The sequence below is a fragment of the Leisingera sp. ANG49 genome (assembly GCF_059694505.1).
In genome coordinates this window covers 54,606-167,052 of the sequence record NZ_JCATZN010000007.1, presented here as the reverse complement: position 1 = coordinate 167,052, position 112,447 = coordinate 54,606, and the positions used below count along the sequence as shown (strand labels likewise).

103 protein-coding genes, 2 tRNA genes and 1 pseudogene (2 of these 106 only partly in view) are annotated in these 112,447 nt (G+C 65.1%); 46 read left to right on the top strand and 60 right to left on the bottom strand.

Features of this window, described 5'->3' with window-relative positions:
* From AC58NV_RS20030 to AC58NV_RS20000, 7 genes are all read right to left on the bottom strand, one after another.
* A protein-coding gene (locus tag AC58NV_RS20030) for a DUF6538 domain-containing protein (RefSeq protein ID WP_497228701.1) crosses the window boundary here: on the bottom strand, positions 1-816 show its 5' portion. It extends 363 nt beyond the left edge of the window; the window shows 816 of its 1,179 coding nt (coding positions 1-816); it begins with the start codon at positions 814-816; its stop codon lies beyond the left edge, outside the window.
* Between the two features lie 61 nt (positions 817-877).
* Positions 878-952: transfer RNA gene (locus tag AC58NV_RS20025), tRNA-Phe, on the bottom strand.
* 81 nt (positions 953-1,033) lie between these two features.
* Positions 1,034-1,237, bottom strand: a complete 204-nt coding sequence (locus AC58NV_RS20020; protein WP_497228700.1) for a DNA gyrase inhibitor YacG — start codon at positions 1,235-1,237, stop codon at positions 1,034-1,036.
* Positions 1,234-2,256, bottom strand: a complete 1,023-nt coding sequence (locus tag AC58NV_RS20015; protein ID WP_497228699.1) for a ribonuclease E/G — start codon at positions 2,254-2,256, stop codon at positions 1,234-1,236. The genes AC58NV_RS20020 and AC58NV_RS20015 overlap by 4 nt, the downstream gene beginning before the upstream one ends.
* Positions 2,253-2,834 (bottom strand): Maf family protein, encoded by a 582-nt coding sequence (locus AC58NV_RS20010; RefSeq protein WP_497228698.1) that lies wholly within the window; start codon positions 2,832-2,834, stop codon positions 2,253-2,255. The genes AC58NV_RS20015 and AC58NV_RS20010 overlap by 4 nt, the downstream gene beginning before the upstream one ends.
* A gap of 178 nt (positions 2,835-3,012) precedes the next feature.
* Positions 3,013-3,231, bottom strand: coding sequence for a translation initiation factor IF-1 (infA, locus tag AC58NV_RS20005; protein WP_005978431.1), 219 nt, complete (start codon positions 3,229-3,231; stop codon positions 3,013-3,015).
* A gap of 83 nt (positions 3,232-3,314) precedes the next feature.
* A complete protein-coding gene (locus AC58NV_RS20000) occupies positions 3,315-4,193 on the bottom strand; it encodes a carbon-nitrogen hydrolase family protein (RefSeq protein WP_497228697.1) in 879 nt (292 codons plus the stop codon).
* A 257-nt stretch (positions 4,194-4,450) separates the two neighbouring features.
* Here AC58NV_RS20000 and AC58NV_RS19995 point away from each other — a divergent pair, with 257 nt between their 5' ends.
* Entirely contained in the window at positions 4,451-5,371 is a 921-nt protein-coding gene (locus AC58NV_RS19995) for a hypothetical protein (RefSeq protein ID WP_497228696.1), read from the top strand.
* 36 nt (positions 5,372-5,407) lie between these two features.
* Here the strand turns inward: AC58NV_RS19995 and AC58NV_RS19990 are convergent, their stop codons facing one another.
* Genes AC58NV_RS19990 through AC58NV_RS19975 form a run of 4 tightly spaced genes read right to left on the bottom strand, consistent with a single transcriptional unit; the run spans position 5,408 to position 7,328 of the window.
* The gene (locus tag AC58NV_RS19990; RefSeq protein WP_497228695.1) at positions 5,408-5,995 is read right to left on the bottom strand and encodes a GNAT family N-acetyltransferase; all 588 of its coding nucleotides are present in this window, start codon (positions 5,993-5,995) and stop codon (positions 5,408-5,410) included.
* Positions 5,992-6,390 (bottom strand): ketosteroid isomerase-related protein, encoded by a 399-nt coding sequence (locus tag AC58NV_RS19985; RefSeq protein WP_497228694.1) that lies wholly within the window; start codon positions 6,388-6,390, stop codon positions 5,992-5,994. Before AC58NV_RS19985 ends, AC58NV_RS19990 begins: the two co-directional genes overlap by 4 nt.
* Complete coding sequence (locus tag AC58NV_RS19980; RefSeq protein ID WP_019295067.1) at positions 6,387-6,845, bottom strand: arsenate-mycothiol transferase ArsC; 459 nt, start codon at positions 6,843-6,845, stop codon at positions 6,387-6,389. Before AC58NV_RS19980 ends, AC58NV_RS19985 begins: the two co-directional genes overlap by 4 nt.
* Before the next feature lie 3 nt (positions 6,846-6,848).
* On the bottom strand, positions 6,849-7,328 hold the full coding sequence (locus tag AC58NV_RS19975) for a UPF0262 family protein (RefSeq protein WP_174149000.1): 480 nt from the start codon (positions 7,326-7,328) through the stop codon (positions 6,849-6,851).
* A gap of 161 nt (positions 7,329-7,489) precedes the next feature.
* On the opposite strand from AC58NV_RS19975, the gene AC58NV_RS19970 reads away from it, so the two are divergent.
* Positions 7,490-8,248 (top strand): SDR family oxidoreductase, encoded by a 759-nt coding sequence (locus tag AC58NV_RS19970; protein ID WP_497228693.1) that lies wholly within the window; start codon positions 7,490-7,492, stop codon positions 8,246-8,248.
* 82 nt (positions 8,249-8,330) lie between these two features.
* Here AC58NV_RS19970 and hisD read toward each other — a convergent pair whose 3' ends face one another.
* The 5 genes from hisD to AC58NV_RS19945 form a co-directional block, all read right to left on the bottom strand.
* The gene (gene hisD, locus AC58NV_RS19965; RefSeq protein ID WP_497228692.1) at positions 8,331-9,632 is read right to left on the bottom strand and encodes a histidinol dehydrogenase; all 1,302 of its coding nucleotides are present in this window, start codon (positions 9,630-9,632) and stop codon (positions 8,331-8,333) included.
* A gap of 123 nt (positions 9,633-9,755) precedes the next feature.
* Complete coding sequence (locus AC58NV_RS19960) at positions 9,756-10,100, bottom strand: GNAT family N-acetyltransferase (protein WP_497228691.1); 345 nt, start codon at positions 10,098-10,100, stop codon at positions 9,756-9,758.
* 170 nt (positions 10,101-10,270) lie between these two features.
* Complete coding sequence (locus AC58NV_RS19955) at positions 10,271-10,747, bottom strand: DUF2948 family protein (protein ID WP_366663148.1); 477 nt, start codon at positions 10,745-10,747, stop codon at positions 10,271-10,273.
* Positions 10,744-12,015, bottom strand: coding sequence for a UDP-N-acetylglucosamine 1-carboxyvinyltransferase (gene murA, locus AC58NV_RS19950; protein WP_497228690.1), 1,272 nt, complete (start codon positions 12,013-12,015; stop codon positions 10,744-10,746). Before murA ends, AC58NV_RS19955 begins: the two co-directional genes overlap by 4 nt.
* A 6-nt stretch (positions 12,016-12,021) precedes the next feature.
* Complete coding sequence (locus AC58NV_RS19945) at positions 12,022-12,177, bottom strand: hypothetical protein (protein ID WP_222504739.1); 156 nt, start codon at positions 12,175-12,177, stop codon at positions 12,022-12,024.
* Positions 12,178-12,262: 85 nt separating this feature from the next.
* Here AC58NV_RS19945 and AC58NV_RS19940 point away from each other — a divergent pair.
* The 8 genes from AC58NV_RS19940 to AC58NV_RS19905 all read left to right on the top strand — a co-directional run bounded on the left by AC58NV_RS19940 (position 12,263) and on the right by AC58NV_RS19905 (position 17,514).
* A tRNA-Thr gene (locus AC58NV_RS19940) sits at positions 12,263-12,337 on the top strand.
* 238 nt (positions 12,338-12,575) lie between these two features.
* Positions 12,576-12,776, top strand: coding sequence for a hypothetical protein (locus AC58NV_RS19935; protein ID WP_497228689.1), 201 nt, complete (start codon positions 12,576-12,578; stop codon positions 12,774-12,776).
* A gap of 143 nt (positions 12,777-12,919) precedes the next feature.
* Positions 12,920-13,069: a periplasmic nitrate reductase, NapE protein gene (gene napE / locus AC58NV_RS19930; RefSeq protein WP_065268982.1), complete on the top strand. Its 150-nt coding sequence runs from the start codon at positions 12,920-12,922 to the stop codon at positions 13,067-13,069.
* A gap of 12 nt (positions 13,070-13,081) precedes the next feature.
* Positions 13,082-13,597 (top strand): ferredoxin-type protein NapF, encoded by a 516-nt coding sequence (locus AC58NV_RS19925; protein ID WP_497228688.1) that lies wholly within the window; start codon positions 13,082-13,084, stop codon positions 13,595-13,597.
* A complete protein-coding gene (locus AC58NV_RS19920; protein ID WP_366663144.1) occupies positions 13,594-13,872 on the top strand; it encodes a chaperone NapD in 279 nt (92 codons plus the stop codon). Before AC58NV_RS19925 ends, AC58NV_RS19920 begins: the two co-directional genes overlap by 4 nt.
* Positions 13,869-16,367 carry a nitrate reductase catalytic subunit NapA gene (gene napA / locus AC58NV_RS19915; RefSeq protein ID WP_497228687.1) on the top strand — a complete coding sequence of 833 codons (2,499 nt, stop codon included), beginning with the start codon at positions 13,869-13,871 and terminating at the stop codon, positions 16,365-16,367. Before AC58NV_RS19920 ends, napA begins: the two co-directional genes overlap by 4 nt.
* An 8-nt stretch (positions 16,368-16,375) precedes the next feature.
* Positions 16,376-16,846 carry a nitrate reductase cytochrome c-type subunit gene (locus tag AC58NV_RS19910; protein WP_497228686.1) on the top strand — a complete coding sequence of 157 codons (471 nt, stop codon included), beginning with the start codon at positions 16,376-16,378 and terminating at the stop codon, positions 16,844-16,846.
* Positions 16,846-17,514 carry a cytochrome c3 family protein gene (locus AC58NV_RS19905; protein ID WP_497228685.1) on the top strand — a complete coding sequence of 223 codons (669 nt, stop codon included), beginning with the start codon at positions 16,846-16,848 and terminating at the stop codon, positions 17,512-17,514. The genes AC58NV_RS19910 and AC58NV_RS19905 overlap by 1 nt, the downstream gene beginning before the upstream one ends.
* 266 nt (positions 17,515-17,780) lie before the next feature.
* Here the strand turns inward: AC58NV_RS19905 and trhO are convergent, their stop codons facing one another.
* Positions 17,781-18,692 carry an oxygen-dependent tRNA uridine(34) hydroxylase TrhO gene (gene trhO, locus AC58NV_RS19900; RefSeq protein ID WP_497228684.1) on the bottom strand — a complete coding sequence of 304 codons (912 nt, stop codon included), beginning with the start codon at positions 18,690-18,692 and terminating at the stop codon, positions 17,781-17,783.
* A gap of 177 nt (positions 18,693-18,869) precedes the next feature.
* Between trhO and pncA the strand changes: the two genes are divergently transcribed.
* From pncA to pncB, 3 genes are all read left to right on the top strand, one after another.
* Positions 18,870-19,466, top strand: a complete 597-nt coding sequence (pncA, locus tag AC58NV_RS19895) for a bifunctional nicotinamidase/pyrazinamidase (protein WP_497228683.1) — start codon at positions 18,870-18,872, stop codon at positions 19,464-19,466.
* A 69-nt stretch (positions 19,467-19,535) separates the two neighbouring features.
* Entirely contained in the window at positions 19,536-21,800 is a 2,265-nt protein-coding gene (locus tag AC58NV_RS19890; protein ID WP_497228682.1) for an ATP-binding protein, read from the top strand.
* 62 nt (positions 21,801-21,862) lie between these two features.
* Entirely contained in the window at positions 21,863-23,152 is a 1,290-nt protein-coding gene (pncB, locus tag AC58NV_RS19885) for a nicotinate phosphoribosyltransferase (RefSeq protein WP_497228681.1), read from the top strand.
* 78 nt (positions 23,153-23,230) lie between these two features.
* Here pncB and AC58NV_RS19880 read toward each other — a convergent pair whose 3' ends face one another.
* From AC58NV_RS19880 to AC58NV_RS19865, 4 genes are read right to left on the bottom strand one after another with little or no spacing between them, the layout of a single operon-like run.
* Entirely contained in the window at positions 23,231-24,682 is a 1,452-nt protein-coding gene (locus AC58NV_RS19880) for an aldehyde dehydrogenase family protein (protein WP_497228680.1), read from the bottom strand.
* Positions 24,675-26,282, bottom strand: a complete 1,608-nt coding sequence (locus AC58NV_RS19875; protein WP_497228679.1) for an ABC transporter ATP-binding protein — start codon at positions 26,280-26,282, stop codon at positions 24,675-24,677. Before AC58NV_RS19875 ends, AC58NV_RS19880 begins: the two co-directional genes overlap by 8 nt.
* Complete coding sequence (locus AC58NV_RS19870; RefSeq protein WP_497228678.1) at positions 26,279-27,094, bottom strand: ABC transporter permease; 816 nt, start codon at positions 27,092-27,094, stop codon at positions 26,279-26,281. The genes AC58NV_RS19875 and AC58NV_RS19870 overlap by 4 nt, the downstream gene beginning before the upstream one ends.
* A complete protein-coding gene (locus AC58NV_RS19865; RefSeq protein ID WP_497228726.1) occupies positions 27,091-28,038 on the bottom strand; it encodes an ABC transporter permease in 948 nt (315 codons plus the stop codon). The genes AC58NV_RS19870 and AC58NV_RS19865 overlap by 4 nt, the downstream gene beginning before the upstream one ends.
* A 174-nt stretch (positions 28,039-28,212) precedes the next feature.
* Between AC58NV_RS19865 and AC58NV_RS19860 the strand changes: the two genes are divergently transcribed.
* Positions 28,213-29,334: an acetoin utilization protein AcuC gene (locus AC58NV_RS19860; protein WP_497228677.1), complete on the top strand. Its 1,122-nt coding sequence runs from the start codon at positions 28,213-28,215 to the stop codon at positions 29,332-29,334.
* A gap of 33 nt (positions 29,335-29,367) precedes the next feature.
* On the opposite strand, the gene AC58NV_RS19855 is transcribed toward AC58NV_RS19860, so the two are convergent.
* Both AC58NV_RS19855 and AC58NV_RS19850 read right to left on the bottom strand, forming a co-directional pair.
* A complete protein-coding gene (locus AC58NV_RS19855; protein WP_497228725.1) occupies positions 29,368-30,450 on the bottom strand; it encodes a ligand-gated ion channel in 1,083 nt (360 codons plus the stop codon).
* 67 nt (positions 30,451-30,517) lie between these two features.
* Positions 30,518-31,996 carry an ABC transporter substrate-binding protein gene (locus AC58NV_RS19850; protein WP_497228676.1) on the bottom strand — a complete coding sequence of 493 codons (1,479 nt, stop codon included), beginning with the start codon at positions 31,994-31,996 and terminating at the stop codon, positions 30,518-30,520.
* A 167-nt stretch (positions 31,997-32,163) separates the two neighbouring features.
* Between AC58NV_RS19850 and panB the strand changes: the two genes are divergently transcribed.
* The 3 genes from panB to glpK all read left to right on the top strand — a co-directional run bounded on the left by panB (position 32,164) and on the right by glpK (position 35,421).
* A complete protein-coding gene (gene panB / locus AC58NV_RS19845) occupies positions 32,164-32,994 on the top strand; it encodes a 3-methyl-2-oxobutanoate hydroxymethyltransferase (protein ID WP_497228675.1) in 831 nt (276 codons plus the stop codon).
* An 8-nt stretch (positions 32,995-33,002) separates the two neighbouring features.
* Positions 33,003-33,863 (top strand): pantoate--beta-alanine ligase, encoded by an 861-nt coding sequence (gene panC, locus AC58NV_RS19840; RefSeq protein ID WP_497228674.1) that lies wholly within the window; start codon positions 33,003-33,005, stop codon positions 33,861-33,863.
* 67 nt (positions 33,864-33,930) lie between these two features.
* A complete protein-coding gene (glpK, locus tag AC58NV_RS19835) occupies positions 33,931-35,421 on the top strand; it encodes a glycerol kinase GlpK (protein WP_497228673.1) in 1,491 nt (496 codons plus the stop codon).
* A 248-nt stretch (positions 35,422-35,669) separates the two neighbouring features.
* On the opposite strand, the gene AC58NV_RS19830 is transcribed toward glpK, so the two are convergent.
* The 12 genes and pseudogenes from AC58NV_RS19830 to AC58NV_RS19775 all read right to left on the bottom strand — a co-directional run.
* Positions 35,670-36,926: a flavin-dependent oxidoreductase gene (locus tag AC58NV_RS19830; RefSeq protein WP_497228672.1), complete on the bottom strand. Its 1,257-nt coding sequence runs from the start codon at positions 36,924-36,926 to the stop codon at positions 35,670-35,672.
* Positions 36,927-37,004: 78 nt separating this feature from the next.
* A complete protein-coding gene (gene idi, locus AC58NV_RS19825; protein ID WP_497228671.1) occupies positions 37,005-37,547 on the bottom strand; it encodes an isopentenyl-diphosphate Delta-isomerase in 543 nt (180 codons plus the stop codon).
* A gap of 152 nt (positions 37,548-37,699) precedes the next feature.
* Entirely contained in the window at positions 37,700-38,176 is a 477-nt protein-coding gene (locus AC58NV_RS19820) for a c-type cytochrome (RefSeq protein ID WP_497228670.1), read from the bottom strand.
* Positions 38,177-38,285: 109 nt separating this feature from the next.
* Positions 38,286-39,308, bottom strand: a complete 1,023-nt coding sequence (locus AC58NV_RS19815; RefSeq protein WP_497228669.1) for a P1 family peptidase — start codon at positions 39,306-39,308, stop codon at positions 38,286-38,288.
* An 83-nt stretch (positions 39,309-39,391) separates the two neighbouring features.
* Positions 39,392-39,745: a cupin domain-containing protein gene (locus AC58NV_RS19810; RefSeq protein ID WP_497228668.1), complete on the bottom strand. Its 354-nt coding sequence runs from the start codon at positions 39,743-39,745 to the stop codon at positions 39,392-39,394.
* A complete protein-coding gene (locus AC58NV_RS19805) occupies positions 39,742-40,488 on the bottom strand; it encodes an SDR family oxidoreductase (RefSeq protein ID WP_497228667.1) in 747 nt (248 codons plus the stop codon). Before AC58NV_RS19805 ends, AC58NV_RS19810 begins: the two co-directional genes overlap by 4 nt.
* 65 nt (positions 40,489-40,553) lie before the next feature.
* Positions 40,554-40,973, bottom strand: coding sequence for an alternative ribosome rescue aminoacyl-tRNA hydrolase ArfB (arfB, locus tag AC58NV_RS19800; protein WP_174148376.1), 420 nt, complete (start codon positions 40,971-40,973; stop codon positions 40,554-40,556).
* A gap of 264 nt (positions 40,974-41,237) precedes the next feature.
* A complete protein-coding gene (locus tag AC58NV_RS19795; RefSeq protein ID WP_497228666.1) occupies positions 41,238-41,873 on the bottom strand; it encodes a queuosine precursor transporter in 636 nt (211 codons plus the stop codon).
* Positions 41,874-42,076: 203 nt separating this feature from the next.
* Positions 42,077-42,988 carry an esterase-like activity of phytase family protein gene (locus tag AC58NV_RS19790; protein WP_497228665.1) on the bottom strand — a complete coding sequence of 304 codons (912 nt, stop codon included), beginning with the start codon at positions 42,986-42,988 and terminating at the stop codon, positions 42,077-42,079.
* On the bottom strand, positions 42,961-43,830 hold the full coding sequence (gene mepA / locus AC58NV_RS19785) for a penicillin-insensitive murein endopeptidase (RefSeq protein ID WP_497228664.1): 870 nt from the start codon (positions 43,828-43,830) through the stop codon (positions 42,961-42,963). Before mepA ends, AC58NV_RS19790 begins: the two co-directional genes overlap by 28 nt.
* Positions 43,827-45,428, bottom strand: coding sequence for an MFS transporter (locus AC58NV_RS19780; RefSeq protein ID WP_497228724.1), 1,602 nt, complete (start codon positions 45,426-45,428; stop codon positions 43,827-43,829). Before AC58NV_RS19780 ends, mepA begins: the two co-directional genes overlap by 4 nt.
* Positions 45,311-45,718 (bottom strand): annotated as a pseudogene (locus AC58NV_RS19775) (acyl-CoA thioesterase); the annotation flags it as partial. The pseudogene AC58NV_RS19775 and the gene AC58NV_RS19780, both read right to left, overlap by 118 nt.
* A 205-nt stretch (positions 45,719-45,923) precedes the next feature.
* Here AC58NV_RS19775 and AC58NV_RS19770 point away from each other — a divergent pair.
* From AC58NV_RS19770 to yaaA, 3 genes are all read left to right on the top strand, one after another.
* On the top strand, positions 45,924-46,211 hold the full coding sequence (locus AC58NV_RS19770; protein ID WP_366662337.1) for a YggT family protein: 288 nt from the start codon (positions 45,924-45,926) through the stop codon (positions 46,209-46,211).
* A gap of 188 nt (positions 46,212-46,399) precedes the next feature.
* The gene (gene recQ / locus AC58NV_RS19765; RefSeq protein ID WP_497228663.1) at positions 46,400-48,466 is read left to right on the top strand and encodes a DNA helicase RecQ; all 2,067 of its coding nucleotides are present in this window, start codon (positions 46,400-46,402) and stop codon (positions 48,464-48,466) included.
* A 41-nt stretch (positions 48,467-48,507) separates the two neighbouring features.
* Positions 48,508-49,272 (top strand): peroxide stress protein YaaA, encoded by a 765-nt coding sequence (yaaA, locus tag AC58NV_RS19760; protein ID WP_497228662.1) that lies wholly within the window; start codon positions 48,508-48,510, stop codon positions 49,270-49,272.
* 82 nt (positions 49,273-49,354) lie between these two features.
* On the opposite strand, the gene AC58NV_RS19755 is transcribed toward yaaA, so the two are convergent.
* Positions 49,355-51,616: a response regulator gene (locus AC58NV_RS19755; RefSeq protein ID WP_497228661.1), complete on the bottom strand. Its 2,262-nt coding sequence runs from the start codon at positions 51,614-51,616 to the stop codon at positions 49,355-49,357.
* Between the two features lie 150 nt (positions 51,617-51,766).
* On the opposite strand from AC58NV_RS19755, the gene AC58NV_RS19750 reads away from it, so the two are divergent.
* The 3 genes from AC58NV_RS19750 to AC58NV_RS19740 all read left to right on the top strand — a co-directional run bounded on the left by AC58NV_RS19750 (position 51,767) and on the right by AC58NV_RS19740 (position 60,231).
* A complete protein-coding gene (locus AC58NV_RS19750) occupies positions 51,767-57,214 on the top strand; it encodes an alpha-2-macroglobulin family protein (protein ID WP_497228660.1) in 5,448 nt (1,815 codons plus the stop codon).
* Between the two features lie 122 nt (positions 57,215-57,336).
* Positions 57,337-59,355 (top strand): penicillin-binding protein 1C, encoded by a 2,019-nt coding sequence (gene pbpC, locus AC58NV_RS19745; RefSeq protein WP_497228659.1) that lies wholly within the window; start codon positions 57,337-57,339, stop codon positions 59,353-59,355.
* Positions 59,356-59,382: 27 nt separating this feature from the next.
* Positions 59,383-60,231, top strand: coding sequence for a 2-keto-4-pentenoate hydratase (locus AC58NV_RS19740; RefSeq protein WP_497228658.1), 849 nt, complete (start codon positions 59,383-59,385; stop codon positions 60,229-60,231).
* A gap of 143 nt (positions 60,232-60,374) precedes the next feature.
* Here AC58NV_RS19740 and AC58NV_RS19735 read toward each other — a convergent pair whose 3' ends face one another.
* The 4 genes from AC58NV_RS19735 to AC58NV_RS19720 are packed head-to-tail and all read right to left on the bottom strand — an operon-like array spanning position 60,375 to position 67,117.
* Positions 60,375-62,417 (bottom strand): hypothetical protein, encoded by a 2,043-nt coding sequence (locus AC58NV_RS19735; RefSeq protein ID WP_497228657.1) that lies wholly within the window; start codon positions 62,415-62,417, stop codon positions 60,375-60,377.
* Positions 62,418-62,427: 10 nt separating this feature from the next.
* Positions 62,428-65,223, bottom strand: coding sequence for a DUF4159 domain-containing protein (locus tag AC58NV_RS19730; RefSeq protein ID WP_497228656.1), 2,796 nt, complete (start codon positions 65,221-65,223; stop codon positions 62,428-62,430).
* Positions 65,220-66,113: a DUF58 domain-containing protein gene (locus AC58NV_RS19725; protein WP_497228655.1), complete on the bottom strand. Its 894-nt coding sequence runs from the start codon at positions 66,111-66,113 to the stop codon at positions 65,220-65,222. The genes AC58NV_RS19730 and AC58NV_RS19725 overlap by 4 nt, the downstream gene beginning before the upstream one ends.
* The gene (locus tag AC58NV_RS19720) at positions 66,110-67,117 is read right to left on the bottom strand and encodes an AAA family ATPase (protein WP_497228654.1); all 1,008 of its coding nucleotides are present in this window, start codon (positions 67,115-67,117) and stop codon (positions 66,110-66,112) included. Before AC58NV_RS19720 ends, AC58NV_RS19725 begins: the two co-directional genes overlap by 4 nt.
* 64 nt (positions 67,118-67,181) lie before the next feature.
* Between AC58NV_RS19720 and AC58NV_RS19715 the strand changes: the two genes are divergently transcribed.
* The 3 genes from AC58NV_RS19715 to AC58NV_RS19705 all read left to right on the top strand — a co-directional run bounded on the left by AC58NV_RS19715 (position 67,182) and on the right by AC58NV_RS19705 (position 69,132).
* Positions 67,182-67,766: a DUF1285 domain-containing protein gene (locus AC58NV_RS19715; protein ID WP_497228653.1), complete on the top strand. Its 585-nt coding sequence runs from the start codon at positions 67,182-67,184 to the stop codon at positions 67,764-67,766.
* 265 nt (positions 67,767-68,031) lie between these two features.
* The gene (locus AC58NV_RS19710; RefSeq protein ID WP_497228652.1) at positions 68,032-68,784 is read left to right on the top strand and encodes a hydroxypyruvate isomerase family protein; all 753 of its coding nucleotides are present in this window, start codon (positions 68,032-68,034) and stop codon (positions 68,782-68,784) included.
* 111 nt (positions 68,785-68,895) lie between these two features.
* Positions 68,896-69,132 carry a DUF2798 domain-containing protein gene (locus AC58NV_RS19705; RefSeq protein WP_497228651.1) on the top strand — a complete coding sequence of 79 codons (237 nt, stop codon included), beginning with the start codon at positions 68,896-68,898 and terminating at the stop codon, positions 69,130-69,132.
* A gap of 343 nt (positions 69,133-69,475) precedes the next feature.
* Here AC58NV_RS19705 and polA read toward each other — a convergent pair whose 3' ends face one another.
* From polA to AC58NV_RS19690, 3 genes are all read right to left on the bottom strand, one after another.
* Positions 69,476-72,283 carry a DNA polymerase I gene (gene polA / locus AC58NV_RS19700; protein ID WP_497228650.1) on the bottom strand — a complete coding sequence of 936 codons (2,808 nt, stop codon included), beginning with the start codon at positions 72,281-72,283 and terminating at the stop codon, positions 69,476-69,478.
* A 276-nt stretch (positions 72,284-72,559) separates the two neighbouring features.
* The gene (locus AC58NV_RS19695) at positions 72,560-73,045 is read right to left on the bottom strand and encodes a flavodoxin family protein (RefSeq protein WP_497228649.1); all 486 of its coding nucleotides are present in this window, start codon (positions 73,043-73,045) and stop codon (positions 72,560-72,562) included.
* Positions 73,046-73,088: 43 nt separating this feature from the next.
* Positions 73,089-73,271, bottom strand: coding sequence for a zinc-finger domain-containing protein (locus AC58NV_RS19690; RefSeq protein WP_174148337.1), 183 nt, complete (start codon positions 73,269-73,271; stop codon positions 73,089-73,091).
* A gap of 71 nt (positions 73,272-73,342) precedes the next feature.
* Between AC58NV_RS19690 and AC58NV_RS19685 the strand changes: the two genes are divergently transcribed.
* The gene (locus tag AC58NV_RS19685) at positions 73,343-74,272 is read left to right on the top strand and encodes an ABC transporter ATP-binding protein (RefSeq protein ID WP_497228648.1); all 930 of its coding nucleotides are present in this window, start codon (positions 73,343-73,345) and stop codon (positions 74,270-74,272) included.
* A 374-nt stretch (positions 74,273-74,646) separates the two neighbouring features.
* Here the strand turns inward: AC58NV_RS19685 and AC58NV_RS19680 are convergent, their stop codons facing one another.
* The gene (locus AC58NV_RS19680; protein WP_497228647.1) at positions 74,647-75,600 is read right to left on the bottom strand and encodes a Rossmann-fold NAD(P)-binding domain-containing protein; all 954 of its coding nucleotides are present in this window, start codon (positions 75,598-75,600) and stop codon (positions 74,647-74,649) included.
* Between the two features lie 175 nt (positions 75,601-75,775).
* On the opposite strand from AC58NV_RS19680, the gene AC58NV_RS19675 reads away from it, so the two are divergent.
* Complete coding sequence (locus tag AC58NV_RS19675) at positions 75,776-76,708, top strand: LysR family transcriptional regulator (protein WP_497228646.1); 933 nt, start codon at positions 75,776-75,778, stop codon at positions 76,706-76,708.
* 26 nt (positions 76,709-76,734) lie between these two features.
* Here AC58NV_RS19675 and AC58NV_RS19670 read toward each other — a convergent pair whose 3' ends face one another.
* From AC58NV_RS19670 to AC58NV_RS19655, 4 genes are all read right to left on the bottom strand, one after another.
* Entirely contained in the window at positions 76,735-77,472 is a 738-nt protein-coding gene (locus tag AC58NV_RS19670) for an ABC transporter permease (protein ID WP_497228645.1), read from the bottom strand.
* A gap of 4 nt (positions 77,473-77,476) precedes the next feature.
* Positions 77,477-78,169, bottom strand: a complete 693-nt coding sequence (locus tag AC58NV_RS19665; protein WP_497228644.1) for an ABC transporter permease — start codon at positions 78,167-78,169, stop codon at positions 77,477-77,479.
* Positions 78,170-78,239: 70 nt separating this feature from the next.
* A complete protein-coding gene (locus tag AC58NV_RS19660) occupies positions 78,240-79,013 on the bottom strand; it encodes a transporter substrate-binding domain-containing protein (RefSeq protein ID WP_497228643.1) in 774 nt (257 codons plus the stop codon).
* Positions 79,014-79,053: 40 nt separating this feature from the next.
* The gene (locus AC58NV_RS19655; RefSeq protein ID WP_497228642.1) at positions 79,054-79,848 is read right to left on the bottom strand and encodes an ABC transporter ATP-binding protein; all 795 of its coding nucleotides are present in this window, start codon (positions 79,846-79,848) and stop codon (positions 79,054-79,056) included.
* Positions 79,849-80,068: 220 nt separating this feature from the next.
* Here AC58NV_RS19655 and AC58NV_RS19650 point away from each other — a divergent pair, with 220 nt between their 5' ends.
* Together AC58NV_RS19650 and AC58NV_RS19645 are read left to right on the top strand one after the other, a co-directional pair.
* Positions 80,069-81,223, top strand: a complete 1,155-nt coding sequence (locus AC58NV_RS19650; protein WP_497228641.1) for an aminotransferase class V-fold PLP-dependent enzyme — start codon at positions 80,069-80,071, stop codon at positions 81,221-81,223.
* Positions 81,224-81,295: 72 nt separating this feature from the next.
* On the top strand, positions 81,296-82,405 hold the full coding sequence (locus tag AC58NV_RS19645) for a succinylglutamate desuccinylase/aspartoacylase family protein (RefSeq protein WP_497228640.1): 1,110 nt from the start codon (positions 81,296-81,298) through the stop codon (positions 82,403-82,405).
* On the opposite strand, the gene AC58NV_RS19640 is transcribed toward AC58NV_RS19645, so the two are convergent.
* Entirely contained in the window at positions 82,307-83,224 is a 918-nt protein-coding gene (locus AC58NV_RS19640) for a DMT family transporter (protein WP_497228639.1), read from the bottom strand. The genes AC58NV_RS19645 and AC58NV_RS19640 overlap by 99 nt on opposite strands.
* Positions 83,225-83,301: 77 nt before the next feature.
* Between AC58NV_RS19640 and AC58NV_RS19635 the strand changes: the two genes are divergently transcribed.
* A complete protein-coding gene (locus AC58NV_RS19635) occupies positions 83,302-84,180 on the top strand; it encodes a LysR family transcriptional regulator (RefSeq protein ID WP_497228638.1) in 879 nt (292 codons plus the stop codon).
* Between the two features lie 627 nt (positions 84,181-84,807).
* On the opposite strand, the gene AC58NV_RS19630 is transcribed toward AC58NV_RS19635, so the two are convergent.
* Positions 84,808-85,338 carry a TetR/AcrR family transcriptional regulator gene (locus AC58NV_RS19630; protein WP_497228637.1) on the bottom strand — a complete coding sequence of 177 codons (531 nt, stop codon included), beginning with the start codon at positions 85,336-85,338 and terminating at the stop codon, positions 84,808-84,810.
* Positions 85,339-85,952: 614 nt separating this feature from the next.
* Here AC58NV_RS19630 and AC58NV_RS19625 point away from each other — a divergent pair.
* Positions 85,953-87,485 (top strand): amidohydrolase family protein, encoded by a 1,533-nt coding sequence (locus AC58NV_RS19625; RefSeq protein WP_497228636.1) that lies wholly within the window; start codon positions 85,953-85,955, stop codon positions 87,483-87,485.
* A gap of 248 nt (positions 87,486-87,733) precedes the next feature.
* Here the strand turns inward: AC58NV_RS19625 and AC58NV_RS19620 are convergent, their stop codons facing one another.
* The gene (locus tag AC58NV_RS19620; RefSeq protein ID WP_497228635.1) at positions 87,734-88,198 is read right to left on the bottom strand and encodes a DUF1203 domain-containing protein; all 465 of its coding nucleotides are present in this window, start codon (positions 88,196-88,198) and stop codon (positions 87,734-87,736) included.
* A gap of 247 nt (positions 88,199-88,445) precedes the next feature.
* Here AC58NV_RS19620 and AC58NV_RS19615 point away from each other — a divergent pair, with 247 nt between their 5' ends.
* The 10 genes from AC58NV_RS19615 (at position 88,446) to AC58NV_RS19570 (ending at position 100,219) form a co-directional block, all read left to right on the top strand.
* Positions 88,446-91,373, top strand: a complete 2,928-nt coding sequence (locus AC58NV_RS19615) for an error-prone DNA polymerase (RefSeq protein ID WP_497228723.1) — start codon at positions 88,446-88,448, stop codon at positions 91,371-91,373.
* Positions 91,374-91,472: 99 nt separating this feature from the next.
* Entirely contained in the window at positions 91,473-91,721 is a 249-nt protein-coding gene (locus AC58NV_RS19610) for a hypothetical protein (RefSeq protein ID WP_222476426.1), read from the top strand.
* Positions 91,718-92,143, top strand: a complete 426-nt coding sequence (locus AC58NV_RS19605) for a hypothetical protein (RefSeq protein ID WP_497228634.1) — start codon at positions 91,718-91,720, stop codon at positions 92,141-92,143. The genes AC58NV_RS19610 and AC58NV_RS19605 overlap by 4 nt, the downstream gene beginning before the upstream one ends.
* 137 nt (positions 92,144-92,280) lie before the next feature.
* Complete coding sequence (gene gpmI / locus AC58NV_RS19600; RefSeq protein WP_497228633.1) at positions 92,281-93,798, top strand: 2,3-bisphosphoglycerate-independent phosphoglycerate mutase; 1,518 nt, start codon at positions 92,281-92,283, stop codon at positions 93,796-93,798.
* Positions 93,795-94,928, top strand: a complete 1,134-nt coding sequence (locus AC58NV_RS19595) for a murein hydrolase activator EnvC family protein (RefSeq protein ID WP_497228632.1) — start codon at positions 93,795-93,797, stop codon at positions 94,926-94,928. Before gpmI ends, AC58NV_RS19595 begins: the two co-directional genes overlap by 4 nt.
* A gap of 7 nt (positions 94,929-94,935) precedes the next feature.
* Positions 94,936-96,267, top strand: coding sequence for a S41 family peptidase (locus AC58NV_RS19590; RefSeq protein WP_497228631.1), 1,332 nt, complete (start codon positions 94,936-94,938; stop codon positions 96,265-96,267).
* Positions 96,268-96,771: 504 nt separating this feature from the next.
* Positions 96,772-97,470, top strand: a complete 699-nt coding sequence (locus AC58NV_RS19585) for a hypothetical protein (protein ID WP_497228630.1) — start codon at positions 96,772-96,774, stop codon at positions 97,468-97,470.
* Between the two features lie 220 nt (positions 97,471-97,690).
* The gene (locus tag AC58NV_RS19580) at positions 97,691-98,332 is read left to right on the top strand and encodes a LysE family translocator (protein ID WP_497228629.1); all 642 of its coding nucleotides are present in this window, start codon (positions 97,691-97,693) and stop codon (positions 98,330-98,332) included.
* Between the two features lie 82 nt (positions 98,333-98,414).
* The gene (locus AC58NV_RS19575) at positions 98,415-99,479 is read left to right on the top strand and encodes a bifunctional transcriptional activator/DNA repair enzyme AdaA (RefSeq protein ID WP_497228628.1); all 1,065 of its coding nucleotides are present in this window, start codon (positions 98,415-98,417) and stop codon (positions 99,477-99,479) included.
* Complete coding sequence (locus AC58NV_RS19570) at positions 99,476-100,219, top strand: isocitrate lyase/PEP mutase family protein (RefSeq protein ID WP_497228627.1); 744 nt, start codon at positions 99,476-99,478, stop codon at positions 100,217-100,219. Before AC58NV_RS19575 ends, AC58NV_RS19570 begins: the two co-directional genes overlap by 4 nt.
* Positions 100,220-100,227: 8 nt before the next feature.
* Here AC58NV_RS19570 and AC58NV_RS19565 read toward each other — a convergent pair whose 3' ends face one another.
* The 3 genes from AC58NV_RS19565 to AC58NV_RS19555 all read right to left on the bottom strand — a co-directional run bounded on the left by AC58NV_RS19565 (position 100,228) and on the right by AC58NV_RS19555 (position 102,265).
* Positions 100,228-100,605: a hypothetical protein gene (locus tag AC58NV_RS19565; RefSeq protein ID WP_497228626.1), complete on the bottom strand. Its 378-nt coding sequence runs from the start codon at positions 100,603-100,605 to the stop codon at positions 100,228-100,230.
* Positions 100,606-100,632: 27 nt separating this feature from the next.
* The gene (locus AC58NV_RS19560) at positions 100,633-101,394 is read right to left on the bottom strand and encodes a DUF6478 family protein (RefSeq protein WP_497228625.1); all 762 of its coding nucleotides are present in this window, start codon (positions 101,392-101,394) and stop codon (positions 100,633-100,635) included.
* 103 nt (positions 101,395-101,497) lie between these two features.
* Positions 101,498-102,265, bottom strand: a complete 768-nt coding sequence (locus AC58NV_RS19555; protein ID WP_497228624.1) for a hypothetical protein — start codon at positions 102,263-102,265, stop codon at positions 101,498-101,500.
* Between the two features lie 218 nt (positions 102,266-102,483).
* On the opposite strand from AC58NV_RS19555, the gene AC58NV_RS19550 reads away from it, so the two are divergent.
* From AC58NV_RS19550 to AC58NV_RS19540, 3 genes are all read left to right on the top strand, one after another.
* A complete protein-coding gene (locus AC58NV_RS19550; RefSeq protein WP_497228623.1) occupies positions 102,484-103,374 on the top strand; it encodes a CPBP family intramembrane glutamic endopeptidase in 891 nt (296 codons plus the stop codon).
* 63 nt (positions 103,375-103,437) lie between these two features.
* Entirely contained in the window at positions 103,438-104,388 is a 951-nt protein-coding gene (gene accD, locus AC58NV_RS19545) for an acetyl-CoA carboxylase, carboxyltransferase subunit beta (protein ID WP_497228622.1), read from the top strand.
* Between the two features lie 142 nt (positions 104,389-104,530).
* On the top strand, positions 104,531-105,799 hold the full coding sequence (locus AC58NV_RS19540; RefSeq protein ID WP_497228621.1) for a bifunctional folylpolyglutamate synthase/dihydrofolate synthase: 1,269 nt from the start codon (positions 104,531-104,533) through the stop codon (positions 105,797-105,799).
* Positions 105,800-105,966: 167 nt separating this feature from the next.
* Here the strand turns inward: AC58NV_RS19540 and AC58NV_RS19535 are convergent, their stop codons facing one another.
* From AC58NV_RS19535 to rffA, 5 genes are all read right to left on the bottom strand, one after another.
* Positions 105,967-106,872 (bottom strand): bestrophin family protein, encoded by a 906-nt coding sequence (locus AC58NV_RS19535; protein ID WP_497228620.1) that lies wholly within the window; start codon positions 106,870-106,872, stop codon positions 105,967-105,969.
* Entirely contained in the window at positions 106,869-107,945 is a 1,077-nt protein-coding gene (gene zapE, locus AC58NV_RS19530; protein ID WP_497228619.1) for a cell division protein ZapE, read from the bottom strand. Before zapE ends, AC58NV_RS19535 begins: the two co-directional genes overlap by 4 nt.
* 65 nt (positions 107,946-108,010) lie before the next feature.
* Positions 108,011-108,910 carry a hypothetical protein gene (locus tag AC58NV_RS19525; RefSeq protein ID WP_497228618.1) on the bottom strand — a complete coding sequence of 300 codons (900 nt, stop codon included), beginning with the start codon at positions 108,908-108,910 and terminating at the stop codon, positions 108,011-108,013.
* A gap of 34 nt (positions 108,911-108,944) precedes the next feature.
* Positions 108,945-109,508, bottom strand: coding sequence for an acyltransferase (locus tag AC58NV_RS19520; protein WP_497228617.1), 564 nt, complete (start codon positions 109,506-109,508; stop codon positions 108,945-108,947).
* The gene (rffA, locus tag AC58NV_RS19515) at positions 109,508-110,653 is read right to left on the bottom strand and encodes a dTDP-4-amino-4,6-dideoxygalactose transaminase (RefSeq protein ID WP_497228616.1); all 1,146 of its coding nucleotides are present in this window, start codon (positions 110,651-110,653) and stop codon (positions 109,508-109,510) included. Before rffA ends, AC58NV_RS19520 begins: the two co-directional genes overlap by 1 nt.
* Positions 110,654-110,898: 245 nt before the next feature.
* On the opposite strand from rffA, the gene AC58NV_RS19510 reads away from it, so the two are divergent.
* Positions 110,899-112,149 carry an MFS transporter gene (locus AC58NV_RS19510; protein ID WP_497228615.1) on the top strand — a complete coding sequence of 417 codons (1,251 nt, stop codon included), beginning with the start codon at positions 110,899-110,901 and terminating at the stop codon, positions 112,147-112,149.
* A gap of 98 nt (positions 112,150-112,247) precedes the next feature.
* Here AC58NV_RS19510 and AC58NV_RS19505 read toward each other — a convergent pair whose 3' ends face one another.
* Positions 112,248-112,447: the final stretch of an alpha/beta fold hydrolase gene (locus tag AC58NV_RS19505; RefSeq protein ID WP_497228614.1), read on the bottom strand. The gene runs 730 nt beyond the window's last position; the window shows 200 of its 930 coding nt (coding positions 731-930); its start codon lies off the right edge, out of view — the gene reads right to left on this strand; it ends in the stop codon at positions 112,248-112,250.

Sequence of the window (112,447 nt, the reverse complement as noted above, 5' to 3'; positions counted from 1 at the left end):
CCGCCACGGGTGTGGACGCACCCAAGCAACCAGCGAACCATCTGACCGCCGTTCAATGTCCTGCCTCACCATTCCTGCGGCCTCAGCAAGCCGCATTCCAGTGTCCGACACAAGCGCTACAAGCCACCTCATGTCATCGTCCAGTTGGCGACACTGGCCCTGAACCACCTTGAGTGCATCCGCTGGGATTGGGTTGCGATCACTTACGCCAGCCTCTCGGTCGTAGTAGACCCCGTTGAAAGGATTGGTCAGGGTCAGGCCAAGCTCACTGGCTGCAAAGTTTGTAACCGCGCGAACGGTCCCAAATATGCGTGTTATACTGCTGCCAGCCAATCCACGTTCGATGAGCGCATCCCTGAACTTGTTGGCATCGGCCTTGGTGAAGGCGTCGAGATGTTTGTCACCGCAGGCGTCGATAACATAACCGCAAGATCGTTCCGCTGCGCGATGGAATGTCTCTGGTCGTCCTTGTCCTTTCAGGCGCAGGTAGATGCCGACAGCTTCGGACAAAAGAACAGATGAAGAGGAAATCTCAGGAGCTGCTGCACCGACCACGATGCGCCCCTCCGACTGCATTCTCAGCATATGCTTGCCCGGCAGTTCTACATCCTTTGAGCGGAGGTGATACCAATACTCATCCAACTGATCGGCGGCTCTTCTGGCCCGCGCTTCAGCGATGCGAGCAGACCGCGTTCGTAATGAGTAGGCAATGCGAGGTGAGGTGTAGTGCTTCTTCAGGTCTTTGGGGATACGGCGGCTGAAGTAGAAAACGCCATCCTTCACGAAGGTGAACGCAGGCGAAATGGTCTCCGACATGGTCTACGGCTCCTTGCATGCGCAAAAAGCTGGAGCAAAACCAATGTGTTAGCTGAAGTAATGGTGCCCGGGGGCGGAATCGAACCACCGACACGAGGATTTTCAATCCACTGCTCTACCCCTGAGCTACCCGGGCACGGGAAGGCTGTTCGCCTTGGGTGGGGGCCTTCTATGCTCTGGGCGCGGCAGTGTCCAGAGGGTTTTTCAAAGAAAATCGCTAATGGCGGGTTTGGTGCGGTTTTTCTTCTGATGCCTGCGCGCGCTCCGCTTCTTCCAAAGCGTTTTCAATGTCTTCCGGGTCCTGGCTGGGCACCGAATAAGCGCCGGTCAGCCACTTCCCGAGGTCGATATCGGCGCAGCGTTTGGAACAGAACGGCCGGTAGCTCTTTTGCGATTCCCCGCCGCAGATCGGACAGCTCATTTCAGCACCTCCTGCAGCAGCGGGCGGCCGCGTTTGCGCTGCAATTCGTAATGCCCCAGGGTGGTCCAGCCCGCCAGCACGGTTTCCTCGGAATCGGCCCGGAAGGCGGCCCGCAGCGCGGTCTCGAACCCGCGCCGGTCCTTTTTCGGCATCGGTGCCAGGTCAAGCACGATCTGGCCGCCCAGGCCGCGCACCCGCAAAGCGCGGGGCAGGGCCTTGGCGGCCGCGATGTTGGCCTTGATGCCTGCCGCAAGCGATGTGTCCGAACCGGTGTTCACATCCACTGCGACCAGGGCGCGGGTCGGCTCGATGAACAGAAAGGCGCCCCCCGGCAGCGGTTCGCGGAGGCCGCGCGCGGTGTCCAGCGCATCAAGCACACCAAGACGTTCAAACCCGCCCGGCTCGCGCTCCACATCTGCAGGCTCCACCCAGTCCCGCCAGGCCAGCAGGTGCGGGGTGTCGCCTTCGGCCAGAACCTCCGGCTCCGCGCCTTCGTCCTCCATTACCTGCGCCGCCAGCGCCGCCATGGCGGCAACGTCCTCGGCAATCTCGTCGCTGTCCGCGCCGGCGCAGGCCGAGCGCAGGATCAGCCCGTAGCCTGTCTCGCCCATTTCCTCATGCGCGATCTCCAGCAGCCGGTCGCGCTCGTCCTCGTCGCGGATGCTGCGGGAGATGTTCAGGCCCGGTGCCTCGGGCGTGACAATGGCATAACGGCTCTTGAACAGGAGTTTCTGGGTCACGGGAACAGCCTTGCCCGGTTCGGCGAAGCCCGACACCTGCACCAGGATCATCTGCCCCGGTGCCAGCCCCTTGACCTGGCGCAGGAAGGCCGGGCCGTCCGGCGTGGACAGGAACATGCCGCCCTGGCCCTTGACCGGCCGGTCGGCGCGGGCGCGGTAGATGGTGCCGGGGGCTGGGGCGTCGCTTTCGACCAGAAAGTCTTCCAGCTTGCCGTCCACCATCAGCGCAGCGGCTTCGCGGTCCTGGATATGGTCGAGAATGATGGTGCGGCCTTTCATGTGGCGGTCTCCTGATAGAGCGGCAGCCCGGCGGCGCGCAGCAGGTTTGCAGTTTCAGACAGCGGCAGCCCGACGATGCCGGTGAAAGAGCCGCTGATCCACGGAATAAAGGCGCCCGCAGGGCCCTGGATGGCATAGGCACCGGCCTTGCCCTCCCAGTCGCCGGTGGCGAGATAGGCGTTCAGTTCCTCGTCAGAGAGGTTTTTCATCTTCACCTGGCTGACCACGTCCTTTTCCCAGACCCGCTCGCCGCGGCGCACGGCAACAGCGGTGATCACCCGGTGGCGGCGGCCGGACAAGGCCAGCAGGAACTCCGCCGCCTCGCCCGCATCGCGCGGCTTGCCCAGGATGCGGCGGCCAAGGGCGACGGTGGTGTCCGCACAGAGCACAACATCCTCTGTCCCTGCAGAAACGGCCTGAGTTTTCTCCCGTGTTACCCTAGTGCAATAGGCGCGCGGCAGCTCGCCCTTCTGCGGTGTCTCGTCAATCTCCGGCGGGCGCACCTCGTCAGGCTGCACGCCCAGCTGCGCCAGCAACTGCAGCCGCCGGGGGCTGCCAGATCCAAGGATAAATGCCATGCCGTGGCCCTCTTACCGGTTTGCGCCTGTCATACGGCGAAAACTGGCAGCGTGAAAAGAGCGGTGCGCCCTTTCCTCTTTCCAGAAATAGTCCCGCCGGAGGCAGCGGCCGCCAGGCCGCCTCAAAACAAAAGCCCGGCAGAGCGCCGGGCCTTGATATTTCTTCCAGATCAATCGCTTACTTGAAGCGGTAGTTGATCCGGCCCTTGGTCAGGTCATAGGGGGTCATTTCCACCTGGACCTTGTCGCCAGCCAGAACACGGATGCGGTTTTTGCGCATCTTGCCTGCCGTGTGCGCGATGATCTCATGGCCGTTCTCAAGCTCGACCCGAAACGTCGCGTTAGGCAGGAGTTCCTTCACGACACCGGGAAATTCGAGCGTATCTTCCTTGGCCATGTTGTCTCCATCATTGGGTTAACCCGCAAACTGCGGGACGTGCGCTTAAATGGGGTCATTTTTCCAATATTTCAAGGGCTCAATCAGGAAAGAGCGGCCTTTGTGACCGATTTTACCCGCGGCATTTGCTCCTCCCAATGCAGCCGGTTCAGCACCCCGCCATCGGCCCGCACATGGGCGATGGCCCCCAGGTCCGCTTCGCCGTAGGTCCAGCCCGGCTGGTTCAGCGTGCCCTCAGACAGCACGCCGGTTCCGGGGAAGCCATTGTCGGGCGGGCCGAAAATGCCGCCTGTGCCGGTGTTCATGTCGACCGCTTCGGACCATTCGTTGGCCCCGGTGATAGAGGCCATGGCGGTCACGCATTGGTTTTCCAGCGCCCGCGACATCGCGCCGATGCGCACCCGCCAGTATCCGGCCAGCGCCTCGGTGCAGGAGGGAACAAGAATCACGTCCGTTTCTGCCAATGCGCGGCCCAGCAGCGGGAACTCGCTGTCATAGCAGATAAGCACCCCGATTCTCCCCAGCGCGGTGTCGAAGATCTTGAGCGGGCCGCCGCCCGTGATACCCCAGTCCTCGCGCTCAAACCGGGTCATGATTTGCTTGTCCTGATGGTCCCGCTTGCCAGCCGGCGTGTAGAACTCTGCCCGGTTCACCGGCCTGTCCAGTCCGCTGTTCACCGGGGCGGAGGCGCCCAGGATATGCACCCCGTATTCCGCGGCCAGTTTCAGGTGCAGCGCGGCCGCATCCTCCATCTTCTCCGATACCGAATGGATCGACTGCTCCAGATCGCCGGCAACTGCGGCGCCGTCCAGCGTCGACAGCTCCATCGCGCCGTATTCGGGGAACACCAGCAGCTCGGCGCCGTTTCCGGCGGCCTCAGCCACCCAGGCGGCCAGCTTGTCCTCATACTGCGCCCAGCTGTCGAGCCAGTCGAGCGGATAGGCGGCGGTGGCGATTTTCATGCGGTCTCTCCGGCAGTCAGCAGCCGCATCCTTGTGCGGTCCACCGGCAGGATTGCCCTGCATCGGGTCCCGGCGCAAGCCGCTGAGGCGCCCTGGTTGCGGCTGTTGCCGGCCGGGCCGGTGAAAACCTCCGGCAGGGATGCGCATTTTTGCAACGGAAACAGCCGCGTCCTGCGTTCTATCTTGGTGTTGCGCGGCTGTTTGGCCATTCTCTGGCGCAGCTCATCGTTTGATTTATTTGAAAGAGGACCACTCCCTTGGCAACCAAGCTTGATGACAAGAACCTGAAAGGCGTTATCGCCGACATTTCTAAAAAAGGTTTCCGCACCAAATTCTGGCGTGAATACCGCGCCGGGGCCTGCAAGGGCAGCGGTGTTGGCAAATACATGGATCTTCTGGAGAAACTGGGTGTGCCGCCGTCGGGTGACCCGGCCAAGGCAGATCTGGGCAACATGCCGGAGATTGTTCAGGCCTTCAGCATGCTGGCAAATGCGATGCTGAAGGCGCGCGGCAAATGCGGCAAGCTGCAGTCCCATAGCAAGGACCTGTGCCTGGCTTATGCCAAGCAGATCGAAAGACGCGAGAACGCGGCGGCAGAGCTGGCCCGCAATGCAGACAAGATCAAACAGCAGCAGATGAAAGAGCAGCTGAGGCGCGAAAGGGCCAATGAGGAAACCGACAAGCATCTGGCCAAGCTCAAGAAAGAGCATGAAGAAACCCGCAAGCTGATCATCAAGGAAATCAAGGCGGCCGAGGTGCGCGCCAAGAAAATCGAAGCCGCCTGCCTCGACATCTCCAAGGACGTGAACGCCGCGCTGGACAAGCTGGAAGCGATCAAAAAGGCTTGGAAGTCCGCCTATCACAAAGAGGGCGCGGACCGCTCCAAGATCGAAGCGCAGGCCGACAAGGGCATCCGCGATCTGACCAAGGCCTACAAGATCGAGGCCCACGCAAAGAACGTGAAAGGCGCCCTGCCCAAACTGTTCAAGGAGTTGGCCGAGAACTACAAGCAGTTCAAGCAGGAGGAGTACAACAAGAAGGAGTATGTTGCTGCCGGCAGGGCGGTGACAGCAGCCAAGCGCACCTTCGATGACGCCCGCGATTCCGTAAAGCTCTATGCCGCCCAGCAGAAAATCGCGCTGGAGGAAGTCCAGGCCGCGCGCCCCGAAGGCGTGTGACCAAACGAAACAGGCGCCTGCTTTGGCGCCTGTTTTTCACAGATCCCGGATCCAGAACTGCAGCGGTTTGCGGGTCTCTTCCGCCTGATCCACGTCTTTCCAGGAAAAATGCGCGATGGCACCATCCAGCGGGGCATAGCCGCGCTTGCGCCAGAACGGATCCAGAGGCGCGTAATCCGCGGGCCGCAGCGGGTGGTCCGCCGGGCGCTGCACGCCGCAAAAGGCAGTTTTCTTGAACCCGTGCTTGCGGGCATGGGCTTCGCGCGCGTCAAAGAACCCGTGGCCTACGCCATGGCCGCGGTACTCCGGCAGCAGCACGGATTCGGCGCAGTAGAAGACGCCGTTCAGATCGACGCCGGTGCCCTCAAAGGCGGCCGCGAAGTCATCCGCATGGTCGGACAGCGGCGCGCCGGTGGAGGCCCCCACCAGGGCATCGCCGTCAAAGGCGCCGACCACCACGGCGCGGGTGCTGTCGCGGTAGCTTTGCAGGTATTCCCGCTCATACCCCAGATCGCCGTCATAGAGATACGGCCAGGCGCGGAACACCTTGATCCGCAGGCGCGCCACATCGTCCAGCGCGGCCTCCAGCGCCGCGCCGGTCATCGCTTCGACCCGGATGGTCATCCGGCGGAAACCTGGGCGATCCAGTCCGCCAGGTTGTAATAGGTGGTGACGCGGGAAATCTTGCCGTCCTTCAGTTCAAAGAACGACCCGCCCGGCAGGCGGTAGGTCTGGCCCTTGGCTTCCGGCAGGCCTTCGTCGGTCACCAGGTAGGTGCCATTGACGATGAACTCCGCTGCGGCGCGGGTGCCGTCCTCGCTGGAAAAGATCACCATATCGGTCAGCTCTTCCTTGTAGCAGCGGCTCATATGGGCGCAGAATTCTGCGAATTTCTCTTTGCCCACGCGGATTTTGCCCTCGTTGACGTGGTGGGCTATCTGCTCGTCCAGGCAGTCCAGCATGGTGCCCGTGTCGCCGGCGTTGAAGGCTGCGAAATAGCGCGCGATGGTGTCGGTCATGTTCTCTCCGTCGGTTCACCCCAGCGGTTCTTCAGGTGCTGGATGATTTGATCCCGTGTTTGCCGGTAGATATCTAGCTTGGCCTGACGCGTCTCGCCGAGCCCGGTAGGGTCCATAATCGGCCAATATTCGACATCGAGGTGAAAAAAACGGGTGAGTTCCAGCGCCCGGCGCTGGCTGGCGGGCGACAGCGCCACCACCAGGTCAAAGGACGACAGGTCGTCGCCCCAGCGCTCCATCTCGTCGAATGAGCGCGACCGGTGCCGAGACAGCTCAACGTCGATCTCCTGGCAGACCGCGATGGAAAAGCCGTCGATCTCCATGTCGTTCTTGACCCCGGCGGACTGCACATAGGTGCCGGTGCCGTAGAATTTCTTCATGATGCCCTCCGCCATCGGAGAGCGGACCGAATTGTGGTCGCAACAGAACAGAACGGACTGCGGCAGCTCCTCCACGCGTCAGCCTCCGAAGTGCAGGACACAAATCAGGGTGAACAGGCGGCGGGCGGTGTCGGTGTCGACCTCGGCCTTGCCCTCCAGCCGCTCCTGCAGCACCCGGCTGCCTTCGTTGTGGATGCCGCGCCTTGCCATGTCGATGGTTTCGATCTGGCTCGGCGGCAGAGTCTTCACCGCGGTGAAATAGCTTTCGCAGATCTGGTAGTAGTCCTTGACCACCTGCCGGAAGGGCGACAGCGACAGGTGAAACTCCGCGGCCTTCTCACCAGCCTCGGTATTGATGTCAAAGACCAGCCGCTTGTCGCGGATCGCCAGCCCCAGGTGGTAGGGGCCGGCCGGGATATCGCGGTCCTCCCGCTGCGGCAGGGCAAAGCTGTTGTCCTCGATCAGGTCATAGATCGCCACCTTGCGCTCCTGCTCGATCTCGGGTGTCGGGGGCGGCAGGTTGCGGTCGTCCAGTTCGATATGGCTGATGCGGCTCATGGGTCTTTGTCTCTGATATGCGCGGGGGCGTCCGGCCATGAGTATCGCACCGCCGTGCCCGGGGCAATGCAGCAGCGGGCGTCAATCTCCTGGCCGTTTGCGGCAGTGCTTGACAGGCCGCGCCCGCCCGTCCCAGGCTGCCGCCGGCAGGAGACAGCGAAATGACAGGTCTTGAACAGTTTTCCCTCAGCGGCCGCCGCGCGCTGGTGACCGGCTCCACCGATGGTCTCGGCTTTGCTGCCGCCTGCCTGCTGGCAGAGGCGGGGGCCGAGGTCTGGATCAACGGGCGCAATCGGGAGCGGGTCGACGCCGCGCTCGCCCGGATGCCCGGCACCGCCCGGCCGCTGGTGCTGGATATCGCGGATGAAAATGCCGTCACCGGGTCGATGGCACAGATCGCGGCAGCAGGCGGGCTGGACATCCTGGTCAACAATGTCGGCCAGCGCGACCGGCGCAGCCTGCCGGAGTTCACCCGCTCTGACCTGCAGGCGCTGTGGGAGGTCGACCTGGTCTCGCCCTTCCGCTTGTCCCAATTGGCTGCCGCGCAAATGGCGCCCAAGGGCTGGGGGCGCATCATCAACATCTCGTCGATTGCAGGCCTCATCGCGCAGTCCGGCGATGCGGCCTATACCACCGCCAAGGCCGGCATCAACGGCATGACCAAGGCATTGGCGGCGGAGCTCGGCCCCCAGGGGATCACCGTGAACGCCATCGCCCCGGGCTTCTTCAAGACCGCCCCCAACATGGCCGCGGCCGCAGATCCGGCGATTTCAGAGAAGCTGAAGAACGCAACCGCGCTGGGCCGCTGGGGCAAGCCGGAGGAACTGGCCCCCGCCATCCTGTTCCTGGCGTCGCCGGCCGCGTCCTACATCACCGGGCAGGTGCTGGCCGTGGACGGCGGCTATACCGCCCACTACTGACCTGCTGGCCGCGTCTTTCTGGTCCGGAATGCCCCGGGAAGAATGCGTCGCGTGCGCAGAGGGGGCAGCACCCCTCCGCCGTTCACCCGTTCAACGCATCCAGCCGCGCGGTGACGGACAGGCCGTGCGCCTCCAGGCTTTCGCTTTTCGCCAGCACCTCAGCCGCAGGGCCGATGGCGCGCAGCGAATCCGGGGTCATCTGGCTCAGCGTCGTGCGCTTCAGGAAATCCATCACCGACAGGCCGGAGGAGAACCGGGCCGAGCGCGCGGTCGGCAGCACATGGTTCGGGCCGCCGACATAGTCGCCGATCGCTTCGGGCGTGTACTGTCCCAGGAAGATGGCACCCGCGTGAATCGTCTTTTCGCTCAGGGTCACCGGGTCGGCGACGCACAGCTCCAGATGCTCCGGCGCGATGCGGTTCGACAGCGCTGCCGCCTCATCCAGGTCCCGCACAGTGATCACCGCGCCGAAGTCTTTCCAGGACGCACCGGCAATGGCGCGGCGCTCCAGCGTTTCCAGGCGCTTGTCCACCGCCTCCGCCACTGCGCGGCCAAAGCCCTCGTCATCAGTGATCAGGATCGACTGGGCGCTTTCGTCGTGTTCGGCCTGGCTCATCAGGTCCAATGCGATCCAGTCCGGGTTGTTGTCCTTGTCCGCGATCACCAGGATTTCCGACGGGCCTGCAATCATGTCGATGCCGACCTTGCCGAACACCCGGCGCTTGGCGGCGGCGACAAAGGCGTTGCCGGGGCCGGTGATCTTGTCGACCGGCGCGATGCTTTCGGTGCCATAGGCCAGCGCCGCCACTGCCTGCGCCCCGCCGACGCGGTAAATCTCATCCACGCCCGAGATCCTGGCTGCCAGCAGCACCAGCGGGTTGATCTGCCCGTCCGGGGCCGGCACCGTGACCGCCAGCCGCTCCACACCGGCAACCTTGGCGGGGATTGCGTTCATCAGCACCGAGGAGGGGTAGGAGGCCAGCCCGCCCGGCACATAAAGCCCGGCAGCTGAGACCGCCGACCAGCGCCAGCCCAGCGTTGCGCCGCTCTCATCGGTCCATTGCGCATCCTGCGGCATCTGGCGCGTGTGATAGGCGCGGATCCGGTCTGCTGCCAGCTCCAGTGCGGTGCGTTCTTCCGCCGGGACATCGGCGATGGCTGCGTCCACTTCTGCGTCAGAGATCCGCAGCTGCGCCGGCTCCAGTTCCAGCCGGTCGAATTTCGCCGTGAGTTCCACCAGCGCCGCGTCGCCGCGGGCGCGGACATCGGCAATGATCCCGGCCACGATAGCGTCCACATCCGGGCTGTCCTCGCGTTTGGCGCCCAGCAGTTCGGTGAAGGATTGTTCAAAACCGGACTCAGAGGTTTTCAGAAACTGCGGCATCGGGATCTCCTTTGGCCCCCGCATATCCGCATGGGGGCGGAGCCTCAAGAATTATGCGTGAAGCCGATGCAATTGGACGCAAGGCAAACGGGCGGCGCGTGCCAATCCAAAGAGGCGGAAACCTCAGCCCAAGGCTTTTAGCATCGGAATGCAGGGGGCGCCGCAGCATCCGGCCGCATCTTTCGCCACTTGCCAGCCGTTTTTGCGGTAAAACGCCAGCGCCGTGCGGGTGGCGTTAAGGCGGCCCTCAACATGACCATACTGCAGCAGCTCCGCCTCCAGATGGGCCAGCATGGCTGCTCCAGTGCCCAGGCCGGCTGCGGCAGGGGCAACATAAAGAAGGAGATTATGCCGTCCGGATCGATCCCGCCCACGGCAGCGGCCTCTCCGCCCCGTTCCGCCAGCCAGTAACGCCCCGGGCCGCCGATCCAGCTGCGGATCTGCTCCGGCGTCTTGTTGGCGGTCCACTCCGCGATCCGGGCGGCATCGCCGCCGTGGTCGGCCTGACACAGATCGCGGATCGAGGCGGTCAGAACCCGGCTCATGGCAAAGACGTCAAAAACTGAGGCGGCACGGATTTCCAGCGCTGCCGCCGGGGCTGCAAACGCCTGGGAAATGCCGCGCTTGTTCTGCACGGCTCAGGCGCCGTGGTCCGGCGCCTGGCCGGACGGTGCCCGGTAGGGCCGTGTGACATCGCGCAGGGAGACCTCCAGCGCCTCCACCGATAGGCGCACGGCACCATCGCCGGCGAGGGTAAGCAGCACATGGCCCGCGCCGTCCTCGCCCGGCTCGAAGCTGACAGAGAGCAGCGACAGGACCAGATCCTTGTCCTTGCGGTCGACGCCCTGCGAGGAAACGCCCAGCACGTTGTCGATCACCAGCAGCGACTGCACCCGTTCGTAGGACCGGCCGCGGCGCTCGGCAGCGTCACGGTCTTCCCAGCGGAACCGGTTCACCAGCAGTGCAAAGCGGCGCTCAGCCGCGCGCCAGCTCATTTCAGTCACCGGAAACACCGCGTCCTGCAGCAGCGAAGACAGCACCTTAAGGTCCTCTTCCTCCAGCGCGCCCAGGTTCAGCGGCGCCTCGCGGCCGTCCTCAAAGCTGGCATCGGTCATGATTGTTCCTTGATCCGCTCGATTTTCGCGCCGACACCGGACAGCTTGCGCACCACATGCTCGTAGCCGCGGTCCAGGTGATAGACCCGGCTGACCCGGGTTTCGCCTTCTGCCGCCAGACCTGCCAGAATCAGCGAGACAGAGGCCCGCAAGTCGGTGGCCATCACAGGGGCGCCTTTCAGCTTTTCAACACCAGTCACAGTGGCATGGCCGCCATGCACTTCGATCTGCGCGCCCATGCGCACCAGTTCCGGCGCGTGCATGAACCGGTTCTCGAAGATTTTCTCCTCCAGCACCGAGGTGCCTTCGGCGGTGCACATCAGCGCCATCATCTGCGCCTGCAGGTCGGTCGGGAAGCCCGGGAAAGGTTCGGTCACCACATCCACCGCGCGCACCCGGCCGTTCTTGCGGCTGACGGTCAGGCTGTTTTTGCCCTCAGAGATCTCGATGCCGGCGGCTTCCAGCTTGGCGCAGAAGCTTTCCAGCAGGCTGCGGCGGCCGCCCAACAGCTCCACTTCGCCGCCGCAGATCGCGGGGGCCAGCATATAGGTGCCCAGCTCGATCCGGTCGGTCACCACCTGATGAGTCGCGCCATGCAGACGGTCGACCCCCTGGATGGTGATGTCAGGGGAGCCGTCGCCGTCGATCTGGGCGCCCATCTTGCGCAGGCAGTCGGCCAGGTCGACGATCTCCGGCTCGCGCGCGGCGTTCTTGATAACGGTGGTGCCCTTGGCGAGCGTGGCCGCCATCATGATGTTCTCGGTCGCCCCGACAGAGGCAAAGCTCAGCTCCACCACCGCGCCCTTCAGGCCCTTGGGCGCCCTGGCGTGCAGATAACCGTCCTTCAGCTCGATCTCGGCACCCAGGGCCTCCAGCCCGTGGATGTGCAAGTCCATCGGGCGCGCGCCGATGGCGCAGCCGCCCGGCAGCGAGACCACGGCCTGGCCCAGCCGCGCCAGCATCGGGCCCAGCACCAGGTTCGAGGCGCGCATCTTGCGGACGATGTCATAGTCGGCGACGTGGCTGGTCAGGTCATGGCTCGACATCGCCAGAACCTGCCCGTCCTGCAGGCTGGAGACTTCGGCGCCCAGGGACTGCAGCAGCAGCGTCATTGTCTTGATGTCGCTCAGCCGCGGCGCGTTGGTCAGCGTCAGCGGCTCCTCGCTCAGCAGCGTTGCCGGCATCAAGGTGAGGCAGGCGTTCTTGGCGCCGGTAATCGGGATCTGCCCGTTCAGCGGGCCGTTGCCCGTAACCAGAATCGAATCCATCTGAAATTACTCTCCGCTCTTGCCCGTGTCCTGGTCCTGCTTTTCCGCCCGCGCCTTGGCCTGTGCCTTGCGCCGGGCCATGTTTGCCTTGAGCGCCGCCTTCAGCCGGTCTTCGCGCGAAGCTGCGGAACCGTCGTTTTTAGGTGATTTCTTCTCTGCCATAAGACTTCTGTAACTTAGTGCGAAAAAACCGTCCAGAATGGTCTTGCACCCCCCCGCGTTTATGCCTAAAAGCCCCCTCACCGGCGCTGCTGTAGCTCAGAGGTAGAGCACTCCCTTGGTAAGGGAGAGGTCGAGAGTTCAATTCTCTCCAGCAGCACCATTAATCACTGAAATTGCTGAATGATTTCGCCCGTAGCGGCTTCGCGCATTGTCCCGGTTTCGGGCTGTTTTTCTGCGCTCAGCAACCTGGCCGGGTGTGTTGAGCGGCAAACCCGGAATGCCGGAACAGCCTGCCGCCGGCGAATCGGTTGTATGCCCGCAAGGCGCGTTGGCCCGTGGGGGGGAGCTGAGGGGCCGGCGCCCGAAAACGCTCCGCAACGGCTCAAGTATCAATCGCGATGCAGGTGGAATCGGCGGAGCAGGCCGCCTGCCGGCGCAATGCAGCTTTCCGAATCGGCGGCCTGACGGTCAGGCGCGGCTTGCGGCGCATCAATTTCACTTTTTTGAATATTTATCTTTTTCAAATCAGCCACCTGCGAAATGATTCAGATCAAGGTGGCGGCTGCAGCACTTTCCCATGGTGGCGCTGGCAGCGCTGAGACCGGCCAGGCGAAAAGGTGGATCTGACATCACTGTTAGACAGCCATCCGCCGCTTTCGGGCCAGTCTGCCACAGCTTGCGCAGCAGGCTGCGGTTAGGCCGCAAACCTATTGTGTGATAATATTAGCCAAGGAGGACTCATATGTCCGAACAGCCAACCAAAGCCGAAGAGAGGAACACCTTTCTGTTCCTCGCAGTGGTCCTGGCGCCGGTTCTGGCAGTGGGAATCGTCGGCGGATACGGCCTGATCATCTGGATCTCGCAGATCTTCCTGGGACCGCCCACAGGTTAAGGGCCCAGGCACATGCCAGCACATGCCAGCACAGCCCCTTCGCGGCGCGCCTTCCTGACCGGAAGGGTGGCCCGCCCGGATCCGGAATTCCGCCCGCCCTGGACGGATGAGGCCCGGGTGCAGGCGCATTGCACGAGCTGCAATGCCTGCGTGGACAGCTGCCCGGAGAACATTATCGAGTTCGACAGCCGCAACCGCCCGCGGATCAGTTTCCGCGGCGGCGAATGCACCTTCTGCGCCGCCTGCGCCGAAGCCTGTCCCGAACCGGTGTTCGATCTGGAGCAGCCGGCGCCCTGGCCGGTGACGGTTGAGATCACCGGCAGCTGCCTGAATGCCGCAGGTATTGCCTGCCAGCTCTGCACCGACATCTGCGACCCGCGCGCCCTGCGGATGGACCTGTCGGTCCGCCCGGTCGGCGCCATCCAGGTGGACGCCGGCGCCTGCATCGGCTGCGGCGCCTGCCTGTCCACCTGCCCGAACAACGCCATCGCAATCCGCGACCCCCGCCAGCAAAGGATCCCTGCGTGACAGAAGAAATCCATATCTCCAGCCTGCTGGTGCGCTGCAACCCGGCGCAGATGGAGGCCGTCCTGGCCGAAATCAAGTCCATGCCCCGCGCCGAGATTTCGCAAACCGACCCCTCGGGCAAGATTGTCGTCCTGTTCGAGGCGGACAGCGACCGGGCCATCGGCGACGCCCTGGCCAAAATTCAGCTTCTCGACGGCGTCGCCAGCGCGGCGCTTGTCTTCCATCAAACCTGCGATGCGCAGGATCTCGCCATTGAAGAAGGAGTCCCCCAATGACCGGACTTACCCGCCGCGACGCCATCAAGGCGCAGGCTGCCGCAGCCGCGGCGCTTGCCGCCGGCCTGCCGGTTCCCGCGGCAGCGCAGAACCTCGTCACCGATGCCAGCGTGACCGAACTCAAGTGGTCCAAGGCTCCCTGCCGCTTCTGCGGCACCGGCTGCTCCATCATGGTCGCCACCAAGGCCGGCCGCGTGGTCGCCACCCACGGCGACACCCAGGCAGAGGTCAACCGCGGCCTGAACTGCGTCAAAGGCTACTTCCTGTCGAAGATCATGTATGGCGCCGACCGCCTGACCAGGCCTTTGCTGCGCAAGACCAACGGCGAATATGACAAGAACGGCGAATTCACCCCGGTCTCCTGGGATGAGGCCTTCGACATCATGGCCGAGAAGTGGAAGAAGACCCTGGCCGAGAAAGGCCCTGAGGGCATCGGCATGTTCGGCTCCGGCCAGTGGACCGTCTGGGAAGGCTACGCCGCCTCCAAGCTGATGAAGGCGGGCTTCCGCTCCAACAACATCGACCCCAACGCACGCCACTGCATGGCCTCCGCGGTGGGCGGCTTCATGCGCACCTTCGGCATCGACGAGCCGATGGGCTGCTACGACGACTTCGAGAACGCCGACGCCTTCGTGCTGTGGGGCTCGAACATGGCCGAGATGCACCCGATCCTGTGGACCCGCATCTCCGACCGCCGCTTCAGCCACCCGCATGTGAAGGTGGCGGTGCTGTCGACCTTCACCCACCGCAGCTTCGACCTGGCCGACATCCCGGCGGTGTTCACCCCGCACACCGACCTGGTGATGCTGAACTACATCGCCAACTACATCATCCAGAACGGCGCGGTGAACGAGGACTTCGTCTCCAAGCACGTGAACTTCAAGCGCGGCAACCAGGACATCGGCTACGGCCTGCGCCCGGAGCACCCGCTGGAGCAGATGGCCGAGAACGCGGGCAAGGCCGGCGGCGCCTCGGATATGACGTTTGAGGAATTTGCCGAGTTTGTTTCCGAATACACGCTTGAAAAAGCGGCGGAAATGTCCGGTGTCCCGGCTGAGACGCTGGAGAAGATCGCCAAGCTCTATGCCGATCCCGACACCAAGGTGATGTCGCTCTGGACCATGGGCGTGAACCAGCACACCCGCGGTGTCTGGGTCAACAACATGATCTACAACATCCACCTGCTGACCGGCAAAATCTCCACCCCCGGCAACTCGCCGTTCTCGCTGACCGGCCAGCCGTCGGCCTGCGGCACCGCGCGCGAGGTCGGCACCTTTGCCCACCGCCTGCCCGCGGACATGGTGGTCAAGAACCCCGAGCACCGCGCCTATGCCGAGAAGATCTGGAAACTGCCCGAAGGCACCATTCCCGGCTGGGTCGGCTCCCACGCCGTGAAGCAGAACCGCGACCTGAAGGACGGCAAGATCAACTGCTACTGGGTTCAGGTGAACAACAACATGCAGGCCGCCCCTAACATGATGGAGGAAGGGCTGCCGGGCTACCGCAACCCCGACAACTTCATCGTGGTGTCGGACGCCTACCCGACGGTGACCGCGGAAGCCGCCGACCTGATCCTGCCCGCCGCCATGTGGGTGGAGAAGGAAGGCGCCTATGGCAACGCCGAGCGCCGCACCCAGTTCTGGTACCAGCTGGTCAACGCACCGGGCGAGTCCATGTCGGACCTGTGGCAGCTGGCCGAATTCTCCAAGCGCTTCACCACTGACGAGGTCTGGCCGGCAGAAATCCTGGACGCCAACCCCGAATACAAGGGCAAGACCCTGTTCGAGGTGCTGTTCGCCAACGGCAAGGTCGACCAGTTCGAGCTGTCGGAGAAAGCCAAGGAATACGGTAACCACGAATCCGAGGACTTCGGCTTCTACATCCAGAAGGGCCTGTTCGAGGAATACGCCGAATTCGGCCGCGGCAAGGCCCACGACCTGGCGCCGTTCGACACCTACCACGAAACCCGCGGTCTGCGCTGGCCGGTGGTGGACGGCAAGGAAACCCAGTGGCGCTTCAAGGAAGGCTACGACCCCTACGTGAAGGCGGGTTCCGATTTCGAGTTCTACGGCAAGCCCGACGGCAAGGCGGTGATCTTTGCACTGCCCTACGAGCCGCCGGCGGAAAGCCCGGATGCCGAATATCCGATGTGGCTGGCCACCGGCCGCGTGCTGGAGCACTGGCACTCCGGCTCGATGACCCAGCGGGTGCCGGAGCTGTACCAGGCAATCCCGGATGCGCTCTGCTACATGCACCCGGACGATGCCAAGGCGCAGGGCTTCCGGCGCGGCACCGAGGTGCGGGTGATCTCGCGGCGCGGCGAAATCCGCACCCGGGTGGAAACCCGCGGCCGCAACAAACCGCCCAAAGGCCTGGTCTTTGTGCCCTGGTTCGATGCGCGCCGGCTGATCAACAAGGTCACGCTGGACGCCACCGATCCGATCTCGAAACAGACGGACTTCAAAAAATGCGCAGTCCGTATCGAAGCAGTGTGAGGCCCGTCATGAAACATCTCCGTCTCGCCATCCTGGCCGCACCGATCCTGCTGGCCTCGGCAGCTTTCGCCCAGAACCAGGTCGCCACGCTGCGCAACACCGCGCCGCTGGGCGAGCAGGGCGAAGCCACCCAGATCCCAGGTGTAGTCAACACCGACATCCGCCAGGTGCGCAACTACCCGGACCAGCCGCCGCTGGTCCCGCACAAGACCGACAACTACCAGGTCGATCTGAACTCCAACAAATGCCTGACCTGCCACAGCCGCACGGCCGTGGAGGTCAGCCAGGCGCCGATGATCTCGGTCACCCACTTCATGAACCGCGAGGGCCAGACCCTCGGCGCGGTCAGCCCGCGGCGCTATTTCTGCAACCAGTGCCACGTGGTGCAGACCAATGCCCGGCCGCTGGTCGAGAATGAGTTCGTCGATGTCGACAAGGTGATCGACTACGTGAAGGCACAGCAGGGCGGGGTGGATTGATGTTTGGTTTCCTGAAACGGCTCTGGTGGATCATCAGGCGGCCCAGTGCCTACTTTTCGCTTGGCTTCCTGACCATGGGCGGCTTTGTGATGGGGATCATCTTCTGGGGGGGCTTCAACACCGCGCTTGAGGTCACCAACACCGAGGCCTTCTGCACCAGCTGCCACGAAATGCGCGACAACGTGTTCGAGGAGCTGAAGCCGACGATCCACTATTCCAACCGCTCCGGCGTCCGGGCCTCGTGTCCCGACTGCCACGTGCCGCACAACTGGACCAACAAGATCGCCCGCAAGATGCAGGCCTCCAAGGAGGTCTGGGGCAAGATCTTCGGCACCATCAACACGCGGGAGAAATTCCTGGAGCACCGGCTGGAGCTGGCGCAGCACGAATGGGCGCGGCTTGAAGCCAACGACAGCTTGGAGTGCCGCAACTGCCACTCCGACGAGTCGATGGATATCACCCGTCAGTCCAAGCGGGCAGCGGATGCGCATGAGCGCTTCCTGTTCACCGGCGAGAAAACCTGCATCAACTGCCACAAGGGTATCGCCCACCAGCTGCCCGACATGGCCGCAGCCGAAGGCGAAGATCATGCAGGCCTGCTGGTACCGGCCCACGGCGAGGGCCTCCTGGCCAGCACCCGCAGCTACCTGGGCCTGAGCAGCGACTGACGCCGCCAGCCCCGCAAAACACGAAAAGGCCGCTGTCCCGATGGGCAGCGGCCTTTTCAGTGTTTGATGCGCTGAATACTTCCCCGGATCGCTTGCGATCCGGTTCGCGCCCGGCCCCGCCCCCCAGGGCGGGCGCAAAATACTGCTCCGTTGGAATATGCCGCCAAGCTTGCGGTATGCGTAGCCTCGGTATCAAGCCGCACCGCGCCCACCCCCGGGACCGGGCGCGAACCTGCTGCTGAAACTGAATAAATCCGTCTCAGACCTTACAACGGGATGCTGCCCAGATGCTCCTCGCCGCGCGCGCGGGCCAGCTGCATCTGTTTCTGACGCTCGCGGAACCGCGCCTTGTCCGCTTCCGAGGTCTGATCGATACACAGGTGGCAGCTGACGCCCTGCTCGAACTCGGGCCGCGCCTTGTCCTCCGGCAGGATCGGGCGGCGGCAGCCGTGGCACAGCTCATGCGGGCCTTCGACCAGCCCGTGGCCGACCGACACCCGGTTGTCGAAGACAAAGCATTCGCCCTCCCAGGTGCTGTTGTCCGCCGGCATTTCCTCCAGGTAGCGCAGGATGCCGCCCTTCAGGTGGTAGACATCCTCCACCCCCTGGCCCAGCAGGTAGTTGGTGGATTTCTCGCAGCGGATGCCGCCGGTGCAGAACATCGCAACCCGCTTGTTGTGGAAGCGGTCCTTGTTCTCTTCCCACCATGCCGGGAAATCGCGGAAGCTCTCGGTCTTGGGGTCGATCGCGCCCTCGAAGGTGCCGATGGCCACCTCGTAGTCATTACGGGTGTCGATCAGCACAACATCGTCCTGCCGGATCAGATCGTTCCACTCTTCCGGCTCGACGTAATGACCGACGGAGGCCAGCGGATCCACGTCCGGCTGGCCCATGGTCACGATCTCTTTCTTCAGCCGCACCTTCATCTTGCCAAAGGGCGGCTCAGCAGCGGTGGCCTCTTTCCATTCCAGCCCCGCACAGCCCGGCAGCGACTTGATATGCGCCAGCACCGCGTCGATGCCTGCGCGCGGGCCGGCGATGGTGCCATTGATCCCCTCTTGCGCCAGCAGCAGCGAGCCTTTGACGTCCTGCGCCTGGCACAGGTCCAGAAGCGCCGGGCGGATCGCGGTGGGATCGGGGAAACGGGTGAAGTGATAGAGGGCAGCAATCGTGTACATGCCCCGCCCTTAGAACCATGCGCCCGGGTTTTCAAGAGAAAGAACCCGCCCCGCAGCGCCAATAAAATAAGGGCTTTGGATGTATCTTTCCGCCCGGCCGGGCCGCAGGCCGCCAACAGCAGTTCCCAAGACCCGCCCGCACCGCTACATATTGTGTACCCAGCATAGGAGATGCCGATGACCCAGGCCCTGATCGTTGTCGATGTGCAGAATGATTTCTGCCCCGGAGGCGCGCTGGCGGTGCCCGGCGGGGATGAGGTGGTGGCCCCCATCAATGCGATGATGGACAGGTTTGATGCGGTGATCCTGACCCAGGACTGGCACCCGGCGGGGCATTCCTCCTTTGCCTCTTCCCATGCGGGCAAGGCGCCGTTTGAGACGACGGAAATGCCCTATGGAACCCAGGTTTTGTGGCCCGATCACTGCGTGCAGGGAACCGGGGGCGCCGCCTTTCACAAGGATTTGCGCACCGATGGCGACCTGATCATCCGCAAGGGCTTCCGGGCGGCAATCGACAGCTACTCGGGCTTCTTCGAAAATGACCGGACCACCCCCACCGGGCTGGAAGGATACCTGCGCAGCCGCGGCGTCACCCGGCTGACCCTGGCCGGGCTGGCCACCGATTTCTGCGTTGCGTTCACTGCGCTGGATGCAGCCCGGCTCGGTTTCGACGTGACCGTGGAGCTGCCGGCCTGCCGCGCCATCGACCTGGATGGCTCGCTGCAGGCAGCTCTGTCGCAAATGGGGGAGGCAGGGGTGCGCCTGCAATCCTGAGTTGAAGTTTCCAAATGTTAACCAATTGGGGGTAACACAGGCAGGGAGTCCGGACAGCAAGGCTGACTGATGGATGCAAGGAACGGGCCGGATAACGGCCCATTGGCCAGCTATGAAAGGAAGTACAGCTCTCTGGAGCTGATGCTGCGCTATGCCAAAGGGCGCTACAAAACCTTTTGGCCGCGCCAGTTTTTTGTCTTTGGGGTTTGCCTTCTGCTGGGGCTGGCAACGGACATGACCATTGCCGCTCTTGGTTTCCTCGCGGCCCTGTCCGGCGACGCCGCCGACAGTTTCTGCCTGCGGCGGCTCCCGGTGCTGGCGGCCCAAGGGGTTCCGGAAGGGCGGCTGCGGCTGCTGTCCACCGTGTCGGCGGCGGTCTATGGCGCCGGGATGAGCATCTGCGCCACCCTGCCGTACTGGCCCTGGGCGGAGGCCGGTGTGGACACCGATCACCACCTGGACATTCTGTTCACCATCGCCTTGCTTGCAGGCATCGCGATGAATGCCGCGATCACCCTGCCGTACCACCGGGCGGCCTCGCTGGTCTGGATGGTGCTGTTCTGTGCCGTGCCTGCCGCCATGCTCGGCGTCGACCTGACTGCGGGCGGCGGGTTCACAACCGAATGGCAGCTGCACGCCGCCGGGGTTGTCACCCTGACCGGCTACATGTTCTGGCTGGCCGCCTACGGGCGGCGCGCCTTTGAAAACACCCGCCAGTACAATCAGGAAACGGCCGCTCAGCAGCAGCAGCTGGAGGCTGCAAATAACCGCCTGCAAGAGCAGCGGATGGAGGCCCGGCGCCTGGCGCTGGTGGCGGAAAACGCCAATGACAGCGTGATGCTGATGGACAGGGAAGGGCGGATCACCTGGGTCAATGACAGTTTCACCCGCATCACCGGCTATTCCTTTCAAGAGGCGCTGGGCCGGCTGCCCGGTGATCTTCTGAACAGCGGCGAGACCGATCCGGCCACCATTCAGCGGCTGAAGGACAGCGTCCGCTATGCCCGCCCGGTCCGGCTGGAAATCCGCAACCGCTGCAAGGACGGGCGGCTGGTCTGGATCGAAACCAGCCAGGTGCCGATGCTGAACAGCGACGGCAGGCTCGAAACCATGATCGCGGTGGAGCGCGACATCACCGCCGCCAAGGAACATGCCCGGCAGCTGGAAAAGGCGCGCATCGCGGCAGAAGACGGCGCCCGCGCCAAGGCCGATTTCCTCGCCACCATGAGCCACGAGATCCGCACCCCGATGAACGGGGTGATCGGCATGGCGCAGCTGTTGCGCGACAGCGGCCTCAGCGAGGAGCAGGCGCTTTATGCCGATACCATCCTCAATTCCGCAGACATGCTGCTGGCCCTGATAGATGACGTCCTCGACTTCTCCAAGATGGACGCAGAGGAACTGGCCCTCAGCCCGGTCAATTTCGATCCCCGCGCCAGCTTCGAAAACACGGTCCGTCTGCTGCAGGCCCAAGCAGCGGCCAAGGGGCTGGACCTTACGCTGGAGATCCAGGACGGCCTTCCTGCGCAGCTGCACGGGGATGACAGGCGGATCCGGCAGATCCTGATGAACCTTGCCGGCAACGCCATCAAGTTCACCAAACAGGGCCGGGTGGCCGTGGCGCTGGGCGGCGCTCCCGCGGCGCGCGGGTATGAGCTGACCTTCACCGTGACCGACACCGGCATCGGCATCGCCGAGGAGAAGCTGGCCGATGTGTTCGAGCGGTTCTCGCAGGCGGATGCCGCAATCAGCCGGCGGTTCGGCGGCACCGGCCTGGGGCTGGCCATCTCCCGGCGCCTGGCAGAGGCCATGGGCGGCGGCATCGCGGTGTCCTCGGAATTGGGCACCGGCTCCTGCTTTGCGGTGCGGCTGCACCTGGAGGACGCGCGGGCGGAAAGCGCTGCACCGCTGGCGGCGGCTGACGAAGCAAGCGATCCGGCGGCGCTGGACGGGCTGCGGGTGCTGGTGGCTGAGGACAACGCGGTGAACCGGCTGCTGGTGGAGAAGTTCCTGCACGCCACGCCTGTCGAACTGGCCTTCGCGCAGGATGGCCGCGAGGCGGTGGCGCAATTCGAAGACTTTGCGCCCGACATCATCCTGATGGACATGTCGATGCCGGAAATGGACGGGCTGGAGGCAACCCGGGCAATCCGGGCCTTGCCCCGGCCGCAGCCTGCCATTGTCGCCCTGACGGCCAATGCCTTCGAGTCCGACCGCAAGGCCTGCCTGGCCGCGGGCATGGATGAATTCATGAGCAAGCCGATCAGCAAAACCAAGCTTCTGGACCTGCTGGCCAAGCTGGCGCCGCAGGCGCAAAGCCGCCGCGCGGGCTGATCTCCTTGCCCCGGCTGCCGGGCTGTCCTATCAATCAGTGACCCTTATGCACGAGGCCGCCGGTGGACATTGCAACCCGCGTCTACAATCACAAATGGAAGATCGATCCGATCGTCCGGTCGCTGATCGACACTGATTTCTATAAGCTTCTGATGTGCCAGTCGGTGTTCCGCAACAAGCCGGACACCACCGTGACCTTCTCGCTGATCAACCGCTCCGCGCAGGTGCCGCTGGCAAAACTGATTGACGAGGGCGAGCTGCGCGAACAGCTCGACCACATCCGCTCGCTGTCGCTCAGCCGCGGCGAAAGCACCTGGCTGCGCGGCAATACATTCTATGGCAAGCGGCAGATGTTCCGCCCCGATTTCATGGAGTGGTTCGAGGGGCTGCGCCTGCCGCCCTATCACCTGGAGCGCAAGGGCGACCAGTACGAGCTGACGTTTGAGGGCAAGTGGCACGAGGTGATGCTGTGGGAAATCCCGGCGCTGGCGGTGCTGATGGAGCTGCGCAGCCGCGCGGTGCTGGACCGGATGGGCCGGTTCGAGCTGCAGGTGCTGTACGCCCGCGCCATGACCCGCGTCTGGGAAAAGATCGAGCGCCTGCGCGAAGTGGACGGGCTCACCATAGCCGATTTCGGCACCCGCCGCCGCCACTCGTTTCTCTGGCAGGACTGGTGCGTGCAGGCGATGATCGAGGGGCTGGGGGAGAAATTCACCGGCACCTCCAACTGCCTCATCGCGATGCGCCGCGAGGTGGAGGCGATCGGCACCAATGCCCATGAACTGCCGATGGTATATTCGGCGCTGGCGGGCAGCGACGCTGAACTGGCTCAGGCCCCTTATGACGTTCTGTCCGACTGGCATGACGAGCACGAGGGCAACCTGCGCATCATCCTGCCCGACACCTACGGCACTGAAGGATTCCTGGACCGCGCGCCGGACTGGCTGGCCGGCTGGACCGGCATCCGCATCGACAGCGGCGATCCGGTCAAGGGCGCCGAGGTGGCGATCAACTGGTGGAAGGACCGCGGCGAGGATCCGGCGGAGAAACGGGTGATCTTCTCCGATGGGTTGGACGTGCAGCAGATCCAGGCCCTGAACGCGCAATTCTCGGACCGCACCAAGGTCTCTTTCGGCTGGGGCACGCTGTTGACCAACGACTTCCGCAAGCTGGTGCCGGATGACGCGCTGGCGCCGTTCTCGCTGGTCTGCAAGGCGGTTGCGGCCAACGGGCGGCCCACGGTGAAGCTGTCCGACAACCCGGAAAAGGCGATGGGCCCGAAAGACGAGATCGAGCGCTACAAGCGTGTTTTCGGCGTCGGCAAGCAGGAGCGGCAGGCGGTAATCGTTTGAGGGCAGAAGAGGGGGCGCCGCCCCCTCGGCCTGGGGCCTCACCCCGGAGTATTTTGGAAAGATGAGAGGGGCGCGCGCTCAGCCGTGATGCGCTGCCACGGTCTTCAGCTGCGAGAAACCGTAGAGCGCCTCAAAGCCTTTTTCCCGCCCGTGGCCGGACTTCCCGACCCCGCCGAACGGCAGCTCCACCCCGCCGCCGGCGCCGTAGTTGTTGATGAAGACCTGCCCGGCGCGCAGCCGTTTCGCCAGCCGCATCTGCCGCGCCCCGTCACGGGTCCAGACGCTGGCGACCAGGCCGTACTCGGTGGCATTGGCAATCCGCAGCGCGTCTTCTTCGGTCTCAAACGGGATCAGCACCTGAACCGGGCCAAAGATTTCCTCCCGCGCCAGCGCGTGATCTTCCGGCACGTCCGAAAACAGGGTGGGGCGCACATAGGCGCCGCTCGCCGGTGCGTTGTCCACGATGGCGCCCTGTGCCGCCACCGGCAGGTCCGCGCCCTGCTTCAGATAGTCCTCGACAATTTGCTTCTGCCGGGCGGAAATCAGCGGCCCGACCCGCAGGTCCTCAGCTGCCGGCCCCACGGTGAGCGTGCCAAAGGCCGCTGCCATCCGCGCTTTCACATCCTCATAAACCCCGCGCTGCACCAGAATGCGCGAGGACGCGGAACAGGTCTGGCCCGCGTTCTGGATGCCCGCGTTCACCAGGAACGGCAGGGCCGCATCCAGATCGGCATCGTCGAACACCAGCTGCGGGGACTTGCCGCCCAGCTCCAGCGTCACCGGCACCACATTTGCCCCCGCCGCCTGCTGCACCAGCGCGCCGGTTCTGACCGACCCGGTGAAGGAGATGTGATGCACGCCCGGATGCCCGGCCAGCGCCGCGCCGGCCTCAGCCCCCAAGCCCGGCACCACGTTCAGGGCACCGGCGGGCAGCCCGGCCTCCATGGCGATATGGGCAAAGGCCAGCGCGGTCAGACAGGCTTCCTCGGCCGGTTTCAGCACGCAGGCATTGCCCATCGCCAGCGCCGCGCCGACGGAGCGGCCGATGATCTGCATCGGATAGTTCCAGGGCACGATATGGCCGGTCACCCCATGCGGCTCCCGCAGGGTGTAGACGGTGTAGCCATCCAAATAGGGTATGGTCTCCCCCATCACCTTGTCCGCCGCGCCGCCGTAGAACTCGCAATAGCGCGCCAGCGCCACTGCGTCGGCGCGGGCCTGGGTCAGCGGCTTGCCCACATCCATTGCCTCGATCGCCGCCAGCAGCTCCACCCGCTCCAGCACGAACTGGCCGATCCGGGTCAGGATGCGGCCCCGCTCCAGCGCGGTCATGCGGCCCCATTTGCCGTCCAAAGCTGCCTCCGCCTCCAGCACCGCGGCCTCGATATCCGCCGCTCCGCCGCGGGCAATCCGGCAGATTTCGCTGCCATCCGAGGGGTTCACCAGCGGCAGCGTGCCGCCGCTGGCCGCAGGCAGCCACTTGCCGCCAACGAGGCAGAGCGCGGGATCGAACCAGAGGGGGTCAGACATGCTGGGGGCTCCTTTCGGGATCGGAAGTATCGGGCAGCACCGGCGCTGCGGCGATCAGCTGGCGGGTGTAGGGGTGCTGGGGATCGCTGAACACGGCTTCGGTTCCGCCCTGCTCGACGATCTCGCCCTGTTTCATCACCAGACAGCGGTCGGTGATCGTGCGCACCACGCTCAGGTCGTGGCTGATAAACAGATAGGTGAGGGAATAGGCCGCGCACAGCTCCGCCAGCAGGTCGAGGATGCGGGCGCGGACCGAGACGTCGAGGGCAGAGACCGCCTCGTCAAAGATGATCAGCTCCGGCCGGGTGATCAGGGCGCGGGCAATGGCAATGCGCTGGCGCTGGCCGCCGGAGAACTGGTGGATGTATTTGCCGGCATCTTCCGGCGTCAGCCCGACGGCTCTCAGGGTTTCGGCAATCAGATCCCTGCGCGCCGTCCCGGCGGGCGGATCAGCCAGTGTGTGGAATGGTTCGGTGATCAGCCGCTCCACCCGGTGGCGCGGGTTGAAGCTGCCGTAAGGATCCTGGAACACCACCTGAATTTTGCGCCGAATCGCCGGATCGAGGTGAGTCGTCACGGGTCCCCCGTCCAGCAGGATCTCCCCGCCTTGCAGCGGCTCCAGCCCCAGAATTGCCCTTGTTAGGGTCGATTTTCCGCAACCCGACTCACCCACCAGCCCCAGCCGCTCGCCGCGGTTCAGGGTGAAGGAGACATTGTTCACGGCGCGGAAGCTGCCCGGTTTGGCAAACAGCGATTCGCGCGGGGTTTTGTAGTCGCGCACCGCGTTCCTGACGTCCAGCAGCGGCGCCGGGGCAGGCGGCTGTGGCAAAGCCACCTGATGGCTGGAGGCCTCAAACAGCATCTTCGTGTAGGGGTGGCGCATGTTGCGCAGGAGCCAGTCCGTGTGGCCGGTCTCCACCACCTCGCCATGGCGCATGACGACGATCCGGTCGGCCAGATCCGCCACCACGGCCAGATCATGGGTGATGATAAGCAGCCCCATGCCATAGTCCTGCACCAGGTCCTTCAGCAGTTCCAGGATTTGCGCCTGGGTGGTCACGTCCAGTGCGGTGGTCGGCTCATCCGCGATCAGCAGTTTCGGGCGCAGGGCAATGGCCATGGCGATAACCACCCGCTGGCGCTGGCCGCCTGACAGCTCATGCGGGTAACGCGACAGCGGAAAGCGGTCCTGCGGCAGCCCGACCCGCTCCAGCACCTCACGCGCGCGGGCTTCGGCCTGCTCCCGCGGCATCGCCTTGTGGATCAGGATGGTTTCCATCACCTGCTCGCCGATGGTTTGCACAGGGTTCAGCGCGGTCATCGGCTCCTGGAACACCATTCCGACGGACTGGCCGCGGATCGCGCACATCCGGTCCTCGGACTGCTCCAGCAGTTGAGTGCCCTCCAGGGTGATATAGCCGCTGGCCTCCGCCAGATCCGGCAGCAGCTGCATGATGGCGAGTGCGGTCATCGACTTGCCCGAGCCGCTCTCGCCGGTGACGGCAACAATCTCGCCCGGATCGACGTGGAAGGACACATCCTTCAGCACCTGGAAGGCGCCGATCTTCAGCGACAGGCTGGTGACATCCAGAAGCGTCATGTGCGTGCCACCCTGAGTTTCGGATCCAGATAATCGCGCAGGCCATCGCCCAGCAGGTTCAGCCCCAGCACGGTGAGGATGATCGCCATGCCCGGCACCAGTGCCAGATGCGGCGCAAAGCTGACCATGGTCTGCGCATCAGCCAGCATCCGCCCCCAGCTGGGGGTGGGCGGCTGCGCGCCAAGGCCGACGTAGCTGAGGCCCGCCTCCGCCAGAATGCCCAGCGAGAATTGGATGGTGCCCTGCACGATCAAGAGGTTCATCACATTGGGCAGGATATGCTCCGCCGAGATCCGTGCCGCGCCTTTGCCTGCCACCCGCGCGGCCAGGATGAACTCCCGCTCCCACAGGGACAGCGCCGCGCCGCGGGTAATGCGGGCAAAGACGGGGATGTTGAAAATGCCGATGGCGATGATGGCGTTGACCGCGCCGGCGCCAAGGACGGCGGTGATCAGGATGGCGATCACCAGCGACGGGAAGGCAAAGACCAGATCGTTGCCGCGCATGATCAATTCATCCAGCCACGATCCCTTGCGCGCCGCGGCGGCCAGCCCCAGCGGCACGCCCGCGCCCATGCCGATGCCGACGGCCACCAGCGCCACGGCGATGGAGGTGCGTGCGCCGACCATGATCATCGACATCAGGTCGCGCCCGAAATGATCGGTGCCCAGCCAGTGCTGCGCATTGGGCGTCTGCAGCTTGGCGGGGATGTTCATCGCCGCGTGGTCGAAGGGTGTCCAGACGAAGGACACCGCCGCCGCCAGCAGCACCAGCGAGGACAGCAGGGCGCCAAGGATCAGGTTGCGGGTCATGAACGGCTCCTGAGGCGCGGGTCGACCAGCGCATAGGCGAGATCGACCAGGAAATTCACCGTGATGACGGCAAAGACCAGCAGCATCACCACCGACTCCACCACGATCAGATCGCGCGAGGAAATCGCCTGGAACACCAGCCGCCCGAGGCCAGGCAGGTAGAACACCTGTTCAATGATGATGGCGCCCGCCAGCAGGAAGGAGAACTGCAGCCCAATGATGGTCAGCACCGGGATCAGCGCATTGCGCACGCCGTGCCGCCACAGCGCCTGGTTCCGGGTCAGACCCTTGGCGCGGGCGGTGCGCATGAAATCCTCGCCCAGGATGTCCAGCAGGGCGGAGCGCATGACGCGGGTCAGGATTGCCGCCTGCGGCAGCGCCAGTGCGATTGCGGGCAGGGTGAGCGCATGGAGGCCGCTCAAAAGACCAGCCTCCCAGCCCGGAAACCCGCCCGCGCCGAACCAGCGCAGGTTGATGGCAAAGATCAGCACCAGCATCATCGCAAACCAGAAGTTCGGCACCGCGACGCCCAGCTGGGTCGCGCCCATCACCGCCATATCGCCCGGCTTGCCGCGGCGGGCCGCGGCGTAGATGCCGGCCGGAAAGGCAATGAAGGTGGACAGTGTCAGCGCATAGAGCGCCAGCGGCAGCGACACCCACAGCCGGTCCGCGATCATCCCCGCGACCGGCGTGCGGTAGGTGTAGGAGGTGCCGAAATCGCCGCTCAGCATGCCCGCCGCCCACGTCAGGTATCGGGCCAGCTTGCCCTGATCCAGCCCCAGCTCCGCCTGCAGCGCGGCGACGGTATCAGGCTGCGCGTTGACCCCCAGCATGAAGGAGGCCGGGTCGCCCGGCGCCACCTCCACCACGAGGAAGATCACCAGCGAGGCAACGGCCAGGCTGAGGATCAGCGACAACAGGCGTTTCAGGGCATAGCGCAGCATGGCTGCCACGTTAGGAGCCTGCGGGGAACGGGTCCAGAGGGAGGTGGAGGGAAACCGCAGCTGACCGGCAAAAATGCGCAGCGTCAAAGGGTTGAGCGGGCGTTCGCCTGGGACTCGGGCGAGGAACGGGGACAGGCCCTTTGGCAGCGGGCGGAAACCGGCTATCTCTCTTTCATGCTGTCCCGCCCCCTGTTCATCGGATCGGAAATCTACCGCGGCTCATCTTATGGCCGCACCCACCCCCTGCGGGTGCCGCGGGTCTCGACCGTGATGGACCTGTCCCGCGCGCTGGGCTGGCTGCCGGACTCGGTCTATGTGAACTCGCCCCGCGCCAAGCCGGCGGCGCTGACCATCTGGCACACGCCCGAGTACATCGCGGCGCTGCAGGCGGCGGAGGCAGCGCAGGAGGTGAGCGCGGCGGTGCGCGCGCGGCATCATCTCGGCACCATCTCTAATCCGGTGTTTCCGGAGATCTTCCGCCGCCCGGCCACCGCCGCTGGCGGGTCGATTCTGGCGGGCGAACTGCTGGCGGATGGCGGCATCATCTATAACCCTGCAGGCGGCACCCATCACGGGATGCCGGACCGGGCCAACGGCTTCTGCTATCTGAACGATCCGGTGCTGGCGATGCTGTCGCTGCGCCACCACGGCGCGCAGCGGATCGTCTATGTGGACATCGACGCGCATCACGCCGACGGGGTGGAGCACGGCTTTGCCGGCGACAAGGACATGCTGATGATCTCGGTGCATGAGGAAAACCTCTGGCCTAAGACCGGCAGGCTGACGGAGGACGCGGGCGGTTCGGCCCTGAACCTGCCGGTGCCGCGCGGCTTCAACGATGATGAGATGGCCCATATCCGCGATGAACTGATCCTGCCGGTGGTGGACGCCTTCGCGCCCGACGCCATCGTGCTGCAATGCGGGGCGGATGCGGTGACCGAAGACCCGCTGCCGCATCTGAGTCTGTCGAACAACGCCCATTGGGCGGTGGTGCGGGTGCTGATGGCAATGGCGCCGCGCTATCTGGTGCTGGGCGGGGGCGGTTACAACCCGTGGTCGGTGGGGCGGCTCTGGACCGGGGTCTGGGCCGCGCTGAACGGATTTGAGGTGCCGGAGCGGCTGCCCGCAGAAGGCGAAGCGGTGCTGCGCGGGCTGGAGTTCAACGGCAACCGGCTGGGCCGCAACCCGCCGGAGCATTGGTTCACCACGCTCAGGGACAAGCCGCGCGGCGGAGAGGTCCGGCAGGAAATCCGCGAGCGCGTGGCTTATCTGCGGGACAGGTGTTTCAGGGGCTAGCGCAGCGTCGGCGCTACGCCGGGCCCGGTTCGCCTAGGATGTGACCAGGAACTTCAGCACGGCAAGTCCGACGATGGCCGCGTAGCCAATGGGGTAGATCCACTTCAGAGCATAATTGTCGAGCTTCCGGGCCAGCGTCTCGCGCCCGGCCAGCTTGAGTTTGCGCAGCACCACGTTGAAGACGATGATCGCACCGGTGGCGAGGAACATCCATTGCAGGATGAAATCGAGAAAAGTCAGATATCCCAGCTTGGGCAGGTCCGCCGAAATCGCCCAGTTGAAGGCCACAAAGACCAGCAGGTTCGCCCCCGAAATCTCGATCCGCTTCCGGTACTCGTCGAGGAAAAAGACCGACCAGCTTACCGTGATCAGGACGAGCATAGGGAGAAACACCCGGATCAGGTAATAGGTGATGTGCCTTTTGCCCTCGAAAACCAGCGTGATCTGGTCGCTCTCATGGCCTGAAATCCCTTCGGCATTGGTCTGGATCAGGTGTGCGTTTCCAAGGATCCATTCTTCCTCGCCCAGCATGCCGCCCAGCCCGGAATATTCGTTCAGCGGATAGTAGTTCACGTATGCCGAAGGCAGTACTGACGCGACTTCGAACTGGAACCGCTGGGTATCGAACGGGTATTTCCTGAAATCAAAATGCGGGGCCTGAAGCGTCAGCGAGGATTTTTCGACATAGACCACACTGCCGTCTGAGCGCACGCCGGCCGCGGATTGGTGAATCCAGCGGTTGGATTGCTGGTTCATGATGACGAACACCGGGACGACCGCGCCGGCAGACTTGGCATAGTCCGCCAGCGCATCGGGTTGGAAGATGCGGACATCGCGCCCGAATTCCTCGGCATCGAAAGCCAGCGCCGGGTCCGTCCACTCGGCCCGGATGACCGCGACGGCGCTATAGTTCTCGGCTTTCTGATCGACGTTGACAATCTGGTCGATCTTGATGCCGATGCCCACTTCCAGCGGGGTATCCAGCTGTCCGGTCAAACCTTCCAGACCGCCCGAAAGCTCCGCCCGGGCCCAGGCCGGCCAGGCAAGGCAGGCCAAACCCAGCAGGATCAGACCCCAAAAGCGGCCGAGAGGCCGAAAGATACCTGAAAACACCATACTCAAACTGCCGATTCACAAGGTGAAGCCGCGAAGCCCGGCCGGCAGGGGCTTCGCGGCAATGCTGTCACTCTGCCCAGCTTAGCGCGCTCAGGTCGATGGCGGCAGTGGGCGCGTTTTCCCACAGCCCCTGCAGCCCGGCCTTGGCCACCCCCAGCTTGGCCAGCTGGAACAGGTAGCCGTTCACGTAATCCGCCGCGATCATCTCCTGCGCCTCCTGCAGGAGTGCGGTGCGGGCCTCCGGGCCGGTGGTGGCGTTCAGCTTGGCCATCAGTTCCTGAAAGGCTTTGCTGTCATACTGGAAGTAATACTCAGGCCGGGCATAGATGCCGATATCCATCGGCTCGGTATGGCTGACAATGGTCAGGCCAAAGCTCTTGCCGCGGAACACGCTTTCCAGCCACTGCGCCCATTCCACGTTGATGATCTCAGCCTTGATCCCCACCGCGGCCAGTTGTGCCGCAACAATCTCGCCGCCGCGCCGCGCATAGGAGGGCGGCGGCAGGTGCAGGGTGGTCTCGAACCCGTTCGGGAAGCCTGCTTCGGCCAGCAGCGCCTTGGCCTGCTCCGGATCATGGGCGGAATTGCCGGTCAGGTCCTTGTAGGCCGGGTTGTGCGGCGCAAAATGGGTGCCGATCGGGGTGCCGTAGCCGAACATGGCGCCATCGATGATCGCCTGCCGGTCGATGGCATGGGCCACCGCCTGCCGCACCCGGATGTCGTCAAACGGCGGCTGCTTGTTGTTGGTGGACAGGATCGTTTCGCCCTCGGTCGATCCCACCAGCACCTGGAACCGCGGGTCAGCCTCGAACTGCGGCAGGTTTTCCGGCGCCGGGAAGTTGTCAAAGGCGTCGATATCCTCTGCCATCATCGCGGCGAACGCAGCGGTCGGGTCGGAGATGAACTTGAAGGTGGCCGAGGCCAGGGGCGGCTGATCGCCCCAGTAATCCGGGTTGCGCGCCAGCGTGATGCGGTCGCCCTGCACCCATTCCTGGAAGGTATAGGCGCCGGTGCCGACCGGATTGGTCTTGATGTTTTCGATGCTCTCCGGCGCCACGATCACCGCATCGCCCCAGGCGAGGTTGAACAGCAGGCTGCCGTTCGGCGCCTCCAGCGTGATCTGCACGGTCTGCGGATCCTCCGCATCCACGGCGGTGATCCCTTCGAACAGCGCTTTCTGCGCGTTGGTGCTGTCCTCGGCGCGGGCGCGGTCGAGCGAGAATTTCACATCCTCCGCATCCATCGCGCTGGCGTCGTGGAAGGTGACGCCCTCACGCAGCTTGAAGGTATAGACCGTGCCGTCTTCGGAGATTTCCCAGCTTTCCGCCAGCCCCGGCACCACCGAGCCGTCGCCCATGAAGCGCGTGAGCCCCTCGAAGACATTGCTGTAAACCACCGAGTCGATGGCCTGCGCGGCGGCACTGGTCGGGTCCAGATGCGGCGGCTCCAGCTGCAGGCCGATGGTGACGCTGTCCTTGGCCCAGGCGCCGCCCGCCACCAGCGCCAGCACCGAACTGGCGGCAAAAACAAAGGATCTGAAACCCATCTGAAATCTCCCTGTTTGCAATCTGCGGGCTTGAAAATGGCGCCCATTGGAAACGAGTTTCCCTGTTTCCCGAGCGTAATCAAGGGTGGGCGGCATTTCGCGCACTGGAAGCACGCGGCGTTAATTGGTAGTCCGTGTCCACTCTAAGAACCGCGGACAGGACAGCTATGAGCGCGACAGCCAAGAAACAGGCGCCCAACGCCGAAGACCTCCGTGCCCGCAAGGGCGGCACCCCTTTGGTGAGCCTGACGGCCTATACCACGCCGATGGCGCGGCTGATGGACAAGCACTGCGACTTTGTGCTGGTCGGCGACAGCGTCGGCATGGTGCTGCACGGGCTGACCTCCACCCTGGGCGTGACGATGGAGATGATGATCATGCACGGCCAGGCGGTCGCGCGCGGTCTGAACCAGGCAATGCTGGTCATCGACATGCCCTTCGGGTCTTACGAGGAAGGCCCGCAGCAGGCGTTCCGCAACGCTGCCCGGCTGATGGCGGAAACCGGCTGCGCCGCGGTCAAACTGGAAGGCGGCGTCGAGATGGCCGAAACCATCCGCTTTCTCGTGAAACGCGGAATCCCGGTGATGGCGCATATTGGCCTCACGCCGCAGTCGATCAACACCCTGGGCGGCTACAAGGTGCAGGGCCGCGATGCGCAGGCTGATGCCGTGCTGGCCGATGCCCGCGCGGTGGCGGATGCTGGCGCGTTTTCCGTGGTGCTGGAGAAGGTGCCGCAGAAACTGGCCGACAAGATCACCGCCGAAGTGGCGATCCCCACCATCGGCATCGGCGCAAGCGCCGGATGTGACGGGCAGATCCTGGTGGTTGACGACATGCTGGGCTTTTTCACCGCGTTCAAGCCGAAATTTGTCAAACGCTACGCCGACCTTGGCCCGCTGGCAGAGGCAGGCATTGCCGAATACGCCGCTGAAGTGCGGGCACGCAGCTTCCCCGCGGCAGAGCACGTGTTCGCTGATCAAGCGCCCTCCAAAGGATGAGTGCCGGCATGACCGCCCCGATCCTCCGCCGCCTGTCAGACCTGCGCGCCAAGACAGGTGAATGGCGCCGCAACGGTGAAACCATCGGCCTGGTGCCGACCATGGGCGCGCTGCACGCTGGCCATCTGTCGCTGGTGGAGACCGCCAAACAGGCTTGCGACCGGGTGATTGTGACCATCTTCGTGAACCCCAAGCAGTTCAACAATCCGGAGGATCTAGCGAACTACCCGCGTACCGAGAACGAGGATGCGGAGAAGCTCGCGCCGTACGGTGTTGACCTGATCTATGTTCCGGACCCGGACCAGATCTATCCTGACGGCTATGCCACCAATGTCTCGGTCGGCGGCAGCATCACCGCGGTGATGGAAGGCCCCTTCCGCCCCGGCCACTTCGATGGTGTTGCAACGGTGGTTGCCAAGCTGTTCCTGCAGACCAGCGCGGACAAGGCGTTCTTTGGCCAGAAGGACTATCAGCAGCTGATGGTGGTGACCCGCATGGCCCGTGATCTGGATATCCCGATTGAGGTCATTGGCTGCGAAACCGTGCGCGAGCCTTCGGGCCTCGCCATGTCTTCCCGCAATCTGCGTCTGTCGGAGGAGGCTTTGGCCAAGGCTGCGGCGTTGAATGCGGCCATGCGCGAAGCTGCCGCCAAGGCGTCCGAGGGCGAACCCTGGGCGCCGCTGGAGGCCGCCGCGCGGCAGGCACTGGCTGAGGCAGGGTTTGGCGATGTGGAATACTTCGACCTGCGCTGCGCCGAAACGCTGGAGGCGTTGGACACTCCAACCCGTCCGGCACGCCTGCTGGCCGCGGCCTGGATGGATGGCATCCGCCTGATCGACAATATCGCAGTATCTAAACTAAATTTTTAGTAGGGGCTGGTAGCGGTAGCACCTTTGCGTTTATTGTCCCCGGTCAGAGGAGACTGGAGGGCAGCCGATGACCTATATTCTGGCAATTGATCAGGGCACCACGTCGACCCGGGCAATCCTGTTTGATGCAGGCATGCAGGTCGCGGGCACCGCGCAGCAGGAATTCACCCAGCATTACCCGCAGGCGGGCTGGGTGGAACATGACCCGGAGGAGATCTGGGAAACCACCGTTGCGGTTTGCCGCAAGGTGATGGCGGATCTGGATGTCTCCGCCGCGGATATCGCGGGCATCGGCATCACCAACCAGCGCGAAACCACCGTGGTCTGGGACAAGGCCAGCGGCAAGGCGATCCACAACGCCATCGTCTGGCAGGACCGCCGCACCGCCGCCATCTGCGAGCAGCTGCGCGCGGCGGGCCACGCGGAAATGGTGGCGGACCGCACCGGGCTGCTGCTTGATCCCTATTTCTCCGGCACCAAGGTGAAATGGATACTCGACACCGTTCCCGGCGCGCGCGACCGCGCCGCGGCAGGTGATCTGCTGTTTGGCACCGTGGACAGTTTCCTGATCTGGCGCCTGACCGGCGGTGCGTCGCATGTGACGGACGCCACCAATGCCGCGCGCACGCTGATGTATGACATCCGCAAGGGCCGCTGGAGCCGCACCATCAGCGACCTGCTCGACGTGCCGCAGCAGATGCTGCCGGAGGTGAAGGACAGCGCCGCGGAGTTCGGCACCACCATCCCGGAGATCCTGGGCGGCCCGGTCCCGATCCTGGGCGTGGCCGGCGACCAGCAGGCGGCCACCATCGGCCAGGCCTGTTTTCAGCCGGGAATGATGAAATCCACCTACGGGACAGGCTGCTTTGCGCTGCTGAACACCGGGGATGAGCCGGTGGTCTCCAAGAACCGGATGCTGACCACCATCGCCTATCAGCTCGACGGCAAGCCCACCTATGCGCTCGAAGGCTCGATCTTCATCGCCGGCGCCGCGGTGCAATGGCTGCGCGACGGGCTGGGGATCATCGGCAAGGCAAGTGAAAGCGGCGTTCTGGCGGCCAAGGCGGATCCGGGACAGGACGTGATCCTGGTGCCGGCCTTCACCGGCCTCGGCGCGCCCTATTGGGAGCCGGAGTGCCGCGGCGGCATGTTCGGCCTCACCCGCAACTCCGGCCCGGCGGAGTTTGCCCGCGCGGCGCTGCAAAGCGTCGCCTACCAGACCCGCGACCTCTATGAGGCGATGCGCGCCGACTGGGAGGACGACAGCCACCACACCGTGACCCTGCGCGTCGATGGCGGCATGAGCGCCAGCGACTGGACCATGCAGAGCCTGTCGGACCTGCTGGGCGCCGCGGTTGACCGCCCGGTGATGCAGGAAACCACTGCGCTCGGCGCCGCCTGGCTGGCGGGGATGCGCGCCGGGATTTATCCGGACCAGACCGGATTTGCCGACACCTGGAAGCTCGACCGACAGTTCGTGCCGCTGATGCAGCCCGCCGCGCGCGAAGCGGCCTATGCTCGCTGGCAGCGCGCTGTCCAGGCCGTGATTGGAGTCTGACCCGGCGGGGTGAGGGGCAGGGCGGGGCGCTCCCGCCTGCTCCTGTCCATTCAAAGAATGTGCCTCACAGTTGGGCATAGCGCCGCGCTTTGCGCGGCGTTTTTTCCGCTGAGAAGCGGTTTAAGGGCAGGTCTGCCCTTAAACGCGCCTGATCGAGTGTGTTCACGCCATCCGCGCCTCAAGGGTGAACCGTGCCTGCGGCACGGCGGCTTTGCCGCCCTTGACCCGCGGCTGGCCGCAGGAGTGCTTCAGCTCACGCGGGCGCCTGCCGGGATGGTCGGAGGGCGCGCGTTCAGTTCCTCAATGGAGAAGCCCGCAATTGACTTGTACTTGGCGGCATGGGCGGCCAGTTCGGCACGCGGAATAACCTCGCTGATGTCCCGGAAATCTCCGCCGCAGAGGTTCTCCACCCGCTGCAGCACCCCGTCCGGCCCGCCGCCAGCGCGGTTGGCCTGGCCCACTGCTGTGGTCACCGGACGCGCCTCTGCCTCATAGGCCTGGAGCGCGGCGGCAGTCACCCCGTGCTCCAGCAGTTTCGCACCGATCACCCGCGCGTCCACGATGGCCTGGCTGGCGCCGTTCGACCCCACCGGGTAGGTCGGGTGCGCGGCGTCCCCCATCAGCGTGACGTTCCCGACCGTCCAGCGCGCCAGCGGATCGCGGTCCACCATCGGGTATTCATAAACAACCTCCGCCCCGCGGATCAGCGCCGGGACGTCGACCCAATCAAACCGCCAGTCCGCAAAATCCGGCAGGAACTCCTGGATGTCCGCGGGCCGGTTCCAGTCTTCCCGTCGCCAGGGCGCAGAAGGATCGAAGCTCTTCTCCGCGATCCAGTTCATCATGACGCGGCCCTCCGCATCCGGCGCAGAGATCGAGTAGGCCACCAGCCGCAGGTGGTCATGGCCGATCATTGCCATCGATGCGCCGCCCTTGAAGGCGGGCGCCCTTGTGGTGGCCCGCCACAGGATGCGGCCGTTCCAGATGGGCGCGCCCTCATCCGGCACCATCTGCGCGCGCAGGGCGGAGTGGATGCCATCCGCTGCAACAACCAGCGCCCCCTCGATCCGCCGCCCGTCCGCCAGCAGCAGCGCGGCGCCGCCGCCCGTGTGTTCAAACCCGGCCGCCCGTGCGCCGGTTTCCAGGCAATCCGGCCCGGCCCGCTCCGCCAGAGCCCGGTAGAGCATCATTTGCAATTCGCCCCGGTGCACCGAATACTGCGGCCAGGCATAGCCTGCGCCCAAGCCGCGGGGCTCCTCCCAGATCGTCCTGCCGAGTTTGCTGTAAAACCCCAGTTGCCGGGTCCGCACGCCGATGGCGTCCAGTTCTGCTTCCAGCCCCAGGTCAAAGAGCTCCCGCACCGCGTTGGGCTGCAGGTTGATGCCGACCCCCATCGGCTTCAGCTCCCGCGCGGCCTCGAAGATACGGAACGGCACCCCGATCTGATGCAGTGTCAGCCCAAGAGACAGCCCGGCGATGCCGCCGCCGGCGATGAGGATGGACATGATAAGTATACTCCCTATTTGCGCAGGCAGATAACCACGGCGCACGCAGCAGGGCAAGCAGGCAGGGAAGAAAAGGGGTCAGCGCCGTCCGGCGATGATCAGGTCGGGGCCGAAGATCACGTCGGCGTAGTTGTGCAGGTAGATCTTCAGCCAGGGGGTGAAGCGCTCCGGATGGCGGCTCACCTCGGCCAGCAGGTCGTGGTAGTCGACCCAGCGGGTTTCCATCACCTCATCCGGGTTGGCGGCGATCCGCAGCGGCCGGTGGGCATGGGCCAGGAACACATCGACCGCCTCATGCTCGACCAGCCCGTTGCCGACATCGGCGCGGTATTCCAGGTGGTGGCGGAACTCGGGGTAGAGGCCGGTCAGCCCCAGCTCCTCGTTCATCCGCCGCACTGCGCAGGCCGAGGGCTGCTCATCCCAATTCGGATGGGTGCAGCAGGTGTTCGCCCACAGGCCCGGGGTGTGGTATTTCCCCATCGCCCGCCTCTGCATCAGGATTTCCACGCCTTTCACCACAAAGACGGAGACCGCCTTGTGCTTCAGCCCGCGCTCATGCGCGGCCAGCTTGTCAACCGGTGTCAATTCACCGTTCACCCAGGCGGGAATCATATGGCTCATGCTGTGTCCGTGACGGTTTTTTGTTCTGCGGCCTGCCGCATTTCGACAGCTATAGAGACTACCGCTAACGTTTGCGGGCACGGAAAGCAATTACGCGAAAAGCCGCGGCGAAAATGCCGCGGCTTCACACCCGCCTTTGACGGTTTCAGGGCTTATTCGGTGGCCGCTTCCGCGCCTTCCTCAGCCGCGCCTTCTTCGGCTGCGGCTTCCTCTGCCGGGGCCGGGCCGTGGCTGGCCAGGAAGGCATAGATGTCCTCGCCGCCCTTCTTCAGGCGGAAGGACATTTTCGACTTGGCCTTGGCGTTGCCGGTTTCGGCCTGCAGGAACTTCTTGGGGTCGGCGGCGAAGGCAACGAATTTCTCTTCGTCCCAGACCAGCCCGGCTTCGCCTGCCGCGACCAGGTCATCGCCGTATTTGAAGCCATCGGCGGTGCCCGCCTGGCGGCCGGCCAGGCCCCACAGGTTCGGGCCGGTCTTGCCGCCCTTGACGATCACATCGCCCGAGTCGGAAACCACCATGTGGCAGGACTTGCACTTGTTGAACCCCTTCTCGCCAGCTGCCGGGTCGCCTTCGGCAAAGGCAGGGGCTGCGAGGAGGCCGAAAATGGCGGCGGTCATAAGAGGTTTCATATTGCTTGCTCCAGTTCTGAGTTGGCAGGTGTGACTCATGATTTATTACCCGGCAGTGTCAACCGGCAGTTTGACGCGCATCAAAGTCCCGGCAGGAAGCTGCGGTGTTTCATGGCGCGGCCCAGCAGGGCAGAAGATCGCCCGGTTCCGGGCGGGCGCAATAGACCGCGCGGGCGATCGCCCGGCTGAGGCAGAGCGCGGCGGCATGGCAAAGGGTTCCCAGCTCTGCGTCCGGGTTCTCCAGGTCCTTCGCGCCGGTGCTGGCGGCAAAGACCAGATCGCCGTCACCGGGGGAATGCGCCGGCACGATGGCGCGGCCGATGCCGTCATGCGCCGCCGTGGCCAGGCGCTGGCACTGCGCCTTGGTCAGCGCCGCATCGGTGGCGACGATGGCGATGGTGGTGCTGGCGCGCTCCGGCGGCAGCGGGGTGCCGCCCAGTTTCTGAATGGCCTCGATCTTGCGGCTCTCCACTGTGCGGCCCAGCCCGGCGGCCTTGTCCGGGCCCAGCCCGCCGAATTCCCCGCCGATTTCAAACGGGGCGGCCCAGAAATGCCGCTCCCCCGGCGTGGTTACGGCGCCCAGCGGATTGGCGGCCACCAGCGCGCCCACCGTAACGCCAGTGTCCAGCACCAGCGAGGCGGACCCCAGCCCGCCCTTCAGCATCGCGGTCAGCGCGCCCGCGCCTGCGCCGGCGGTGCCAAGGGCGAAGTCCTCCGCCGCCCCTTCAAAGGCCGCCCGGCCCAGGGCGCGGTAAGGGTTTTGATCCCAGTCCTTCTGCCCGCCGTTCAGCAGGTCAAACAGAATCGCCCCGGGCGCCAGCGGCACCCGTGCGGGCCCGACCGGAAAGCCGCGGCCCTTGGCGTGCAGCGCATCCATCACCCCGGAGCAGGCCTCCAGCCCGAAAGCCGAGCCGCCTGACAGCACCAGCGCGTCGATCCTGGCCACCGATTTGTCAGGTGCCAGCAAATCCGTCTCCCGCGTGCCCGGCGCGCCGCCCATCACATGCACCGAGGCGGTGAAGGGTGCGTCCGCCGTCAGCACCGTGGTGCCGGACTTCAGCGCCGCATCCTGGGCGTTGCCGACCAGGAGGCCGGGCACGTCGGTGATCAGGTTCTTGGGGCCGGGGAGCATGTCGTTTGGTCCTTCTTGAATGAAGCGCGCCGGCGCGCGCTGCCTCCGGCGGGAGTGTTTTCGCAATGAAGAAGGCGGACGTGTCAGATCCGCGGCTTGGGGGCTGCGGTTGCCGGATCGCCGGTGTTCGGCTCCCCCGTGGGTTCCATGAGCAGGACCTTGCATTCCTGCTCGGCGCGGGGGCGGTGGATGACGCCCTTGGGCACCACGAACAGCTCTCCTGCGCGCACGGTCTGCGGCGGCTCGCCGTCGATGTCCATCACCATCTCCCCTTCCAGCACCAGGAAGAAATCATCGGTGTCCGGGTGATGATGAAAGGGAAATTCGCCCTGAAACTTCACCACCATCACGTCGTTGCCGTTGTAATCCGCCACCACATGCGGGTCCCAATGGCTGGAAAACATTGCCAGCTTCTCGGCAAGATTCACGGTTTTCATATGCAGCGTCCTCCGTCCACTTCCATCGCCACGCCAGTGACCATGCTGGCCTCGTCCGAGCACAGGAAGCAGGCCGCATTGCCCATGTCCTCCGGTGTCGAGAAGCGGCCGATCGGGATGGTGGACAGGAACTTCGCGCGCATTTCCGGGGTGTCCTCTCCCATGAAGGATTTCAGCAGCGGCGTTTCCCCCGCCACCGGGTTGATCGCATTGACCCGCACCCCGTGCGGTGCCAGCTCCACCGCCATCGTCCTTGTGGCGGTAATCATCCAGCCCTTGGAGGCGTTGTACCAGTTGAGGTTGGGGCGCGGCGACACCCCGGCGGTGGAGGCAACATTCAGGATTGCGCCTCGCTGGTTGGCCTTCATATGCGGCACCAGGGCGCGGGCGGTCAGATAGACCGATTTCATGTTGACGCCCATCACCCGGTCGAAATCCGCCTCGCTGATCTCCTCCAGCGGCGCGGGCAGGTGGGTGACGCCGGCATTGTTCACCAGGATATCGAGCTGCCCGAAGGCCGCCAGCGCCGCCTCTGCCATCGCCGTGACCGAGGCGCGGTCCGAGACATCCACGGTCTGCGCAATCGCATTGCCGCCCAGCTCTGCCGCCATCGCCTCTGCTGCAGAGCCGTTGATATCGGCAATCATCACCCGGGCGCCCTCAGTCAGGAACTTGCGCACGATGCCGGCACCAAAGCCCGAGGCGCCGCCGGTCACGATGGCGGTTTTTCCGTCCAGCCGCATGATCTGATCCTCCCGGTTGTTTGCGCCAGCATGGGCCGCGCGTGCGCCGGGTGCAATCCGCGGTTTCAATCCGGGTCGATTTTACCGCGCGTCGCTTTCAGCTCGCCGCGCTGCTTCTTGGCCTCCAGCCGCCGCTTGACCGAGCCGCGGGTGGGTTTGGTGGCGATCCGCCGCTTGGGCGCCACCAGCGCCTTGCGCACCAGCTCCGCCAGCCGCTCGCGCACGATCTCGCGATTCCGCTGCTGCGAGCGGGTCTCGTCGCATTGCAGGATGATCGCGCCTTCCTTGGTCCAGCGCCGCCCGGCCAGCCGTTTCAGCCGGGATTTGACCGCAGGCGCCAGCGCGGGCGAACGGGCGGCCTCGAACCGCAGCTCAACGGCGGTGGCCACCTTGTTCACATTCTGCCCGCCGGGGCCCGAGGCGCGGATGAAGCTCTCGGTCATTTCCCAGTCCTGCAGGGTGATTTGGTCGTTGATGCGGATCATGGCTGTGACGGTTTGCGGAACGCGGGCTTTAAAATCGAAAGGGCTGTTCCACACGCGGGGAACAGCCCTTCGAGATGATAGGAGGTGCACCGGTTAGGTCAGCACCAATTCAGGGGTCTATACGTACCAAGGGCTGCCTCGGCCGCACTCCTTCTGAACTGTTCCGGCACTGCTCTCCATAGCTTCTCTAGACAATGGGCACCTCCTTTCTGATGTTTCGTGTACCCCCAGCCTGCCACAGATTCGGCAGATGTCAAAACAAAATCATGTGGTCTTCTTGGTTAACGAACGCACGATGATGCGGAAGGGCACAAGCGCGAGCAGCGCCAAGGACAGTTTCACCAGCCAATCGGCAAAGGCCAGCGAGACCCAGTAGGGCACCAGAGGACCCTGTCCGATCAGCGGCAGCATGTCACCCGCCCAGGAGGTATCGTTGGCCGGCTCGATCCAAGCCAGCGAGAGGGAAAACGCGACGGAGAAGAAGATCGCGGTGTCCACGGTGGAGCCGATCAGGGTGGAGGCCAGCGGCGCCCGCCACCACTTGCCCTCGCGCAGGGCGGAGAAGATGGCGACGTCCAGCATCTGCGCCGTGAGGAAGGCGAGGCCGGAGCCGATTGCGATGCGCAGGGTCACCGCCGGATAGGTGAAACCGTCACCTTCCAGCATGATCCGGGTGCCGATGAGCGAGCAGATCACCCCGGTGATGAAGCCCGCCACCACGACCTTGCGCGCCGCGGCGGCGCCGTAGACGCGGTTCATCACATCGGTCACCAGGAAGGCCACCGGATAGGTGAAGGCGCCCCAGGTCAGCCAGTCGCCGAACAGGAATTGCACCAGGACGTTGGAGGCCACCACCACGGCGGCCATGGCAAGAATGCCGGGTATATGCGAGCGGGTCATGCGCAGGATCCGTTTGTTTCGGGGCCGCGGAGCGGGCTCCGCAGCAGCAAAAGACCGGCCCCCTTAAACTGCATGCGCCTGTTCCGCAAGGTTTCCGGGCGCAAGGGGAGGAAAGGCGTGCGCTCCCGCCCGCGCCGGGTGCATTCGGGGAATGCCCCTTTGCGGTTGGGCCGGGCGCCGCTGGCGCGGCGCAGGGGCGTGTGTCAGCGGGGCAGCGCGTATTCCACCAGTTCGGTGCGTTGCACCGGCAGGAAATTGTCGTCCGACACCATGGTGGCGCGCATCTCGCCGTTGCCGCCGGCCCAGACCGACAGGCCTTCGAGGTTGTCATGGGTGCCGGGGCCGGTTTGCAGCAGGGTTGTCTCATTCACCGGCCCGGCAGCGGTGATATCCCAGCGGCGCAGCCGGCTGCGGAAGCCGAGCAGGGTCAGGTCGCGCTCCAGCAGATAGAACCGCCCGTCGGGGCCGAAATCCGCATCCACCGGCAGGAAGCCGCCGCGCGGCGGCAGGCTGAAGGGGCGCGACCAGCGCCGCCCGTTCCAGCGCCAGACCGGGATCTGCCCGTGATTGTCAAAGGCGCGCTCCGGCAGCGTGTAGAGCCGTCCGCGGGCATCGATGGCCAGCGTTTCCAGCGATTTGTTGGGCGGCAGCTTGCGGAACCCCTTGGGCCGCGGCAGCACCTTGGCGGGACCGTCCGGGCGGCGGTAGCGGGCGACCCGCGCCGCACCCTCGAATGAGATATAGCGGCTGCCGTCCGGTGCGACCGCCAGGCCCTCGCTGTCGCCGGCAAAGCCGCGCAGGGTCTTGCCGGTCGAAGCGCGCAGACGGTGCGCGGTTTGGGCCGTGATGCCGGAAATCCGGCCCTGCCTGCGCTGAATTTCCGTTGTCACCAGCGTTGACCGGTCGCTCAGCACCACCATGGCGCGGCCGCCATCGGTGATCTTCAGCGCCGAGAAACCGCCGAACCAGGGCTTTTTCAGTGTCCAGGTATAGCTGCCCAGGTACTGCGCCTTGCTGTCCGCCGCCAGCGGCCGGCTGGCGGCATAGCCGGCTGCCGCCAGGCCGGCGGCAGCGGCAACAGCCAGGATCAGTTTGATTGCAGAACGGCGGCGCATTGCTGGGGCAGGTCCGAAAGGGTGTAGTCCCGCCGTGGTTTAGGCTTTGGCGCGTTCGGGTCAACCGGTTTCGGCGGCGGCGGGTTCAGAATGTTGTTCACCCACTGCTGCGCATCGGCGCAGCCGTCGCCCTTGGGCGGGGCCGCCTGGTCAACACAGCCGCGGGCGCCCCGCGGACAGGCCAGCCGCACATGGAAGTGGTAGTGGTGGCCCCACCAGGGCCGGATCTTGCGCAGCCAGCGGCGGTCGCCCTTCTCGTCATTGCACATCTGCACCTTGGCACCGGGAAACACGAAAATCCGCGCCACCCGCTTGTCCTGCGCTGCCGCCTTCAGGATTTCATGATGGGCACGGCTCCAGCTGCTGTTGACATAGGCCCCCTTGGCCCGGCGCATCGAGATCGAGGAGATGTTCTCGCGCGCGCTGCGGCTCAGGTTCAGCCGGTCCGGCGGGCGCATCCAGATGTCGATGTCGAGGCCGATCTGGTGGCTGCGGTGGCCCGACAGCATCGGCCCGCCGCGCGGCTGGCTGATGTCACCGATATAGAGCCCCTTCCAGCCGCGCTGCCTGGCGGCAAAACTGCTCAGGTCCTTGACGAAATCGATCGCTGCGGGATGCCCCCAGTTGCGGTTGCGGCTCAGCCGCATCGCCTGCCAGGTGGGGCCGGTCTCCGGCAGCTGCTCGGCGCCGGCCACGCAGCCCTTGGCGTAGGAGCCGAACGGCGCGGGTTTCTGCTGCGAGGCGCTCGGCTTGGCCCCGAACAGCGCCTTGGCGGGGGTCTGCGCGTTTGCCGGAAGCGATAATCCCGCAACCGCCAGACAGATGGCAAGTAACAGTCTCAACCCTGATCTCCTTCTCCTTGAACCCAGAATAACAGTACCAATCCGATCAGAAACAGGCCGATGACCGGGGTGATCCCCAGCCGGGCGCTGCCGGTGACAGTTGTTGCAACGCCGATCAGCATCGGCGCCAAAAACGCGGTGGCGCGCCCCGACAGGCCATACAGGCCAAAGCTCTCAGTCGCGTCCCTGGGGCTGGTGTGGCGCACCATCAGGCTGCGGCTGGCCGCCTGCAGAATGCCGCCGAAGCCGCCGATCAGCACGCCGCAGCCGAAGAACACCGTGTCCGGCAGGGTGGAGCCCTCGGCCAGCGGCACGCCGAAAATCTGGTGCCGCGACATGGAAACGATGATCAGGCAGACGAAAGACAGGATCAGGATCGAGGCGATGATCACCGGCTTGGGGCCGAACCGCCGGTCGGCCTTGCCGCCGAGCCAGCTGAACAGGGTGGCGGCAAAGGCGGCGACGATGCCGAAGATGCCGATCTGGGTGATCTCCCAGCCCAGCACCAGCTTGGCATAGACGCCGCCGAACCCGTAAAGCCCGTTCAGCGCATCGCGGTAGAACATCGAGGAGCCGAGGTAGCTCGCCAGGCTCAGCCTGTTGCGCAGCCCGGAGACCAGCTTGACCACCATTTGCCAGGCCTTGCCCAGGCTGGCCTTGCGCCCCGTCGCGCCCTGGTCCTTCACCCACAGGAAGTAGGGGATCATGAAGACGGCAAACCAGATTGCGGTGAAGGGGCCGACGGCACGGGTGCCTTCCTTGGCCTCCGCATCCAGGCCCAGGGCCGGGCTGAGGCCAATGAGCGTCTTGCCGGTACCCTGCTCCACAAACAGCAACAGCATGATGAACAGCGCAATCACCCCGCCCAGGTAGCCAAAGGCAAAGCCGGAGCCGGAAATGTCGCCCACATCCTCGCGGCTGGCCAGCGTTGGCAGCTGCGCGTTGACAAAGATCAGGGCAAATTCTGCTCCGATGAAGCCAAAGCCGAAACTGACCAGCATCCACCACAGGTTGCTGCCGCCCGGGTCCATGTACCACAGCCCCCAGGCGCCGATCAGATACATCAGCGAAAACATCATGATCCAGGGCAGCCGCCGGCCGGTGATATCCGCCAGCGCCCCCAGGAACGGCGCGCCGAAGCCGATGATCAGCCCGGTTATGGTCAGGCACATCGACCACACGGTCTGCGCCTGCGCCTTGGCCCCCTCGCTGTCCAGGCCCTGGCCCATGAAATACTCCGCGGCCACGGCGGCAAAAAACGGGCTGAACACAAAGGTGACGAGCAGCGTCTGGTAGGGCTGACTGGCCCAGTCAAAGAACCACCATCCCCAGATCCGCTTGCGCGTGGACACCTGCTGCATACCCGGCCTCTTGTTATAGTTGCCTTCAGGTATGGCAGGCGGGCAGGGGCCTAGGCAAGTCTGTCCTGCATCGGCGGCCAGGGCCGGCCGCCATCCGCCGCGCACCAGTCCCGGATCCAGCCCGGCAGCTCGGGCGAGGCTTCCGCGTCCTGCCCCAGCGCCTCCAGCACCTGTTGCGGCGGCACGATGCCGTTTTTGTCCGTGACCGCGGTGCGCAGCATCACATGGCTGGCGCAGTCGCCGTTCTTTTTCCACATCGACTGCTCGACGTAGATGAACTTCCCGTCCCAGCCGGCGGTGCGGCTGCGCATCTCGAATTTTTCAAAGCCGCGGATGCGGCGGCGGTAGCGCACCGAGGACCCCGCCACCGTCAGCCCCCAGCGGCGTTCGCGCAGGCAGCGGATCAGCCCCACCCGCTGCGCCAGCATGGTGCGGCCCAGGTCATACAGCGTCATGGTGCGGCCGTTGTTCAGCTCCATCCACATGTCCAGGTCCCAGGGCCAGCAGATGTGGCTGGACACATGCATGCCGGTGATCGGCAGCCGCTCCATCCGGCTGGCCAGAACGGTATCTTTGATCAGGCGGACAATCGGGTACATCGGCGCGCGCTCCTTGATGGCATGTGCCCGTGATGCCACCCGTTTACAGCGCGTCAACCGCAACCTCGCGGAAGCCTTGCGCATTTCGCCGCGTCTGCTTACCTGTGTGGCTGTTCGAAAGAGGGAAATACCGATGGTCTCGCTGTTCCAAATCCTGATGCTGATCCTGGACATCGTCTGGTTCTTCATCATTGCCCATGTGATCATGAGCTGGCTGATCAACTTCCAGGTGCTGAACCTGCACCAGCAGCTGGTGGCACAGATCTGGTACGGGCTGAACCGGATCCTGGAACCGCTCTACGCCCCGGTGCGCCGCTTTATGCCCAATATGGGCGGGCTGGACCTGGCGCCGCTGGTGGTTCTGGTCGCCGTCTACGCGCTGCGCATCATCCTGGTGAACAACGTCTCGGCGTTCTACTGAACCCAGCCTGAAAAGTTCCGCCCGGCGGCACGCCGGGCAGCGCCCGTCCGCCCCCTCGGGCGGACGCTGCCCTTTGTGGCTGGCCAAATCCGTAGCCACGCAGGCAAGCCCCCTTGCCGCCCCATGCCTCCTGTGGGATTGTGCCTGCCAAGCAAGAGCAGACCACCACAACAAGGCACACCGCCCCCATGACAGCCCCGGCATCCCCGGCACAACTGACTGGCGCGTCCCCGATCCTGCGCGAGATTTTCGGCTTTGACGCCTTCCGCCCGGGGCAGGAGGAAATCGTCGATGCGGTGACCGCCGGGGAGAACGTGCTGGCGATCATGCCCACCGGCGGCGGCAAGTCTCTGTGCTACCAGCTGCCCGCGCTGCTGCGCGACGGCATCACCGTGGTGATCTCCCCCCTCATCGCGCTGATGCGCGACCAGGTCCGCGCCCTGCAGGAGGCCGGCGTCAACGCAGGCGCCCTCACCTCCGGCAACACCGACGAAGAGACCGAATTGGTCTGGGAGGCGATTGAGGCCGGGCGGCTCAAACTCCTCTACATGGCCCCGGAACGCCTCGCCTCCAGTGCGGCCATGGGCATGCTGCGCCGCATCGGCGTCAGCCTGATCGCGGTGGATGAGGCGCATTGCGTCAGCCAGTGGGGCCATGACTTCCGCCCCGATTACCTGCGCATCGGCGAGCTGCGCCGCGCCCTGGACGTGCCGCTGGCGGCCTTCACCGCCACCGCCGACCAGGAAACCCGCGAGGAGATCGTCCAGAAACTGTTCGACGGCGAGGCCCCCCGCAGCTTCCTGCGCGGCTTCGACCGGCCCAACATCCATCTGGCGTTCGGCGCCAAGGACAGCCCGCGCCGCCAGATCCTGGAGTTCGCCGCCGCCCGCAAGGGCCAGTCCGGCATCGTCTACTGCGGCACCCGCGCCAAGACAGAGGCGCTTTCCGCTGCGCTGCGCGAGGCCGGCCATTCCGCCTGTTTCTACCACGGCGGCATGGAGGCCGAGGACCGCCGCATCGTCGAGACGCGTTTCGCGCGCGAGGACGGGCTGATCGTGGTTGCCACCGTCGCCTTTGGCATGGGCATCGACAAGCCCGACATCCGCTGGGTCGCCCATGCCGACCTGCCCAAAAGCATCGAGGCCTACTACCAGGAAATCGGCCGTGCAGGCCGAGACGGCGCGCCGGCCGAAACCCTCACCCTGTTCGGCCCCGACGATATCCGCCTGCGCCGCTCCCAGATTGACGAGGGCCTCGCCCCGCCCGAACGCCGCGCCGCCGACCACGCGCGCCTGAATGCGCTCTTGGGCCTCGCCGAGGCGCTGCACTGCCGCCGCCAGAAACTTCTGGGCTACTTCGGCGAAGAGGCACAGCCTTGCGGTAATTGCGACCTCTGCGACACGCCCGCTGATGTGTTTGACGGCACCACCGTGGTGCGCAAAGCGCTGTCGGCGGTGCTAAGGACAGAGGAATGGTTCGGCTCCGGCCATCTGATCGACATCCTGCTGGGCGCCGACAACGAGCGGATCCGGGCCAAGCGCCATGATGAGCTGTCGGTCTACGGCTGCGGCAAGGAATTCGGCAAGCGCCAGTGGCAGGCGGTGTTCCGGCAGATGATGGGCCACGACCTGCTGCGGCCCGACCCGGACCGCCACGGCGCCCTGCGCTTCACAGAGGCCGCGCTGCCGATCCTGCGCGGCGAGCAGTCCATTGACTTGCGCCGCGACACCATCAAATCCGCCGACCGCCGCCCGGCCGTGAAGGCGCTGGTCTCCGAGGAGGACGCGCCCTTGCTGTCCGCGCTCAAGGCCAAGCGCCGGGCGCTGGCCGAGGCGCAGAAAGTGCCGGCCTATGTGATCTTCCCCGACCGCACCCTCATCGAGATGGCGGAGATGCGCCCGGAAACCCTCGACCAGATGGCCCGCATCAACGGTGTCGGCGCCAAGAAGCTGGAACGCTATGGCGATGATTTCCTGGGTGTGATCACCGGCACGGCTGAGCAGCTGCATCCGGCGCGGCGCAAGCTGGCGGGGCGTGAGTCCGGCTCGATCTACGACGGGCTTCTGGAAGTGCAGGCGCAGCTGGCGCGCGGTGAATGCGGCACCCTGAAACCGCTCACTTGCTCGGCGTCGCTGCTGGCCAAGGTGGCGCAGCTGCGCGAGGGCGACGAGGACGGCCTCGCAAGGCTGCTGGGGGAGCGCCGCGCCGAACGTTTCGCGGCGGCGTTTCTGGACGTCCTGCGCGGCGCGGGCTAGGGTCGCGCCAAGAAACGGGCAAGGCACCAAAGGGGGCAGATATGCTGGTAGTGACCTCTCCGGCCAAGAAGCTGGACTGGGCGGAACGGGAGCAGGAGATGACCTGGCCCGCGCTGCATGACGACGCCGTGGAACTGGCGGATGTGGCGCGCGAACAATCGGTGGCGGACCTGATGAAGCTGATGCACATCAGCGAGGATCTGGCCAAGCTGAACCATGCCCGCTTCCAGGACTTTGCCGCCGACCCGAAAACAGACGCCACCCGCCCGGCGGCGCTGGCCTTTGCCGGCGATACCTACCAGGGGCTGGAAGCCGCCTCGTTGGACGCCGGCGAAATGGCCTGGGCGCAGGAGCATTTCCGCATCCTCTCAGGCCTTTACGGCGTGCTGCGCCCCTTGGACACAATGCAGCCCTACCGGCTGGAAATGGGCTCGCGGCTGAAAAATCCGCGCGGCAAGAACCTCTATGAGTTCTGGGGCCGCAAGATCTCTGACGCGCTGAATGCGCAAGCAGAGGCCGCGGGCGCGGAGGTGCTGGTGAACTGCGCCAGCCAGGAATATTTCGGCGCGGTGGATCTGGCAGTGCTGAAGCCGCGGGTGGTCACGCCCGTGTTCATGGAAGACAAGAACGGCACGCCGAAGGTGGTGAGCTTCTATGCCAAACGCGCCCGCGGTGCGATGGCGCGGTATATCATTCAGCACCGGCTGACGGATGCACAGAGCCTGCTGGACTTCGATGCCGGCGGATACGCCTATCAGCCGCAAATGTCGGAACCGGACAAGCCCGTCTTCCTGCGCAAGGCCTGAGGCATAGCGGCAAGGCGCCCGCCCGCTCCGGCGTAGCCGGTGCGCCCGTGCGGCCAGAGGCGGGGTACGGGGGCATTGCCGCTCAGTGTGTGCCTCCCGCCGCGGCCCGGGCGGGCGGGGCATCAGCCTCCAGCGGCTGGATGCCGGCGGGGGCATGGGTGCGGATCTGCTCGAAAATCAACGCCTTGCGCAGCGGTTTGGTCAGGTAATGGTCCAGCCCGGCGGCCAGAATGCCCTCGGAATCGCCGGCCATCGCGTGCGCGGTCAGCGCCACAACCGGCACGTGGCCGCCGGTCCCCGCCTCCAGCCTGCGGATCTCCGCGGTGGCTTCCTTGCCGTCCATCATCGGCATCGAGATGTCCATGAAGATCAGATCGGGGCGGAAGCTCTTGAACGCCTCCACCGCTTCCAGCCCGTTGCCGGCGAACTGCAGGTCGATGTTCAGCTCCTTCACGATCTTGCGGAACACCAGCTGGTTGGTCTTGTTGTCCTCCGCGGCCAGCACCCGCATCTTGCGCAGACCGGGGGCTGCAGGCCGGGCCGCCGGCAAGGGCGCGGCTGCGGCGGGCCCGGGCGCCGCCGCGGGCGGGGAGCGGACTGGTGCCGGAACCGGGGCTTGGCTGCTGAGCCGGGCCAGCTGGCTGAACAGATCGTCGCGCGGCGCCGGGCTTTGCAGCACGCCGCTGACCAGCTGCCGGACATCGGCGCCGATGGCCGCATGCGGGCTGGAGTTCAGCAGCAGCACCGGCACCCCGGCCCAGCCGGAAGACCTGAGGTCGCGGGCCAGCTGCAGCCCGTCCAGCCCCGGCAGGTTGTGGCCGCTGAGAACCAGGCTGATGCCCTCCTGCATCGCCGCCAGCGCGGCGCCCGCGGTGCCCGCCGTGGTGACCTGGATTCCCAGCATCTGCAGATGCTTTTGCAGGATCTCGCAGTTCAGAGGCACATCGTCCACCAGCAGCACATGGCGCAGGCTGCCGGGCAGTTTCGGCAGCGCCTGCTCAGTCGGCCCTGTCACCGGCAGCGGCAGGCGGAAACCGAAGCAGGACCCCTTGCCCTCTTCGCTGTCGACCCAGATTTCGCCGCCCATCATCTCGATCAGCCGCTTGGAGATCGCCAGCCCCAGGCCGGTGCCCTCGAACTTGCGGTTGCGCTCGTCCTCGACCTGGTTGAATTCGCCGAACACATGCTCCAGCTTCTCTGCCGGGATGCCGATGCCGGTGTCCTCGATGGTGACATGCACCGCGCACTGGCCGTCTTCCGGGGAGGTGATGCCGGTCACCCGCAGGGTCACATGGCCGTCTTTGGTGAATTTCACCGCATTCCCGGCCAGGTTGGTCAGCACCTGCCGGATCCGGCCCGGGTCGCCGGTGAAGCGCGTCGGCAGGAACAGGTCGTAGTCCACCAGCAGCGCCAGCCCCTTGTCGCGGGCGGTGGGCTGCAGCAGCATCACCACCTCATGCAGGCTGCGCTCCAGGTCGAACTCCTGCGGATGCAGCTCCAGCTTGTCGGCCTCGATCTTGGAATAGTCCAGCACGTCATTGATGATGACCAGCAGCGCCTCGCCCGAGTTCTTGATCGTGCTGGCGTAAAGCCGCTGTTCGTCGTTCAGGTCGGTATCGTTCAGCAGTTCGGCCATGCCCACCACCCCGTTCATCGGGGTGCGGATCTCATGGCTCATATTGGCGAGGAAGGCGGATTTGGCCCGGTTGGCCGCCTCGGCCCGGGCGCGGGCGTCCTGCAGCTCCTGCTCATAGTGCACGGTCGAGGTGATATCGAGCGCCAGCGTCACCACGTCGCCGCCGTGGCCGCGCTGGTCGATCAGCCGCAGATACCGCTCATCCCACAGTTGAACCACCACCGGTTCCGGGGAATCGGAGCGCCAGCGCTCCGTCATCATCGCGTGCCAGTCCCTGGCCTTCATGCTGCCGGTGCTGATCAGCCCCTCTTCGATCAGCAGCTCCAGGATCCGCTCATAGGTGATGCCCGGGGTGACCTCCTCAAGCCCGTCGAAGATGTTGAGATAGGCGGTATTGGCGCCGATCAGATGGCCCGCGGCGTCAAAGAAGGCAAAGCCGTCCTGAAAGGCCTGGATCGAATGCCACAGCCGCCGCTCGGCGGTCTCGATCTTCTCGTTGGCGGTGTGCAGGTCGGATTTCACCTTGGCGTTTTCGTCGCGCACCGTGGCGACTTCAGCCTGGGTCTGGCCGATCTGCTTGGTCAGTGCCAGCGCGTGGCGGCCCAGCTTGCGGTTGGCAGCAGAGAGTTCGGCTTGCTTCAGCTCGAGCAGCCGTTCGGCGGCCAGGCGGGCGCGCCTTTCTTCCGCTAATTTGTCGGCAAGGCTCATCCCTGCACTCTCCGCAATACATAAACAAGAACGGCGCACGGCTAATTCCGCGCGCAAACGCAGCCGGGCTGCTTTGCGTTAGTGTTACGCGGAGGAATCTTGCTATGACGTTAAGCCCGTGCCAGCCTGCCTCCAGTATTGGAGGGTGCCATGCCGCGTCTGTTTGCTTTTACCTTATGCTACTTTATTGCTTTTCTTGCGTTTCTTCCCGCTGCCCGGGCGCAGCAGGCGGTTCCTGAATTCCGCTACCGCGTGTATGCGGACACTGATTTCTTCGGCTCCGACCTGCAGCCGCTGTTCGATACAGACGTGGAATCCTGCGCCCGCACCTGCTCGGCGCAGGCGGATTGCGCAGGCTTCGTGTTCAATCAAAGGGCCAACGCCTGTTTTCCCAAATCCGCGCTGGGGCAATCCAGCCCCTATGCAGGCGCCGTGTCCGCGGTGAAACAGCCTGCCGCATCCGGGCTGGCTGCCGCGGCAGCCTCGCGCGCCGCGCGGTTGAACTTCATTCCGGAGCAGGCGCTGCAGCACGCCGCCGGCCTCGCCCGCAGCCTCGGGCTGGACTACCCGCTGTCCACGGATGACGCGGCAGAGGCCCGCACCGCCGCCCGCACCCTGCTGCGGGGCGGCGAGTCCTTGGCCGCCCTGCGCTGGATGGCGCAGGCGGTTGTGCTGAGCGATGAGGCCGCGGATTGGACGCAATTCTCCGGGTATTTGCTGCGCGCCGCCAAGGACAGTAGCAGCCGCACCCAGCAGCGCCGCTACCGCGCACAGGCGTATTCCGCCGCGCTGAACGGCTACTTGCGGGCCAGTGCCCCGGAAAGCCAGGCTGAGGCGCTGTCAGCGGCCGCTGATGCACAGCAGCTGCAGGGCAGGGGCCGCGCCATGCTGCCGCTGCTGCGGCTGGCGCAGGACATCGCGCCGGATGCCGCCCGCGCCGCGCAGCTGGAGGATGCAATTGCCAAGTACGGCTTCCGCGTCACCTCCAGCACGGTGGAAAGCGATAGCGCCGCACCGCGCATCTGCGCCGAGTTCTCCGAAAATCTGGAACAGGCCGGCACCGAATACGAGAACTACGTCCGCCTGCCCGAGGGCAGCCTCGCCGTCACCGCCCAGGGCCGCCAGCTGTGCCTCGACGGGGCGGAACACGGCAAGCGCTACCGCATCACCCTGCGCCGCGGCCTGCCCGCGGCCAGCGGCGAGCAGCTGTTCAAAGACGTGGAGCTGACCCACTACGTGCGCGACCGCGCCCCGCAGGTCCGCTTCCCGGGCCGCGCCTATGTGCTGCCCGCGGGCGGCCAGGCCGCGCTGCCGGTGGAAACCGTGAACCTCACGGAACTGGACCTGCGCCTGCGCCGGGTCAGCAGCCGCAATGTGCTGCGCACCCTGCAGGAGGGCTATTTCGCCAAGCCGCTGTCCCAGTGGGAGGATGAGCATTTCGCCGCGGATATCGCCGCGGAAATCTGGACCGGCAGTGCTGAAGTGAACACCGCCATCAATCAGGTGATGACCAGCCGTCTGCCGCTGGATGAGGCTCTACATGGGCAGAAACCGGGCTTATACGCGCTCACCGCGCGGGTGCCGGGTGCTGATCCCTATGACGACGCGGGCGCCACCCAGTGGTTCGTGCTGACCTCTCTGGGCCTTTCCACCATGTCCGGCAGCGACGGCCTTCATGTGCAGGTGCAATCCTTGGCGGATGCCAAACCGCATGAGGGTGCCGAGGTCAGCCTGATCTCCGCCGCCAATGAGGTTTTGGCGACCGCAACCAGCGACTCCAGCGGCTATGTGCAGTTTGCCCCCGGCCTCACCCGCGGCTCCGGCGGCGCAGCGCCTGCGCTGATCACCGCGCGGGCAGGGGAGGGCGACTTCACCTTCCTGCCGCTGAATGACGCGGCCTTTGACCTGTCGGACCGCGGCGTTGCCGGCCGCCCCGCGCCGGGGCCGGTGGATGTCTTCCTCGCCACCACCCGCGGCGCCTTCCGTGCCGGCGAGACCGTGCATGTGACCGCGCTGGCGCGGGACAGCAAAGCACAGGCCATCGACGGCCTGCCGCTCACCGCGATCCTGCTGCGCCCCGACGGCGTGGAATACACCCGCCAGACCTCCGTCGCAGGCCATCAGGGCGGCCATGTCTTTGCGCTCGCCACCGGCCCCGCCGCCCCGCGCGGCACCTGGCGGATTGAGATCAAGAGCGACCTCAAGGCCCCTGCGCTCGCCAGCCGCCAGATCCTGGTAGAGGATTTCCTGCCCGAGCGCATCGATTTTTCGCAGCAGGTCACGAATGCAGATGCCCTCCAGCCCGGCAGCGCCGTGCAGATCACCTTGCAAGCCGACTACCTGTTCGGCGCGCCGGGCGCAGGCCTGAAGGTGGAGGGCAGCATCCGCCTCACCGCGGCAAACACACTGGAGCAATGGCCCGGCTTCCGCTTCGGCCGCTATGACGAACCTTCCTCCGCCCAGACCGAATACTTCGGCGGCCAGGAAACCGGCACAGACGGCAGCGCTGTCATTTCCGCCAGCCTCCCCGCTGCCACCCCGGCCGAGGGAAAGCCGCTGCTGGCCAGCCTCACCACCCGCGTTGCCGATGGATCCGCCCGCCCGGTGGAACGCACGCTGGAGCTGCCTGTGCGGCCCGCAGGCCCGGTCCTTGGCATCAAGCCGCAGTTTGACGAGGTCGCGGCAGAAGGCTCTGAAGCAGGCTTCGAACTCATCGCCCTTGCCCCCGACCTCACCCCCATGCCGATGCGCGTGAAATGGACCCTGAACCGGGTCGAAACCCGCTATCAATGGTATCAGATCTACGGCAACTGGAACTGGGAGCCGATCACCCGCCGCACCCGCGTCGCCACCGGCGAGGCGCAGGTGGGCAGCGACCCGCTGCCGCTGTCGCAGCCCGTCGACTGGGGCCGCTATGAACTGGTGGTGGAACGCCTCGACGGCGCATATGCCTCTGCCGCCTATGACTTCTATGCCGGCTGGTACGCACCCGAAGGCAGCACCGAGACACCCGCCCGGCTGGAGCTGTCTCTGGACCGCGAGAGCTACGCCCCCGGCGACACCGCCCGCCTGCGGATCGTGCCGCAAGCAGCCGGCACGGCGCTGGTCTCGGTCGTCTCAAACCATCTGATCCACCGCATGGCGGTGGAGGTCCCGGCCGGCGAAATCGTGATCCCGCTGGAGGTGACGCAGGACTGGGGCAGCGGCGCTTATGTGACCGCAACCGTGATCCAGCCTGTGGCTGGAGACCGGGGGCGTACGCCCCTGCGCGCGCTGGGTCTGGCCCACGCCAGCGTCACCCAGCCCGGCCAGCAACTGCAGGTCGCCATTGACGTCCCCGAAGTCACCCGCCCGCGCGGCACCCAAGTTGCGAAAATCAGCGTGGATGGCGCGGCTGAGGGCGAGGAGGTCTGGCTCACTGTCGCCGCGGTGGACCTCGGCATCCTCAACCTCACCGGCTTCACCAGCCCCGACCCCAGCGCGCATTACTACGGCCAGCGCCGTCTGGGGATGGAGCTGCGCGACGTCTACGGCCGCCTGATCGACCCCGGCAACGGCGTGATGGGCCGGATCCGCTCCGGCGGTGATGCCGACAGCGGCATGAAGATGCAATCGCCGCCGCCAACGCAGGACCTCGTGGCGCTGTTCTCCGGTCCCCTGAAAGTGGGCGCCAACGGAGAGGCCGAATTCCCGATGACCCTGCCCGCCTTCAACGGCACCGTGCGCCTGATGGCTGTCGCCTGGTCGGGCAAGGCCGTGGGCCAGGCAGAGGCCGACATGCTGGTGCGCGATCCGGTGGTGGTCACCGCCTCCCTGCCGCGCTTCCTGGCGCCGGGCGATGAAAGCCGCGCCCGCATTGAAATCGTCCATGCCGGCGGCCCCGCCGGTGAGATGGCCCTCAGCGCCGGCACCGCTGGCGGCCTGACGCTGGGCAGCCTGCCGGTTTCCGTCACTCTGGCGGAGCAGGGCAAGACAGTGCTGGAGCTGCCGGTCAAGGCTGAAACCGTGGGCGACCATGAGCTGGCACTGACCCTCACCACCCCGGACGGCCAGGACCTGCGCCAGACCCTGCGGATGCCGGTCCGCGCCAATGATCCGGTGACCTCGGAAACCCGCCGTTTCACCCTGGCGGGTGGCGACACCTTCCTGTTCAGCAAGGACGTCTTCGCGGGCCTCCGCCCCGGCACCGCCCGGGCCACCATCTCCTCCGGCCCGCTGGCGAAATTCGACGTGCCGGGCCTCTTGGCGGAGCTGGACCAGTACCCCTACGGCTGCACCGAGCAGGTCACCTCCAAGGCACTGCCGCTCCTTTACCTAAGCAGTGTCGCGCAGGCCGCGGGGCTGGGCAACGGCCCGGCGGTGGACGCGCGCATCAACGCCGCCATCCGCCAGGTGCTGACCCGCCAGGCCCCCAGCGGCGCCTTCGGCCTCTGGCGCGCCGACAGCGGCGAGTTCTGGCTCGACGCCTATGCCAGCGACTTCCTCAGCCGCGCCCGCGCCCAAGGCTACGCGGTGCCGCAGCAGGCCTTCGCCCAGGCAATGGACAACCTGCGCAACCGCATCAACTACGCCGCCGACTTCGACAGGGGCGGCGAGGAGATCGCCTATGCCCTCCTGGTGCTGGCCCGCGAAGGCGCCGCCCAGATGGGCGACCTGCGCTATTACGCTGATGTGAAGGGAGACGCCTTTGCCACGCCCCTTTCCGCCGCCCAGCTGGGCGCAGCGCTTGCGGCTTATGGCGACCAGCGCCGCGCCGACCGGATGTTTGCCCGCGCCGCGCAGATGATCGGCAATGAGACGCGGAATGAAGCCCGCCTCTGGCGCGCCGACTTCGGCACAAGGCTGCGCGACACCGCAGGCGTTCTGGCGCTGGCGGCAGAGGCCGGATCAGAGGCTGTGGACCGCACCAGCCTGTCGGCGCGGCTCTCGAACGCCAGCGGTATCCGCTCCACACAAGAATCCGCGTGGACCCTGATGGCGGCCCATGCCTTGGCCCAGAACCCCGAAGACTCCGGTCTTCTGCTCAACGGCCAGCCCGTTCAGGGCCCGTTTGTGCTGGCGGCAGACGGGCAAGACGCGCCGGAACTCGCGCTGACCGCCGCCAGCGGCCGCACCGCGGAAATCACCCTCACCACCCTTGGCGTGCCCAAGGTCCCGCCCGCCGCGGGGGGCTTCGGCTACACCATTGAGCGCAGCTACTACACGCTGGAGGGCCAGCCGCTGGAGGTGCAGCCCTTTCAGGCCGGCGCGCGCTTCGTCGCGGTCCTGCGGGTGAAGCCGCATGAGAAGACCGGCGCCCGGCTGATGATCAATGACCCGCTGCCTGCGGGGTTTGAGATCGACAACCCGAACCTGCTGCGCTCCGGTGATCTGCGCGATCTCGACTGGCTGAACCCGGCCGAGGCCGAACACGCCGAATTCCGCAGCGACCGCTTCCTGGCTGCGGTGAATGTGCGTGAAGCTACGCAGGTGACGCTGGCCTATGTGGTCCGCGCGGTGACGCCAGGCGTGTTCCACCATCCGGCGGCCTCGGTTGAGGACATGTACCGCCCCGCCTACCGTGCCCGCACCGGCACGGGGCGCGTGGTCGTGAAGTGAAACGCTGGAGGAAAAGAGCTGAGGGCAGCGCCCGTCCGCGGGTGGGCGAGTATCGCCCGCCCGGGGGGGCGGACGGGCGATGCCCGGCCAATCGGTCTGGCAGGAGGTGGAAACGAAACGCATTGGCCCTCGCGGTGCTGATCGCGGTGACTTTCGCCGCGTGGCGCACCCTCGACGCTTGGATCGACCGCACAGACCTCCCGCTCACCCTGACTGAAACTTCAACCGAAGTCCTCGACCGCAACGGCAAGCTCCTGCGCGCCTACCCGGTCGGCGACGGCCTCTGGCGCCTCGCCGTCCAGCCCGCCGACGTCGACCGGCGCTTCCTACAGATGCTCCTGCGCTACGAGGACAAGCGCTTCCGCTCCCACGCCGGAGTCGACCCTATCGCCCTCCTGCGCGCCGCGGGCCAGGCGCTGCGAAACGGCCGTGCGGTTTCAGGCGGCTCCACCCTCACGATGCAGGTGGCGCGCCTGCTGGAGGACGGCACCACCGGGCGCTGGGCGGGCAAGCTGCGCCAGATGCGGGTGGCGCTGGCGCTCGAACGCCGCCTCAGCAAGGACGAGATCCTCACCCTCTACCTGACCCACGCCCCCTATGGCGGCGCGGCAGAGGGCATCCGTGCGGCCACCTACAGCTGGTTCGGCAAGGAGCCGAATCGCCTGACGGCGGCAGAAGCCGCGCTGCTGGTCGCCTTGCCGCAAAGCCCCGAGCGCCGACGCCCCGACCGCTTCCCCGAGGCCGCCAGCGATGCCCGCGACCGGGTGCTGGAGCGCATGGAACGCCAAGGCATCCTGAGCGAAGAGCAGACTAAAGCCGCCCGCCGCACCCTGCTGCCGCACCGGATGGCCGCCTTCCCGCGCCTCGCCCCGCATCTGGCCGACCGGGTGACGGATCAGCACCCCGGCAAACGCCAGCTGCGCCTGACCCTCGACGGCGCGGTGCAATCCCGGATGCAGCAGCTGCTGGCAGAGGCCGTCCGCACCAGCCCCCGCCTCTCCGCCGCCCTTATCGCCGCCGACCATCAGACCGGTGAGATTCTGGCGCTGGTCGGCTCTCCCGGCTACTCTGACGCTACCCGCCGCGGTTTCGTCGACATGACCCAAGCCATCCGCTCACCGGGTTCCACGCTGAAACCGCTGATCTATGGCCTCGCCTTCGATCAGGGGCTGGCCCACCCGGAAACCCTGATCCACGACGGGCCGGTCAACTTCGCAGGCTACGCGCCGCAGAACTTCGACGGCGCATTCCGCGGCGACATCCGCCTGCGCGAGGCGCTGCAACTGTCTCTCAACATCCCCGTCGTGAAACTGACGCAAGAACTTGGCCCGGCGCGGGTGATGGCCGCCCTGCGCGCCAGCGGCGCCAGACCGCAACTGCCCGGCGGCGCGCCGGGGCTGGCGCTGTCTCTCGGCGGCCTCGGCATCAGCCTGCAGGACCTGGTGCAGCTTTATGCCGGGCTGGCCGCAGGCGGGCGGGGGCCGCGCCTGCGCATGATGCAAGGCGACGCGCCGCAGCCCGCAGGCCGCCTTACCTCACGCGAGGCCGCCTGGCAGGTCGCGGACATCCTGCGCGGGCTGCCGGTGCCCGCGGGCGCGCGCGCCGGAACCCTCGCCTACAAGACCGGCACGTCTTATGGCCACCGCGACGCCTGGGCGATCGGCTGGGACGGGCGCCATGTGATCGGCGTCTGGATGGGCCGCGCCGATGGCACGCCGGTGCCGGGCATCTTCGGCGGCGATCTCGCCGCCCCGGTGCTGTTTGAGGCCTTCGGCCGCCTGAAACCCGCGCTTGCCCCCCTGCCGCCGCCCCCGCCCGCGACGCTGATCGTCAGCTCCGCCGAACTGCCCCAGCCGCTGCAGCGCTTCCGCCCGCGCGATGCGGCGTTTTCAGACCCCGCAGACGCACCGGAGCTGATCTTCCCGCCCGAAGGCGCCCGGCTGGCGCTGGAGGGCGCAGATCTCACGCTCAAACTCCGTGGCGGCACCGCGCCCTTCCTGGTGATGGCAAACGGCCAGCCGGTGCTCTCCGGCCAGCGCCACCGCGAGTTCTCTCTGCCCAGCCCCGGCCCCGGCTTCTCCTCGCTGGTGATTGTCGATGGCGCCGGCCGCTCGGACCGGGTTAACCTGCGGATCGATTGACCCCTGATTTATCCCAAGGCCCCTTTTATGCTGAAACCTTTCCTTGCCGCCTGCACCCTTTGCCTGACTGCCCCCGCCGCCATGGCCGCCTGCGCCACGGACGCTGCAATTGCTGCCTTTGTCGAAAGCTACAGGGCCAAAACCCCGGCCGAAGCGCTCTCCCCCGGCGGCAGCATGCAGGACGCGCTCTGCTCCCAGGCCAAACTCGCCGCCGCGCTGGAGCCGCATATGGGTCCGGTGATCGGCTACAAGGCCGGTCTCACCAGCAAACCTGCGCAGGAGCGCTTCGGCGCCTCCGAACCTGTGCAGGGTTTGCTCTATGAACGCATGATGCTGGAGGACGGCACCACGCTGGACACCCCTTGGGGCGCCATCCCGATGGCAGAGGCAGACCTGGTGCTGGTGGTCGCGGATGCGGGCATCAACAGCGCCCAAACGCCAGAGGAGGCCTTATCCCATATCTCCGCCATCCGCCCCTTCATCGAACTGCCGGACCTGACGCTTGCCAAGGGCCAGCCCTTTACCCCGGAAACCATCACCGCGATGGGTGTGGGCACCCGCCTGGGTGTCCTCGGCGCGCCAATCACGGTGGACAACCCGGCAGAGATGGCCCGGATGCTGGAGGAGATGTCTGTCACGATGCGCGACGCGGCCGGCGGGGTGCTGGTGCAGGCACCGGGCCGGGCGGTGCTGGGCAACCCGGTCAACGCGGCCCTGTGGCTGCGCTCCAAGGGCGTGGAATTCAAGGCAGGCGACCTGATTTCCGTTGGTTCTTTCGGCCCGCTGTTCCCGCCGCGCGCGGGCAAGGGCGGGTTCAGCGTCACCTATCAGGGGCTGCCGGGCGACCCGGTGGTGCGGGTGCAGTTCAAAGAATAATTCGCTACCGCCTTTAAGAGGCAATTCGCTTCGGGCTGTGCCCGGAGCGCCCGCGCCGCGCCTTCGGCCCCGGGGCCCAACCAGAATGGATTCCGCCAGGAAGCCAGGAATGGGCGGGAGCGCCCCGTTTTTTGCTGAACTGCCTACCGCCGCCCCTCGCGCAGCCAGCCCGCAACGATGAAGAAAGACGCCAGCAGCAAAGCCAGCCAGCCGGGCAGCAGCGGGCCCTGGCTGACCGACAGCGTCTCATAGGCCTCCCGCGGGGTCAGGCCGATCCAGCCGCGCCCCGCCGCAGGCCGCCCGGCCCGCACGCTGCGCAAGGCAGGCATCCCGTCCTCCAGCCGCAAGACGCCGCCGCGCAGGGGCTCCAGCACGGGTGCAAGCACTGATCCGGTGGCGATGGTTTCCTCGAACTCCTTCGGCGCGGCAGGGCCAAGCCCCACCACTGTGGTCTCGCCGCCTTCTTCCAGCCGGTACAATCCCGGCTCCGGCCCCTCATAGCGGGTTTCCCACTGGCCCGGCGCGGTCCGGCGCAGCTCCAGCGCCACCGCCGAGCCATCCGGCGCGGTCACCGTCACCGGCCCGGCCTGACCCGCCAGTGTGCGGCGCAGGATGCGCATCCGCTGGCCCGTCACTTCGGCCCACAGCGCCTCCTCCTCCAGCTCCGGCTCCTTCATCATCCAATGCGCCAGGCGGCGCAGCAGCTCCAGCTGCGGGCCGCCGCCCTCGTATCCGCGGCTCCACAGCCACGCGTGGTCCGAGGCCAGCAGCGCGACCCGGCCCTCGCCGACCCGGTTCAGCACCAGCAAAGGCCGCTCGCCCGCGCCGCTCATCAGCACATGGCCCTCCGGCGTCCTGAGCTCGATCTGGCGCAGCCAGCGGCCCCAGTCCGCGGCCCCCTCCAGCCCCGAGGTCACGGGATGCTGCTTGCCCAGATCGGTGACTTCCGGGCGGTAGGCCTCCTCCAGCACCCGCGCCGAGGGTTCCGCAGGCAGGATCAGCGACAGCGGCGAGCGGTAGATACTGTCGGCGCTGGCAAAATCGGGGCCGGCCGCCACCAGCACCGCGCCGCCGCCCATCGCGTAGTTCGCCACATTGTCCAGATAGACCGCCGGCAGGATGCCGCGCCGCTTGTAGCGGTCAAAGATGATCAGGTCGAAATCCTCGATCTTCTCCAGGAACAGCTCGCGGGTCGGGAAGGCGATCAGCGACAGCTCCTCCACCGGCACCCCGTCCTGCTTCTCCGGCGGCCGCAGGATGGTGAAATGCACCAGGTCCACCGCGCTGTCGGATTTCAAAAGGTTGCGCCAGGTGCGCCCGCCCGCATGCGGCTCGCCCGAGACCAGGAGCACCCGCAGCCGGTCGCGCACGCCGTTGATCTGCACCAGCGCCTGGTTGTTGCGCGCGGTCAGCTCACCCGGCTCTTCCGGCACGCTGAACTGGATCACGTTGCGGCCGCCGTGCTGCAGCACGATCGGCAGCTCGAAATCGACGCCCACGGGCAGGGTAAAGCGCTGCGGTGCATCGCCCCCCACGGAGATATCCAGATCGGCAAAACCGCCCTGCACCGGCACCGCGCCCTGATCCTCGATCCTGAGCGTCAGCTTCACCGGCTCGCCGATGATGGCAAAGCCGGGCGCGTTCTTCACAATCAGGCGCCGGTCCCAGTCGTCCTCGCGCCCCGTCAGCAGCAGATGCATCGGCGCGGGTAGGTTCACGGGCTGATCGGCGTCATGCACCTGCCCGTCGCTCAGGGCAATGATCCCGGCCACCCGCGCCCGCGGCTCATCCGCCAGCGCCTGGGCCACCGCCGCCATCAGCCTTGTGCCTTCGTCGCCTTCGCCATCCGGCACCGTGACCCAGCGCACATCGGTGCCGGGCCGGTCCGCCAGCGCCGCCTTCAGCTGGGTGCGGGCGCGCGCCATCTGCTCGGGGCGGTCCCGCAGCTGCTGGCTGGCGGTCTGGTCCTCGGCCACGATCACGATGTCGCTGAGCGGCGCGCGGTCCTCGCTCTGATGCACCGGACCTGACAGAGCGGCCAGCAGCACCAGCGCAGCCAGCGCCCGCAAGGCCCAGCCCGACAGGCCCTTCCACAGCCCCAGCAGCAGCGCGGCCAGGGTCACCGCCCCCGCGGCCCAGATCACGGGCCAGGGCACCAGCGGGTCGAACAGGATCGTCTGTGTCATGACACCACCCCTATTGCCCCAGCCGGTCCAGCAGGGCCGGCACATGCACCTGGTCGGATTTGTAATTGCCGGTCAGCACATGCATCACCAGGTTGACGCCAAAGCGGAACGCCAGCTCCCGCTGCCGCTCGCCGGCATAGCCGCGCCCCACCGGCAGCAAGGGCCGGCCGTTTTCATCCATCGCCCAGGCCGCGGCCCAGTCGTTGCCGCCGATCACCACCGGCGTCACCCCGTCGTTCAGATTGCGGAAGGGGATGCCCTCGGCCTGTTCCGCATCCGGCGGTGCTGCCTCGACCCAGACCGGGCCGCGGCTGTGGCGGCCGGGGAAATCCTGCAGCAGGTAAAAGGCGCGGGTCAGCACGTGGTCCTGCGGCACCACCTCCAGCGGCGGAATGTCCAGCGGCAGCGCAATCTGCTGCAGCCGCCGCGCCGCCGGGCTGGTGGCGCCGGAGGCGGCCAGATCCGCATCGCGGGTGTCAAACAGGATCATCCCACCCGCCCGCAGATAGGTGTTGAGCTTGCCGTAAGCCTCCGGCGAGGGCAGCGGCTGGTCGCGTGTGACGGGCCAGTAAAGCAGCGGATAAAACGCCAGCTCATCGCGCTCCAGATCGACACCGGCGGGCGCGGCAGGCTCGACAGAGGTGCGGAAAAACAGCGTGTCCGTCAGCCCGCGCAACCCCGCCGCGGCGACCCGGTCCACCTGGGGATCGCCGGTCAGCACATGCGCCAGCACCAGTTCAGAGGCCAGTGCCGCCGCGCGCAGATCCGCCTGCGCCTGCTCCCGGGAAAGGGCCTCCTGCGCCCGCAGCTCCTGCGGCGCGGCCAGCGCTGCCAGCCCCAGCGCCGCCGCCAGCGCCGCGGTGCGGGCGGGACCCAGCAGGCCTGAAACCAAGAGCGTGCCCAGCACATCCAGCGCCAAGAGCCCCAGCGCCAGCGTCAGCAGCGCGCCGCCCAGCGGCAGCTCCTGCGGCGCGCCGTAACCGCTCACCGCCACCGAAGCCGGCCAGCGCGCCGCCATCAATTCATCGCCCGGGCGCAGCACATTGCGCGCCAGCATCCGCCGCCCGCCGTCATAGACACCGGGCCGCAGCTCCGGCCCCGCGGGCGCCGCCACCAGATCCGGGCCTGCCACGCCGGGCAGCGTCTCTGCCGCCTCCAGCCGGCCAAAGCCGTCCAGCACCTCCACCGGTGTCCAGGTGGTGCCCTCCAGGTCGCCGGCCTTGGGCGCCGCGGCGGAGGACGACACCGCCAGCCGCTCCAGCATCGACACGAACAGCCCCGACAGCGGCAGGCTGCTCCACTCCGCATTGGCGGTCACGTGAAACAATACCACCTGGCCCTGGCCCAGCGTCTTGCGCGTCACCAGGGGCGTGCCGTCTGCCAGCTCGGCAATCACCCGCTGCGCCAGCTCCGGGTCGGGCTGCGCCACCACCTGGGAGCTGATCGAGACCTCATTGGGCACCGCCAGCCCGTAGAAGGGTGAGCTCTCGGCGAAGGGCGCCAGCGTCTTCGGCTCGCCCCAGCTCATCGCGCCGCCGATGCTGCGACCGCCAATGCGCAGGCGCACCGGCATCAGCGGTTCTTCACCCGCGCGCGCGGTATCGCTGGCCGCCAGCCGCGGCCCGGCAAAGCGCAAGAGCAGCCCGCCGTTTTCCACCCATTCGATCACCGCCTCTTCCTGCGCCGGCGCCAGCCGCGCCACGTCGGCCAGCACGATCACATCCGGGTTGGCCGGCAGCAGATCCCGCAGCGCCCCTTCCAGCAGTTCTGCCGAGGGCGCCAGCGCCTGGCGCAGGTAGTGCAGCGGCGACAGCAGCGCCAGCCCCTCGTCGGCGCTTTGGGAAGTGACCAGCGCCACCTCGCGGCGGCGCAGGCTGTCATCGGTCAGCGCCACCGCGCCCGCAGACATTACGCCGCGGATTTCAAACCGCGACAGCCGCGCCCGCAGTTCGGCAGGCAGCGACAGTTCAGCCGAAGCCACCCGCGCCCCATCCGCAAACCGCAGCGGCAGCGACGCCAGGCTGCGCTCGGTGCCGCCCGGGTCCTTGCCCTGCGCCACCACCGAGACCTCCTGCGCCGGCCCCGCACGGCTGCGCTGCACCGTCAGTTCGATCGTCCCGCCGGTATAGCGCGCGGGCATCAGCCCCAGCACCGGCAGGGGCTGTTCAAAAACCTCGATCTCGCCGCGCTGCCCCAGCGCCTCGATCAGCCCTTCGCGGCCCGGGTATTCCAGCCCGTCGCTGAACCACACGGTGTCAAATCCACCCTCGGCGCCGCCAATCGCTGCCAAGGCCTGCTGCAATTGCTCCGGCCCCGGCTGCCAGGGCAGGGGCGCCAGCCCGGCCAATTGCCGCTGCCAGTCGCTGGCGGCGCGGAACTGCAAGGCTTCCGGAGCGCTCAGGCGCAGCACTGCCACCGGGCGCTCCGCCCGCCCGGCTTCCTCCAGCTGCACCGCGGCCTGGGCGCTGGTCTGTTTCCAGCCCTCGGCGCCGCCCCAGCTGGCGTCCATCACAATCAGCAGCGGCCCGCTGCCGCCGGTCTCCTCGGTGGAGGGATTCAGCACCGGCCCGGCCAACCCGACAATTGCCGCCGCCACTGCCAAGAGCCGCAGCAGCAAGAGCCACCAGGGCGTGCGGTCCGACAGGCTCTCGTCATCCTTCAGGCCCAGCAGCAGCGTCACCGCCGGGAACGGCTGGCGCTTCGGCGCGGGCGGAATCGCCCGCAGCAGCAGCCACAGCACCGGCAATGCCAGCAGCCCCAGCAAAAGCCAGGGCGCGGTAAAGCCGATGCCTGCAATCATCGTCATGGCGCGGTCCGCTCCAGTGCGTGATAAAGCCACATCAGCGCGTTCTGCGCTGAGTCGCCAGTGTGATGCTGTCCGAACCGCCATCCCGCCTCGCGGCACAGCCGCTCCAGAGCCGTGCGCCGCTCCGCCAGCCGGTCCAGATAGCGCTCCTGCAGGGCAGAGGCCTTCAGTGTTTCATGTGTGACACCGCCCGCAATGCTCTCGAACAAGGTGCGCCCGGAAAACGGAAACGCCTCCTCCGCCGGGTCCAGCACCTGCAGCAGCACGCCCCGGACGCCGCGCGCGGCGGCCTTTGACAGCGCCTGCTCCACCGGCTCATAGGGGCCCAGGAAATCCGAGATGAACAGGGCGCGCGCGTGCGGGATCAGCGCGCGGCCATTGGGCGGAGCGTAATCTTCCTCTTCGTCGTCCGACAGCGCCTCGGCCAGCCGCAGGATCTGCACATTGCCGCGCCGGGGCGGCAGGCTGCCGCCAGTGAGGCCCACCCGCTCGCCGCCGTGCACCATTAGCACCGACGCGGCGAGGCCCAGGAGCCGGGCCTGATCAATCTTCTGCGGCAGCTTCGCAGAGGACGCAAACCGCATCGACGCACCGGTATCGACCCACAGATGCACCGTCTGCGAGATATGCCACTCCCGCTCGCGCACATACTGGATGTCGCCCATGGCAGACCGCCGGTGGTCGATCATCCGGCGGCTGTCGCCGGCCTGGGCCGGGCGGTACTGCCAGAAATCATCCCCCGTGCCGGCCCGGCGGCGGCCATGCTCGCCCATCAGCACCGACCCGGCCAGATGCCGCGCCTGCACCAACAAGGGCGGCAGGGTGCTGGCCTCGGCCTCTGCCCGGTGCCGCAGTCCAACCGCAGCCTGAGAGGCGGCAGGCCTGGTCACGCGGCGGCCCCGGTCCGGGCCAGATCCGCTGCGGTTTCCTCGATCAGCGCCGCCAGGCTCTCACCGCGCGCCCGCGCGGCAAAGTTCAGCTGCATCCGGTGGCTGAGAACCGGCTTGGCCATGTCCAGCACGTCCTCTGCATTGGGCGCCAGCCGCCCCTCCAGCAGCGCCCGCGCCCGGACCGCCAGCATCAGCGCCTGCGCCGCCCGCGGACCCGGCCCCCAGGCCACGGTCTGCGCCACGTGATCGGACACGCCCGGCTCCTCCGGGCGGAAGGCGCGCACCAGGTCCAGGATCATCTCCACCACCGATTCGCCCACCGGCATCCGCCGCAGCAGGGTCTGCGCCGCGATCAGCTCAGCCGGGGTAAACACCTGATAGGCCTGTGCCTCCTCGGCGCCGGTGGTGGCCAGCAGGATGTCCCGCTCGGTTGCGCGGTCGGGATAGTTCACGTCGATCTGCAACAGGAACCGGTCCAGCTGCGCCTCCGGCAGGGGATAGGTGCCCTCCTGCTCAATCGGGTTCTGGGTTGCCAGCACATGGAACGGCGCGCCAAGGGAGCGGTCCTCACCCGCCACCGTCACCATCCGCTCCTGCATCGCCTGCAGCAGCGCCGACTGGGTGCGCGGGCTGGCGCGGTTGATCTCATCCGCCATCAACAGCTGGCAGAACACCGGCCCCGGCACAAACCGGAACGAGCGGTGCCCGTCGGCGGCGGTGTCCAGCACCTCGGAGCCCAGGATATCGGCGGGCATCAGGTCCGGGGTGAACTGGATCCGGTTGCCGTCCAGCCCCATCACCGTGCTGAGGGTCTCCACCAGCCGGGTTTTGCCCAGCCCCGGCAGACCGATCAGCAGCCCGTGGCCGCCGCACAGCAGCACCGAGAGGGTGAGGTCCACCACCCGTTCCTGGCCGATGAACCGTTTGGTGATCGACGCGCGCGCCTCTTGCAGCTTGGCTTCCAGCGCTTCGATGCCGGCCAGCAGATCGTCCGTTTCAGGCATGACATTCCTCGTTCCCGGGATATATGCTGTTACTCTATCGTGCTGACAGGAAATGGCAAAAGCAATGAGCGGACAAAAACCCGTGACCCCCGATGCCGAAGGCATCGCCGCCGCCGCCAAAGCGGCCGGGAAAGGCAAGGGATTGCCGCCCGTCCACCTGTGGAACCCGCCGTTCTGCGGCGACCTGGATATCCGCATCGCCCGCGACGGCAGCTGGTATTACCTCGGTACGCCGTTCACCCGCTTCGAGCTGGTCAAGCTGTTTGCCTCGATCCTCAAGCTTGAGGACGGCAAATACTACCTGGTGACCCCGGTCGAAAAGGTCGGCATCACCGTCGAGGACGCGCCGTTCGTGGCGGTGGATTTCGACGTGGCCGGGCAGGGACGCGACCAGGTGATCACCTTCACCACCAGCATCGGCGACACCGCCGCGGCCGGCCCGGACCATATGATCCGGGCAGAGCGCGACGCGGAAACCGGCGAGCCATCCCCCTACGTCATGATCCGCGCCGGGCTGGAGGCGCTGATCGACCGCAAGAGCTTCTACCGGCTGGCGGAGCTGGGCGAACACTACGAAGATTGGTTCGGAGTCTGGTCCGGCGGCAAGTTCTTCCCGCTAATCCCTTCGGCAGAGCTGGACGAGGAGTAGCTCCAGGGCGTCCTGCAAGACTTCCGCCTGGCCGCAGGCCGGGCAGCGCCCGTCCCGCCCCCCACGGGGCGGGCGCTTCGCTTCCTGCCCCGCCGGGACCGGCGCTGCCCTCTTTGTCATGTCGAGAACGGGTCAAACCAGCCGGCAGACGGCAGAAACCGGCCTGCCTGCGGTTAACGAAAGTTTAATAGGAAAATTCTGCACTTTTGACGCCTTGGCTGCCCCGCCGCGCGGCGCTAGACCATCAGTCAACAAGGAGAATCCTATGCCCCGCTTCGCGGCCAATATCTCGCTGCTGTTCGCTGAGCTGCCCTATCTTGACCGCTTCCAGGCCGCCGCCGCGGCGGGGTTCGACGCGGTGGAGATCCTCTATCCCTACGAACTGGCGGCCAAGGAAACCCAGCGTGCGCTGATGGCCAACGGGCTGCAGCTCTTGCTGATCAACGCGCCGCCCCCGAATTACACCGGCGGCATGCCCGGCTATGCGGCGGTTCCGGAAGGCATCGACCGCTTCCAGCGCGACATCCGCCGGGTGCTGCGCTACGCCGAGGCGCTGAAAGCGGGCAAGATCCACGTGATGGCCGGCTACGCCAAGGGCGATGCGGCGCAGCAGACTTTCATAGAAAACCTGCAATGGGCCGCCGACCGCGCACCGGAGCAGCAGTTCACCATCGAACCGCTGAACAGCGGCGACCAGCCCGGCTATTTCCTCGACGACTACAATCTTGCGGTTGAGGTACTGGACGCGGTGGACCGCCCCAATGTCGGCCTGCAGTACGATGCCTACCACGCGCAGATGATCCACGGCGACGCGCTCAAGGTGTGGGAGACCTTCGGCCCCCGCGCCGTGCATGTGCAGATCGGCGCCGCCCCCGGCCGCTGCGAGCCGGGCACCGGGCCGGTGGATTTCCAAAGGCTGTTCGCCGCCATCGACGCCAGCGGCTATGACGGCTGGGTCAGCGCCGAATACACCCCCTCGACCCGGCGCACCGAGGACAGCCTCGGCTGGATGGGCTGACCGCCAGGCCGCTCTGCGCAGATACCTGTGCAGCGGCGCAGATTGTTCCGCATTCCAGGCACCGCATATCTCCTGCAGCCCCCGGCCACCGCCGCCGCCAAGGAGACAGCCATGATCCCCGCCCGTTTTGCCCCGGTTCTGTTCAGCCTGATCCTGTCGGGCCTGATGTCCTTCATCGTGACCGGCGTCGCAACCTGGAAGGCGCTTGGTTTCGGCACGGGGTTCGGCGGCGCCTGGATGCAGGCCTGGACGCTCAGCTGGCCGATCGCTTTTGCCGTCGCCTTCACCGCCGCGCCGCTGGTGCGCAGGCTGGTTGCGAAACTGGTCAAGCAGCCGGAAGGCGGCTGAGGAGGGGCGCAATTCAGGCAGGGGGGTGCTCCCGCCCGCTGCAAGCTGCATCAAAGATGCAGCAGCAGCCGTTGGGCGTGGCGCCGCTGGCGCGGCGCAAGGGTTTTGCTGAGAAGCCCCTAAGGGCAGGACTGCCCTTGAGGGGCGTTGCCGATTGTTTTCAGGGCGGGCCGCGTCAAGGGCAAGCCGCGCGGGACGCGCGGAGGCTGGCGCCTCCCTTGACCCGATGAGGGGAGGGCGCGGCAATTTCCGCGCCGCGCCAGCGGCGCCAGGCCCAACGGGATGAGATCGTCAGATCGAAGCCGGGCGGGAGAGTACCCCTGCCGGCCTCGCTGAGCGCGCCTTAGTGCGCCTCGGCCCAGTTCAAACCGCGGCCTGCGTCCACCACCAGTTTCACGTCCAGATGCACCGCCGGGTCGGCGGCGTTCTCCATCACCTGGCGGGCGGCGGCAATGGTCTCTTCCACCGCGGCTTCCGGCACTTCGAACAGCAGTTCGTCGTGCACCTGCAGCAGCATCCGCGCGGGCAGATGGGCGATGGCCTCCGGCATCCGGATCATCGCCCGGCGGATCACGTCGGCGGCTGTGCCCTGGATCGGCGCGTTGATCGCGGCGCGTTTGGCAAAGCCCGCCTTCGGCCCCTTGGCGTTGATCTCCGCGGTGTGGATCTTGCGCCCGAAAAGGGTCTGCACATAGCCGTGCTCCTTGGCGAACTCCACCGTGCTGTCCATGTACTTTCGGATGCCCGGGAAGCGCTCGAAATACCGGTCGATGAAGCCCTGCGCGTCCTTGCGCGGAATGCGCAGGTTGCGTGCCAGGCCAAAGCCGGAAATGCCGTAGATCACACCGAAGTTGATCGCCTTGGCCTGGCGGCGGATCTCCGGCGTCATCTCCTCCAGCGGCACCTCGAACATCTCCGAGGCGGTCATCGCGTGGATGTCCTGCCCTTCGGCAAAGGCCTGCTTCAGCGTGTCGATCCCGGCCATGTGGGCCAGGATCCGCAGCTCGATCTGGCTGTAGTCGAGCGACAGCAAGACATTGCCCTCTTCCGCCACAAACGCCTCGCGGATGCGGCGGCCTTCCTCGGTGCGGACGGGAATGTTCTGCAGGTTCGGATCGGTCGAGGCCATGCGCCCGGTGCTCGCTCCGGTCTGGGCATAAGAGGTATGCACCCGGCCGGTGTCCGGGTTGATGTGATCCTGCAGCGCATCGGTGTAGGTCGATTTCAGTTTTGACAGTTGCCGCCAGTCCAGCACCCGGGCAGGCAGGTCATGCTCGGTCGCCAGATCCTCGAGAATATCCGCGCCGGTGGCATAGGCCCCGGTCTTGCCCTTCTTGCCGCCCGGCAATGCCATCTTGTCGAACAGGATCTCGCCCAGCTGCTTGGGCGAGCCGACATTGAACGTCTCGCCCGCCAGCTCGTGGATCTCCGCCTCCAGCGCCGCCATCTTCTGGGCAAAGGCATTTGACATGCGGCTCAGCGTATCGCGGTCCACCTTGATGCCGTTGCGCTCCATATCCGCCAGCACCGGCACCAGCGGCCGTTCCAGCGTCTCGTAAACTGTCGTCACCTGCTCCTGATGCAGCTGCGGCTTGAACAGCTGCCACAGGCGCAGGGTGATGTCGGCGTCTTCGGCAGCATAAGGCACCGCGTCGTCAATCGGCACCCGGTCAAAGGTGATCGCCGATTTGCCGCTGCCCAGCAGCGGCTTGATCGGGATCGGCGTGTGGTCCAGGTAGCGTTCCGACAGCGTGTCCATGCCATGCCCGTGCATGCCTGCGTGCAGCGCATAGGACATCAGCATGGTGTCGTCGACCGGCGCCACATCCACCCCGTAACGGTGCAGGATCTTGGCGTCGTATTTCATGTTCTGGCCGATTTTCATGATCGCCGGGTCTTCCAGCACCGGCTTCAGCAGGGCGACCGCTTCCTCCAGCGGCATCTGCCCCTCCGACAGCCCGTCGCCGCCGAACAGATCATCTCCGCCGGCCTTATGCGCCAGCGGGATATAGCAGGCCTCGCCCGCCTCCACGCACAGCGAGATGCCGACCAGATCCGCCACCATCTCATCCAGGCCGGTGGTCTCGGTATCCACCGCCACCCAGCCGCGCTGGCGGATGCGGTCCACCCAGACCTGCAGCGCCGCCGCATCGCGGACGCATTCGTAATTGTCCTTGTCGAAGGGCACCGCTTCCGGCGCCTCCGCTGCGGATACTGCTGCCGCTGCCGGCGCTTCCGGGATTTCAGGCGCCTCCATGCCCAGCCGGTCGGCCATGCGCTTGGACAGGGTGCGGAACTCCATTTCGCTCAGGAACGTCAGCAGGGTCTCCGCATCCGGCTCCATCACCTCCAGATCGTCCAGGGTGAAGTCCAGCTCCATGTTGCAATCGAGCTGCACCAGCTTCTTGCTGAGTTCGATCTGGTCCCGCTTCTCGATCAGGGTCTGGCGCCGCTTCGGCTGCTTGATCTCTTCGGCGCGGTCCAGCAGCTCCTCAAGCGAACCGTATTCGTTGATCAGCAAAGCGGCGGTCTTGATCCCGATCCCCGGCGCGCCCGGCACGTTGTCGACCGAGTCGCCCGCCAGTGCCTGCACATCCACCACCCGGTCCGGGCCGACGCCGAACTTCTCTACCACGCCGTCGCTGTCGATGCGCTTGTTCTTCATCGCGTCCAGCATCTCGACACCGCCGCCAACCAGCTGCATCAGGTCCTTGTCCGACGAAATGATCGTCACCCGCCCGCCTGCATCGCGCGCCTGATGCGCCAGGGTTGCGATGATGTCGTCGGCCTCGAACCCCTCGATCTCCTTGCAGGCGATGTTGAAGGCGCGGGTGGCGTCGCGGGTCAGCGGGAACTGCGGCACCAGATCCTCCGGCGCGGGCGGCCGGTTGGCCTTGTAGAGATCGTACATCTCGTTGCGGAAGGACTTGCCGGAATAGTCGAAAATCACCGCCACATGGGTCGGCGCATCCGGGCCCTTGTTATCCTCCACCTGCTTGAACAGCATGTTGCAGAACCCCGCCACGGCACCGATTGGCAGCCCGTCAGACTTACGCGTCAAGGGCGGCAGCGCGTGATAGGCGCGGAAGATGAAGGCCGAGCCGTCGATCAGATGCAGATGGCAGCCCTTGCCGAATTGTGTCCCGCTCATTGTGCGCCGCGCTCCCGTTGGAAATCCGTTCGTGTTCTGTTTCCCGGTTATCGGTGATCCGGCAGGGAAGGGCAATTGGAGTTTGGGGCGGGGGCGGTTAGCGGCCATTGTTGGCACGAGCTGCAAGCCCGGGCCGCGCCCGACCCTCCCGCCGGGAGGGCGCATTGCACCGTTTCAGCACACGCAACGCGGTCTTTCTGGGAAAGGCATCAGCAGCCAGATTTCTTGCGAACGCCCTCCCAGGCTCGGGCGCGGCCCTCCGCAACATCAAACCCCTCAAAACACCCCCATCGCCAGCCCCGCGCCCAGGGCTTGCCCCAGCTCGCGGCAGGCCTCCAGCTCCTCCTCCGGGATCACCTTCTCCGCCAGAATGGCCTCCGGCGTCTGCGCATGGGTGCAGAGGATCAGCGGCGGCTGCACCTCTTTCAGCCGCCAGCCGGTGGCAATCCGGGCGCACTGCCGCGCCGCGTTTTCGCCGTCCGACCCGGCGCAGACCATCTGCGCATAAGGCCGCCCGTTGAGGCGCCCCAGAACCGGGTAATAGCAGCGGTCGAAGAATTCCTTCATCTGGCCGGACAGCGCCGCCAGGTTTTCCGGCGCGCAGAAGACATAGCCGTCCGCCGCCAGCAGATCCTCCGGCCCGGTGTCCTCGGCGCGTTTCAGAATGGTTTCCGTCTCAGCCCGCGCGGCGTCAAACGCGGCCTCCGCCATCCGGCGGCTGCCGCCGGTGCGTGAGTGATAGACGATCAGAAGCTGTGCCATCAGCCGCAGCCTATGCCGCCGGCACAGAGGCCAAAAGCCCGGATCACTCCGCCGCCTTGGCCGCGTCCTCGTAGATGAACTTGCAGTCGCAATATGGGCATTCGACCCAATCCTGCCCTTCCGGGATCTGCAGATAGACCCGCGGATGCCCCAGCGCGCCTTCGCTGCCGTCGCAGGCCACCTTGCGGCTGTTCACGGTCCTGGTTTCCGGCGCTTCGATGGTCATGGCTGGCAGTCCTTTCACTTTTCGGCTAGGCGCTTTTATGAGCCAAGGAAAAACCGGGGGCAAGAGCGGCGATGACAGGCGATGCAATCCGTATCGAGGCTTTGCGGAAAATCTATGGCGGCCACAGGGGCCAGCCGGAGAAACACGCGCTGAAGGGTGTCGACCTGACGGTGCCGCGCGGCTCCGTCTTCGGCCTCTTGGGGCCGAACGGCGCGGGCAAGTCGACGATGATCAACATCCTGGCAGGGCTGGTGCGCAAGACCTCCGGCAAGGTGTCGATCTGGGGCTTTGACCAGGACGAAAACCCGCGCCAGAGCCGCGCCGCCATCGGGGTGATGCCGCAGGAGCTGAACCTGGATCCCTTCTTCACCCCGCGCGGCGCGCTGGAGGTGCAGGCGGGCCTCTACGGCGTGCCCAAGCACGAACGCCACAGCCACGAGATCCTGCGGATGATCGGGCTCACGGACAAGGCGGAGGCCTATGCGCGGACGCTGAGCGGCGGCATGCGGCGGCGGCTGCTGCTGGGCAAGGCGCTGGTCCACCGCCCAAGCGTCCTGGTGCTGGACGAACCCACCGCGGGCGTCGACATCGAACTGCGCCAGATGCTGTGGGAGAACATCCGCAAACTGAATGCCCAGGGCATGACCATCATCCTCACCACCCATTACCTGGAGGAGGCCGAGGAGATGTGCGACGAGATCGCCATCATCAACCAGGGCGAGGTAGTGGCGCGGGACAGCAAGGCCAGCCTGCTGGGCCGGCTCGATGCCAAGACCATGGTGGTGCATCCCGCGGTGCCGGTGACGGCGCTGCCGCAGGGCGCGGGCATCGAGGCCGACCTGCGCGAAGACGGCGCCGTCGCCCTGCGCTACCGCAGCCAGGCCACCAGCGCCGAGGAGGTGCTGGCCGCGGTGCATGCGGCGGGGATCTCGATCCGCGACGTGAAGACCGAAGAGGCGGATCTGGAGGATGTCTTCCTGTCGCTGACCAAGGCGGGGTGAGGGGCCGGCCTCAGCCTGGTGACCAAGTTGCGGACTTTGCCGCCGTTCGCTGCAAGTGCTCGATCTGCGCTGCATCAGCGAAGGCGACCTGAAGAATGGGCGGGAAACGGACGTCCGCCACGGTTGTGGGAAATGCCCTTGGCTGCCCGCAGAAGCGGACAGACAACCGATCGTCCAGTCCGAGTGTAAGGGATCCCGAGTTCAGTCAGAGCTTCAGGCAATCCGGCAACACGATAGGCATCTGAACCCATCCGGCAGCCCTGGCGCCGTTTCCCGCCATCCATCGGTGCGCCATAGGGTAAATTGTCTTATCCGTCATGGCAGGTACTCATTTCAGTTGCAGGTCAGTTGCAGGATTTTTTCGGGGAGGCCAGTTATTCCGCCTTAAGCCGACCTAGAACGGCCTTGGCGATTGCAATATCCTGAACCGCGACGCCTGTGAGATCTGCAAGCGTGATCTGTTGACTAGTCTCGCGCCCCTTAACCTCACCGGAAATGATCTTTCCAAGCTCGACCGCCTTGCCATCTGGCAGTGCCCCGACGCGGCGCGCCTGATAAATTTCCCCGCGCAACTCACTTTGCGCGAGACTGTCGGCGACAACCACGTCGGCAAGAGAGAGAATCTCAGGGGCGACTTCGTTCTTTTCTGGGGTGTCAGATCCCATGGCAGTGATGTGGCTGCCGGGCCGGATCATATCAGCGGTCAACAGCGGCTGTTCTGCGGGTGTAGTGGTGACAATCAGGCGGGATTGGTCACACAAATCCGCAAGAGATTGCGACACGGTTGCCTGGTATCCCATGGCAGCAATATCGGCAGCCGCCTGTTCTGCCTGTGCTGGATTGCGGCCCCAGACCGTGAGATCACGACACTTCGTAATCCGCCGCAGGTAGTCCGCCTGCAGCCGGGCTTGAGCGCCTGTTCCAACAATTCCGATCATCTTCAGATCTGCAGGGGCCAGCGCCCTGGCAGCGACCGCGCCGGCTGCTGCTGTGCGATGATTGGTCAGTTCGCCTTCTTCCAGAAGAATGGCGTCAATCATACCGGTCTCCTGGCTGACAACGATCATGCAGCCGCCGAAGGGGGGCAGGCCGACTTTTGGGTTGTTGAAGAACCCGGTCGCAACCTTGATGACACAGACCTCATCGCCACGAATGGCGCCGTATTTGATGTGCAGTTCGCCTTTGTTTTCCGGAAACAAAAGCTCCCCAACCGGCGGGACTTCGACTTCTCCGCGAGAGAAGGCAACGAAGCCTTGTGCAACTTCGCCGACGACATCCACCCTGGGCAGAACCGAGTCGATCTGGCTTCGTGTGTAAATGCCCGTCATTTTCAAATGCCTCCAAAGTGCCGGTTTCTGAAGGCATGATTAGTGAGTTGGCGGGGCTTGTTCGTGCTCGACCTTGGAAAGCTGACTTGACGGTTTGGAAACCCTGGTTTGATTGTTTTCGGTTTCCAATAACGATAAGTTAGTGCTGGTTTGTTTCCGCACTGTGGGGGTTAAAATGTCTCTCGCGACACGTCTGTTTTCCGGCCAGATCTCTGACTTTGATCTTAAGCTTATCCGTACCTTCCGGGCCGTCGCTGACTGCAGCGGATTTGCCCTAGCTGAAGTTGAGCTCAACATGACGAAGTCGGCGATCAGCAAACAGATCGCTGATCTTGAGACCCGGCTGAGTGTTCAGCTGTGTCACAGGGGGCGATCGGGCTTTGCCCTGACAACCGAGGGGCAGCTGGTTTACGAGGCCAGCACCAGGATGCTCAGCGCGTTGGAAGGGTTCCGGGCAGAGTTGAACAGCCTACAGAAAAAACCATCGGGCACGTTGTTCATTGGCAGCATCGACACGCTGATCACAAGCCGCAGATCACCAATTCTGGAGATCCTGACCCAGTTCTCCTCGGAGTACCCCGAAGTGGAGCTGAAAATGATGACGGCATCGGCTGCCGAGATTGATCAGTCCATAGCAGACCGCCGTATCCAGATCGGGTTTTCGACCGACCGCGGAAAGATAAGGGGAGCCAGTGCCCTGCCGCTGTTTTCTGAACTGGGCTATCTTTTCTGCAGCAACCGGCATCCGCTATTTGATGTCGACGAAGCCGACCTGACACTGGAAATGTTGAATAAACAGCGGTTTGCTCAGCACGCGTATTCCGAAATGGAACTGCGGGACGAACACAAAGCAAGCTTGAGTCCCAGCGCCAGTGGGCAATTCACCGAAGAGATCGCCATGCTGATCCTGACCGGAAATTTCATAGGTTTCCTTCCGCGCCATTACGCAAGATCCTGGATGGAAGCGGGGCAGATGCGTGCTCTAATGCCAGCCAACATTCGCAAGGTAACAAATATCCGGCTGCTCTATTTCGCCGAATCTCCAGTATCGCCGCTGGTTTCGGCATTCGTAAAAACTGCACGATCCGTCAGCGAAAGCCGTGCTTGACGAGCTTTCGCTGACTCGAAACTGCCCTATGCCCGCACCAGGTGCCGTAGCATCCGACGTTCCATCAGATTGAACACCCGGGTAATGACGAACACGATAGCGATGAAAATCAGCGCTGCGGTGATAAAGCCCTCATAGGCTAGGTAGTACTTATTGTTGAAGGTCCGGGCGGCGCCCAGCACGTCTATCACTGTCACAGTGCTGGCAATGACCGTGGTGTGCAGGTTGAAGATCACCTCGTTGCCATAGGCGGGCAAGGCCCGGCGAAAGGCGCTGGGTAGAATGATCCGGCGAAAGGCCAGCACGCGGGACATGCCTGCAGCGATGGTGGCCTCGACTTCGCCCCGTGGGGTGTCCTCGATGGCGCCGCGAAAAATCTCGGCCGTGTAGGCGGCAGTCCCGATGGAAAAGGAAATCAGCGCACACCACCAAGGTTCCCGCAGGATAACCCAAGCAGCCGAGTCGCGGATCGCCTCGAACTGGGACAGGCCGTAGTAAATCACATAAAGCTGCACCAGCAGGGGCGTGCCCCTGACAAAGTAGATAAATCCATAGGCGATGGGATTCAGGAACGGCACACGGGTAGCCCGGATGATAGCCATCGGAATGGCCATCAGGCTGCCGACTATCAGCGACAGGACCAGCAGCAGCAGGGTGTTCAGCAATCCCTTCCAAAACAGCGACCAGTTCTGCAGAACGAGATAGAAATCCAGCGGTGATGTTTCGGATGAAAAAACGCGAATTGAATCGAGCAGGTTTTCCATAAGGTTACACTCCGCGAACAACGCCACGGGTATAGCGGCGCTCCAGCGCGCGCAGGCCCGTGTCGGATAGGATAGTGAGGACGAGATAGACCAGAAGGGCGATCAGCATGAAGGTAAAGGGTTCCCGCGTCGCCCGGCCGGCGGCAAATCCGTTATAGACGATATCCTCCAGTCCGATCACCGACACCAGCGCCGTGGTTTTCATCAGAGTTAGCCAGTTGTTGGTGAACCCAGGCAGCGCATAACGCACCAGCTGCGGCCAGATCACCCGCCGGAACAGTGTGGGCCGCGTCATTCCGACGGAAATGCCCGCCTCGATCATCCCGTTCGGAATGGACATGTACGCGCCTCGAAACGTTTCGCTCATGTACGCGCCAAAGATAAACCCGATGGCGATCACACCAGCGAGGAATTGATTGAGTTCGACATAGTTCCAAAGGCCAGTTAACGCGCCGATCTGGTTCAGGAAAACCTGTCCGCCAAAATACAGAAGCAGCATGACAACCAGGTCAGGGATGCCCCTAACAACGGTCGTATAGATGCCCGCAGCCCTCCGCGCCCATGCTGCTTCGGACAGTTTCGCCGCTGCCCCAAGCAACCCTAGGGCGACGGCGATCAGGATCGAGCAGACGCTGAGCGCGATTGTAACGCTGATGCCCTTAATCAGGAACGGGCTGTAAGCGATCACGTTTTCCATTGGCGCAAACCCTTATGGACAGAAAAAGAGGAGAGCATGCAACGATGCTCTCCCAAGGTTCAGGGGAGTGTTATTCGCCGTAGATGTCGTAGCCGAAATACTGTTTGACCAGACGATCATAGGTGCCGTCTGCGCGCACGGCAGCAATGGCATTATTCAGTGCGGCGCGCAGTTCGCCGTCCTCTTTCCGCACCCCGATTCCGATGCCGGCGCCAAAGCAACCGGCATCCAGCGCTGGTTCACCGCGGAATGCAAACCCCGCATCGGTATCTTCACGGATCAGGCCAAAGTCGGCTTGCACGGATTCGCTGAGGATGGCGTCAAGGCGCCCGGACTGCAGATCCAGGAACATATCCTCGGAAGACCGGTAGATGGCGATATCGGCGTCGGGGTGGAATTTGTTCAGGTAGCACTCCGTCACCCCTGCGATGGCCCCGACTTTGAGCCCGCCTAGATCGGCCGCCGACCGGTCGATTCCGACGCCGTCTTTGGACACGAAGCGCGCGGGGGACTGGTAGTATTTGTCGGTGAAATCGATCCGCTGTTTGCGCTCTTCAGTGATAGTCATCGACGCAAAAATCCCGTCGAACCGGTTGCTCAGGAGACCGGGGATCATGCCGTCCCAATCCTGCGCTACGAATTCGCATTTGCGCTCCATTTTGGCGCACATCGCTTGACCGAGGTCGATTTCCCAACCGACAATCGATCCGTCTGCCGCCCGTTCATTGAACGGCGGGTAGGCGGCTTCGGTGGCGAAACGGATGACGCCCTGGGCATTGGCCGCTCCGGCCGAAACTGCCGCCATCAGGCTGATGGCTGTCATTTTCCTGAGTGTATTGAACATGGTTTCCTCCCTGGTGTGTTCAAAATTGGTTGAAGGCCGCTCAGTCACGCGAACGGGCGAGAAACTGGCGAAAACGGTCTGATTGCGGGTTGATCATCACGTCGCCCGGCGCACCGTCTTCTTCGATCTTTCCCTGCTCAAGGAAGATCACCCGGTTCGACACATCGCGTGCAAAGCCCATTTCGTGGGTGACGACGATCATGGTCCGGCCCTCTTCGGCGAGTCCCTTCATGACGTTCAGGACCTCACCGACCAGTTCTGGGTCGAGCGCGGAAGTAGGTTCGTCAAAAAGGATGACTTCGGGATCAACGGCCAGTGCGCGGGCAATGGCGGCGCGCTGCTGCTGGCCGCCAGACAGATGCGAGGGATAGTATTGCATCCGCTCTTCCAGCCCGACCCTTTCCAGCAGAGCCTCGGCAGTGTCCCGCGCTTCCTGTTTGGGAACGCCCAAAACATGCACCGAGGCTTCCATGACATTCTCAAGGACTGTGAGGTGCGACCAGAGATTGAAGCCTTGGAAGACCATGGATACCCGTGTGCGGAACCGTTCGATCTGCCGCCTGTCCGCCGGTTCGAGTTGATGCGCCCGGTTGCGGCGCGTGCGCACGGCCTCTCCGTCAAGGGCCACCTCGCCTTCGGTTGGACTTTCCAGGAAGTTCAGGCAGCGCAAAAATGTGCTTTTGCCGGACCCGCTGGCGCCAAGGATGGAAATGACGTCGTGGTTATAGGCATCCACGGAAATGCCCTTCAGAACTTCAATGTTCCCAAAAGACTTGTGAATGTTCCGGGCGGACAGTTGAGGGGCGCCCGTGTCTTTTACCTGTGTCTGCGCCATTGGCAGGATCTCCCGAAAAGCGTTCGCCGATCAGGATAGGGATTTGCTTGCGCCATACGTTGCCGAAGGTCTGAAGTTGGATTTCCGAATTGGAAACTGGTGCGAAGCTCCACCCAGTTTCCCGTTCGTCATGTTTGCTTTCTCAGCCGGGTAACGATCGAGGCGCTGATATTGACGAGAGTCGGGCCAAACTCTGTTTTGCAATGCAAAGGATTGGCCAATGTCTATCAGCAACTCCTTCCGTCTCGGCAGCCCCGATGTCTTTCCGCCGGCGGAACGCCATGTCTATCTCGACGCCGCATCCGTAGGGCTGAGCCACAAAGGCGGGGCCGCGGCGATTTCGAAATGGCAGAATGCCCTGGCCGAAGAAGGAACTATCGCCTTTGACGAACAGGCTGAGGTCGAATGCCTGGACAATCTGAATGACGCCACAGCACGGCTGTTCAACGCAACCACAGATGATATCGCAATAGCGTCGAGTGAAACCACGCTGATGCAATCCCTGGCCTGGGCCGTGATGCCCGAAAAGGGGACGAAGATTGTCACCACGGACACGACGCACCCCTCCAGTATCTACCCCTGGAAACGCATCTGCGACCACACCGGTGCAGAGATCAGCTGGGTCCGTTCTGACGCGACCATGTCCATCGACACCGACGCCCTGGAAGCCGCGATTGACGATCAGACGTCGGTCGTGGTGCTAAGTCAGGTGGAATGGGGCAGCGGGCAATTGTTCGACATGAAGCGCTTTGCCGACAAGGCCCATAAACATGGCGCGATCCTTGTGGTGGACGCGACCCAGTCAGCAGGTCAGGTTCCGATTGATGTGGCGGCAACCGGCATCGACGCGGTTGCAACCTCGACTTACAAATGGCTCTGCGGCCCTTTTGGGACAGGCATGATGTACATCTCGCCCGAGCTGCAAAAACTGAACCCAGGCATCCTGGGCTGGCGCAGCCACAAGGACATGTGGGACTTTCAGGCCAACCGACTGGAGCTGGCCGATAACGCCAAACGGTATGAGTTCGGGACCATGGCCTATGGCACGGCCTATGGCGCAACCGAATCCGTTCGCCACATCCTGGAGACAGGCTTGGACAAAATCGTGGAACACAACCGCAAAGTCTCCAATCACCTGATCGCGGGCTTGAAGGAACTGCGGGCAGATGTACTGGGCCCGGTGAATGAGGGTGACCGCTCCGCGACAGTGGCCGCCCGCTTCCCGGGCAAGAATAGCCGTGACTTCGCCAAGACATTGAAGGAGGCGAATGTGATCGCCTCGCTGCGGCGCGATTTCATCCGCTTCTCTCCTCACTACTACAACAATATCGACGATATCGATCAGGGGCTCGAAGCGATTAAAGCGGCCCTGTAACCACCCGTAACTGAACTCTGAAGGGACGGCCGAAATGCTGTCCCTTTTTCATTTTTCGGCAAGGAGAAACACATGTCGGCCCTGGTTGGAATTGACCTTGATCTGGATGGGAAACAGCACGGTTATCTTGCGATTCCTCATTCCACGCACCGTTCGGCCTATGGGCAGATTTTGGTCCCGGTGACGTACCTTCAGAATGGCCAGGGTCCCAGGGCCTTGCTCAGTGCCGGCGTACATGGGGATGAGTTTGAAGGCCAGATAGCGCTGCGCAAGCTGGCGCTGGAGCTTTCCGCAGAGGATATCCGGGGCAGCCTGCTGATCCTGCCCATGGCTAATGCCCCCGCGGTTTCGGTCTCTTCACGTGTCTCTCCGCTGGACCAGCTGAACCTGAACAGGGTGTTTCCGGGCAATGCTCTGGGTCGCCCCACCGAGGCGATTGCACATGCGATAGAAACCTTGCTGCTGGCCGATTGCGACTACGCATATGATATTCACAGTGGTGGAACGTCGCTGTTCTATGAGGCCGTGGCCATCACCACCGCTACTGGTTGCGAAGCCGATGATGAGGCGCGCCTCAGCTTGCTGAATGCGCTTGGTCTCGACAAAGGTCTATTGTTGTCAGCCAATGGCAGTATGGGCCTAGATCGCTCACTAGACGGCGCCATGTTGCGCCAAGGTGTCATTGGCGTAAGCGTCGAGTTCGGCGGCGGTGGAAGCCTTTCACCAGCTTGGAAGTTGTTTTGCGAACAAAGCCTTCAGAAATTTCTCGCCCACACCGGGCTGATATTGGGCTCTCGAGGAGTTTCGAACGAACATCAAACGCAGTTTTATAGCGAGGACTGTCCAGAAGCTTACGTTTTCTCCGAGTGTTCGGGAATCTTTGTTGCAGAAGCAAAGATCGGGCAGACAATTGAGGAGAATGGCGTTCTAGGACAAATCTACGATTTGTTGGATTTGTCCCTTCCACCCCTGACCGTCCGCAGCAATGTCTACGGAACCGTTTTGTGCCTGCGCGCCCTGCCACGTGTTGAACCCGGGGATTGCCTGGTTCAAATCGGCCAGCCAGTGGCAAAATCCGCTGCGTCAGCACCGGTTGGTGAGCGATACTCCGGCTATCACCAGGGCGCCGCCTGCCAGCATTGCTACACCAACTGGCTCCTGCAACACGGCCGCGCCAAGTAGAACCCCGAATACGGGCACGAGATTGGTAAACACTGCCGTGCGTTCGGGTCCAAGCGCACGGACGCCTTGATAGTACCAGACAAAGGGAACCACTGTTCCGCCGATGGCCAGATAGACTATTGCGACGATGCTGTATGGTGACGGCACCTGTGGCACCTGCACCGGACCGGCAATCAATAGACAAGTGGTCAGCAACAGAAATCCGATCAGTGCAGCCCAGGTGGTTGCCGCCAGCGGAGAAACCCACCCAAGCGCCCTGCGTCCCAACAGCGTATAGCCCGCCCAGCTGGCCACCGCGGCCAGCATGCAGAGCTCACCGTGCCCAAAGCTTTGTCCGATGTCCTCCACCACGGCAAAAACGTCGCCCCGGGCAATGACAATCAATGCCCCGAGAAGCGCTGCACCTATCCCGAGACACTGGCGAATCGGCAGGAACCGGCGCGCGATCACGCCTCCGGCCAGGGCCACTGCAATTGGATTGAACGCAACAAAAAGCGCTGTTCTTGATGCCGGCATTTCGGCCAGAGCCGCAAAGAAGAACAGGTTGTACAAGCAAACTCCGGACAGTCCGAGCAGCGCCATCAGCACGCCCTGCTGCCAGCCAAGTCTTGGTAAACCGCCCTCGGTTCTGTGCAAAAGATAGAGCAAACCAATTGCAGCCAGGCCAAACCGCATTGTCGCTGCGGCAAGAGGGGAAAATTCGCCGGCGACGACACGCCCAGCGACAAATGTGCCACCCCAAAGCAGGGCTACCAGAGTTAGCCGGACATAGTGCGTTGCGGCCTGCGAAGGGGCGGGATGCGAAAGGCTGTTGGACATGGGGATGCGCCTGCTGAGTTCGATTGCCCACATCTGATTTCAGTTATACAAAGTTATAGTCAAATAAGGATTTGCTTATGACCTTCGGGCAGCTTGAAATATTCGCCGCGCTTGCTGAAACCCGTGGCTTCACCGCCGCGGCCCTACGACTGGGCATCAGCCAGCCTGCCGTGTCCAATGCTCTCAAGGGTCTGGAGGAAGAGATTGGCGTCAAGCTGTTCGATCGCACTGTATCTCCGATTGAACTGACCCCGCTGGGAGAGCGCCTTTTGGCCCGTGCCCGCGAAGTTCTTGGTCTCGCAGATGCGATGCGGCAAGAGGCTTCGCAATACCGCGGCGTTCAAACCGGGAGCCTGCGTATTGGCTCCTTTGGCGCGACTTCCTCGTTGCAGATCCTGCCGCGCCTTCTCGAAAAGTTTCACGAAGCTCACCCCGGCATAGAGGTGCTAATTGAAGAAGCCGCCGACGAAGAGGTCGTGAGATGGATCGAAGACCGTCGGATTGACCTCGGTTTTGTAGTTCTGCCGGATGATCGCTTCCAGACTTGGCCTCTTGCCCAAGATCAGTTTGTGGCCTTGGTTCCTGCTGGCAGCCCCCAGGCCAAACAGTCCGCCGTTAGCTTAGATGAACTGTGTGACGCGCCTTTCATCATGCCGGAATCGGGCTCCGCTGGGATCATCCGCCGACTGTTCACTCAATCCCGACTTAGCCCCCGTGTGCGCTACCGGACTTCACAGGTTCTGAGTACCCTGACTATGGTTGCTCGCAGTCAGGGTGTGTCAGTCGTGGCCGAGATGGCCTTGCCGCCAGAAACCGGCAAGGAAAAATGGGTCAGAAAACCTCTGAAACCGATCAGGACACGCACAATTGGCCTTGCCATGCACCTCCATGCAACACCATCTCCCGCGGCATTGGCATTTGTTGAACTGGCAGAGAAAAGCAAAGAGAATTGCTAACTATGCAAAGCAGACTTCGGAGCGCTAAAAGTCGCTTTTGTCTCCCAAGGTCCTAGTTGCGCACCCTTTATGAGCGGGCTGGTGGCGTCCAGAAAAGCAATTTCTTCCCGAGCTGAGGGTCTCCTTTGACGATTTACACTGCAATCAAAATCAGGGTTGCTAAAGACCTGCTTCGGCTGAAGGTTGCCTTGGTAAGTTTTATGTTCGCCCAATACTGCCAATCGAAGTTATCCCTGCTGGTCTGCAGTTAAAGTCGGTTCCGCCCTGCTCAAACTTTATTTCTTGGCAAACTCTACTATGGCCGCTTAGCGCCGATCTTTCTCGCGCGATTTCGCTACGGCTGCGAAATGCTGCAACTGCTCGCTCGGAGAAAAGGGCTCAAAGCTGTCCTCGACTGCAGTTTTCCCGTTCCCTAACTTCGTGGCTTGTCGCTTGCGTGCCTCATCTTTACCGCCTCCAGGAACTCTTTCAGCGAGGAATAGAACAAGCTCGTGGCAATTCCTTCGAAAACGGCGGGGTGCGGCGATGCCCTCCTCACCGTGCAAACCCTCCAGCAAAATGCGGATCCGGCCGCAGCAGATGCCTCTAGCCGCTTCCAGTCGTTGACACCGCGCGCGAATAGAAGCGCTAAATTTGCTTTCGTACCAGGAGGCGAACGGTATTGTCGACGTGGCTTGTGATCCATTTGGCCGTTACAGATTTGCGATAAAACAGGTGGCGATAGAAAATTGGAGAGGCGAATAGCAATACTGTGTAGGCGGGATCTGCGTTTGCAGGCAGTTCACCTCGCCCAATCGCCCGCTTAATAATCTCGGTCTCAACGGCTTCGTGGTGTTCCGCCGTGGCCTGCTGAATCTCTGCAACATCTTGATCTACTGTGGCAGCCGCCATCAGTTGTGCCACCATAGCACCCCAAGGAGTCTCGCTAAGGGCGCGGCCAAGGTCGAGCATCACAGCCAGCATGTCGTCCCGCAGATTGCCTGTATCGGGTGCAGGCTTTTCCGCGACCTGGCTCCGCAGCGCATCCTTTAGCAGCTGTGTTTTGCCGTCCCAATGCCGATAAAGCGTGCTCCGCGAGATACCTGAACGCTCTGAGACACTTTCGAAACTACAGGACTGAATGCCTCCTTCAGCCAGGATTTCAAGCATGGCATCCATCGCCGCATTCCGTGTCCTCGCAATCCGCGGATCGTTCAGGTTTGGGGTTGATCTAGACTTATCGGACATTTTTGTTGCATTTCCTCATTTGGAGTCCTATATCCAGGCATGTGAAGTAGGACAAAACTGTACTACTTCCTACCACCGCTGTTTCACCGTGGAAAGACAGTAGCCTTGTACGCAACTGGAGGATCCACGATGGCACACAGACCAAGGAAACCGCATGCAAAGAAAAAGCAAACGCGAGAAATGGCTCCTCACTCCCATTGGCCGGAAGGCAGCGAAGGACGGGTGTTTTCAGGCGCTGGCAAAAGCGGCATGACAGGCACGTTCGAAACTGCAGACCACCGTTCGAGGTTCTGGGCTTAGAGCCGTACCATCGTTCGGTTTCCAGATCGACGACACTCAAAAGAAGTGAATGCGCCGCTTCCAGAACGCCAGGCTAACACCGGCGAAACATGGAGGTGCTTGGCGGGCTATTGAGAAACAAAGAAGTCCGTACGACGGAACCTGCCGAAATCCGCGCTCCTGACGCAGCGGTGTGGGGCTCCAAAGTAGCCATTTCTCAAGTGAGGCAGCGCTCGCTGATACCCAAATCACTATAGGAGACTAAGATGTGCGAATTTTGTGAAAGGAAACTACGGACGGTCCGGCGCAAGGCGGATGAAGCAAAAAACGGGCTATCTCGACGTGATGTTTTAGCTGCGTCAGCGCTCGGGGCCACTACTTTGGCCACAGGGTTGTTTTCTGGCAGCCGCACACAAGCACAGCCTATGTCGGAGCCTCCGGTTAGGTCAGGAGAAGCTGGCCGGCAGATCCTTCTAAAGGGGGGGATCATTTTGTCGATTGACGATGAAGTCGGCAACTTTCCCTTGGGGGATGTGCTGATCGAAGGATCGCATATCGTCGAAGTTTCGGCCAACATTGAAGCGCCGGAAGCAGAGATTATCGACGCATCCGGCAAGATCGTGATGCCTGGTTTTGTCGACACCCATCACCATCAATTCGAAACAGCGCTGCGTAGTCAGCTGGCAGACGGAATCCTGTTCAACGATGGTCGGCCCGCCAACGCCAAGGCAAACTACTATGACACAATCCTGCAAAACTTCTCGGCTCACTACCGGCCCGAAGATGTCTATATCAGCGAACTGTACGGAGGGCTTTCACAACTCGATGCCGGCGTAACCACCGTACTTGACATCAGCCAGATCCATCATTCGCCCGAACACACCGATGCGGCGGTTAGTGGCTTGCGCGACGCCGGCCGACGTGGAGTATTGGGGTACTTTGAGGGGTGGGGCGAGAAAGCGCTTTATCCCAGTGACGCCTATCGCGTTCACGAACAGTATTTCAGTTCGGACGACCAGCTTCTCTCGATGATCATGGGCGGCGAGATCGTACTTGACGGCTATGAGGAAGCCTGGCGGATCGGACGAGATCTCGGCATCCCCATCGCCATGCACATTGTCGGCGCGTTTGGCATGCAGCCCTTGTTCGACACGATTGGCGCTTCAGGGCAGTTCGCGGACGACCTGATCTTTATTCACATGACCGGCATGTCCGAACAGGGTTGGAAATATGCCTCCGATGCAGGCGCACACGTGTCACTGTCCGTGCCGATCGAAATGCTCATGCGGCACGGGAACCCGCCCATTCAGGAATGCATCGATCTTGGCATGTCCATGTCTCTGTCGTCCGACGTGGAATGCACGATGACAGCAGACTTCTTTTCACAGATGCGATCTTTGATCACGCTCCAGCGTATGAAGGCAAATGAAAAGGCCTTGGCCGGTCTCGATTACCCGGCTTTGATGACCACTTCTGAGGCCGTCAAGCACGCGACTCTGGGTGGAGCGGAAGGGCTTAAACTTGACCATAAGATCGGCTCTCTCTCGCCCGGGAAGGAAGCGGATATCATCCTGCTGGATGCTGAGGCCGTAAACGTCGCCCCCTTGAACAATGTAACCGGAGCTGTCGTGACGCTCATGGAACGCAGCAATGTGGATACCGTGATCGTTGGCGGCCGCGTTCGAAAATGGAAGGGCGCGCTATTGGGTCACGATCTGCCAAGACTGCAACAGGAAATCACCACAAGCCGTGACTACCTGTTTCAGCAGGCGGGTATCGAAATAGACCTATTTCAGTAAACACCGTCGAGCCGGGTGATCTCCCGGGCATAGGATGCCCGGCCCGGCTCAGCGTTGCACGCTGAGCGAAAGTCCGCTTCAAGCCGCCAGCAATCGACTGCACCTGGGGTATCCTTGCTAAACGGCAGCGGCAGTTATGGGCTCAAACCTGCCGTTCGCGTGACGTGCAGCAACAGTCACTTTGGGCTCAGTCCTGCCATTGGCTGACGGAGTGAGACATCGCAGCCACCGCCCGCCCTCTCATGCCCTCACCCCCGGTCGATCCGCGCCTGGTAGCAGTTGTTGCGCGACGACCGGATGTGGATGTAGCTGACCCGCTCATCGCCGAAAACCGTTTCCGCCTGCCCCATCATCTCCGCCTGCGGGATCACGATGCCGGTGCCGTAAACGATCCGGTGATCGGCGCTGTAGCCCTTGATCAGGTAATCGGGGGAGCCTTCCAGAGCCTCCGGCACCGCCTCGCCGTCATGCCGCGCGCAATGATCGGCGCACAGGAAGATCGGCCCGGTCTCGGCATAGGGCTGCGCCTCGGGGAAGGGGCGGTGGGCCAGGATCAGCATGCCCTTGCCTTCGGGGATGTACTGCAGGCAGTGGCGGCAGGGGTTCTTGCCGCCGTCCGACACCGTGCGCTCCGGCATCTGGCCGTGGGCGTCGGCGCCGCCATCCTGCAGGGCGCGGACAATATCTGTGGGCAGGGCGGTGATCTTGGTCATGGCGTTTCTCCTTTGCTGCCTGCACCCTGCCCGAACCGCGCCGCCGCAATCGACCCGGATCTTGCGCATCCCGCAGCAGGGGCGGGCAAGGCTGGAAGCAAAACCCTCCCGCCCGCCGTGCAGGCATTGGAAATGCCCTGCGGCGGTTGGGCCAAGCGCCGCGCTGGCGCGCGGCGCAGGGGCAGCTCGCGGAAGGCCCGTCCGGTTCGACTCCACATGAGAACAAAACGGGAATATCATGCGACTCATGTTCGCCGAATTCGCCTGCCTCTCGAACTTCACCTTCCTCACCGGGGCCTCTCACCCCGAGGAGTATGCGGCCCGTGCGCTGGAGCTGGGGATCGCGGCGGTCGCCATTGCCGATGAAAACTCGGTGGCGGGCATTGCGCGCGCCCATGCGGAATGCCGCGACATTGCCCGCCGGGTGCGCGAGCGGCTGGCCTGGGACCGCACGCACACGCCGATCGGCCCGCCGCGCCCCGCGGGCATTCCGCAACCCGACTCTTTCCCGGTCTATGACACCGTGCGGCTGATCCCGGCGGCAAAGCTCATATTCACCGACGCGCCGGAGGTGATCGCGCTGCCCGTAAACCGCACCGGCTGGGGCAGCCTGACCCGGCTGCTGTCCACCGGGCGGCTGAGGGCGGAAAAGGGCAGCTGCATTCTGCATCTCGCCGACCTTCTGGAGTTTGCGGACGGCCTCCATCTGCTCTTGCTGCCGCAGGCGGGACAGGACCCGCGCGGCGCGGATGGGTGGGCACCGCATATGGACGCGCTGACGCGCCGCTTTGGCCCCCGCATGCACCTGCTGATGGCGCCGGCCTATGACGGCGGCGACCGGGCGCGCTTTGCGCAGCTGGCGGAGTTGGCAAAACAGCTGAACCTGCCCCCCTTGGCCAGCGCCGCGCCAAGGATGCACCACGGCAGCCGCCGCCGCCTGGGCGATGTGCTGACTGCGATCCGCCTGCGCCGCAAGGTCGAAACCCTGGGCCGCGCCGCCATGGCCAACGGCGAGCAGCGGCTGCGCTCGGAACGCGAAATGCGCCGCCTGTTCCGCGATCATGAACAGGCGGTGGACAATGCTGCCCGGCTGGCGGACCAGCTCAGCTTCTCGCTGGATGAGCTGCGCTATGACTACCCGGACGAGGGCAGCGCGCAGGAAACCCCGCCGCAGCGGCTGCGGCGGCTGGCCGAAGAGGGCCTCAGCTGGCGCTACCCCGGCGGCGCGCCACAGCGGGTGCGGGCGCTCTTGGAACATGAGCTCGCCCTGATCGCCAAGCTGAAATACGACCCCTATTTCCTCACCGTGCGCGACATCGTCGCCTTTGCCCGCTCCCGCGGGATCCTCTGCCAGGGCCGCGGCTCGGCTGCAAACTCGGTGGTCTGCTACTGCCTGGGCGTCACCTCCGTCAGCCCGGAACTGGGCACCATGGTGTTCGAGCGTTTCGTCTCCGAGGCCCGCGACGAGCCGCCCGACATCGACGTCGATTTCGAGCACGAGCGGCGCGAGGAGGTGATCCAGTGGATCTATGAACGCTACGGCCGCCACCGCGCGGGCCTCTGCGCCACGGTGATCCACTACCGCGGCAAGCGCGCCATCCGCGAGGTCGGCCGCGCCATGGGCCTGACCGAGGACACCATCTCGGCCATGTCCTCGCAGCTCTGGGGCTTCTTCAGTGCCAAGGGGGTGGAGGCCGAGCGGATGCGCGAGATCGGGCTGGACCCCGCGAGCCGCCGCCTGCAGCTGACCCTGCAGCTGGTGGAGCAGATCATCGGCTTCCCCCGCCACCTCAGCCAGCATGTGGGCGGCTTCATCATCACTCAAGGGCGGCTCGATGAGCTGGTGCCCATTGAAAATGCCACCATGGAGGGGCGCACGGTCATCTGCTGGGACAAGGACGACATCGACACGCTGGGCATCCTCAAGGTCGATGTGCTGTCCTTGGGCATGCTCACCTGCATCCGCAAGGCGTTTGATCTGATGCAGCAGCACCACCAGCTGGACTACAGCCTTGCGACCCTGCCGCCAGAGGACCCGGCGGTCTACAACATGCTGTGCCGCGCCGACAGCATCGGGGTTTTCCAGGTCGAAAGCCGGGCGCAGATGAACTTCCTGCCCCGGATGCGGCCGCGCAATTTCTATGACCTGGTGATCGAGGTCGCCATCGTCCGCCCCGGTCCGATCCAGGGCGACATGGTGCACCCCTATATCCGCCGCCGCAATGGCGAGGAGCCGGTGCATTTCCCGTCGGATGCGCTGGGCGAGGTGCTGGGCAAGACCCTCGGCGTGCCGCTGTTTCAGGAGCAGGCGATGCAGATCGCCATCGTCGGCGCCGGTTTCACGCCGGAACAGGCCGACCGGCTGCGCCGCTCGCTCGCGACCTTCAAGAAACACGGCAACGTCAGCGAGTTCCGCAGCCTGTTCCTGCGCGGCATGGCGGCAAACGGTTATGATGCGGAGTTCTCCGAACGCTGCTTTTCCCAGATCGAGGGGTTCGGCTCCTACGGCTTCCCGGAAAGCCATGCTGCCAGTTTCGCGCTGCTGGTCTATGCGTCGGCCTGGATCAAGTGCCACCACCCGGGCATCTTCGCCTGCGCGCTGCTGAACTCCCAGCCGATGGGCTTCTACGCCCCCGCCCAGATCGTCCGCGACGCGCGCGAGCATGGCGTGGCGGTGCGCCCGGTCTGCATCAACAACTCCTACTGGGACAACGTGATGGAGCCCGATGGCCACGGCGGCCTGGCGCTGCGGCTGGGGTTCCGGCAGGTGAAAGGCTTGCGCGACGAGGAGGCCGCCTGGCTGACCGCCGCCCGCGGCAACGGCTACCACGAGGTGGAGGACGTCTGGCGCAAGGCCGGCATCTCACCGCCGGTGATCGAGCGGCTGGCCGAAGCCGATGCCTTTGCCGCCCTCGGCCTCAACCGGCGCGAGGCCTTATGGGCCGCCAAGGCGATCACCGCCCGCAAGTCCCTGCCGCTGTTTGCCCGCGAGCTGGAGGGCGAGGGGATTTACGAGCCGGAAGCCGACCTGCCGCAGATGGGCCTGGGCGAGGAGGTGGTGGAGGACTACGTCGCCATGCGGCTGAGCTTGCGCGCCCATCCGGTGGCGCTGATCCGGCATCTGCTGACGCCGCAGAACCCCGGCGGCGGCGCGGCGGGCGGGCCGGGGATTTGAGTATTTGGGCAAAGAAGAAGCGCAGGCCGGTGAATGTTATCTTGGTACCTTGATACCAAAGTTGAATCACTCTATATCACCCTCTGAAAGGAGGGTGCGATGACATCTGTAACCCGTGTTCAAACCGGCCTGCGCCTGGAGGCGCGGCTGCTGAAAACCATGAAGGCGCTGGCGGAATACCTGGATATCTCGGTGGCGGAGCTGGTTGAGGGCATGGCGCTGCACGCCTTTGAGGGCAAAGCGCCGTTCTCTGACGAGACCCTTGGCAAGATCGAGGCGCTGCGGGCCGTCTACGGGCTGGACCTGACTGCCGCCGACAGCCACAGCCTGACGGAGGATCCGCAATGAGCGAACGCACCGATTATGCCGTGATGGCAGCGGAACTGGCCGCGGGCACCCTGCAGCCGCAGGGCTTCAGCCACCGCGCGCATCTGGGGGTGGCCTATGAAATCCTTTCCCGCCACGAAGTGTTCGAGGGCATGGCTATCTATGCCCGCGGCTTGCGCCGGCTGACAGAGGCCGCGGGGGTGCCGGAGAAATTCAACGCCACGGTGACGCTGGCCTTCCTGAGCCTGACGGCGGAGCGGATGGTGCAGGGCGATTACCAGGACACGGATGCCTTTCTGGACGGCAATGCCGACCTGCTGCGGCCCGGAGTCCTGGGCCGCTACTTTCCGGCGGACACGCTGGCCAGCGATCTGGCGCGGCGGGTGCCGGTGCTGGTGCCGCAGAACGCCGGCAGCAAGGATGCCGCGCCGGCCCGGAATTGAGTATTTCGGGAAAGATGAAGCGGCGTTGCCGGGGTGCCGCGCCGTGATAACGCCAACTGTGGCAGGAAAGCCGGTTCACCCCGGCGCGGCAAGGCGTTAGAAGGCTTGCGAAGCTTTCCTTGCCCCGGAGATGATCCATGCCCGCACCCAAACCCGTTGTCCTGTGCATTCTTGACGGCTGGGGCAGCGGCGAGCCTGGCAAGGCCAACGCGCCCTATCTGGCGCAGACCCCAACCTTCGATGCGATCATGGCCAAGGGACCCGCGGCAAAGCTCATCACCCACGGGCCCGATGTAGGGCTGCCGACCGGGCAGATGGGCAACTCCGAGGTCGGCCACACCAACATCGGAGCGGGCCGGGTGGTGGCGATGGACCTGGGCCAGATCGACCTGGCGATCGAGGAGGGATCGTTCTTCGAAAACGCGGCGCTTCTGGATTTCATCAGGCGGCTGAAGGAAACCGGCGGCGCGGCGCATCTGATGGGGCTGGTCTCGGACGGCGGCGTGCACGGGCATATCAACCATATCCTGGCGGCGGTGAAGGCGATCCATGAGGCCGGCGTGCCGGTCTGGCTGCATGCAATCACCGACGGCCGCGACGTGGCGCCGAAATCGGCCTTCCGCCACTTCCGGCGGCTGGAGGAGCGGCTGCCCGAAGGCGTGCGGATTGCCACCGTCACCGGCCGCTATTTCGCGATGGACCGCGACAACCGCTGGGGCCGGGTCAGCGAGGCCTATGACGCGATGATCCATGCCAAGGGCCGCCCCGGGCAGACCGCCCATGGCGCGGTGGACCATGCCTATAACCAGTCGGAAACCGACGAGTTCATCGGCGCCACCGTGCTGGAAGGCTATGAGGGCGTGAAGGACGGCGACGGGTTCTTCTGCCTCAATTTCCGCGCCGACCGGGCGCGGGAGATCCTGCGCGCCATCGGCGAGCCGGGCTTTGCTGAGTTCGACACCGGCGCCCGCCCGAAACTGGCGGCGCTCCTCGGCATGGTGGAATATTCCGACAGCCACAATAACTACATGACCACCGCCTATCCCAAGGCGGAGATCGTCAACACCCTGGGGGCCTGGGTTGCCAAGCACGGCAAGACCCAGTTCCGCCTGGCCGAGACCGAGAAATACCCGCATGTGACCTTCTTCCTCAACGGCGGCAAGGAAGAGCCGGAGGAGGGCGAGGACCGCTATATGCCGAAGTCGCCGAACGTGGCGACCTATGATCTGCAGCCGGAGATGAGCGCGCCGGAGGTGACGGAGAAATTCGTCGAGGCGATCGAGGCGGGTTATGACCTGATCGTGACCAATTACGCCAACCCGGACATGGTCGGCCACACCGGTGACCTGAAGGCGGCGATGCGCGCCTGCGAGGCGGTGGACCAGGGGCTGGCCCGGGTGGTGGCGGCGCTGGAGAAGGCGGGCGGCGCGATGATCGTCACCGCCGATCACGGCAACTGCGAGGTGATGGTGGACCCGGTGTCCGGCGGCGCCCACACCGCCCATACGCTGAACCTGGTGCCGGTAGCGCTGGTCGGCGGGCCGGAGGGTGCGGCACTGCGCGACGGGCGCCTGGCAGATCTGGCGCCGACCATCCTGGAGCTGATGGGGCTGGAGAAACCGGCCGAGATGACCGGGGAGAGCCTGCTGTCATGATCCGGCGCGCGGGCCTGATGCTGCTGGCGCTGCTGGCTACGCCGCTGCCGGCGGCGGCGGACCCGGCGGATGCTGCGCGGCAGGCGGCGGAGCAGCTGGAGACGGCCTCTGTCAAGCTGCAGGAGGCCGACAGCTCCCGCGACCGGGTGAAGGCGCTGACCACCACCGTGCAGGCCTATGAAGCCGGTCTTGCCGCGATGCGCGCCGGGTTGCGCCGGGTGGCGCGGCGCGAAGGGCAGCTGAGCGCCCAGCTGGCAGCGCGGCAGGAGGAGGTGTCGGGCCTTCTGGGCATCATCCAGACCATCGAAACCTCGCCGCCACCGGTGCTGATGGTGCATCCCTCCGGGCCATTGGGCGCGGCGCGCTCCGCCATGATGCTGGCAGAGGTGACGCCGGCGCTGCAGGCGCGGGCGCAGGGGCTGAAGGCGGATCTGGACGAGGTGCAGAGCCTGCGCCTCTTGCAGCAGAACGCCGCCAAGACGCTGGAGGAGGGGCTGGCGGGCGTGCAGAGTGCCCGGGTGCAGCTGTCCACCGCCATTGCCGACCGCACCACCCTGCCGAAACGCTTTACCGAGGACCCGGTGCGCACCGCGATCCTGATCTCCTCGACCGAAACCTTGTCGGGGTTTGCCGATGGACTGGCGGAAATCGCCGGCGGCGAGATCACCGCCAGCGAGGCCGACATCAGCGCCCTGCGCGGCAGCCTGCCATTGCCGGTCGAGGGGCTGCTGCTGCGCGGCTACGGCGAGCGCGATGCCGCGGGCATTGCGCGGCCCGGCTGGCTGGTTGCCGCCCGTCCCCGCGCGCTGGTGACATCGCCCGCGGCGGCCACCATCCGCTACCGCGGGCCGCTGCTGGACCTCGGTAACGTGGTGATTCTGGAACCGCAGCCGGACACGCTGTTTGTGCTGTCGGGCCTGGCCGAGGTGTTCGGCGAGGCGGGGCAGGTGATCCCCGAGGGCACCCCTGTCGGATTGATGAGCGGAGAAAACCCGAAACCGGACGCAATCCTGTCAACAAGCGGTGAAGGGGGTGGAACTGACCGGACAGAAACGCTCTATATAGAAGTGAGAATGGACAACAGCCCGGTGGACCCGGAAACATGGTTCCGCACTGGAAAAGGTGGATGAAGGCTTGATGAAAAAATTTGCGATGGCCGCCATTGGCGGCACGCTGGCAGGGATCGTTGCAACATCTTACGTGGCGGCCCCCTTGCTGGCGCAGGAAGGCGCGCGCGAGGCAAACGTCTATGAGCAGCTGGACCTGTTCGGCGACATCTTCGAGCGCATCCGTGCGCAATATGTCGAGGAAGTCGACGAGAAGGAACTGATCGAGGCGGCCATCGGCGGCATGCTGGCGTCCCTGGACCCGCATTCCAGCTACCTGTCGCCCGATGACGCCGACAAGATGCGGGTGCAGACCCGCGGCGAATTCGGCGGCCTGGGGATCGAGGTCACCCAGGAAGAGGGCTTTGTCAAAGTCGTCTCCCCGATCGACGGCACCCCGGCGGATGAGGCCGGAGTGGAAGCCGGCGATTTCATCACCCATGTGGACGGCGAAAGCGTGCTGGGCCTGTCGCTGGACGAGGCGGTGGAGCTGATGCGCGGACCGGTCGGCTCCGAGATCGTGATCACCGTGGTGCGCGAGGGCGAGCCGGAGCCGTTCGACGTGTCGATCATCCGCGACACCATCAAGCTGACCGCGGTGCGCGGCCGTACCGAGGGCGACACCGTGGTGATGCGGATCACCACCTTCAACGACCAGACCACGCCGAACCTGGAATCCGGCCTGAAGAAGCAGATCGAAGAAGCCGGCGGCATGGACAAGGTGAACGGCATCGTGCTGGACCTGCGCAACAACCCGGGCGGCCTGCTGACCCAGGCGATCAAGGTGGCCGACAGCTTCCTGGAGTCGGGTGAGATCGTGTCCACCCGCGGCCGCGATCCGGAAGACGGCGAGCGCTTCAACGCGACCCCGGGCGACCTGGCCGAGGGCAAGCCGATCGTGGTGCTGATCAACGGCGGTTCGGCCTCAGCCTCGGAAATCGTCGCGGGCGCGCTGCAGGACCACCGCCGCGCCATCGTGGTCGGCACCAAATCCTTCGGCAAGGGCTCGGTCCAGACCGTGATGCCGCTGAAGGGCGAGGGCGCCATGCGCCTGACCACCGCGCGCTATTACACGCCGTCGGGCCGCTCGATCCAGGCGCTGGGCGTTTCGCCGGATATCGTGGTGGCGCAGCCGCGCCGGACCGCGGCGGCTGAGGACGAGGACAGCCCGTCCCGCCGGTCGCGTTCGGAAGCCGACCTGCGCGGCAGCCTGAACAACGACTCCCTGTCCGAGGATGAAATCCGCCAGATCGAGGAAGAGCGCGAGAAGGCCGAGAAAGCCGCGGAACTGCGCGAGCAGGATTACCAGCTGGCCTATGCCATCGACATCCTGAAGGGGATGGTGGCGCTGGGGCCGAAGTAAGGCCCGCGCAAACACGCATCAGGAAGGGGCCGTCCGGTTGGGCGGCCTTTTTCATTTTTGCTGTGCCGCCGGGTCTGGCGGGTGGTGGTTGCTGTGCCGTTTAAGCGCGGTGTCCCGGTTAAGGGGCGGCGCCGCCGGGTGGAGGTGGACAGACCCCGCCGGGGGCCTGCTCGGACAAGCTCGCTTGGACGACCCCCTTTTTATCAGGGCCGGTCTCCGGGGGATACGCAGGCAGCTCCACAGATGCCTGCGCCTTGTATCATGGCCCGTGCGCTGAGCCATGGCGGGGGATCGATCCGGGGACAGTCTGGCATAAACGGATGAGGATCAGGTGAAGGCACCGTACGGTGGGTGCGCAACACCCTGCGGCCCGTGATCCCTGCGCCCGCCGCAAACCTGTTGACTGCGGACCCTGCGCCGACCCAACCTGCGGCCGGATTAAGAACAAGGCATTTCGCGGGAACAGGCTGCCGGCCATTCCTGCCCGAAGGGACGGAGAAAATCATGGACAGAATTCTGCTGATGATCGTGTGCGCCTTTGCCGGCGCCGCGGGGGTGTATTATTACCTGCAAAGCCAGCAGCCGGTCGTTGTCGAGACGACGCCGGTCATTTCCGAGCCGCGGCTGATCAATGCGCTGGAAACAACTGAGGCCTATTCCGCCAATGCCTTGGTCCTGGTCAAGGAGCGCAAGCTGCTGGGCAAGGAAAACAACGCGGTCTATGTCTCTCAATGGCAGCAGAAGGTGGTCATCGGTGTGGATTTCACCGGGTTCGACTGGAAAACAGTCAGCGGCATCGGGGACAAGCTGAAACAGGGCGGCAATATCGTCAGCGGGACCATTCCGGAACTGAAGGTGCTGCATGAATACGTTGTCAAAGGCAGCGAGAAGAACGAAGTCGCCAGCCGGATCGTCAATTTTGACGAGGAAACGGTCCTGGGCGGCGCAGCCAATGCGCGCAGGGGCGCTGCCGACACCTGCAGCCGGGACATGATCCTGTACCGGGAAGAGGTGGTGAAACATGCGATGGAGACTGTTGTGCGCAACCTGTCTGTCGCCATGCCGGTTGATGACAACGGTGCGCCCCTGGTGGCGTTTGACCTGAAATTCGCCAACGAGGCGGACCTGCTGGCAGGGATCGCGGACCGCAAAACGGGCAACCAGGGACCGCAGTCCTGCAGCGGTGTCGAGTACGTCAACTGACACCGGGCTTAAGGGTGTTCGCCAGCCCTGCGTCTGTTGGGCCTTCGTGAAAGAACGCCCGGTCTCCGGCCCGCCTGGTTTCGCCAGATGCTGCTGATCCGTGAAGCCGCCTGCGGAGGCATGGCCTCCACCGGTCTCTTCCGCCGGGACGCGATATCCGGCTTGCAAGCTGCAAAAGCCTTGGTAGGGTCGCGCGGAAACTGCATTCAGGATTGAACCAATGGACCTATTGGCCCCGCTCATCGCCTATTCAGTCGCCCTGTCAATCGCGGCTGTCATTCCCGGTCCGGGGGTGGCGGGTCTGGTCGGGCAATCCCTTGGCAATGGCCTGCAGGTGTCGCTGTTCTTTCTGGCGGGCATTGCGCTGGGCGATGTGGTCTACCTGACCATCGCGATTGCAGGCCTGGCCGCGATCGCGCAGCTGTTCTCCGGCGCGCTGCTGGCGATCAAGGTGCTGGGCGGCCTGTATCTGATCTATCTCGCCAGCAAGTTCTGGCGCAACGAGGCCGGGCTCACCCATGTGCGCAAGGCCGGCAGCCGCCGCGGGCTGAAGACGTTCCTGTCGGGCTTTGCGCTGACGCTGGGCAACCCCAAGACGATCATCTTTTACCTCGCGCTGCTGCCCACCGTCATTGATCTGGAGGCGGTGGGGCTGTCGCAATGGGCCGCGCTGAGCGTGCTGACCGTTGCGGTGCTGTTCGTGACACTGCTGCCCTATGCGCTGCTGGCCTCGGGCGCGCGGACAATGATGACGCGGGCGGACGCCCTGCAAAGGCTGAACCGGCTGGCCGGCGCCATCATCGGCGGTGCCGGGGTCTTCATCCTTGGCCAGGCGGCAACGGCGGTCGTTCGCCGGGCGTGACGTCCGGGCAGATCAACGGGATTTGAAAATCAACGCCCGATATCCGGCGTACTGAACGGGCAGGCTGGTCTATGCTCCGCCCATGATGTTTGACCTGCCTGATTCCCGCACGCTCTACCAGGCGCTGCTAGACCGTGATGCCGCATACGAGGGGCGCGCCTATGTCGGCGTGACCTCCACCGGCATCTTCTGCCGCCTGACCTGCCCGGCGCGCAAACCCAAGTTCGAGAACTGCCGGTTCCATGCCACGCCGGGCGAGTGCATCGAGGCGGGGTTCCGCGCCTGCAAGCGCTGCAAGCCGCTGGCCGCCGCCGCGGGGGATGACCCGATGGTGCAGGGCCTGCTGGCGCGGCTGGAGGCGCGGCCTGCCTACCGCTGGGGCGAGGGCGACCTGGTGCGGCTGGGGCTGGATGCGTCGACCGTGCGGCGCGCCTTCAAGCGGCATTTCGGCATGACCTTCCTGGAGATGGCGCGGCAGCGCCGGCTGCGCGAGGGCTTCACCGCGCTCAAAGCCGGCGAGCCGGTGATCGCGGCGCAGATCGATGCCGGTTTCGAAAGCGCCAGCGCCTTCCGCGCGGCATTCGCCAAACTGGTGGGGATTGCGCCCGGCGCGTTCCGCAAGGATGCTCTGTTGCTGGCCGATTGGATCGATACGCCGCTGGGCGCGATGATCGCGATCAGCTGCCAGCACCAGTTGCATCTGCTGGAGTTTGCCGACCGCAAGGCGCTGCCGCGGGAGGTGGCCAAGCTGCAAAAGGCGCAGCCGGGCGGCCTGGGCTTTGGCCGCCCGGCACCGACAGAACAGATTGCAGAGGAGCTGCGCCGGTTCTTTGCAGGCGAAGGCGCGGATTTCCGGACCCCGCTGGCGCTGCATGGCACCGGGTTCGAGCGCGAAGTCTGGCGTTATCTGCTGACCATTCCGGCGGGCGAGACCCGCAGCTATTCGCAGATCGCGCGGGAGCTGGGCCGGGCCTCGGCCACCCGCGCGGTGGCGCGCGCCAATGGCGCCAACCAGCTGGCGCTGGTGGTGCCCTGCCACCGGGTGCTGGCGGCGGACGGATCGCTGACCGGCTACGGCGGCGGCCTCTGGCGCAAGCAGCGGCTCATCGAGATTGAAACAGGCTACAGACAGAGGATTTCAGCATGACATATTCCGACCGCGCCAAGGCTTTTGCGGCGCTGCACCAGCCGGGCAACCCGGTTGTTCTCTACAACATCTGGGACGCGGGCAGTGCCAGGGCGATTGCCGGGGCAGGGGCATCGGCCTTGGCGACCGGCAGTTTCCCGGTGGCAGCGGCGCAGGGGTTCCCGGATGGCGAGCAGGTGCCGCTGGACTTCGTGCTGGGCAATGCGGCGCGTATCGTGGCCGCCACGGAGCTGCCGGTGACCATTGATTTCGAGGGCGGCTATGCCCGCGAGACGGAGCAGCTGACCGCCAATGTGAAGCGGCTGGCAGAGACCGGCGCGGTGGGCCTCAATTTTGAGGATCAGGTGGTCGGCACCGCGGCGTTCTACAGCATCGAAGAGCAGGCCCGGCGGGTGGCTGCGGTGCGGGCGGCCCATGCGGATCTGTTCGTGAACGCGCGCACTGATCTGTTTCTGAAAGAAAAAGACGCCGCTAAACACGCCGCGCTGCTGCCGGAGGCGCTGGAGCGCGCGGCGGCCTATGCGGAGGCCGGCGGCAACGGGTTCTTTGTGCCGGGCCTGACGGACCCTGACCTGATTGCGCGGGTCTGCGAGGGCTGTTCGCTGCCGGTCAACACGATGATGCGCGGCATCACGCTGGAGACCGCGCGGCAGGCAGGCGTGGCGCGCTGCAGCTATGGCCCGATCCCGCACGCAAAGCTGATGCAGGTGCTGGCGGAGCATTTCCAGGCGCTGGAGTAAGCCGCCGCTTACATGGTTTCCAGGCAGTGGCGGCGGAAGGCGCGTTTGAGCATGTCGAGCTCGGCGCGCAGCAGTTCGACCTCGGCGCGCAAATCGTCCGCCACCGCTTCGCCTGCGATCATGGTGAAATCGCCCAGCCGGGTGCTGCTGGCGGAGTCGAAGATCACGAAGGTCTGCACCCCGTCGGCCACGGCCTCCGGCGGCACCGGCACGGCGACCAGCCAGTCGCCCTCTGTCTGGCCCTCGGTCAGGATCACGTCCTTGAGCGGCTGATCCTGGAACATCACCGTGACATCCGGCCGCGCGCCGCTGGCGGCGGCATTGCTGATCTTGCCCTCCCAGACCCCGTTGCGGAAGCGGATTTTGGTCAGTGTCAGGTCGCTCATGTCAGGTTACTCATGGGGCTGGGCTCCTCAGATCGCCGCGCGGCGGTGGCGCGAGAAGGTCAGGTCGCGCAGGACCACCTGGTTCAGGTCCGGCGCCTCGAAGATCAGGTCGAGCCAGATCTTCTCGATCCGCTTTTCGTTCAGCTTGGAATAGGCCAGGTCGAACTCCACCACGATGTTCTTTTCCTCCTGCGGCAGCTCGCGCACCAGCTGTTCGGTGTTGGGGCCGTGCTGGATGTTGAGGCGGGCAAAGATCTCGATCGGTTTTTCGGATTCGATGATGCTGTCGATGCGCAGGAGGTGCTGGCGGGTGATGCCCTCGGCGGCCTCGCGCGGCAGGTCGATCACCAGCGACAGGAAGGAACCGTCGAACTTGAACACGTCCATGCGCAGGCCGAAGGGGGCAAGGTCCTCTTCCCGGGTGTTCCTGAGCTGGCGCAGGGTCAGTTCGGAAAAGGCGCAGTCGTGGAACAGCTGCACCTCATTGCCCAGCCGGGCCTTGGTGGGAACCGAGGACAGCCCGCGCTCCGGCAGCGGGCCGCGCCACATTTCCGGGCGCCAGGACCAGTCGGTGCCATGCGGGCGCGGAAAGAAGGAGGAGCCGATCTGCGGCAGCGCCAGGCGGCCGTCGGCGGTGTGGATCAGCCGGTCCAGATGGGTGCGCAGCTGGCGGGCCTGGTTGCGCTGGCGGCGCAGTTCGGAGAGCGGCGCGCGCGAGGATTCCTCTGCCGCGGCGCGCCAGCGGCGCAGGCTGCGCAGGTGAAGCAACCGGTCCATGATCCTGCCCATCGTGCTCTCTCTTGCCTGGTTTAAGGTCTTGCGTGCCTGTCCGGCCTCCGGCCGGCCCCTGTGCGGGCCGCCGCGGGGCTGGCGGCAGTGTAACCGGGGGCGGCTATTGAAATAAACCGGCAATCCGCTGGCGGAGCCCGCGTTTTTTGCGCGGCTCCTGTTGCGCGCTCTCAGCCTGAGCCTGCAACTGCGCCGGGCGGGGCTGCGGACGCAGACCCTCTGCTGCGGCTGCGGAGAGGGCTGGCGCGGCACTTTCGGCGGCGTCCAGCGCAGGCAGGGTGGAGGCCTCCAGCGTGCGGTGGGTCATCTCGTTCAGGAGCGCCGCGCCGTGGCTGCCAAGCGCCCGGCTGCCCTCAGGCGCGTAAAGCGCCAGCGCGACGAGGTGGCGGTCGAGCACAAAGGCACCGCGCCAGTGCACCGGGCTGGCGCTGTCGGCAACGGCGCCGGGGAACTCCAGCTTGACCAGCGGCAAGAGCTGGTCCTCGCTGGTTTCCAGCACCCTGGCGTCCGGGAACATGGCGGCGATGTCGGCGGCCTGCGGCGCGGCAGCGGCTGCTTTGGCGGGGCCGATGGAGGCGGTGAGCACGGCCGATTTGCGGGCGCCGAACCAGTTCTGGCGGCCCATGCGGCTGCAATGGGCCAAAAGGGCAAAGCCGCCGTCCTTGTCCGGCTGGCTGCTGCGGCGGTCAAAGCAATAGGCCCCGGGTGCGGCCAGCAGCACATCGCCGCCGCCGAAGGACATCACCTGAACGCCGGCCTGCGGCGCCTGGCTGGCGGTGCGGGCGGCAAACGGCATGCTTCGGGGCGCCGGGCTGCAACCCGCCAGGGCCAGTGCCGCCAGCACAACCGCCGCTGCTGCGCCGCGCCGCATGGGCGCCTTTCCGCCGGGCGCGGCAAAAGGCACGGGTTTCCCGTTGCTTGTTCTGATCACTGCTGTTCCTGCCGGTCTTGTTTTTTGCGGGAATCATTACGGAGCGGGCGCCAGGGCGGCAACCCTGAACCGCCAGGGCGCGCGCATCCCTTGCCTTGGCGTTGCAGCAATGCCTAACGTGGGCCGGATTGCCGCCCGCTGCGGCCCGGGGAGGACACATGCTCGACTTGCACAGCTACAGGGCGCATGAGGCGCTGGTGCGCTTTGCCCGGCAACAGCCGGCGCTGTGGCGCCTGATGCTGGGGCTGGTGCTGGTGGCATCGGTCAGCTTTGCGATGACAGCGGCGCTGCAGGTGATCCTGGCGGGGCTGTTCCCGGGCGATTGGCTGCAGGGGCTTGCGGATGGCAGCACCCCCGGTGCGATGCTGGTGCTGTTGGGCAGTTTCGCCTTTCTGTCGCTGGGGGTGGCGATGGCGGCGCGGCTGTTCCACCAGCGCGGTTTTGCCACCGTGACCGGGCATCTGCGCCCGCTGGCGCATCAGTTCGGGCGGGTCAGTCTGTACCTGCTGGGCCTCAGCCTGCTGCTGATGGCGCTGCCGCCCTATGACATGGGGCCGCCGATGACCCAGAACCTGCCGTTTTGGACCTGGCTGGGCATCCTGCCGCTGTCCATCGCCGCGGTGCTGGTGCAGACCGGATCGGAGGAAATCCTGTTCCGCGGCTACATCCAGCAGGCGCTGGCGGCGCGGTTCCGGCACCCGGCGGTCTGGCTGCTGGTGCCCTCGGCGCTGTTTGCGCTGGGCCACTACCTGCCGGCCGAGGCCGGGGACAACGCGCTGGTGATCACCGCCTGGGCCGGGCTGTTCGGAGTCTTGATGGCGGACCTGACCGCCCGGGCCGGCACCCTGGGGCCGGCCATCGCGGTGCATTGCTTCAACAACGTGACCGCCTTGCTGCTGTTCGGCTCCCCCACCAGCCTGAACGGGCTGGCGCTGTACCTGATCCCCTTCGACCTGGCGGACGTGCAGGCGCTGCGGCCCTGGATGGCCGTCGACTTTGTCCTGATGCTGGTCAGCTGGCTTTGCGCGCGGCTTGCCATACGCCGCTGATTGCAATTGCGGCAAATGCGCCTTATCTGGGGGGCAAACCGCGCCCCCGGAGAGGCAAGCAATATGAACTGGATCACCAACTACGTCCGGCCCAAGATCAACTCGATCTTTTCGCGCCGCGAAGTGCCCGAGAACCTTTGGCAGAAATGCGATGAATGCGGCACCATGCTGTTTCACCGCGAGCTGAGCGACAATCAGAACGTCTGCACCAGCTGCGGCCATCACATGCATATCACCCCGCGCGACCGTTTCACCGCGCTGTTTGACGGCGGTGTCTTCACCGAGGTGGCGGTGCCGGAACCGCTGGCCGACCCCTTGAAGTTCAAGGATCAGAAGAAATACCCCGAGCGGATCAAGGCGGCGCAGAAGAAGACCGGCGAGAAAGACGCGATGCTGGTGGCGGCCGGCGAAATTGGCCGCACCCCGATCATCGCTGCTGCGCAGGACTTTTCCTACATGGGCGGCTCGATGGGCATGTATGTGGGCAATGCCATCATTGCGGCTGCCGAGGAAGCGGTGAAGCTGAAGCGCCCGCTGGTGCTGTTCTCTGCGGCCGGCGGCGCCCGGATGCAGGAAGGCATCCTGTCGCTGATGCAGATGCCGCGCACCACTGTTGCGGTGGAGATGCTGAAAGAGGCGGGCCTGCCCTATATCGTGGTGCTGACCCATCCGACCACCGGCGGTGTGACCGCCTCCTATGCGATGCTGGGCGATGTGCATATCGCCGAGCCCAACGCGCTGATTTGCTTTGCCGGGCCGCGGGTGATCGAACAGACCATCCGCGAGAAGCTGCCCGACGGCTTCCAGCGCGCCGAATACCTGCTGGATCACGGCATGCTGGACCGGGTGACCCCGCGCACCGAGATGCGCGAAGAGCTGATCACCATCATCCGCATGCTAATGGGCCTGCCGCCGCAGGTGGTGGGCGATCTGCCGGTGCCGGAGAAGGAAGACGCCGCCAAAGCCGCAAATGCGCCGGCCGATGGCGCTCCCAGCGAAGAAGCTGCCGAGTAAACCGGTTTAAATTGACCCGCCTGGCCGTAAGGCCGGGCAGCGCCCGTCCCGCCCCAACCGGGGCGGGCGCTTCGCTTCCACCCCGCCGGGACGGGCGCTGCCCTTTGCGTTTGAGGCAATCCGGCTGAACAGGACCAGGCTGATGACTCAGACCTCCGACGCGATCCTCGCCCGCATGATGGCGCTGCACCCCAAGATCATCGACCTGACGCTGGACCGGGTCTGGCGGCTGCTGGCGGCGCTGGACAACCCGCAGGACAAGCTGCCGCCGGTGATCCATCTGGCGGGCACAAACGGCAAGGGCTCGACCCAAGCGATGATCCGGGCGGGGCTTGAGGGCATGGGCAAGAGCGTTCACGCCTACACCTCGCCGCATCTGGCGCGCTTTCACGAGCGGATCCGGCTGGCGGGCGCGCTGATCTCCGAGCCGCATCTGACCGAAGTGCTGGACGAGTGCTACGCCAAGAACGGCGGCGAGAACATCACCTATTTCGAGATCACCACGGTGGCGGGTCTCCTGGCGTTTTCGCGCACACCCGCGGATTACACCCTGCTGGAGGTCGGCCTGGGCGGGCGTCTGGACGCCACCAACGTGATCACCCCCGAGGTTTCGGTGATCACCCCGATCTCGATCGATCATGAGCAGTTCCTGGGCAACACGCTGGCCAAGATCGCCGCGGAAAAGGCCGGCATCATCAAGCGCGGCGTGCCGGTTGTGGCCGGCCCGCAGCCGGACGAGGCGATGGAGGTCATTGAGGCCACCGCCGCCCGCCTTGGCGCGCCGCTGATCGCCTACGGGCAGCACTGGCACGTCTACGAGGAGCGCGGCCGGCTGGTGTTCCAGGACGAAATCGGCCTGCTGGATCTGCCGCTGCCGGCACTGCTGGGCGCGCATCAGATCCAGAACGCCGGTGCGGCGCTGGCGGCGCTGCGCCATCTGGGCGCTGATGAAGCCGCCTGCGAGGCCGCCATGCTGAACGCCGAATGGCCCGCCCGGATGCAGAAGCTGAAAACCGGCCCGCTGATCGAGGCGGCGCCGGAGGCAGAGCTGTGGCTGGACGGCGGCCACAACGCCGCGGCCGGGGTGGCGCTGGCGGATGTGCTGGCCAAGCTGCCGGAACGCCCCACCCATCTGATCTGCGGCATGCTGAACACCAAGGACGTGAGCGGTTACATGGCGCCGCTGGCGCCGCATGTTTCAAGCCTGACCGCGATTTCGATCCCGGATGAGATCAACACGCTGAGCGCTGAAGACACCGAAACCGCGGCCAAGTCGGTGGGCATCGAGGCAGGCACGGCGGTCAGCACCCTGGCGGCGCTGCAGGCGATCACCGCCAAGGACCCGCAGGCGCGGGTGCTGATCTGCGGTTCGCTTTATCTGGCGGGCCATATCCTGCGCGAAAACGGCTGAGATTGGCAGCGGCGGGGGAGGTTCTCCCGCCCGGCTTCGACCTGCCGGTCTCATCCCGTTGGGCCTGGCGCCGCTGACGCGGCGCGGCCGCTTTTCATCTTTCCGGAAATACTCCGGGGGTGAGGCCGTGAGGCCGAGGGGGCAGCGCCCCCTGACTTGTTCAGCCCCTAATCCAGAACGTAGTTCACCGGCTCCAGCTTGGGCGGCACCTCGCGCCCCAGCGCGTTGCAGACCGAGATTTCCATCACCCGGCACATGGCGCTGAGCGGCACCGCGTTGGCCTGTTTGCGGAACGGGTGCTCCAGCTCATGCGTCACCTCAGCCAGGCCGAAGAACACATAGGCCACCACCGCAGCGACCAGCGGCTCGAACCAGCCGGCGCTGTCCAGGAGGGCAAAGGGCAGCAGCAGGCAGTAAAGATACGTGGTGCGCCAGACCAGCAATGAGTAGACGAAGGGCAGCGGCGTGGTCAGCAGCCGCTCGTTCCCGGCCTGGGCGGTGGGGAAGGCGGCCAGCCGCTCGGCCAGGGCGCGCTGGCCGAAACCGTCGATGCGGCCGTCCTCGGCCATCTCGCGCAGGCGGGCGGCGATGTCGCGCAGGGCGGCGTTGGGGCTGTTTTCCGTCTGCATCAATGTTTCTGCCGCCTCGGGCCCGACCCAGTGGCGCACCGTCTCCGCCACCTCATCGCCGCGCAGCTGGGCACGGTGCAGGTGGTGAAAGGCGAGAATGCGGGTCAGGATGAACTCCTCGTCCGGGCCCTTGCCCGCAAAGATCCTGAGCTCCTGCGCCAGGCTGCGCACGTCGGAGACCATGCGGCCCCAGATCCGCCGCGCCTCCCACCAGCGGTCATAGGCGGCGTTGTTGCGGAAGCTGAGGAACAGCGACAGCGACAGGCCGAACACCCCCATCGCGGCGATGGAAATCTGGGGCATTGCAATGATATAGCGGTCCAGCACAAGCACCAAGAGCGCCCAGAGCGCGGCGCCGATGATGTTGGGCAGGATGCGCGGCACCACCGATCCGCTCAGGATCAGGAAGATCTCCCGCCGCCGGGGCGTATCGCGGACGATCATTGGGCTTCGCTTCCCCAGTCCTTGTCCTGCATCTCGCGCAGGCGGGAGGCGGTGCGTTCGAACTCAAAGGTGCCTTCGCCCTCGACATAGAGCATTTCGGGCTGGGCCGCGGCGGAGCAGATCAGCCGCACCCGGGCCTCATACAAAGCGTCGATCAGGGTGACGAAGCGCCTGGCCTCGTTGAAGTTGTTGCGGCTGAGGCGGGGAATATCCTCCATGATCAGCACCTTCACCTCACCGGCGATGGCGAGGTAGTCGCCCGGCCCCAGCATCTTGCCGCAAAGGTCATAGAAGGTGGCGCGCGCCACCCCGTTGCGGAAGGCGGGCAGGGTGACTTCGCGGCCCTTCACCTCCAGCGTCAGCGGCTGCGCCGCGCCGCCGCCCGACAGATCCTGCCAGATCGCCCGGATCTGGGCGCGGGCCTCGGAATCAATGGGGGCGAAATAGACCTGCGCGCCGGTCAGCCGGTCCTGCCGGTAATCGGTGGCGCTGGCCATTTCATGCACCGCCATGTGGGCCTTGATCAGATCGATGAAGGGCAGGAACAGCTGCCGGTTGAGGCCGTTCTTGTAGAGGTCGTCCGGCACCCGGTTGGAGGTGGTGATCACGGTGACGCCGGCGGCAAACAGCGCCTCGAACAAACGCCCTACGATCATCGCGTCGGTGATGTCGGTGATCTGCATCTCGTCAAAGGCCAGCAGCCGCACCGACTCCGCCACCTCGGTCGCCACCGGGGCCAGCGCATCTTCGACACCGTTCTGGCGGGCCTCATGCATTTTGGCGTGGATTTCCTGCATGAAGGCATGGAAATGCACCCGCCGCGAGGGGATGCCGTCGAGGCTGTCGACGAACAGGTCCATCAGCATCGACTTGCCGCGCCCGACCCCGCCCCAGAGGTAGAGCCCCTGGACCGGTTCATATTCCGCCTTGCGGAAAAAGCCGCGTTTCACCGGCGGTGCCATCAAACCTTGGGCGATGCGGTCGAAATGCGGAAGCACGGCTACCTGGGCCGGATCGGGCTTCAATTCGCCCGCGTCGATCTTCTGCCGGTAAAGCGCACTCAAATGGGTCATGGGACAGGGATAGCGCGGGGCGCGGGGGATGGGAAGCGGGGGATTGGCGGCAGCAGCCCGAAGGCTCAGCCGAAGCGCTCCTGCGTCAGCTTCACGAAATTCTCCACCGTGCGCCGCCCGCGGTCTTCCTGTTCCTGCAAGAGGTCCGCGACCAGATGCCGGGTCGCCGCTGCGTGCTCCAGCTCAGCCGGGCTGGTGCCATAGGCAATGCCGTAGCGCCCCGGCGCGTGGTTTTCATTCCATTCCGCGCGGCTGGCGTAAATCCCCGGGATCACCACGCTCTGGCAGCCGCAGATGGCGGCATACTGGGAATAGAAGGTCGCCTCGTCATAGGAATAGAAAGTGTCGCAGCGGTTGAAGATCTCTGCGATCTCCTCATGCGAAAGCCCGTCGATCTGGATCGCGTTTTCCGTCTCCGGGATGCGGTCCTTATGCGCGCCCTTGCGCACGATGTAGCAGGCGCCGCTGCGGTCCGGCCGGTTCTGGTTCCGGTAGACCGGGTTGCGGCGCCACATGAACAGGTCGGTGGCGCCACCAGTGATTTCGGGGATGTCGCAGATGCTGCCGGCGCGGAAGAACATCTCCCCCTCGGTGAACTCATACGGGTTCTCTACGCCGGGTTTATAGAGCAGCCAGCGGGCCACGTTCCGGGCCCGCATCGGATTGCCCAGGGTGACCTCGGGGTAGACAATGATGCTGGAGGGTTTGAAGTCCGCCAGCCGGGCCACCGGGGTGTTGAGGCCGGGATTGGTGCCGTAGGGGCGCGCCCAGCGGGAGCCGGGCAGGCGCAGCCGCGACATCACCTCTGCCCGAAGGCCGGCGGCCGGCAGGCGCCGCCACGGCCACAGGAAGGCCTGCTCGCCCAGACCGTTCAGCGTGTTGACCAGTTCATGCAGGAAAATGCTGCCGCCGCTGTCGGGGTCGAAGGCGGGGGCGTAAACGATGTAGTTCGGCCGCTCTGTCATCTGAGGTCCTGTCAATGGCTTGGCGTGTGGCAGCTTAGTCCGCCTCGGCGGCGAGATACTGCTGTTCCAGCTCCAGCAGATCGCGCTTGCGGTCTTTCAGCCGCCGCGCCGGGCTGCCTGCGTAAATGGTCCAGGGGCTGGTGGATTTCAGCACCAGCGAGGCCGAGCCGACCGAGCAGCCCTCTGCCAGTGTCACGCCGGGCGACACCAGCGAGCCTGCGCCGACGATGCAATGGCGGCCGATGTGCACGGGTTCCTTGATTTCCGTCTTGTAGGCGGCAGGAACCGTGGGGTTGGTCATGGTGGCGCCGCTGTAATCGTCGGACTGGGAAAACACCGAAACCCGGTAGGCCAGGGTTGCGAAATCCTCCATCGTGATGCCGGGGGTGCCGCCAGCCAGCAGGCAGAAGGGGCCGATATAGACATTGCGCCCCAGGCTGATTTTGCCCGAGACCACGCAGAAATCGTCGATCCGGCAGTTGTCGCCGATGTGCATCTTGTGCACCTCGTAAAGCGATGCCTTGTCGCTGATCCTGACGTTGCGGCCGAGGGAGGCAAAGCCCATCTGCGCCAGGGTGTCCTGCGTGTAATAGGCCATCAGGGGTTCTGCTGCAGCCAGCTGCGGGCTGTCTCGATGACGGTTTCGATGCTGCTGCCGAGCGCGAAGAACATCGGCAGGCGCACCAGCCGGGCGGAGATATCGTTGGTCACCGGCAGGTCGCCGGCGCTGCGCCCGTAGCGCAGGCCCGCGGGCGCCGAATGCAGCGGCACATAGTGGAACGGGGCGATGATGCCCGCATCCCGCATGCCGCCGATGAAGGCATCGCGGTCGTCCAGATCGCGCATCAGCAGATAGAACATATGGCCATTACCGGTGGTGTCCGGCGGCGTCTTGGGCAGGGTGACGCGGCCTGCGGCCTCGAGACCGGCAAAGGCCGCGCAGTAGCGGTCGTAGAGCGCCAGCCGGGTTTCCAGGATCGCGTCAGATTGCTCCAGCTGGCCATAGAGGAAGGCGGCGATCAGCTCCCCCGGCAGGAAGGAGGAGCCGATGTCGACCCAGGTGTATTTGTCCACCTGGCCGCGCAGGAAGCGGGAGCGGTTGGTGCCCTTCTCGCGGATGATCTCGGCGCGTTCCACCAGGTCGGGGCGGGTCAGGGTCAGCGCGCCGCCCTCGCCGCTGATGATGTTCTTGGTCTCATGGAAGCTGAACGCCGCCATATCCCCCAGCGACCCCGCCGGGCGGCCCTTGTAGGTGGACCCGAAGGCCTGCGCTGCATCCTCCACCAGCACCAGATCATGGGCGCGGGCGATCTCTGCCAGCCGGTCCATGTCGGCGGGGAAGCCCGCGTAATGCACCGCAAAGATGGCGCGGGTGCGGGTGCTGATGGCCGCGGAGACTTTCTCCGGATCAATATTGAGGGTCTCGGGGTCGATATCGACAAATACCGGCACCGCGCCGCGCAGAGCCACGGCATTGGCGGTGGAGACAAAGGTGAACGAAGGCATGATCACCTCGTCGCCCGGCTGCAGATCGCAGAGCAGCGCCGCCATTTCCAGCGCCGCGGTGCAGGAATGGGTCAGGAGCGCCGCATCGGCCCCGGTCTTGTCCGCGATCTGGGCGTTGCACAGATGGGTGAACCGACCGTCGCCGGACAGCTGCCCGAACTCCAGCGCTTCCTGGATATGCGCCAGCTCCCCGCCGATCATCGAGGGTTTGTTGAAAGGGATTCTCGCTGTGGCCATGTGCCAGCCCGCCTCGTTTGATCTTCGCCGACCTTTATATTGGCTTTGCCGCAAGCCGCAAGGGAACCGGGTGCGGGGGCCTGTAAGGACAGGCGGCTGGCTGCTGCGTTTCAGGCGCGCCGGCGGCCCTGGCCGGGGAGCCGTACCGCCTCACATCAAAATTTCTTAATGATGCGCGCAAAATTCCTGATTTGACCGGTTGGCCGATTTGCTTGAGGGTTGCCCAGCCTGCCAGGAGAGACCCAATGGACCGTTCCGCGCCGCTGTTTACCCCCGTTCTAATCGTCGGCTGCATCATCATCATGGTGAGCTTTGCGGTGCGCGCCTCCTTTGGCGTCTTTCAGATCCCGATTGCGGATGAGTTCGGCTGGCTGCGGTCGGAGTTCTCGCTGGCGATTGCGATCCAGAACCTGGCCTGGGGCATCGGGCAGCCGGTTTTCGGCGCCATTGCCGAGAAGATCGGCGACCGCAAGGCGATCATCATGGGCGCCATCGTCTATGCTGCGGGCCTGGTGCTGAGCGCGGCGTCCACCACGCCGTTCGAGATGCAGGCCTATGAATGGCTGGTGGGCTTCGGCATTGCCGGCACCGGATTCGGCGTGGTGCTGGCGGTGGTCGGGCGCGCCAGTTCCGACGAAAACCGCTCGATGTCGCTGGCGATTGTCACCGCGGCCGGATCCGCCGGGCAGATTTTCGGCGCGCCGACGGCAGAGTGGCTGCTGGGCTTCCTGCCCTGGCAAACGATTTTCCTGCTGTTTGCAGGCGTGGTGCTGGTGCTGATTGCGCTGCTGCCGCTGATGCGGGCGCCGGAGGCGGCGTCGAAGATGGAACTGGAAGAGAGCATGGGGGCGATCCTGAAGAAGGCTTTCAAGGACCCCTCTTATACGCTGATCTTCTTAGGCTTTTTCAGCTGCGGCTATCAGCTGGCCTTTGTCACCGCGCATTTCCCGGCCTTTGTGACCGAGATGTGCGGGCCGATCCTGCCGGGCGGGGCGCTGCATTCGATCGGCATCACCACCACCTCTGCGCTGGGCGCGGCGGCGATTTCGCTGATTGGCGCCGCCAATGTGGGCGGCACGCTGCTGGCAGGCTACCTGGGCAAGCGCTATTCCAAGAAATACCTGCTGGCGGCGATCTATACCGGGCGGACGATTGCAGCGGCGGCCTTTATCCTGTTCCCGATCACGCCCCTCAGCGTCATCATCTTCTCGGTCGCCATGGGGTCGCTGTGGCTGGCAACGGTGCCGCTGACCTCGGGACTGGTCGCGCATATCTATGGCTTGCGCTACATGGGCACGCTTTACGGCATCGTGTTCTTCAGCCACCAGCTGGGCAGCTTCCTGGGCGTGTGGCTGGGCGGGCGGATGTATGACGCCTATGGCGATTACACCCTGGTCTGGTGGATCGGGGTCGGCGTCGGCGCGTTCAGCGCCATCGTTCATCTGCCGGTGAAGGAACGCCCGCTGGGGCAGGCAGCGGCCCCGGTGGCGGCGTAACGCCGGCGGTGCGCTGCGTGGCGGGCTGAGGAGCCGGGGCCAGCCCCGGACCCCGGAGTATTTTTCAAAGAAGAAGCAAGCAGCCACCAGCGCGGGTGTCAGAGCAACCCGCGGCGGTGGTTTTGGGCGATGATCTCCAGCACCTCCTCGGTGTGGGTATAGGGCAGCCCGTGGCCGGCACCGGCGATTTCCTCCTGCCGGACGGAACGGGCGCGTTCGGCGAGGCGGCCGGCTGAGTTCGGCGGGATCACCGCGTCCTCCCGGCCCCAGATGGCCAGCGTGGGCACGCCCTTCTTGT

Coding starts and splice junctions, on each gene's coding strand:
- AC58NV_RS20020 (WP_497228700.1), bottom strand. CDS start 1,237: ATGAGCTGTCCGATCTGCGGCGGGGAATCGCAAAAGAGCTACCGGCCG.
- AC58NV_RS20015 (WP_497228699.1), bottom strand. CDS start 2,256: ATGAAAGGCCGCACCATCATTCTCGACCATATCCAGGACCGCGAAGCC.
- AC58NV_RS20010 (WP_497228698.1), bottom strand. CDS start 2,834: ATGGCATTTATCCTTGGATCTGGCAGCCCCCGGCGGCTGCAGTTGCTG.
- infA (WP_005978431.1), bottom strand. CDS start 3,231: ATGGCCAAGGAAGATACGCTCGAATTTCCCGGTGTCGTGAAGGAACTC.
- AC58NV_RS20000 (WP_497228697.1), bottom strand. CDS start 4,193: ATGAAAATCGCCACCGCCGCCTATCCGCTCGACTGGCTCGACAGCTGG.
- AC58NV_RS19990 (WP_497228695.1), bottom strand. CDS start 5,995: ATGACCATCCGGGTCGAAGCGATGACCGGCGCGGCGCTGGAGGCCGCG.
- AC58NV_RS19985 (WP_497228694.1), bottom strand. CDS start 6,390: ATGACCGACACCATCGCGCGCTATTTCGCAGCCTTCAACGCCGGCGAC.
- AC58NV_RS19975 (WP_174149000.1), bottom strand. CDS start 7,328: ATGAGCCGCATCAGCCATATCGAACTGGACGACCGCAACCTGCCGCCC.
- AC58NV_RS19970 (WP_497228693.1), top strand. CDS start 7,490: ATGACAGGTCTTGAACAGTTTTCCCTCAGCGGCCGCCGCGCGCTGGTG.
- hisD (WP_497228692.1), bottom strand. CDS start 9,632: ATGCCGCAGTTTCTGAAAACCTCTGAGTCCGGTTTTGAACAATCCTTC.
- AC58NV_RS19955 (WP_366663148.1), bottom strand. CDS start 10,747: ATGACCGATGCCAGCTTTGAGGACGGCCGCGAGGCGCCGCTGAACCTG.
- murA (WP_497228690.1), bottom strand. CDS start 12,015: ATGGATTCGATTCTGGTTACGGGCAACGGCCCGCTGAACGGGCAGATC.
- AC58NV_RS19945 (WP_222504739.1), bottom strand. CDS start 12,177: ATGGCAGAGAAGAAATCACCTAAAAACGACGGTTCCGCAGCTTCGCGC.
- AC58NV_RS19935 (WP_497228689.1), top strand. CDS start 12,576: ATGCAGGTGGAATCGGCGGAGCAGGCCGCCTGCCGGCGCAATGCAGCT.
- napE (WP_065268982.1), top strand. CDS start 12,920: ATGTCCGAACAGCCAACCAAAGCCGAAGAGAGGAACACCTTTCTGTTC.
- AC58NV_RS19925 (WP_497228688.1), top strand. CDS start 13,082: ATGCCAGCACATGCCAGCACAGCCCCTTCGCGGCGCGCCTTCCTGACC.
- napA (WP_497228687.1), top strand. CDS start 13,869: ATGACCGGACTTACCCGCCGCGACGCCATCAAGGCGCAGGCTGCCGCA.
- AC58NV_RS19910 (WP_497228686.1), top strand. CDS start 16,376: ATGAAACATCTCCGTCTCGCCATCCTGGCCGCACCGATCCTGCTGGCC.
- AC58NV_RS19905 (WP_497228685.1), top strand. CDS start 16,846: ATGTTTGGTTTCCTGAAACGGCTCTGGTGGATCATCAGGCGGCCCAGT.
- trhO (WP_497228684.1), bottom strand. CDS start 18,692: ATGTACACGATTGCTGCCCTCTATCACTTCACCCGTTTCCCCGATCCC.
- pncA (WP_497228683.1), top strand. CDS start 18,870: ATGACCCAGGCCCTGATCGTTGTCGATGTGCAGAATGATTTCTGCCCC.
- AC58NV_RS19890 (WP_497228682.1), top strand. CDS start 19,536: ATGGATGCAAGGAACGGGCCGGATAACGGCCCATTGGCCAGCTATGAA.
- AC58NV_RS19880 (WP_497228680.1), bottom strand. CDS start 24,682: ATGTCTGACCCCCTCTGGTTCGATCCCGCGCTCTGCCTCGTTGGCGGC.
- AC58NV_RS19875 (WP_497228679.1), bottom strand. CDS start 26,282: ATGACGCTTCTGGATGTCACCAGCCTGTCGCTGAAGATCGGCGCCTTC.
- AC58NV_RS19870 (WP_497228678.1), bottom strand. CDS start 27,094: ATGACCCGCAACCTGATCCTTGGCGCCCTGCTGTCCTCGCTGGTGCTG.
- AC58NV_RS19865 (WP_497228726.1), bottom strand. CDS start 28,038: ATGCTGCGCTATGCCCTGAAACGCCTGTTGTCGCTGATCCTCAGCCTG.
- AC58NV_RS19860 (WP_497228677.1), top strand. CDS start 28,213: ATGCTGTCCCGCCCCCTGTTCATCGGATCGGAAATCTACCGCGGCTCA.
- AC58NV_RS19855 (WP_497228725.1), bottom strand. CDS start 30,450: ATGGTGTTTTCAGGTATCTTTCGGCCTCTCGGCCGCTTTTGGGGTCTG.
- AC58NV_RS19850 (WP_497228676.1), bottom strand. CDS start 31,996: ATGGGTTTCAGATCCTTTGTTTTTGCCGCCAGTTCGGTGCTGGCGCTG.
- panB (WP_497228675.1), top strand. CDS start 32,164: ATGAGCGCGACAGCCAAGAAACAGGCGCCCAACGCCGAAGACCTCCGT.
- panC (WP_497228674.1), top strand. CDS start 33,003: ATGACCGCCCCGATCCTCCGCCGCCTGTCAGACCTGCGCGCCAAGACA.
- glpK (WP_497228673.1), top strand. CDS start 33,931: ATGACCTATATTCTGGCAATTGATCAGGGCACCACGTCGACCCGGGCA.
- AC58NV_RS19830 (WP_497228672.1), bottom strand. CDS start 36,926: ATGTCCATCCTCATCGCCGGCGGCGGCATCGCCGGGCTGTCTCTTGGG.
- idi (WP_497228671.1), bottom strand. CDS start 37,547: ATGAGCCATATGATTCCCGCCTGGGTGAACGGTGAATTGACACCGGTT.
- AC58NV_RS19820 (WP_497228670.1), bottom strand. CDS start 38,176: ATGAAACCTCTTATGACCGCCGCCATTTTCGGCCTCCTCGCAGCCCCT.
- AC58NV_RS19815 (WP_497228669.1), bottom strand. CDS start 39,308: ATGCTCCCCGGCCCCAAGAACCTGATCACCGACGTGCCCGGCCTCCTG.
- AC58NV_RS19810 (WP_497228668.1), bottom strand. CDS start 39,745: ATGAAAACCGTGAATCTTGCCGAGAAGCTGGCAATGTTTTCCAGCCAT.
- AC58NV_RS19805 (WP_497228667.1), bottom strand. CDS start 40,488: ATGCGGCTGGACGGAAAAACCGCCATCGTGACCGGCGGCGCCTCGGGC.
- arfB (WP_174148376.1), bottom strand. CDS start 40,973: ATGATCCGCATCAACGACCAAATCACCCTGCAGGACTGGGAAATGACC.
- AC58NV_RS19795 (WP_497228666.1), bottom strand. CDS start 41,873: ATGACCCGCTCGCATATACCCGGCATTCTTGCCATGGCCGCCGTGGTG.
- AC58NV_RS19790 (WP_497228665.1), bottom strand. CDS start 42,988: ATGCGCCGCCGTTCTGCAATCAAACTGATCCTGGCTGTTGCCGCTGCC.
- AC58NV_RS19770 (WP_366662337.1), top strand. CDS start 45,924: ATGGTCTCGCTGTTCCAAATCCTGATGCTGATCCTGGACATCGTCTGG.
- recQ (WP_497228663.1), top strand. CDS start 46,400: ATGACAGCCCCGGCATCCCCGGCACAACTGACTGGCGCGTCCCCGATC.
- yaaA (WP_497228662.1), top strand. CDS start 48,508: ATGCTGGTAGTGACCTCTCCGGCCAAGAAGCTGGACTGGGCGGAACGG.
- AC58NV_RS19755 (WP_497228661.1), bottom strand. CDS start 51,616: ATGAGCCTTGCCGACAAATTAGCGGAAGAAAGGCGCGCCCGCCTGGCC.
- AC58NV_RS19750 (WP_497228660.1), top strand. CDS start 51,767: ATGCCGCGTCTGTTTGCTTTTACCTTATGCTACTTTATTGCTTTTCTT.
- AC58NV_RS19740 (WP_497228658.1), top strand. CDS start 59,383: ATGCTGAAACCTTTCCTTGCCGCCTGCACCCTTTGCCTGACTGCCCCC.
- AC58NV_RS19735 (WP_497228657.1), bottom strand. CDS start 62,417: ATGACACAGACGATCCTGTTCGACCCGCTGGTGCCCTGGCCCGTGATC.
- AC58NV_RS19730 (WP_497228656.1), bottom strand. CDS start 65,223: ATGACGATGATTGCAGGCATCGGCTTTACCGCGCCCTGGCTTTTGCTG.
- AC58NV_RS19720 (WP_497228654.1), bottom strand. CDS start 67,117: ATGCCTGAAACGGACGATCTGCTGGCCGGCATCGAAGCGCTGGAAGCC.
- AC58NV_RS19715 (WP_497228653.1), top strand. CDS start 67,182: ATGAGCGGACAAAAACCCGTGACCCCCGATGCCGAAGGCATCGCCGCC.
- AC58NV_RS19710 (WP_497228652.1), top strand. CDS start 68,032: ATGCCCCGCTTCGCGGCCAATATCTCGCTGCTGTTCGCTGAGCTGCCC.
- AC58NV_RS19705 (WP_497228651.1), top strand. CDS start 68,896: ATGATCCCCGCCCGTTTTGCCCCGGTTCTGTTCAGCCTGATCCTGTCG.
- polA (WP_497228650.1), bottom strand. CDS start 72,283: ATGAGCGGGACACAATTCGGCAAGGGCTGCCATCTGCATCTGATCGAC.
- AC58NV_RS19695 (WP_497228649.1), bottom strand. CDS start 73,045: ATGGCACAGCTTCTGATCGTCTATCACTCACGCACCGGCGGCAGCCGC.
- AC58NV_RS19690 (WP_174148337.1), bottom strand. CDS start 73,271: ATGACCATCGAAGCGCCGGAAACCAGGACCGTGAACAGCCGCAAGGTG.
- AC58NV_RS19685 (WP_497228648.1), top strand. CDS start 73,343: ATGACAGGCGATGCAATCCGTATCGAGGCTTTGCGGAAAATCTATGGC.
- AC58NV_RS19680 (WP_497228647.1), bottom strand. CDS start 75,600: ATGACGGGCATTTACACACGAAGCCAGATCGACTCGGTTCTGCCCAGG.
- AC58NV_RS19675 (WP_497228646.1), top strand. CDS start 75,776: ATGTCTCTCGCGACACGTCTGTTTTCCGGCCAGATCTCTGACTTTGAT.
- AC58NV_RS19670 (WP_497228645.1), bottom strand. CDS start 77,472: ATGGAAAACCTGCTCGATTCAATTCGCGTTTTTTCATCCGAAACATCA.
- AC58NV_RS19665 (WP_497228644.1), bottom strand. CDS start 78,169: ATGGAAAACGTGATCGCTTACAGCCCGTTCCTGATTAAGGGCATCAGC.
- AC58NV_RS19660 (WP_497228643.1), bottom strand. CDS start 79,013: ATGTTCAATACACTCAGGAAAATGACAGCCATCAGCCTGATGGCGGCA.
- AC58NV_RS19655 (WP_497228642.1), bottom strand. CDS start 79,848: ATGGCGCAGACACAGGTAAAAGACACGGGCGCCCCTCAACTGTCCGCC.
- AC58NV_RS19650 (WP_497228641.1), top strand. CDS start 80,069: ATGTCTATCAGCAACTCCTTCCGTCTCGGCAGCCCCGATGTCTTTCCG.
- AC58NV_RS19645 (WP_497228640.1), top strand. CDS start 81,296: ATGTCGGCCCTGGTTGGAATTGACCTTGATCTGGATGGGAAACAGCAC.
- AC58NV_RS19640 (WP_497228639.1), bottom strand. CDS start 83,224: ATGTCCAACAGCCTTTCGCATCCCGCCCCTTCGCAGGCCGCAACGCAC.
- AC58NV_RS19635 (WP_497228638.1), top strand. CDS start 83,302: ATGACCTTCGGGCAGCTTGAAATATTCGCCGCGCTTGCTGAAACCCGT.
- AC58NV_RS19630 (WP_497228637.1), bottom strand. CDS start 85,338: ATGGATGCCATGCTTGAAATCCTGGCTGAAGGAGGCATTCAGTCCTGT.
- AC58NV_RS19625 (WP_497228636.1), top strand. CDS start 85,953: ATGTGCGAATTTTGTGAAAGGAAACTACGGACGGTCCGGCGCAAGGCG.
- AC58NV_RS19620 (WP_497228635.1), bottom strand. CDS start 88,198: ATGACCAAGATCACCGCCCTGCCCACAGATATTGTCCGCGCCCTGCAG.
- AC58NV_RS19615 (WP_497228723.1), top strand. CDS start 88,446: ATGTTCGCCGAATTCGCCTGCCTCTCGAACTTCACCTTCCTCACCGGG.
- AC58NV_RS19610 (WP_222476426.1), top strand. CDS start 91,473: ATGACATCTGTAACCCGTGTTCAAACCGGCCTGCGCCTGGAGGCGCGG.
- AC58NV_RS19605 (WP_497228634.1), top strand. CDS start 91,718: ATGAGCGAACGCACCGATTATGCCGTGATGGCAGCGGAACTGGCCGCG.
- gpmI (WP_497228633.1), top strand. CDS start 92,281: ATGCCCGCACCCAAACCCGTTGTCCTGTGCATTCTTGACGGCTGGGGC.
- AC58NV_RS19595 (WP_497228632.1), top strand. CDS start 93,795: ATGATCCGGCGCGCGGGCCTGATGCTGCTGGCGCTGCTGGCTACGCCG.
- AC58NV_RS19590 (WP_497228631.1), top strand. CDS start 94,936: ATGAAAAAATTTGCGATGGCCGCCATTGGCGGCACGCTGGCAGGGATC.
- AC58NV_RS19585 (WP_497228630.1), top strand. CDS start 96,772: ATGGACAGAATTCTGCTGATGATCGTGTGCGCCTTTGCCGGCGCCGCG.
- AC58NV_RS19580 (WP_497228629.1), top strand. CDS start 97,691: ATGGACCTATTGGCCCCGCTCATCGCCTATTCAGTCGCCCTGTCAATC.
- AC58NV_RS19575 (WP_497228628.1), top strand. CDS start 98,415: ATGATGTTTGACCTGCCTGATTCCCGCACGCTCTACCAGGCGCTGCTA.
- AC58NV_RS19570 (WP_497228627.1), top strand. CDS start 99,476: ATGACATATTCCGACCGCGCCAAGGCTTTTGCGGCGCTGCACCAGCCG.
- AC58NV_RS19565 (WP_497228626.1), bottom strand. CDS start 100,605: ATGAGCGACCTGACACTGACCAAAATCCGCTTCCGCAACGGGGTCTGG.
- AC58NV_RS19560 (WP_497228625.1), bottom strand. CDS start 101,394: ATGGGCAGGATCATGGACCGGTTGCTTCACCTGCGCAGCCTGCGCCGC.
- AC58NV_RS19555 (WP_497228624.1), bottom strand. CDS start 102,265: ATGCGGCGCGGCGCAGCAGCGGCGGTTGTGCTGGCGGCACTGGCCCTG.
- AC58NV_RS19550 (WP_497228623.1), top strand. CDS start 102,484: ATGCTCGACTTGCACAGCTACAGGGCGCATGAGGCGCTGGTGCGCTTT.
- accD (WP_497228622.1), top strand. CDS start 103,438: ATGAACTGGATCACCAACTACGTCCGGCCCAAGATCAACTCGATCTTT.
- AC58NV_RS19540 (WP_497228621.1), top strand. CDS start 104,531: ATGACTCAGACCTCCGACGCGATCCTCGCCCGCATGATGGCGCTGCAC.
- AC58NV_RS19535 (WP_497228620.1), bottom strand. CDS start 106,872: ATGATCGTCCGCGATACGCCCCGGCGGCGGGAGATCTTCCTGATCCTG.
- zapE (WP_497228619.1), bottom strand. CDS start 107,945: ATGACCCATTTGAGTGCGCTTTACCGGCAGAAGATCGACGCGGGCGAA.
- AC58NV_RS19525 (WP_497228618.1), bottom strand. CDS start 108,910: ATGACAGAGCGGCCGAACTACATCGTTTACGCCCCCGCCTTCGACCCC.
- AC58NV_RS19520 (WP_497228617.1), bottom strand. CDS start 109,508: ATGGCCTATTACACGCAGGACACCCTGGCGCAGATGGGCTTTGCCTCC.
- rffA (WP_497228616.1), bottom strand. CDS start 110,653: ATGGCCACAGCGAGAATCCCTTTCAACAAACCCTCGATGATCGGCGGG.
- AC58NV_RS19510 (WP_497228615.1), top strand. CDS start 110,899: ATGGACCGTTCCGCGCCGCTGTTTACCCCCGTTCTAATCGTCGGCTGC.